This window comes from Croceicoccus naphthovorans (assembly GCF_001028705.1).
GTDB lineage: Bacteria > Pseudomonadota > Alphaproteobacteria > Sphingomonadales > Sphingomonadaceae > Croceicoccus > Croceicoccus naphthovorans.
The window spans coordinates 2,157,444-2,272,487 of sequence record NZ_CP011770.1 but is presented as its reverse complement, the minus strand read 5'-3'; the positions used below and the strand labels follow the sequence as shown (position 1 = coordinate 2,272,487).

The 115,044-nt window shown below is 63.2% G+C and carries 102 protein-coding genes, 1 tRNA gene and 3 pseudogenes (2 of these 106 running past the window's edge); 72 read left to right on the top strand and 34 right to left on the bottom strand.

Going from position 1 to position 115,044, the window contains the following annotated elements; all coding sequences use genetic code 11:
• The 6 genes from AB433_RS11430 to AB433_RS11405 form a co-directional block, all read left to right on the top strand.
• Window positions 1-47: the 3' portion of a hypothetical protein gene (locus AB433_RS11430; protein WP_156170794.1), read on the top strand. It extends 343 nt beyond the left edge of the window; the window shows 47 of its 390 coding nt (coding positions 344-390); the start codon falls outside the window, past its left edge; the stop codon is at window positions 45-47.
• Between the two features lie 21 nt (window positions 48-68).
• Window positions 69-1,250, top strand: a complete 1,182-nt coding sequence (locus AB433_RS11425; RefSeq protein WP_047821090.1) for a carboxynorspermidine decarboxylase — start codon at window positions 69-71, stop codon at window positions 1,248-1,250.
• Window positions 1,251-1,784: 534 nt separating this feature from the next.
• Window positions 1,785-2,612 carry a hypothetical protein gene (locus tag AB433_RS11420; protein ID WP_156170793.1) on the top strand — a complete coding sequence of 276 codons (828 nt, stop codon included), beginning with the start codon at window positions 1,785-1,787 and terminating at the stop codon, window positions 2,610-2,612.
• Between the two features lie 215 nt (window positions 2,613-2,827).
• On the top strand, window positions 2,828-4,030 hold the full coding sequence (locus tag AB433_RS11415) for a type III PLP-dependent enzyme (RefSeq protein WP_047821088.1): 1,203 nt from the start codon (window positions 2,828-2,830) through the stop codon (window positions 4,028-4,030).
• A gap of 89 nt (window positions 4,031-4,119) precedes the next feature.
• Window positions 4,120-4,752 (top strand): CPBP family intramembrane glutamic endopeptidase, encoded by a 633-nt coding sequence (locus AB433_RS19525; RefSeq protein ID WP_053059129.1) that lies wholly within the window; start codon window positions 4,120-4,122, stop codon window positions 4,750-4,752.
• 56 nt (window positions 4,753-4,808) lie between these two features.
• Entirely contained in the window at window positions 4,809-5,738 is a 930-nt protein-coding gene (locus AB433_RS11405; protein ID WP_047821087.1) for an NAD(P)H-dependent flavin oxidoreductase, read from the top strand.
• Window positions 5,739-5,758: 20 nt separating this feature from the next.
• Here the strand turns inward: AB433_RS11405 and hemA are convergent, their stop codons facing one another.
• Complete coding sequence (hemA, locus tag AB433_RS11400) at window positions 5,759-6,979, bottom strand: 5-aminolevulinate synthase (protein WP_047823927.1); 1,221 nt, start codon at window positions 6,977-6,979, stop codon at window positions 5,759-5,761.
• Between the two features lie 274 nt (window positions 6,980-7,253).
• Entirely contained in the window at window positions 7,254-8,066 is an 813-nt protein-coding gene (gene murI / locus AB433_RS11395; RefSeq protein WP_047821086.1) for a glutamate racemase, read from the bottom strand.
• 135 nt (window positions 8,067-8,201) lie between these two features.
• Between murI and plsY the strand changes: the two genes are divergently transcribed.
• The 5 genes from plsY to AB433_RS11370 all read left to right on the top strand — a co-directional run bounded on the left by plsY (window position 8,202) and on the right by AB433_RS11370 (window position 15,181).
• Window positions 8,202-8,792, top strand: a complete 591-nt coding sequence (plsY, locus tag AB433_RS11390; RefSeq protein ID WP_047821085.1) for a glycerol-3-phosphate 1-O-acyltransferase PlsY — start codon at window positions 8,202-8,204, stop codon at window positions 8,790-8,792.
• Window positions 8,793-8,802: 10 nt separating this feature from the next.
• Window positions 8,803-9,897 (top strand): DNA-processing protein DprA, encoded by a 1,095-nt coding sequence (gene dprA / locus AB433_RS11385; protein WP_047821084.1) that lies wholly within the window; start codon window positions 8,803-8,805, stop codon window positions 9,895-9,897.
• Between the two features lie 117 nt (window positions 9,898-10,014).
• On the top strand, window positions 10,015-11,016 hold the full coding sequence (locus AB433_RS11380) for a hypothetical protein (protein ID WP_245626652.1): 1,002 nt from the start codon (window positions 10,015-10,017) through the stop codon (window positions 11,014-11,016).
• Between the two features lie 155 nt (window positions 11,017-11,171).
• Window positions 11,172-13,745, top strand: a complete 2,574-nt coding sequence (gene topA, locus AB433_RS11375) for a type I DNA topoisomerase (protein ID WP_047821083.1) — start codon at window positions 11,172-11,174, stop codon at window positions 13,743-13,745.
• 2 nt (window positions 13,746-13,747) lie between these two features.
• A complete protein-coding gene (locus AB433_RS11370) occupies window positions 13,748-15,181 on the top strand; it encodes an MFS transporter (RefSeq protein ID WP_245626651.1) in 1,434 nt (477 codons plus the stop codon).
• Here the strand turns inward: AB433_RS11370 and AB433_RS11365 are convergent.
• From AB433_RS11365 to lepB, 4 genes are all read right to left on the bottom strand, one after another.
• Entirely contained in the window at window positions 15,175-15,693 is a 519-nt protein-coding gene (locus AB433_RS11365; protein WP_169749347.1) for a YcxB family protein, read from the bottom strand. The genes AB433_RS11370 and AB433_RS11365 overlap by 7 nt on opposite strands.
• A gap of 155 nt (window positions 15,694-15,848) precedes the next feature.
• Window positions 15,849-16,787 carry a GTPase Era gene (gene era, locus AB433_RS11360; RefSeq protein ID WP_179944973.1) on the bottom strand — a complete coding sequence of 313 codons (939 nt, stop codon included), beginning with the start codon at window positions 16,785-16,787 and terminating at the stop codon, window positions 15,849-15,851.
• Window position 16,788: 1 nt separating this feature from the next.
• Window positions 16,789-17,460 (bottom strand): ribonuclease III, encoded by a 672-nt coding sequence (gene rnc, locus AB433_RS11355; RefSeq protein ID WP_047821081.1) that lies wholly within the window; start codon window positions 17,458-17,460, stop codon window positions 16,789-16,791.
• Window positions 17,461-17,468: 8 nt separating this feature from the next.
• Window positions 17,469-18,353: a signal peptidase I gene (lepB, locus tag AB433_RS11350; RefSeq protein WP_082134902.1), complete on the bottom strand. Its 885-nt coding sequence runs from the start codon at window positions 18,351-18,353 to the stop codon at window positions 17,469-17,471.
• A gap of 118 nt (window positions 18,354-18,471) precedes the next feature.
• On the opposite strand from lepB, the gene pgi reads away from it, so the two are divergent.
• The 3 genes from pgi (at window position 18,472) to AB433_RS11330 (ending at window position 21,057) form a co-directional block, all read left to right on the top strand.
• The gene (gene pgi / locus AB433_RS11345) at window positions 18,472-20,022 is read left to right on the top strand and encodes a glucose-6-phosphate isomerase (RefSeq protein WP_047821080.1); all 1,551 of its coding nucleotides are present in this window, start codon (window positions 18,472-18,474) and stop codon (window positions 20,020-20,022) included.
• A 506-nt stretch (window positions 20,023-20,528) separates the two neighbouring features.
• Window positions 20,529-20,741, top strand: coding sequence for a cold-shock protein (locus AB433_RS11335; protein ID WP_047821078.1), 213 nt, complete (start codon window positions 20,529-20,531; stop codon window positions 20,739-20,741).
• A 94-nt stretch (window positions 20,742-20,835) separates the two neighbouring features.
• Window positions 20,836-21,057, top strand: a complete 222-nt coding sequence (locus tag AB433_RS11330) for a hypothetical protein (protein ID WP_047821077.1) — start codon at window positions 20,836-20,838, stop codon at window positions 21,055-21,057.
• Between the two features lie 315 nt (window positions 21,058-21,372).
• Here AB433_RS11330 and AB433_RS11325 read toward each other — a convergent pair whose 3' ends face one another.
• The 4 genes from AB433_RS11325 to AB433_RS11310 all read right to left on the bottom strand — a co-directional run bounded on the left by AB433_RS11325 (window position 21,373) and on the right by AB433_RS11310 (window position 25,205).
• Complete coding sequence (locus AB433_RS11325) at window positions 21,373-23,016, bottom strand: pilus assembly protein TadG-related protein (RefSeq protein WP_053059128.1); 1,644 nt, start codon at window positions 23,014-23,016, stop codon at window positions 21,373-21,375.
• 12 nt (window positions 23,017-23,028) lie between these two features.
• Window positions 23,029-23,478 carry a TadE/TadG family type IV pilus assembly protein gene (locus AB433_RS11320; RefSeq protein WP_047823913.1) on the bottom strand — a complete coding sequence of 150 codons (450 nt, stop codon included), beginning with the start codon at window positions 23,476-23,478 and terminating at the stop codon, window positions 23,029-23,031.
• 218 nt (window positions 23,479-23,696) lie between these two features.
• Window positions 23,697-24,260: a fumarylacetoacetate hydrolase family protein gene (locus tag AB433_RS11315; RefSeq protein ID WP_245626650.1), complete on the bottom strand. Its 564-nt coding sequence runs from the start codon at window positions 24,258-24,260 to the stop codon at window positions 23,697-23,699.
• A 30-nt stretch (window positions 24,261-24,290) separates the two neighbouring features.
• On the bottom strand, window positions 24,291-25,205 hold the full coding sequence (locus tag AB433_RS11310) for a formylglycine-generating enzyme family protein (protein WP_047823911.1): 915 nt from the start codon (window positions 25,203-25,205) through the stop codon (window positions 24,291-24,293).
• 271 nt (window positions 25,206-25,476) lie between these two features.
• Between AB433_RS11310 and AB433_RS11305 the strand changes: the two genes are divergently transcribed.
• From AB433_RS11305 to AB433_RS11290, 4 genes are all read left to right on the top strand, one after another.
• Window positions 25,477-25,668, top strand: a complete 192-nt coding sequence (locus tag AB433_RS11305; RefSeq protein ID WP_047821076.1) for a helix-turn-helix domain-containing protein — start codon at window positions 25,477-25,479, stop codon at window positions 25,666-25,668.
• A 75-nt stretch (window positions 25,669-25,743) separates the two neighbouring features.
• Window positions 25,744-25,971 (top strand): helix-turn-helix transcriptional regulator, encoded by a 228-nt coding sequence (locus tag AB433_RS11300; RefSeq protein WP_053059126.1) that lies wholly within the window; start codon window positions 25,744-25,746, stop codon window positions 25,969-25,971.
• Window positions 25,972-26,181: 210 nt separating this feature from the next.
• The gene (gor, locus tag AB433_RS11295) at window positions 26,182-27,528 is read left to right on the top strand and encodes a glutathione-disulfide reductase (RefSeq protein WP_047821075.1); all 1,347 of its coding nucleotides are present in this window, start codon (window positions 26,182-26,184) and stop codon (window positions 27,526-27,528) included.
• A gap of 264 nt (window positions 27,529-27,792) precedes the next feature.
• A complete protein-coding gene (locus tag AB433_RS11290; RefSeq protein WP_047821074.1) occupies window positions 27,793-29,271 on the top strand; it encodes a DEAD/DEAH box helicase in 1,479 nt (492 codons plus the stop codon).
• An 80-nt stretch (window positions 29,272-29,351) separates the two neighbouring features.
• On the opposite strand, the gene AB433_RS11285 is transcribed toward AB433_RS11290, so the two are convergent.
• Complete coding sequence (locus tag AB433_RS11285; RefSeq protein WP_047821073.1) at window positions 29,352-29,669, bottom strand: hypothetical protein; 318 nt, start codon at window positions 29,667-29,669, stop codon at window positions 29,352-29,354.
• A 136-nt stretch (window positions 29,670-29,805) separates the two neighbouring features.
• Window positions 29,806-31,206: a helix-turn-helix domain-containing protein gene (locus AB433_RS11280; RefSeq protein WP_375782395.1), complete on the bottom strand. Its 1,401-nt coding sequence runs from the start codon at window positions 31,204-31,206 to the stop codon at window positions 29,806-29,808.
• A 149-nt stretch (window positions 31,207-31,355) separates the two neighbouring features.
• Here AB433_RS11280 and AB433_RS11275 point away from each other — a divergent pair, with 149 nt between their 5' ends.
• From AB433_RS11275 to AB433_RS11215, 13 genes are all read left to right on the top strand, one after another.
• Window positions 31,356-32,888, top strand: coding sequence for an acyl-CoA carboxylase subunit beta (locus AB433_RS11275; protein ID WP_047821071.1), 1,533 nt, complete (start codon window positions 31,356-31,358; stop codon window positions 32,886-32,888).
• A 10-nt stretch (window positions 32,889-32,898) separates the two neighbouring features.
• The gene (locus AB433_RS11270) at window positions 32,899-33,378 is read left to right on the top strand and encodes an OsmC family protein (RefSeq protein WP_047821070.1); all 480 of its coding nucleotides are present in this window, start codon (window positions 32,899-32,901) and stop codon (window positions 33,376-33,378) included.
• Window positions 33,375-33,818, top strand: a complete 444-nt coding sequence (locus tag AB433_RS11265) for a VOC family protein (RefSeq protein WP_047821069.1) — start codon at window positions 33,375-33,377, stop codon at window positions 33,816-33,818. Before AB433_RS11270 ends, AB433_RS11265 begins: the two co-directional genes overlap by 4 nt.
• Window positions 33,818-34,594, top strand: a complete 777-nt coding sequence (locus tag AB433_RS11260) for an enoyl-CoA hydratase-related protein (protein ID WP_047821068.1) — start codon at window positions 33,818-33,820, stop codon at window positions 34,592-34,594. The genes AB433_RS11265 and AB433_RS11260 overlap by 1 nt, the downstream gene beginning before the upstream one ends.
• Window positions 34,595-34,604: 10 nt before the next feature.
• Window positions 34,605-36,755 carry a methylmalonyl-CoA mutase gene (gene scpA, locus AB433_RS11255; protein WP_047821067.1) on the top strand — a complete coding sequence of 717 codons (2,151 nt, stop codon included), beginning with the start codon at window positions 34,605-34,607 and terminating at the stop codon, window positions 36,753-36,755.
• The gene (locus AB433_RS11250) at window positions 36,755-37,216 is read left to right on the top strand and encodes a DMT family transporter (RefSeq protein WP_047821066.1); all 462 of its coding nucleotides are present in this window, start codon (window positions 36,755-36,757) and stop codon (window positions 37,214-37,216) included. The genes scpA and AB433_RS11250 overlap by 1 nt, the downstream gene beginning before the upstream one ends.
• Complete coding sequence (locus AB433_RS11245; RefSeq protein WP_047821065.1) at window positions 37,213-38,034, top strand: heme-dependent oxidative N-demethylase subunit alpha family protein; 822 nt, start codon at window positions 37,213-37,215, stop codon at window positions 38,032-38,034. Before AB433_RS11250 ends, AB433_RS11245 begins: the two co-directional genes overlap by 4 nt.
• Complete coding sequence (locus AB433_RS11240) at window positions 38,034-40,073, top strand: acetyl-CoA carboxylase biotin carboxylase subunit (RefSeq protein ID WP_047821064.1); 2,040 nt, start codon at window positions 38,034-38,036, stop codon at window positions 40,071-40,073. Before AB433_RS11245 ends, AB433_RS11240 begins: the two co-directional genes overlap by 1 nt.
• Before the next feature lie 52 nt (window positions 40,074-40,125).
• Window positions 40,126-40,458 carry a DOPA 4,5-dioxygenase family protein gene (locus tag AB433_RS11235; RefSeq protein ID WP_047821063.1) on the top strand — a complete coding sequence of 111 codons (333 nt, stop codon included), beginning with the start codon at window positions 40,126-40,128 and terminating at the stop codon, window positions 40,456-40,458.
• 50 nt (window positions 40,459-40,508) lie between these two features.
• The gene (locus tag AB433_RS11230; protein ID WP_047821062.1) at window positions 40,509-40,880 is read left to right on the top strand and encodes a tRNA-binding protein; all 372 of its coding nucleotides are present in this window, start codon (window positions 40,509-40,511) and stop codon (window positions 40,878-40,880) included.
• A 213-nt stretch (window positions 40,881-41,093) separates the two neighbouring features.
• Window positions 41,094-41,363 (top strand): hypothetical protein, encoded by a 270-nt coding sequence (locus tag AB433_RS11225; RefSeq protein WP_169749346.1) that lies wholly within the window; start codon window positions 41,094-41,096, stop codon window positions 41,361-41,363.
• Window positions 41,326-41,805, top strand: coding sequence for a DUF488 domain-containing protein (locus tag AB433_RS11220; protein ID WP_047821060.1), 480 nt, complete (start codon window positions 41,326-41,328; stop codon window positions 41,803-41,805). The genes AB433_RS11225 and AB433_RS11220 overlap by 38 nt, the downstream gene beginning before the upstream one ends.
• Window positions 41,806-42,124: 319 nt before the next feature.
• Window positions 42,125-42,997 (top strand): OmpA family protein, encoded by an 873-nt coding sequence (locus tag AB433_RS11215; RefSeq protein WP_047821059.1) that lies wholly within the window; start codon window positions 42,125-42,127, stop codon window positions 42,995-42,997.
• A 49-nt stretch (window positions 42,998-43,046) separates the two neighbouring features.
• Here AB433_RS11215 and aroB read toward each other — a convergent pair whose 3' ends face one another.
• Both aroB and AB433_RS11205 read right to left on the bottom strand, forming a co-directional pair.
• Window positions 43,047-44,162: a 3-dehydroquinate synthase gene (aroB, locus tag AB433_RS11210; protein WP_245626649.1), complete on the bottom strand. Its 1,116-nt coding sequence runs from the start codon at window positions 44,160-44,162 to the stop codon at window positions 43,047-43,049.
• On the bottom strand, window positions 44,155-44,778 hold the full coding sequence (locus tag AB433_RS11205; protein WP_047821057.1) for a shikimate kinase: 624 nt from the start codon (window positions 44,776-44,778) through the stop codon (window positions 44,155-44,157). Before AB433_RS11205 ends, aroB begins: the two co-directional genes overlap by 8 nt.
• Window positions 44,779-44,859: 81 nt before the next feature.
• Between AB433_RS11205 and AB433_RS20550 the strand changes: the two genes are divergently transcribed.
• The 5 genes from AB433_RS20550 (at window position 44,860) to AB433_RS11185 (ending at window position 50,419) form a co-directional block, all read left to right on the top strand.
• Window positions 44,860-45,003, top strand: a complete 144-nt coding sequence (locus AB433_RS20550; protein WP_156170792.1) for a hypothetical protein — start codon at window positions 44,860-44,862, stop codon at window positions 45,001-45,003.
• Between the two features lie 26 nt (window positions 45,004-45,029).
• On the top strand, window positions 45,030-46,886 hold the full coding sequence (locus AB433_RS11200; RefSeq protein ID WP_047823907.1) for a hypothetical protein: 1,857 nt from the start codon (window positions 45,030-45,032) through the stop codon (window positions 46,884-46,886).
• Window positions 46,887-46,901: 15 nt separating this feature from the next.
• Window positions 46,902-47,822 carry a tyrosine recombinase gene (locus AB433_RS11195; protein WP_047821056.1) on the top strand — a complete coding sequence of 307 codons (921 nt, stop codon included), beginning with the start codon at window positions 46,902-46,904 and terminating at the stop codon, window positions 47,820-47,822.
• 10 nt (window positions 47,823-47,832) lie between these two features.
• Window positions 47,833-48,801, top strand: coding sequence for an acetyl-CoA carboxylase carboxyltransferase subunit alpha (locus AB433_RS11190; RefSeq protein ID WP_047821055.1), 969 nt, complete (start codon window positions 47,833-47,835; stop codon window positions 48,799-48,801).
• A 130-nt stretch (window positions 48,802-48,931) separates the two neighbouring features.
• Window positions 48,932-50,419 (top strand): M48 family metalloprotease, encoded by a 1,488-nt coding sequence (locus tag AB433_RS11185; RefSeq protein ID WP_047821054.1) that lies wholly within the window; start codon window positions 48,932-48,934, stop codon window positions 50,417-50,419.
• A 343-nt stretch (window positions 50,420-50,762) separates the two neighbouring features.
• Here the strand turns inward: AB433_RS11185 and AB433_RS20040 are convergent, their stop codons facing one another.
• Both AB433_RS20040 and AB433_RS11180 read right to left on the bottom strand, forming a co-directional pair.
• Window positions 50,763-50,939, bottom strand: coding sequence for a Flp family type IVb pilin (locus AB433_RS20040; RefSeq protein WP_082134900.1), 177 nt, complete (start codon window positions 50,937-50,939; stop codon window positions 50,763-50,765).
• A gap of 134 nt (window positions 50,940-51,073) precedes the next feature.
• Window positions 51,074-51,268 carry a Flp family type IVb pilin gene (locus AB433_RS11180; protein ID WP_047821053.1) on the bottom strand — a complete coding sequence of 65 codons (195 nt, stop codon included), beginning with the start codon at window positions 51,266-51,268 and terminating at the stop codon, window positions 51,074-51,076.
• A gap of 123 nt (window positions 51,269-51,391) precedes the next feature.
• Here AB433_RS11180 and AB433_RS11175 point away from each other — a divergent pair, with 123 nt between their 5' ends.
• Window positions 51,392-51,784: a (deoxy)nucleoside triphosphate pyrophosphohydrolase gene (locus AB433_RS11175; protein ID WP_047821052.1), complete on the top strand. Its 393-nt coding sequence runs from the start codon at window positions 51,392-51,394 to the stop codon at window positions 51,782-51,784.
• 153 nt (window positions 51,785-51,937) lie between these two features.
• On the opposite strand, the gene AB433_RS11170 is transcribed toward AB433_RS11175, so the two are convergent.
• A tRNA-Arg gene (locus AB433_RS11170) sits at window positions 51,938-52,014 on the bottom strand.
• Window positions 52,015-52,166: 152 nt separating this feature from the next.
• On the opposite strand from AB433_RS11170, the gene AB433_RS11165 reads away from it, so the two are divergent.
• Both AB433_RS11165 and AB433_RS11160 read left to right on the top strand, forming a co-directional pair.
• Window positions 52,167-52,658: a hemerythrin domain-containing protein gene (locus tag AB433_RS11165; protein ID WP_047821051.1), complete on the top strand. Its 492-nt coding sequence runs from the start codon at window positions 52,167-52,169 to the stop codon at window positions 52,656-52,658.
• 54 nt (window positions 52,659-52,712) lie between these two features.
• Complete coding sequence (locus tag AB433_RS11160) at window positions 52,713-54,254, top strand: phospholipase D-like domain-containing protein (RefSeq protein WP_047821050.1); 1,542 nt, start codon at window positions 52,713-52,715, stop codon at window positions 54,252-54,254.
• 3 nt (window positions 54,255-54,257) lie between these two features.
• On the opposite strand, the gene AB433_RS11155 is transcribed toward AB433_RS11160, so the two are convergent.
• The 4 genes from AB433_RS11155 to AB433_RS11140 all read right to left on the bottom strand — a co-directional run bounded on the left by AB433_RS11155 (window position 54,258) and on the right by AB433_RS11140 (window position 58,727).
• Window positions 54,258-55,157 (bottom strand): hydrogen peroxide-inducible genes activator, encoded by a 900-nt coding sequence (locus tag AB433_RS11155; protein ID WP_047821049.1) that lies wholly within the window; start codon window positions 55,155-55,157, stop codon window positions 54,258-54,260.
• 12 nt (window positions 55,158-55,169) lie between these two features.
• Window positions 55,170-56,411, bottom strand: a complete 1,242-nt coding sequence (gene rnd / locus AB433_RS11150) for a ribonuclease D (protein ID WP_047821048.1) — start codon at window positions 56,409-56,411, stop codon at window positions 55,170-55,172.
• Window positions 56,412-56,778: 367 nt separating this feature from the next.
• On the bottom strand, window positions 56,779-57,738 hold the full coding sequence (locus AB433_RS11145) for a hypothetical protein (protein ID WP_047821047.1): 960 nt from the start codon (window positions 57,736-57,738) through the stop codon (window positions 56,779-56,781).
• Window positions 57,739-57,755: 17 nt separating this feature from the next.
• Window positions 57,756-58,727: a hypothetical protein gene (locus AB433_RS11140; protein WP_047821046.1), complete on the bottom strand. Its 972-nt coding sequence runs from the start codon at window positions 58,725-58,727 to the stop codon at window positions 57,756-57,758.
• 207 nt (window positions 58,728-58,934) lie between these two features.
• Here AB433_RS11140 and aspS point away from each other — a divergent pair, with 207 nt between their 5' ends.
• From aspS to mltG, 4 genes are all read left to right on the top strand, one after another.
• On the top strand, window positions 58,935-60,752 hold the full coding sequence (gene aspS, locus AB433_RS11135; RefSeq protein WP_047821045.1) for an aspartate--tRNA ligase: 1,818 nt from the start codon (window positions 58,935-58,937) through the stop codon (window positions 60,750-60,752).
• Window positions 60,753-60,856: 104 nt separating this feature from the next.
• Entirely contained in the window at window positions 60,857-61,093 is a 237-nt protein-coding gene (locus tag AB433_RS11130; protein WP_047821044.1) for an acyl carrier protein, read from the top strand.
• Between the two features lie 136 nt (window positions 61,094-61,229).
• Window positions 61,230-62,489, top strand: coding sequence for a beta-ketoacyl-ACP synthase II (fabF, locus tag AB433_RS11125; protein WP_047823905.1), 1,260 nt, complete (start codon window positions 61,230-61,232; stop codon window positions 62,487-62,489).
• A 21-nt stretch (window positions 62,490-62,510) separates the two neighbouring features.
• A complete protein-coding gene (gene mltG / locus AB433_RS11120) occupies window positions 62,511-63,479 on the top strand; it encodes an endolytic transglycosylase MltG (protein WP_047821043.1) in 969 nt (322 codons plus the stop codon).
• 5 nt (window positions 63,480-63,484) lie between these two features.
• Here the strand turns inward: mltG and AB433_RS11115 are convergent, their stop codons facing one another.
• Window positions 63,485-64,900, bottom strand: a complete 1,416-nt coding sequence (locus AB433_RS11115; protein WP_082134899.1) for an SLC13 family permease — start codon at window positions 64,898-64,900, stop codon at window positions 63,485-63,487.
• A gap of 61 nt (window positions 64,901-64,961) precedes the next feature.
• On the bottom strand, window positions 64,962-65,834 hold the full coding sequence (locus AB433_RS11110) for a LysR family transcriptional regulator (protein ID WP_047821041.1): 873 nt from the start codon (window positions 65,832-65,834) through the stop codon (window positions 64,962-64,964).
• Window positions 65,835-65,926: 92 nt separating this feature from the next.
• Between AB433_RS11110 and AB433_RS11105 the strand changes: the two genes are divergently transcribed.
• From AB433_RS11105 to AB433_RS11040, 14 genes are all read left to right on the top strand, one after another.
• Entirely contained in the window at window positions 65,927-67,090 is a 1,164-nt protein-coding gene (locus AB433_RS11105) for an isovaleryl-CoA dehydrogenase (protein ID WP_047821040.1), read from the top strand.
• Window positions 67,087-67,356 (top strand): hypothetical protein, encoded by a 270-nt coding sequence (locus tag AB433_RS11100; RefSeq protein ID WP_047821039.1) that lies wholly within the window; start codon window positions 67,087-67,089, stop codon window positions 67,354-67,356. Before AB433_RS11105 ends, AB433_RS11100 begins: the two co-directional genes overlap by 4 nt.
• Window positions 67,353-68,954: a carboxyl transferase domain-containing protein gene (locus AB433_RS11095; protein ID WP_047821038.1), complete on the top strand. Its 1,602-nt coding sequence runs from the start codon at window positions 67,353-67,355 to the stop codon at window positions 68,952-68,954. Before AB433_RS11100 ends, AB433_RS11095 begins: the two co-directional genes overlap by 4 nt.
• A 5-nt stretch (window positions 68,955-68,959) precedes the next feature.
• Window positions 68,960-70,858, top strand: a complete 1,899-nt coding sequence (locus tag AB433_RS11090; RefSeq protein ID WP_047823903.1) for an acetyl/propionyl/methylcrotonyl-CoA carboxylase subunit alpha — start codon at window positions 68,960-68,962, stop codon at window positions 70,856-70,858.
• 249 nt (window positions 70,859-71,107) lie between these two features.
• Window positions 71,108-74,008, top strand: coding sequence for a TonB-dependent receptor (locus AB433_RS11085; protein ID WP_245626648.1), 2,901 nt, complete (start codon window positions 71,108-71,110; stop codon window positions 74,006-74,008).
• Window positions 74,009-74,231: 223 nt separating this feature from the next.
• A complete protein-coding gene (locus AB433_RS11080; RefSeq protein WP_047821036.1) occupies window positions 74,232-75,755 on the top strand; it encodes a tryptophan halogenase family protein in 1,524 nt (507 codons plus the stop codon).
• Window positions 75,752-76,468 (top strand): SapC family protein, encoded by a 717-nt coding sequence (locus AB433_RS11075; protein ID WP_047821035.1) that lies wholly within the window; start codon window positions 75,752-75,754, stop codon window positions 76,466-76,468. The genes AB433_RS11080 and AB433_RS11075 overlap by 4 nt, the downstream gene beginning before the upstream one ends.
• Window positions 76,461-77,480 carry a cupin-like domain-containing protein gene (locus AB433_RS11070; protein WP_053059125.1) on the top strand — a complete coding sequence of 340 codons (1,020 nt, stop codon included), beginning with the start codon at window positions 76,461-76,463 and terminating at the stop codon, window positions 77,478-77,480. Before AB433_RS11075 ends, AB433_RS11070 begins: the two co-directional genes overlap by 8 nt.
• Window positions 77,477-78,973 (top strand): tryptophan halogenase family protein, encoded by a 1,497-nt coding sequence (locus tag AB433_RS11065; RefSeq protein WP_047821034.1) that lies wholly within the window; start codon window positions 77,477-77,479, stop codon window positions 78,971-78,973. The genes AB433_RS11070 and AB433_RS11065 overlap by 4 nt, the downstream gene beginning before the upstream one ends.
• Window positions 78,973-79,905, top strand: coding sequence for a glycoside hydrolase family 16 protein (locus tag AB433_RS11060; protein ID WP_047821033.1), 933 nt, complete (start codon window positions 78,973-78,975; stop codon window positions 79,903-79,905). Before AB433_RS11065 ends, AB433_RS11060 begins: the two co-directional genes overlap by 1 nt.
• A gap of 13 nt (window positions 79,906-79,918) precedes the next feature.
• Window positions 79,919-80,968: a LacI family DNA-binding transcriptional regulator gene (locus tag AB433_RS11055; RefSeq protein WP_047821032.1), complete on the top strand. Its 1,050-nt coding sequence runs from the start codon at window positions 79,919-79,921 to the stop codon at window positions 80,966-80,968.
• Window positions 80,965-82,176 carry an MFS transporter gene (locus tag AB433_RS11050; RefSeq protein ID WP_047821031.1) on the top strand — a complete coding sequence of 404 codons (1,212 nt, stop codon included), beginning with the start codon at window positions 80,965-80,967 and terminating at the stop codon, window positions 82,174-82,176. Before AB433_RS11055 ends, AB433_RS11050 begins: the two co-directional genes overlap by 4 nt.
• Window positions 82,177-82,313: 137 nt before the next feature.
• A complete protein-coding gene (locus AB433_RS11045) occupies window positions 82,314-84,761 on the top strand; it encodes a glycoside hydrolase family 3 protein (protein WP_047821030.1) in 2,448 nt (815 codons plus the stop codon).
• A gap of 66 nt (window positions 84,762-84,827) precedes the next feature.
• On the top strand, window positions 84,828-86,120 hold the full coding sequence (locus AB433_RS11040) for a sugar MFS transporter (RefSeq protein WP_047821029.1): 1,293 nt from the start codon (window positions 84,828-84,830) through the stop codon (window positions 86,118-86,120).
• Between the two features lie 18 nt (window positions 86,121-86,138).
• On the opposite strand, the gene AB433_RS11035 is transcribed toward AB433_RS11040, so the two are convergent.
• Window positions 86,139-86,759, bottom strand: coding sequence for a TetR/AcrR family transcriptional regulator (locus AB433_RS11035; protein WP_047821028.1), 621 nt, complete (start codon window positions 86,757-86,759; stop codon window positions 86,139-86,141).
• A gap of 123 nt (window positions 86,760-86,882) precedes the next feature.
• Here AB433_RS11035 and AB433_RS11030 point away from each other — a divergent pair, with 123 nt between their 5' ends.
• The 3 genes from AB433_RS11030 to AB433_RS11020 are packed head-to-tail and all read left to right on the top strand — an operon-like array spanning window position 86,883 to window position 91,427.
• A complete protein-coding gene (locus AB433_RS11030; protein ID WP_047823899.1) occupies window positions 86,883-89,219 on the top strand; it encodes a TonB-dependent receptor in 2,337 nt (778 codons plus the stop codon).
• 25 nt (window positions 89,220-89,244) lie between these two features.
• On the top strand, window positions 89,245-90,138 hold the full coding sequence (locus tag AB433_RS11025; protein WP_047821027.1) for an alpha/beta fold hydrolase: 894 nt from the start codon (window positions 89,245-89,247) through the stop codon (window positions 90,136-90,138).
• Entirely contained in the window at window positions 90,135-91,427 is a 1,293-nt protein-coding gene (locus tag AB433_RS11020) for a spinster family MFS transporter (protein WP_047821026.1), read from the top strand. The genes AB433_RS11025 and AB433_RS11020 overlap by 4 nt, the downstream gene beginning before the upstream one ends.
• Here AB433_RS11020 and AB433_RS11015 read toward each other — a convergent pair.
• The 3 genes from AB433_RS11015 to gyrB all read right to left on the bottom strand — a co-directional run bounded on the left by AB433_RS11015 (window position 91,424) and on the right by gyrB (window position 94,875).
• Window positions 91,424-91,888 carry a low molecular weight protein-tyrosine-phosphatase gene (locus AB433_RS11015; RefSeq protein WP_047821025.1) on the bottom strand — a complete coding sequence of 155 codons (465 nt, stop codon included), beginning with the start codon at window positions 91,886-91,888 and terminating at the stop codon, window positions 91,424-91,426. The two genes, AB433_RS11020 and AB433_RS11015, sit on opposite strands and share 4 nt — an antisense overlap.
• Window positions 91,885-92,310 carry an OsmC family protein gene (locus AB433_RS11010; RefSeq protein ID WP_047821024.1) on the bottom strand — a complete coding sequence of 142 codons (426 nt, stop codon included), beginning with the start codon at window positions 92,308-92,310 and terminating at the stop codon, window positions 91,885-91,887. Before AB433_RS11010 ends, AB433_RS11015 begins: the two co-directional genes overlap by 4 nt.
• 84 nt (window positions 92,311-92,394) lie before the next feature.
• Complete coding sequence (gene gyrB / locus AB433_RS11005; RefSeq protein ID WP_047821023.1) at window positions 92,395-94,875, bottom strand: DNA topoisomerase (ATP-hydrolyzing) subunit B; 2,481 nt, start codon at window positions 94,873-94,875, stop codon at window positions 92,395-92,397.
• Between the two features lie 104 nt (window positions 94,876-94,979).
• Here gyrB and AB433_RS11000 point away from each other — a divergent pair, with 104 nt between their 5' ends.
• The 4 genes from AB433_RS11000 to AB433_RS10980 all read left to right on the top strand — a co-directional run bounded on the left by AB433_RS11000 (window position 94,980) and on the right by AB433_RS10980 (window position 100,686).
• On the top strand, window positions 94,980-96,389 hold the full coding sequence (locus tag AB433_RS11000; protein WP_047821022.1) for a M20/M25/M40 family metallo-hydrolase: 1,410 nt from the start codon (window positions 94,980-94,982) through the stop codon (window positions 96,387-96,389).
• Window positions 96,390-96,429: 40 nt separating this feature from the next.
• The gene (locus AB433_RS10995) at window positions 96,430-97,137 is read left to right on the top strand and encodes a ZIP family metal transporter (RefSeq protein WP_047821021.1); all 708 of its coding nucleotides are present in this window, start codon (window positions 96,430-96,432) and stop codon (window positions 97,135-97,137) included.
• 399 nt (window positions 97,138-97,536) lie between these two features.
• On the top strand, window positions 97,537-99,111 hold the full coding sequence (guaA, locus tag AB433_RS10990; RefSeq protein ID WP_047823897.1) for a glutamine-hydrolyzing GMP synthase: 1,575 nt from the start codon (window positions 97,537-97,539) through the stop codon (window positions 99,109-99,111).
• Window positions 99,112-99,429: 318 nt separating this feature from the next.
• Window positions 99,430-100,686 carry a tyrosine-type recombinase/integrase gene (locus AB433_RS10980; RefSeq protein ID WP_047821019.1) on the top strand — a complete coding sequence of 419 codons (1,257 nt, stop codon included), beginning with the start codon at window positions 99,430-99,432 and terminating at the stop codon, window positions 100,684-100,686.
• Window positions 100,687-100,771: 85 nt separating this feature from the next.
• Here AB433_RS10980 and AB433_RS21810 read toward each other — a convergent pair whose 3' ends face one another.
• Entirely contained in the window at window positions 100,772-100,948 is a 177-nt protein-coding gene (locus tag AB433_RS21810) for a helix-turn-helix transcriptional regulator (RefSeq protein ID WP_218916944.1), read from the bottom strand.
• A 156-nt stretch (window positions 100,949-101,104) separates the two neighbouring features.
• A complete protein-coding gene (locus AB433_RS20030; RefSeq protein WP_082134896.1) occupies window positions 101,105-101,602 on the bottom strand; it encodes a Fic family protein in 498 nt (165 codons plus the stop codon).
• Window positions 101,603-101,730: 128 nt separating this feature from the next.
• Here AB433_RS20030 and AB433_RS10965 point away from each other — a divergent pair.
• From AB433_RS10965 to AB433_RS10940, 7 genes and pseudogenes are all read left to right on the top strand, one after another.
• Window positions 101,731-102,189, top strand: a pseudogene (locus AB433_RS10965) (IS21 family transposase); the annotation flags it as partial.
• 200 nt (window positions 102,190-102,389) lie between these two features.
• Complete coding sequence (istA, locus tag AB433_RS10960; protein ID WP_082134895.1) at window positions 102,390-103,916, top strand: IS21 family transposase; 1,527 nt, start codon at window positions 102,390-102,392, stop codon at window positions 103,914-103,916.
• Between the two features lie 11 nt (window positions 103,917-103,927).
• The gene (istB, locus tag AB433_RS10955; protein ID WP_047821016.1) at window positions 103,928-104,668 is read left to right on the top strand and encodes an IS21-like element helper ATPase IstB; all 741 of its coding nucleotides are present in this window, start codon (window positions 103,928-103,930) and stop codon (window positions 104,666-104,668) included.
• 96 nt (window positions 104,669-104,764) lie between these two features.
• Window positions 104,765-104,947, top strand: a complete 183-nt coding sequence (locus tag AB433_RS21305; RefSeq protein ID WP_245626647.1) for a hypothetical protein — start codon at window positions 104,765-104,767, stop codon at window positions 104,945-104,947.
• 15 nt (window positions 104,948-104,962) lie between these two features.
• Window positions 104,963-105,784 (top strand): annotated as a pseudogene (locus tag AB433_RS10950) (LLM class oxidoreductase); the annotation flags it as partial.
• Window positions 105,785-105,981: 197 nt separating this feature from the next.
• A pseudogene (locus AB433_RS10945) lies at window positions 105,982-106,236 on the top strand (ATP-binding protein); the annotation flags it as partial.
• A gap of 156 nt (window positions 106,237-106,392) precedes the next feature.
• A complete protein-coding gene (locus AB433_RS10940) occupies window positions 106,393-107,226 on the top strand; it encodes a plasmid partitioning protein RepB C-terminal domain-containing protein (RefSeq protein WP_245626645.1) in 834 nt (277 codons plus the stop codon).
• 205 nt (window positions 107,227-107,431) lie between these two features.
• On the opposite strand, the gene AB433_RS10935 is transcribed toward AB433_RS10940, so the two are convergent.
• From AB433_RS10935 to AB433_RS10925, 3 genes are read right to left on the bottom strand one after another with little or no spacing between them, the layout of a single operon-like run.
• Entirely contained in the window at window positions 107,432-110,440 is a 3,009-nt protein-coding gene (locus tag AB433_RS10935) for a helicase (RefSeq protein WP_047821013.1), read from the bottom strand.
• Window positions 110,437-112,242 carry a phospholipase D family protein gene (locus AB433_RS10930; protein WP_047821012.1) on the bottom strand — a complete coding sequence of 602 codons (1,806 nt, stop codon included), beginning with the start codon at window positions 112,240-112,242 and terminating at the stop codon, window positions 110,437-110,439. Before AB433_RS10930 ends, AB433_RS10935 begins: the two co-directional genes overlap by 4 nt.
• On the bottom strand, window positions 112,239-112,790 hold the full coding sequence (locus AB433_RS10925; RefSeq protein ID WP_218916942.1) for a hypothetical protein: 552 nt from the start codon (window positions 112,788-112,790) through the stop codon (window positions 112,239-112,241). Before AB433_RS10925 ends, AB433_RS10930 begins: the two co-directional genes overlap by 4 nt.
• A 232-nt stretch (window positions 112,791-113,022) precedes the next feature.
• On the opposite strand from AB433_RS10925, the gene AB433_RS10920 reads away from it, so the two are divergent.
• Window positions 113,023-113,916, top strand: coding sequence for a LysR family transcriptional regulator (locus tag AB433_RS10920; protein ID WP_047821011.1), 894 nt, complete (start codon window positions 113,023-113,025; stop codon window positions 113,914-113,916).
• On the opposite strand, the gene AB433_RS10915 is transcribed toward AB433_RS10920, so the two are convergent.
• Together AB433_RS10915 and AB433_RS10910 are read right to left on the bottom strand one after the other, a co-directional pair.
• Window positions 113,911-114,150, bottom strand: a complete 240-nt coding sequence (locus tag AB433_RS10915; RefSeq protein ID WP_047821010.1) for a DUF2274 domain-containing protein — start codon at window positions 114,148-114,150, stop codon at window positions 113,911-113,913. The two genes, AB433_RS10920 and AB433_RS10915, sit on opposite strands and share 6 nt — an antisense overlap.
• A gap of 1 nt (window position 114,151) precedes the next feature.
• Window positions 114,152-115,044 carry the 3' portion of a TraB/TrbI/VirB10 family type IV secretion system protein gene (locus AB433_RS10910; RefSeq protein ID WP_218916966.1) on the bottom strand. The gene runs 220 nt beyond the window's last position, so only the last 893 of its 1,113 coding nucleotides appear in the window; the start codon falls outside the window, past its right edge; its stop codon occupies window positions 114,152-114,154.

Genomic DNA, 115,044 nt, shown 5'->3' with positions numbered 1-115,044 from the left:
CCGAGGTGGTGGACGGTAAACTCGTCCGCGCGATCTGCGTCGACTGAAATTTTTTTGCGGAGGGATTGATGGAAACCCGTGCCGGCGATCCCGGCGCCTTTGCGCGCTTTGACCTGAACCTTGTCGACAGCCCGGCCTTCGTCGTCGATTCGGCCAAGCTGCGCGACAACTTGCGCATTCTGGCCGACATTCGCGACCGCGCCGGTATCAAGGTGCTGTCCGCGCTGAAGGCGTTTTCGATGTGGTCGGTCGCGCCAACCATCGGCGAATATCTCGACGGGGTGTGCACCTCGGGCCTGTGGGAAGCGCTGCTGGCGGGCGAACGCTATGACGGCGAAATCGCGACCTATTGCGCGGCCTACAAAGAAGAGGACATGGAGGAAATCCTGCGCCTCTCCGACCATGTCATCTTCAACACGCCGATGCAGCACGATCGGTTCAAGGAAATGATCGAACTGTCGCGCAACCGCGGCAATACTTTTGATGTCGGCCTGCGCATCAATCCGATGCATGCCGAGGGCGAGGTGCCGCGCTATGACCCTTGCGCCCCGCATTCGCGGCTGGGCTTTCCAATCGACCAACTGACCGAGGAGCATCTGGAAGGGATCGACGGCATCCATTTCCACACGCTGTGCGAGCAGGATTTCGAGCCGCTGAAGCGCACGTGGGAGGCTTTGCTGCCCTACCTCGAAGACGTGATTCCCGACATGAAGTGGCTGAATTTCGGCGGCGGGCATCACATCACGCGCAGCGATTACCAGCGCGACGACCTTGTCCGCTTCCTGATCGACGTGCGCGATACCACGGGCTGCGAGATCTACATGGAGCCGGGCGAGGCGGTCGCGCTCGACGCCGGGATCCTCGTCGGCACCCTGCTCGACACGCACTGGAACGGCATGCCGTTGGGCATTACCGACGTTTCGGCCACCTGCCATATGCCCGATGTGATCGAGGCGCCGTATCGCCCTGCGATGCTGGGCGAACTGCCCGAGGAATCGGGGCTGGAACCGATCCGGCTGGGCGGGCCGTCATGCCTCGCGGGCGATGTCATCGGCGATTATCGACTTCCGTTCAAACCGGAGCCGGGCGCGCGATTCGCGTTCCTTGATCAGGCGCACTATTCGATGGTGAAGACGAACACCTTCAACGGCGTTCCGCTGCCCTCGATCTGGCTGTGGGACAGCGAGACGGGCATGCTCGAGAAGATCAAGGGCTTTGGCTACGATGCGTTTCGCGATCGGCTGAGCTGATCGGGGAAATCTCCGCCGCAAAAGGCGGAGCGACCCACAGTGTGACCGGTCCGGACAAACCGTAAGACTGATTCCCAACCGTCAGGAAGGTGCCACCCGGACAAGGCGGCAGCCGGTCGGGCAGCCTAGTGTCACACCGCGGATCGCTCACACCGATCCCCGGTCGGCAGGCCCGCGTTGCCGCAAGTCCCGCTTTCTAAGGACCCGATCCGCCGAATTGGAACAGAAACGGCAAGACCGGGCGCAATCATTGACTAGACGGAGTTTCGCCAAAGACCGCTGTTACAGTTCATCGATATATGACAATCGATGCCGGCGACCCGGCCAGGCCAATCCCCCAATCGACCCGGAACGCGCGCAAGTTGTGCCTGAAATCGGACAAGATGCGAGTTGCACCGCACTGCGCATCGTAATGCACCGTCTTGCAACTTAGTTGCAAACAACCTGATTGTTGTTAATTGAAAGCCAATGGAAAAGGTCGAGAATCTTTCAGAAAAGCTTGATATGCTCTTGAAGGCGTCTTCGCTTAGTCGCGTGGCATTGGCGCAGCAGGTGGGCGTTGACAAGTCGCTCGTCGGGCGCTGGGTCAAGGGAACGATCCATCCCGGCGAACACAATCTTGCCCGGCTGACGACGGTTTTTCGTGAGTATTTTCCGGATATTACGCTGGCCGACTGGTATGAGGACCGGGCCGAGATGGCACGGCGCATCGGCATCGTGTTCCATGGTGCGGCGCCCTTGGGCCCAGATCTGCTGGCCGAAGGGCCGTTTGCCAAGATGGTCGAAGCGTCGAAGCCCGAGATGGAATTCCGCGCCCCCGCCTATGAGGGGTTTTGGCGAACGACACGCCCTTCGGTGATGATGCCCGATCAATTGTTCCACGATTACGGCATCTTCCGGATCGACGAAAACGGTATGCTCGACATCGAGATGGAAGGATCCGGCCTGCACTTCACCGGCTGGATGCTGCCGATGTCGGGCAATGTCTATGTCTTCCTGTTCGACCCGGTGGGGCGCACACCGCTGATCGTGTTGATGAAGGGCGTGACGCTGCCGCGCGCCATCACGCTGGAAGGACTGCTCCTGCTCTCGGCGCTCGATTCGGGGCGGACCCCAGCGGCTTTGCCGATTCTGGTTGAGCGTCTGGGCGATCTTTCGGGCGATCATGAAGCTGACAAGGCCCGCCTTCGCAAGATTATCGAGGAAAAGCCCGATCCGATCGACCCGGTATCGGACGAGGATCGCGATCGCCTGCTGTTTCGCGACGTCGGCCCGGCCGCCGCCGCCGCCGGGGGCAGCCTGTACATGGCGGTTGGCGGCGCGTTTTCGCGCGGAACGACGACGGATGGGCTGAAGGGCTGATCCCGGGCGAACCGGATCGACCCGTCCCGCCACACGCGCGATCCGTCCGGGGCAGGCTTGCCAATGACAGGCGCAGTTTTCACTTGCAGTTCATCGTGGCTGACTTATATGCGCCCCCTCGCTGCCGAGCCCCAAGGAACTCCGGTTCTCAAGGGGGGACTTCCCAACCGCAAGGCAGCCCTTGTGAGAACGAACCGTTTTGGGGGTCCCTTGAGTTGCACCATCATCCAGACGCCGCTGCTGTAGTCCGCGCCACCGCTCCGGACGAACCGGTTATCCTGAACCGCCCGCATGCCGCTGCGCGCGCAGCCGAATTCTTCGTCACGAAGTTTCCGGGCAAGGTGCTCTATGCGGTAAAGGCGAACCCTTCGGCAGACCTGCTGCGCATTCAGTGGGACGCGGGCGTAACGCATTACGACGTCGCCTCTATCGCCGAGGTGCGCTTGGTGCGCGAAACGCTGTCAGAGGCAACGCTGTGCTTCATGCACCCGGTTAAGACCGAGCGTGCGATCGCAGAGGCCTATTTCGATCACGGCTGCAAGACCTTCAGCCTCGATTCGGTCGAGGAGCTGGAGAAGATCGTTCGCGCCACGAAGGGTGCGAAGGATCTGCGCCTTTGCGTGCGCCTGCGCGTGTCGTCCGAATATTCGGAATTGTCGCTGGCCGCGAAGTTCGGCGTCGACCTGACCGAAGCGCCAGCGCTGCTGCAGGCGACGCGTCAGGTGGCCGACTGGCTGGGCGTGTGCTTCCACGTCGGGTCGCAGGCGATGACGCCCTTCGCCTACGTTCAGGCGCTGGACCGCGTTCGCGCGGCCATTGCCGAAGCGTCGGTGGTTATCGACATGATCGACGTCGGCGGGGGCTTCCCTTCGATCTATCCCGGCATGGAACCGCCGCCGCTGGAAGATTACTTCAAGATCATCCACCAGCATTTCTATGCGCTGCCTATCGCCTACAACGCCGAATTGTGGTGCGAACCGGGCCGTGCGCTTTGTGCCGAGTACAATTCGATGATCGTGCGCGTGGAAAAGCGCCGCGGGAACGAGCTGTTCATCAACGACGGTGCCTATGGCGCATTGTTCGATGCCGCTCATATCGGCTGGCGCTTTCCGGTGCGGCGTATCGCCGCCGACGGGACTGCGGGCAACGATGTCGAGGCGGAGGACTTCGCGTTCTATGGGCCTACGTGCGACGATGCGGACTTCATGGAAGGTCCGTTTCAGTTGCCGTCCGACATCAAGGCGGGCGACTATATCGAGGTCGGGATGCTCGGCGCCTATGGCGCGGCGATGCGAACCGGGTTCAACGGCTTCGGCACCGGTCCGGTGGAAACCGTGGCGGACGAACCGATGAGCAGCCTTTATCGCGGCGACCGCGACGATCCGCGCGTTTCGGATAATGTTGTCTCGCTGCGCTAGGCCTGGGTCGTCTCGCTACGTTGAGACTTTGCGCTGAAACGATCCGGGATGGTAAGGTGCTGTTAGCCTTGCCATCCTAGGTCCGCATCATGGCCAAGAAATCTTCTCCCGTCGCGACCCCGTTCGCGGCCATCGCCTGCCTTCTTCCGCTGCTGCCGGTCGTTCTGTGGCCGGGAACGGGCGTGCTTGCGTCTATCGCGCTTGCTGGCCTCGGTTTGCTGTTCTTCCGCACTTCACGCAAACCCACCCTGGCGATGGTCTGGAAAAGCCGTGTCGCCTCGATCCTGTTCGGTGCTGCCATAGGTGCGGCGATGGCGTGGGGCATCGCCAATTTCGTGCGCCCGCTGGTCGAAGGCTGGCTGGGCAAGGGCGTGTCCATCGGCGGGCTGGACCAGGTGGCGGGCAACCCGCTGTTCTTCGCGATCACGCTGACCATAGCGCTGGGCAGCGCGGTGGTCGAGGAACTGATCTTTCGCGGTTACGTCATCGGCTGGGGCGCGCAGATATTCGGCACCAAATTCGCGCCCGCGCTGATGCTGCTGACCACGGTTGTGTTCGGCTATGCCCACTGGGAATATGGACCGGCCGGGGCGGTCGTCACAGGCTTTGCGGGGCTGGTGCTCGGCACGTTGTATCTGATCTGCGGTCGCCGATTGCTGCCCTGCATTTCCGCGCACATGACGTTCAACCTGATCGGATCGGTCGCGCTTTACATGGCGTAAGGCGCGGTGCCGCGACGTTCTCGCCATACTGGCCTATCGATGCTAGCGCGGGCGGCATGACACTGCCCGCATCGCTCTCCTCGCGCCTTTCGCTGCCGATCATCGCTTCGCCGATGTTCATCATCTCTCAGCTCGATCTCGTCATGGCGCAATGCCGGGCTGGGATCGTCGGCTCTTTCCCGTCGCTCAACGCACGCGGCGAGGGAGAACTCGAAGGCTGGCTGGAACGGCTGAACGCCGAACTGACCGCGGACGATGCGCCCTATGCGGTCAACCTGATCGTCCATCACAGCAATGCGCGGTTGGAGGAAGACCTCGCGCTCTGCGTAAAGCACCGTGTGCCCATCGTGATCAGCTCGCTGGGCGCGCGGGAAGAGGTGAACGCGGCGATCCATTCCTATGGCGGGATCGTGTTTCATGACGTGATCAACGACCATTTCGCGCGCAAGGCCATTGCCAAGGGCGCGGACGGGCTGATCGCAGTGGCGGCGGGCGCAGGCGGCCATGCGGGCACGACCAGCCCCTTCGCGCTGATCGGGGAAATCCGGCAGTGGTTCGATGGGCCGGTGGCGCTGTCAGGTTCTATTGCGACCGGCGATGCCGTGTTGGCGGCGCAGGCGATGGGCGCGGATCTTGCCTATATCGGATCGGCCTTCATCGCGACCGAGGAGGCTGTGGCGGTACAGGAATACAAGCAGATGATCGTCGACAGCCATGCCGCCGACATCGTCTATTCCAACCTGTTTACCGGGGTGCACGGCAACTACCTGCGCGGGTCGATCGCGAAGGCCGGGATGGATCCGGACGACCTGCCAGAATCCGATCCGTCGAAAATGGACTTTGGCGCGAGTAAGGCGTGGAAGGACATCTGGGGCAGTGGACAGGGCATTGGCGCGGTCGATGCCGTGGTGCCCGCCGCGAAACGCATTGCGCAGATCGGCGCGCAATTCCGCGCCGCGAAGAAACGAATTTGTAGCGATAGCTGAGCCAGGAACGGCCCGGCGGATCAGGCCGCCTGGGCCAGTTCGATTTCCAGCCTTTCCCAGATTTCCACCAGCGCCTTTACCAGTTCGGTCATCATCGCCTGCGTGTGGGCGGGGCCGGGGGTAAAGCGCAGGCGTTCGGTGCCGCGTGGCACGGTCGGGAAATTGATCGGCTGAACATAGACGCCATATTCGGCCAGCAGGATGTCGCTGATCTTCTTGGCGCGGACGGGATCGCCCACCATCAACGGCACGATGTGCGTGGTCGAATCCATCACCGGCAGACCCGCATCGCGCATCGCCTGCTTCAGAAAAGCGGCGCTGGCCTGCTGGCCTTCGCGTTCGATGCTGCTGCTCTTCAGGTGTTTCACACTGGCCAGCACGCCCGCGACCAGCACGGGGGAGAGTGACGTGGTGAAGATGAAACCCGGTGCATAGCTGCGTACGCAGTCGATGATCTTCTTGTCGGCCGCGATATAGCCGCCCATCACGCCGAATGCCTTGCCCAGCGTGCCTTCGATAATGTCGATGCGGTCTGCGGCTTCGTCGCGTTCCGAAATACCGCCGCCGCGCGGGCCGTACATGCCGACGGCGTGAACCTCGTCGATATAGGTCAGCGCGTTGTATTTGTCGGCAAGGTCGCAGATCGCGTGGATCGGGGCGACGTCGCCATCCATCGAATAGACCGATTCGAAAGCGATCAGCTTCGGCACATCCGGGTCTTCGGCGGCGAGCAGTTCTTCCAGATGGGCGACATCGTTGTGCCGCCACACCCGCTTTTCGCAGCCCGAATTGCGGATGCCCGCGATCATGCTGGCGTGGTTCAGCTCGTCGGAAAAGATGATGCAACCCGGCAGCAACTTGCCCAGCGTGGTCAGCGTCGTATCGTTCGAGACATAGCCCGACGTGAACAGCAGCGCGCCTTCCTTGCCGTGCAGGTCGGCCAGTTCGTGCTCCAGCTCTACGTGATAGTGCGTGTTGCCACCAATGTTGCGGGTGCCGCCGGAACCGGCGCCGACGTTGTGCAACGCCTCTTCCATCGCCTCGACCACCTTGGGGTGCTGACCCATGGCAAGGTAGTCGTTCGAACACCAAACGGTGATCGGCTTCGGCCCGTTGTGCCCGGCAAAGCAGCGCGCATTGGGATAGGCGCCCTTGTTGCGCAGGATGTCGATGAAGACGCGGTAGCGGCCCTCTGTATGAAGCCGTTCGATCGCCTGGTCGAAAACCTGATCGTAGTTCACTGACGCACTTCCACTGCTTTCACCGTGGGAACTGGCGCTGATGCGTGTCTCGTGACCGATCAGCCGCAGCCCGTCCCGTTTCCCGCGCCCATAGTCCATCATGCCTCTCCCTGCAAAGTTTTTAACCCTGGGCAAAGATTTTGGGCCGGGTGTCCCGCATCGGAAAAAAAGAGTTGGGTCGGCCGCCGTTCATGGCCCCCTCGCACAAGAACGACGACCGGAGCTTCCTTTGCCAGCCAATGGCTAGGCAATCTTTGCGTCAGGTCAAATTGGCCTAAAGCACGACGATCTCGTTGATTCCCCGCGCCGCCAGCGCGGGGCGCAAGGCCTCGATACCGTCCGCGCCGGTGAAAACGGCGCGATCCGGGCGGCTTCGGGCAAAGTCCTGCCCTTGCGTCAGATGCGCAATGTGGCGGGCGATTCCCGCTGCGCCGTCGACTTGCCGCACGTCAGGGCCGAAGACTTGCGCCAGTTCCTCGGAGAGCAGCGGAAAGTGCGTACAGGCGAGCACCAGTGTATCGATTGTGTTGCCGCTGGCCATCATGCGCAGGTTTTCGGCGGCTTCCTCTATCGCCGCCATATCGACCGGTTCGCCACGCAATTTGGCCTCCGCAGCGGCGACAAGGTCGGGGGCGGCGAGGCGGAGGAGGGTCTTGCCTCGCGCGAACTCGGCCTCAAGGTTGTCGACATAGGCCTGCCGGATCGTCGCTTCTGTCCCGATCAATCCGATCACGCCGGTCTGCGTCAGGGCGGCGGCGGGCTTGATCGCGGGCACGGTGCCGACGATGGGGATGTGCAGAACGTCGCGCACCATGCCCAGCGCGATAGTGCTGGCGGTGTTGCAGGCGATGCAGGCAAGGCGCGGCTGGTACCGTTCCGCCATCCGGCCCAGCAGGCCTGCGACCCGCGCGGCGATCTCGGCCTCGCTCTTGCTGCCATAGGGCAAGCCAGCGGTATCGGCGGCGTAGATCACCGGCGCATCGGGCAGCGCCTTGCGCACCGCATCCAGCACCGACAGTCCGCCGACGCCAGAATCGAAGATCAGCAGCGGCGCATCTGGTGCGGGTGGATAGGCGGGCTTGTCCATCGCCACGCGGCATGGCGCATCGCGGGCCGCACTGGCAAGCGGCGTGCTTCGCTTGTGCCCGCAATCCGATGGCGCTAGCGTCCGGTGCCGACCGGCGATGGGCCGGGCGAGAGGACCTTTTTTCCGAGACTTTTCATGTCCCTGACATCGCTGATTGCCGCCATCCTGCTGGGTTACATCCTCGGCTCGATCCCGTTCGGGGTCATCCTGACGCGTGCCGCGGGGGCGGGCGATCTGCATTCCATCGGCAGCGGCGGTACCGGCGCGACGAACGTCCTGCGCACCGGGCGCAAAGGGCTGGCGGCGGCGACATTGCTGCTCGACCTGATGAAGGGCGTGGCCGTCGTCGCACTGGCCCGCGCGTTCTGGCCGGGGCTGGAGGCGATTGCCGGCCTCGCCGCCGTTGTCGGCCATTGCTATCCGATCTGGCTGCGCTTTCGCGGCGGTAAGGGCGTGGCGACGCTGATGGGCGTAGCGCTGGGGCTGTCGTGGCAGGTCGGGCTGGCGTTCGCGCTGGTCTGGATTGGCGTGCTGGCGATTACCCGCATATCCTCCGCTGGAGGGATGAGTGCCGCGATTGCCGCGCCGATCGTGGCCCAATTGCTGGGCTATCAGCTTTATGCCCCCGCGCTGGCGGCTATGGCGCTGGTCGTGCTGTGGCGACACCGCGACAATATCCGGCGGCTGCTGACGGGCAAGGAACCGCGTATCGGGCAGAAGGGCTGATCCGCGCGAGATGACGATTACGCAGGAAGAAGCCTTTGCGCGCATCCGTCTGCTGCGCTCTACCAACGTCGGCCCCGTTACCTTTCGCCAGTTGCTGATGCGATTCGGCAATGCTGTTGCCGCCTTGGAAGCACTGCCGGATATGACCGCACGCGGCGGGCGCAAGCAGGAGGTGGCCGATGCGGGCCGTGTCCGCGCAGAAGTCGCGGCGGTGCGCGCGGCGGGGGCGCGATACCTGTTTCACGACGATCCGGCCTATCCCGCGCTGCTGAACGAAGCGCCCGGATCGCCGCCCATCGTAACCTATCGCGGCGATGTCGCGATGCTGGCCAAGCCCGCCGTGGCCATCGTCGGTGCGCGCAATGCCAGCGCGGCGGCGCTGAAACTGGCGCGGCGGTTCGGGGAGGAACTGGCGCAGCAGGGCCGCCTCGTCGTCTCCGGCCTTGCGCGGGGCATCGATGCGGCGGCGCATGAGGGAGCGCTCAGCACTGGCGCAACCGCAGGCGTCATCGCGGGCGGTATCGACGTGACCTACCCGCCCGAACATGCCGAGCTACAGGAACGGATCGCCAGCGAAGGTGTGTTGATTGCCGAACAGCCCCCTGGCGTCGAACCGCAGGCACGACACTTTCCGGGGCGCAACCGGATTATCGCAGGCCTTTGCGCCGGAACGCTGGTTGTGGAAGCCGCGCCGAAATCGGGTAGCCTGATTACCGCCCGGCTGGCGGGGGAGGCGAACCGCGAAGTCATGGCCGTGCCCGGCAACCCGCTCGACGGTCGGGCGCGGGGGTGCAACCAGTTGATCCGCGACGGCGCGGTGCTGGTGCAGACGGCGGACGATATCGCCGAACTGCTCGATGGCTTCACCGGCGCGCCGCGATCCACCTTCCGCGAGGAACCGGCGCATTTTGACCTGATGCCGCCCGAACTGGTCGAGGCCGAACCTGCCGACGTCGCAGTCCTTCTCTCCACCGCGCCTGTTCCGGTCGACGATATCGTGCGCGCCAGCGGCGAAAGCACGGCGGCGGTGCAACTGGCGCTGCTGGAACTGGAACTGGCCGGTCGGCTGGTTCGCCACGCGGGCGGGCGGGTTTCGCTGGCCTGAGGCGTCAGACATTACCGTCATGGTAATGTCCTGATCCGAGCATGTAACTACGCCCCGACCCGCACCCCGGCCTACGATCCCCGCAGGGATAAATTCGCAGGAATCGGGGGCATTATCATGCAAGTCATCAGGAAATTCGTGCTGCTGGTCATGCTGGCCATCGGCATGGCTGCCGCACCGGCCATGGCCAAGGAGGAGGTCGTGAAGGTCAAGGACCGCAAGGCAATGACCGGGGCGACGCAAGTCGCGGTCGCCGCGTTCAACGTCGGCTTCATTTTCGAATCGACCGACCAGATCGCGAAGACCGGCGGTATGCTGGGCGCGTTCGGCGGTGTGACCAAGGCGAAGAGCGAGCTTGTCGGCGTGACGCCGGAAATGATGCAGGCCATCGCCGATGCCGCCTATGCCGATTTCATGGACAAGCTGGCTGCGCAAGGCGTTGCCACCGTGCCGGTCTCTACCCTGTTCGCCGATGCCAACATCGCCAAGGCCAGCGAAGGCAACGGCCCACGTGAGGCGAAGATCATGCTGGAAAAGAAAAGCTCCGGCGTTGCCACCTTCGTCAAACCCAGTGCGCTGCCGGGTCAGATCGTGCTGACCGGCGACCTGCCTGAAAAGGACGGCGGATTCATGGCGATCGGCAAGAACATCGCCGCCGGGGGGCGGCAAGCCGCGATTGCCAGCTATGTGCGCGAAACCGGCATTCCGGTCGTCAGTGTCGTCTATCTGATCGACTTTTCGGATCAGAAGCGCCCCGGTGCGTTCAGCTTCGGCGGCGGGGTGAAGGTCAACGCCAACCTGTCGGTCGTGCCCGACTATTCGAAAGTCACGGTGCTGGGCAAAAAGGGCCAGAACGACATCGTCCTGCAACAGCAGATGTCGGTCGATGGCGATTTCATCGAACAGGCAGAGGCGACCGGCGGCACCGAAAAGACCGCGCAGGCCGCCGCCAACATCGGCGGGGGCATTGCCGCCGCGATGGGCATCGGCACCCCGCGCATCGGCAAGACGCGCAAGTACGCCTTTAACGCCAAGCCCGGCAATTACGAACAGGGCGCGACGCAGGCCGCGACGATGGCGAACGACGTCATGGTCGGCCAACTCGCCGCGCTGCGCTAACCGTCTCGTCCGTTCCGAGACGCATGGGACCCGGTTGTGGCAACACGGCCGGGTCTTACTTTATTGGCTTGACCATCCTAGGGGGGCGTACCCAAATTCGCGCGTACACGTGTAAGGGGGCGTGTCCTCGCGCTCTCTCCCCTCGGGATATTTGAATGCAACTTGTTATCGTCGAATCGCCGGCCAAGGCGAAGACTATCGAGAAATACCTGGGCTCGGACTACAAGGTCCTTGCCAGTTACGGCCATGTCCGCGACCTGCCGCCCAAGGATGGCTCTGTCCGCCCGGACGAGGGCTTTGCGATGGATTGGGAACTCTATGGCGACAAGCAGAAGCAGGTTCGCGCCATCACCGATCTGGCCAAGCAGGCCGACCGCCTGATCCTTGCCACCGACCCTGACCGAGAGGGGGAGGCGATTTCGTGGCACGTTCAGGAACTGCTGACCAAGCGCAAGGCTCTGCCCAAAGAAGTAGAGCGCGTAACTTTCAACGCCATCACCAAGAAGGCGGTGACCGACGCGATGGCCGCCCCGCGCCAGCTCGACCGCGACCTGATCGATGCCTATCTGGCGCGTCGTGCGCTGGACTATCTGTTCGGATTTACGCTCTCCCCCGTGCTGTGGCGCAAGCTGCCCGGTGCGAAGTCGGCGGGCCGCGTGCAGTCGGTCGCGCTGCGCCTGATCGTCGAGCGCGAGCGCGAGATCGAGGCGTTCAAGCCCGAGGAATACTGGAGCGTGCTCGCCCATCTGGAGCATGACGGCACCAAGTTCGACGCGCGCCTTGTCAAGTTCGAGGGCGAGAAGCTGGAGCGGCTGAGCCTTGGCGACGAAGGCATCGCGATGCGCGCGAAAAAGGCGGTCGAGGATGGCCTATTCACCGTCGAGAACGTCGAAACCAAGCCGCAGCGCCGAAATCCCGCTCCGCCGTTCACGACATCGACCTTGCAACAGGAAGCCGCGCGCAAGCTGGGCTATTCGGCCAGCCACACGATGCGACTGGCGCAGGGTTTGTACGAGCAGGGCGCGATCACCTACATGCGTACCGACGGGGTGCAGATGGATCCCGGCGCGATTTCCGATGCTCGCAAAGCGATCTCGGACCGTTTCAACGGGCACTACCTGCCCGAAAAGCCGCGCATGTATCAGACCAAGGCCAAAAATGCGCAGGAAGCGCACGAGGCCATCCGCCCCACCGATTTCACCAAGGACCGGGCGGGGCAGGGCGATGCGGCCAAGCTGTACGATCTGATCTACAAGCGCGCGATGGCCAGCCAGATGGCCAGCGCCGCGCTGGAACGCACCACCGTCACCATGCGCGACGGCACCGGCAGCCACGAACTGCGCGCCACCGGACAGGTCGTGAAGTTCCCCGGCTTCCTCGCGGTCTATGAAGAAGGTCTCGATCAGAAAAGCGACGACGACGAGGACGGCCTGCTGCCGTTCCTGAAGTCGGGCGACCGTCCGGCCAAGACCGGCGTCGACGCCAGCCAGCACTTCACCCAGCCACCGCCGCGTTTTTCCGAGGCCAGCCTTGTGAAGCGCATGGAGGAACTGGGCATCGGGCGGCCTTCGACATACGCTTCGGTCATTCAGGTCTTGAAGGATCGCAACTACGTTCGCACGGAAAAAAACCGTTTCTTTGCAGAGGATTCGGGCCGACTGCTGACCTCGTTCCTCGAACGCTATTTCGAACGCTATGTCGCGTACGACTTCACGGCGGGCATGGAAGAGGAACTGGACGACGTATCGGGCGGGCGGGCCGATTGGCAGGCCGTGCTCGACGCGTTCTGGCGCGATTTCAAGCCCAAGTCCGACGAGGTGATGGAGCAGAAGCCTTCGGAGATTACCGAAGAGCTGGACAAGTTCCTTGAGGACTATCTCTTCCCGCCCAAGGACGACGGCAGCGACCCGCGCGCCTGTCCGCTCTGCGCCGATGCAGGTCGCGAGGGTGGCCGGTTGTCGCTGCGCGGCAGCCGCAACGGGCCGTTCATCGGCTGTGCGAACTACCCCGAATGCAAGTACACGCGCGGCTTTGGCCAACCCGGCGGCGAGGGTGACGAAGGCGGCGACGGGATCGTCGGCCAGCACCCCGAAACGGGCGAGGACATCGTCCGCAAGACCGGACGCTATGGCCCCTATATCCAGATGGGCGATGGGAAAGAGGCGGCACGCGCCTCGATTCCCAAGGACATTCCGGAACTCGATCTGGAATGGGCGGTGAAGCTGCTGTCGCTGCCGCGCATTGTTGGCGATCATCCCGAAACCGGCAACCAGATCGAGGCCAATATCGGGCGCTATGGCCCGTACCTGCGTCATGATGGAAAGTACGCGAAGCTGACCAGCACCGCCGACGTTTTCGACACGGGCATGAACGCGGCGGTTACGCTGTTGGCAGAGGCCGCGAACCGCAAAGGCGGCACGCGTACCAAGGCCGAGCCGTTGAAGACCTTTGGCGCACACCCGGAAAGCGGGGGCGAGATCAAGCTGCTGGCCGGTCGTTATGGCCCCTACGTCACCGACGGGACCACCAACGCCACGATTCCGCGCGACATGAAGCCGGAAGATGTGACCGAGGAAGACGCGGTTCGCCTGATCACCGAACGCGCCGCCAAGGCCCCGGCGAAAAAGAAGGCCAAAAAGAAAGCACCCGCCAAAAAGGCATCGGCCAAAAAGGCCCCGGCGAAAAAGAAGGCCCCGGCCAAGAAAGCCGCCGCGAAGAAGGATGACTGACTTTGGCGGAACCGGATAGCACCGGCCGCGATCCGACGAAGGCGGAGCTGGAAGAACACTTGGGCCTGCCGATGCCGCGTCGCCTGCTGGCAATTGCGGCGATCAGTTTCGGCAACATGGTGCTGGTGCTGGACGGCGCGATTGCCAATGTCGCGCTGCCCACCCTGTCGCGCGAACTTGGCGTTACGCCGGGCGAGGCGACGAACGTTATCGTCGTCTATCAACTCGTCCTTGTCATGGGCCTGTTGCCGATGGCGAACCTTGGCAGCCGGATCGGATTGCGCAGGCTGTACCAGATGGGGCTGGCGATATTCTGCGTCGCCTCTGCCGCCTGCATGTTCGTCGAAACGATGACGCAGCTTCTGTTGCTCCGCGCCGCGCAGGGGATCGGCGCGACGATGAGTCTGGCGGTGTCGGTCGCGATGTTGCGCGCAATCTATCCGGCAAAGAACCTTGGCGCGGGGCTGGGCTTCAACAGCGTGATCATCACCAGCAGCCTTGCCGTCGGACCGATGGCGGGCGGGTATATTCTCGCCCATTACGACTGGCAGTGGATCTTCGTGATGGCCGCGCCATTGGCGGTGATCTCGCTTTTGCTGGGCCGCTTCTTGCCTTCGGACGAGAAACGATCGGGCATGCGCGATATTCTGGGCTCGGTGTGGGTCGCGGTGACGATGGCGATGCTGATCGGCGGGGTGCAGGTCGCCACGCATGTCAGGCCGCTGGCCGTGGGCCTTGCGGTGGTTGCCGCCGGTCTGGTCTCAATGGTCTTGCTGGTCCGCCGGGAAATGCGGCGCGACCTGCCGATCGTCCCGGTCGACCTGATGGCGACGCCGCGTGTCGGTCTGTCGATCCTTGCCGCCTTCGGGGGTTTCATGGCTACGGGCCTGATGATTGTGGCGCTGCCGTTCCGGCTGGAACAGGCGATGGGCTTTACGCCCGATCAGGTCGGCCTTTTGATGACGCCGCTCCCGCTCACGCTGATGCTGGTGAACCCGCTTTCGGGCTGGCTGTCGGATCGGATTGCCCCGTCGAAACTGGGCGTTTCGGGGCTGGTCGTCGCGTCCGTCGGGCTGGTGCTCTATGCGACGATGCCCGACAGCGCGTCGGCTTTCGACGTGACGTGGCGGATCGTGATTTTCGCGGCGGGGTTCGGGTTCTTTATCGCGCCCAATTCGCGCCTGATCGTGGGCAGTGTGCCGCTGGACCGTACGGCGTCGATCGGCGGCATGATGCAGACCACGCGCCTGTTCGGTCAGGCTTTGGCCGCCAGCGCGGTGGGCGTGCTGCTGTCGCTGGGTCTGGGTGAAGGGCCGACGCCGCCGCTGATCGCAGTCGGCTTCGCCGCGATTGCCGCGGCCTGCTCGCTGGTGCGGTTTCGCACGGTGATGGCCCAGCGCCGCCGCGCCGCCGCGATCAGCGACGCGCCCTACTGATCCGTTTCGGCGACGAAGGCGGCGGCGTCCTTGCTGCCGTCGCGGACGAAATCGCGAACATGGTCGAGCAGCGCGGCGACGAAGGCGCGTTCGTCATCCTTGCTGGCAAAAGCCTTCTTTGGGATCGTGAAGGTCTGCAGATCGACCTGCACCATCCAGCAGGTGGGGCCGGACACGATGGCGGCCACCGCATCCCACCGAACGCGGTATTCCATGCGGCCATTGTCGACGATGAACGCCTCGTCCGAGACCGTGAAACGGGCCTCTACCCGTCCCGGCATCCCGCTTTCGTACAGCGCGCCCAGAAACCGGCGGCGATGTTCGCGCCATGCCCATAGCGTGCCAAAGCCGTAGGCGATGACCGTGACAAAGGCGTAGACCAGACCTTCGAACTGTTGGAAGAAAATCGCGAAGGCCGGTTGCCACATGAACAGCATCATGCGCACCGAAGGCATGACCATGCCAACCAGGGCGACGGCGGCGAAGATGCAGCCGAACAGTATCGCCTTCATGAAACTCTGAGACCCCATCAGGTGGGGCCAAACATGCGGCGCTTCGTCCAGTACCGCGTTCGGAGTCATCATCGCAATTACGGATGGGTCGCCCGCCGCAGGTTCTGCGGGTTCCGGGGGAAGGTCCCTTGGCGAGCCCAGGCCCGCCGTTTCGTCTATTTCACCCAATCGAGTCCCAGCTCTTCATAGAATTCGCGGTTTTCCGCCCAGTTCTCTTCCACCTTTACATGGAGGAACAGGTGCACCTTTTGCCCCAGAAGTTCTGACAATTCCTTACGGGCCGCTTCGCCGATGGCCTTGATGCGTGCGCCGCGATGGCCCAGCACGATGGCCTTTTGCGTATCGCGCCCGATCACGATCTGCTGGCGAATTTCGACGCTGCCGTCCTTGCGCTCGACATAGGCTTCGGGCCGAACCGCGCTGTCATAGGGCAGTTCGTCGCGCAGTTGCAGGTATAGCTGCTCGCGCGTGATTTCCGCCGCCAACAGGCGTTGCGATGCGTCGGAAACCTGATCTTCGGGATAGAGCCAAGGCCCCTCCGGCATCAGGCCCGCCAGATGCGCCTTCAGGTCGGCCACGCCGTCGCCATCGCGGGCGGATACGAAGAATACGGTGTCGAACGCGATGCGGTCGTTCAGGTCCTGCGCCAGCTTCAGCAGCGGTTCCTTGGCCGAGGCATCGACCTTGTTGAGCACGAGGATCTTGCGCTCCGGCCGGTTCTCCAGCGTTTCGAGCAGCGGCTCCAGCTCATGCCGCCGCCGCTTCACGCTGTCGACCACCAACAGCACCGCGTCCGCCGCCTCTGCCCCGTCCCACGCGGCGGAAACCATCGCGCGGTCCAGCCGCCGCTTTGGCGTAAAGATTCCGGGCGTGTCGGCCAGCACGATCTGTACGTCGTCCTGCAAGGCGATGCCCAGCAGGCGCGCGCGCGTCGTTTGCGCCTTGGGGCTGGTGATCGCCACCTTCTGCCCGACAAGCTGGTTCACCAGCGTCGATTTTCCCGCGTTCGGCGCGCCGATCACGGCGACAAGGCCGCATTTCGCCTGTTCGTTGCCACTCATCTCGGTGCCGCTCATCTCTTCAGTCATGGTCATGTCAGCCGTATTGGGCCAGAAACGCACGGGCTGCCGCGGTTTCCGCCTCTTGCTTGGAGTCGCCTTCGCCAGTTGCCTCGCCGACTTTGTGGACGCTGACCCGCACGGTGAAGCGGGCGGCGTGGTCGGGGCCGTCACGGCCGATCAATTCGTATTCGGGCGGTTTGCGCCGGTTGCCCGCGGCCCATTCCTGCAACGCGGACTTGGGATGTTTCGACCGGCCCGCGCGCCCCTCCAGCGCATCGGCAAACCAGCGGCGCACCATGTCGCGGGCGACTTCGAAGCCATGCTCGCGCTGACACGCGCCGATCAGGGACTCGACAATGTCGCCCAGGATGTTGTCGCTTTCCAGGCCACCGTCGGCCCGCGCCTGCTTGCCGAGGCGAATATGCGCAGGCAGGCCGATTTCGCGCGCCACGTGGGCGCAGCTCTGGCGGCTGACAAGTGCGTTCAGGCGCTGCGACAGCTTGCCCTCCGCCTCTTGATTCTGCTCGTAAAGCCATTCCGCGATCGCAAGGCCCAGCACGCGGTCGCCGAAAAACTCCAGCCGCTGGTAATCGATATCCTCGCCCATGCTGCCGTGGGTCAGCGCCTCTTTCCATATCGAATGGTTGCGCGGTGCCACCCCGGCCTGTTCGGTCAACCAGGCCAGCGTTTCTTGGGGCAGCGGCATCGAATGTCTCAGAATGTACGGCCGAGACGGTCCCACCGCGCGGCGGTGAACCATGTCCACGGGAGTAGCCACGAAGACGATCCGTCGGTCGACCACATCATGATCTGCGCGCGGCCGACAAGGTTTTCGATCGGCACCATGCCGACGCCGCCGCCCACTTCGGCGGGGAAGCGGCTGTCCTCCGAATTGTCGCGGTTGTCGCCCATCATGAAGACGTGTCCGGCGGGCACGGTGAAGACCTGCGTCGAATCCTGCGGCGTCATCGCAAGGTCCAGCACTTCATAGCTCTTGCCCTCTGGCAGGGTCTCTACAAAGCGGGGATAGCGGCACACGTCGCTGCCGTCGGCGGCCTTGTCTTCGAACTGCGGGGCCTTGCACGGAGAGATACCGGCATCGGCGTTCGACGCGTCGATCATGTTCTGCGTGACGGGGATGACGAAGTCCTCGATCTTGCGCTTGGGCACGGCCTCTCCGTTGATGAAAAGCTGCCCGCTGTTCATCTGGATCTGGTCGCCCGGCAGGCCGATGACTCGCTTGATGTAATCGACGTCGTTACCCGGCGGTGCCTTGAACACGGCGATGTCGCCGCGATCCGGCGTGTTTTCCAGGATGCGGCCCGGAATGATCGGCAGGCTGAACGGCAGCGAGTACTTGGAATAGCCGTAGGACCACTTCGCCGCGAGCAGGTAATCGCCGATCAACAGGCGCGGCAGCATCGATTCCGACGGGATCGAAAAGGGCGAGAACACGAAGCTGCGAAAGATGAAGACGACGACCGCCAGTTTGACCAGAAAGACGGGAAAACTGTCTTCCTTCTTCTTCTTTTTCGCAGGTGCCGAACCATCGTTCGCGAAGGTGGCTTCGTTGCCAGACCTGCCCAGTTTCCAACGCATCTGTGTTCTTCGACTTTCACTCTTTCGTGCACCGCCCGCCAATGCGGACTGGCAAGCCCGGGCGGCATAGGGCAGTAAGCCGATGTTGCAAAGCAAAACGAAGGACTGACCCGCCGACATGCATGATACCGCCGCTTGCTGGACCGCCCTTGAACAGACCGGGATGGAGACGCTGGAGGACCTGTTTGCTGGCGATGCCGACCGCGTGGGGCGCTATTCCGGCACGCTTTCGATTCCAGAGGGCGGGGACGTGTTGTTCGACTGGTCGAAAACGCACCTGTCGCCCGCGATTGTCGACGGTTTTGAGGCTCTGGCCAAGGCCGCCGGGTTCGACGCGGCGCGCGAGGTGCTGCTGACCGGCGGGATCGCCAACCCCACCGAAGGCCGCGCCGCCGAACACACCGCCCAGCGCGGGATCGGCGCGGATGAGAGCGTGGCGGAGGCGGACGCCTTCCACATGCGGATGCGCGGTCTGGTCGAGGCGATCAGGGAAGGCGTGTTCGGGCCGATCAAGCACCTGATCCACATCGGCATCGGCGGATCGGCGCTGGGTCCGGCGCTGGCCATCGACGCGCTGGCGCGGCCCACGGCGGATTTCCGCGCGCAGATCGACGTGCAGGTCGTCTCCAACATCGACGGCAATGCGCTGGAAGCCGCGTTTGAGGTGTGCGATCCGGCGACGACGATGATCGCGGTGGCATCGAAAACCTTTACCACGACAGAAACGATGACCAACGCCGCGTCCGCCATTCAGTGGCTGGAGGAATCGGGGGTGTCCGACCCTTATGGCCGCGTCGTCGCGCTGACCGCCAGCCCGGACAAGGCGGTGGAATGGGGCGTCGACGAAACCCGCGTCCTGCCGTTTTCCGAGAGCGTCGGCGGGCGTTATTCGCTGTGGTCGTCGATCGGCTTTCCGGTCGCGCTGGCGCTGGGCTGGGATGACTTTGCCGCGTTTCTGGAAGGCGCGCTGACCGTGGATCGGCATTTTGCCGATACCGACGGGGCGGAGAACCTGTGCCTGCGCGCTGCCTTTGCCGACCTGATGTACGTGCAACTACGCGGCTGCCAGACGCGCGCGGTGTTCGCCTATGACGAGCGACTGGGCCTGTTCCCCGATTACCTGCAACAGCTGGAGATGGAATCGAACGGCAAGTCGGTGCTGGCCGACGGATCGCCGCTATCGCGTCAGAGCGCGCCGATCACGTGGGGCGGGGTGGGCACCGATGCGCAGCACGCGGTGTTCCAGCTGCTGCATCAGGGCACGATAGAGGTGCCGGTCGATTTCCTGGCCGTGAAGCAGCCGGGGCACGATCTTGATCCCGAACACCATGCGATCCTGCTTACCAACTGTTTCGCGCAAGGCGCGGCGCTGATGGCGGGCAAGGCGGCGGAGCCAGGCGACCCCCTGGGCGGCGCGCGCGCCTATCCGGGCAACCGCCCCAGCGCGACCATCCTGTGCGAAGTGCTGACCCCCGCGACGCTGGGCGCGCTGATCGCGTTCCACGAACACCGCACGTTCTGCAGCGCGGTCCTGCTGGGCATCAACCCGTTCGACCAGTACGGCGTGGAACTGGGCAAACAGATCGCGAAAGAGATCGTCAGTAACGGCGGCAGCGGCTTCGATGCGAGCACCGAGGCGTTGCTGAAGGCGGCTGGGTTGAAGGGGTGAGAACGGACTGATGAGAGGGCAGGAACAAAGGGAATGAGATATGCGTCGTATTGGCAGGCGGTGAAAGGTGAGATTGGGTTTAAATCGAGCCTCTTTGCGGTCGGAAGCATAATTTTGATGCTGATTATCGATGCTCCGATACAAGCTAAGCTTGTGGTGTTGGCGTTATTTTACCCGGTCTATATTCTATTCAATTCACTGGTTCAGTACATTATCCACCGGTTGAAGTAGGGGGTCGGTTTTTGGGCGATTTGCCCGGTGGTGGCTCTGCTTAACGCCCCTTCAAAGTCAAAACAAAAGAAAAATTAGGGGCTTTCCCTTTATCGTGGTAGAGCGCTTTTGCTGACGTCGAAATTTGCGACGGACTTCGGGCCTTTGACGACCGCCGATTGCCTTTAAAGGCCCCGGCGTAAACCAGACGACGACTTCCTTTCTTCGGACGACCTTTGCACCACCGTTCCGCATGTCGCGGCGCGGCGATTACACGTTCTTGAAAGGAACGCATTATGTCTAAGACTGGCACCGTAAAATTCTTCAACGAAGACAAGGGCTATGGCTTCATCCAGCCGGACGACGGCTCGGAAGACAGCTTTGTTCACATCTCCGCGGTTCAGGCCGCCGGCATGCAGACCCTCGATAAGGACCAGCGCCTTAACTACGAAGTCGAGCAGGGCCGCAACGGCAAGGCCAGCGCGGTGAATCTGTCGACCGCCGACTAAGCGATTTGCCCGGGTTCCTTCCGTGCGGGACTGCGACCCCCCGCGCGGAAGGGGCACTCTGATTTGTTGCAAAGATCGCTTTGAAAGGCCCGACATGAGCCAGACGTTCGAATTTTACGATGCCCGTGCCCGTGAAGCGGCAGCCGAAGCGAAGCAAGCAAGCCTGCAGAACGTGAAGGAACGCTGCATTCGTGCCGAAAAGACCTGGCGCGGATTGGCCGATCAGGCCCGCAGGGTGGTGCTCGAACGGGCCAAGGCCGAGCGTGAGCGTGCCGCACGGCAAGAGGCGGAGCGAGGTCTCAACAGCGCCGGATAAACCGACCCTTCGCGTCAAATATCGTCGCTAAAATTTCGGGGCCGCGCTGTCCTACACCGGGCCCACGCACCAAAATGCGCGCATGGCCTGCTTTGCCCGCCAACGCCGTTCATCGGCCTACTCGATCAATACCGCCATACTGATCGACGTGATTTTCTCTTTGCCTGTGTCAACTTCGTCAACTTCCAGCCCAACGTGGCACGGAACCGCCGAATTGCATGACGCCATCACTGACGCCGATTCGATGCAAAATCAGGGACTTTGCTGGCGGCGCCGGTCTCTGCAATGCCGCCGCCAGTTCCCCTTGCGCACCCCTTATGCGACCAGTGTCGGCAAGCCGCAGTTCATCGCGTTGACCCGCGTATCGGCGATGCCGAGGCGTACGCCCATCGTGCGGGTCGCGGTGTTGATGACCGAGTCCAGCGTGGGCGCCACCGCCAGCAGCGCCGTCGCCGCCTGCGACTGGATCAAGGATGTCGGCGTAAGGTTCAGGCCCCCGGTCGTGACCTGCAGGCTGACATCGTCAATCAGCGAAGAGGCGAGCGCCGTTACCGCATCGTCGGTCGCAACCGACTTGGTGGTCTTCGCCGCGATCTCTGCCTTGGAAAAGTGTACCGACTTCGCCTCTGTCCCGCCCAGTTCCAGCACCGCCTTGCCCTGAACCTTTACCCCCACGATGTTGGCCAGGGTCGCGTATTCCAGCGCGGGTTCGTCGGTCAGGTCGCCGATGTCGTCTGCATCCGCGCTGGCGAGCGCGACGGTGCCGATGGAGGGCGTGACGGCCAGCGTCACCCCGTCGCCGGTCGTCCCGGCACATTGGATATCGCTCAACTTCGCTTCGGCAGAGGCCAGTTCGGCGTAGAGCGGCACCTTCATCGACGCGATGCCGGAGATAGAGGCGGCAACGTTGGTTTCCAGATAGAGCCGGATGCGCCCGGTGCGCAGGACCACGTCGTCGCTGTCCGTCACGGTCATCAACGGCGATGTCGCCACCGGATTGCCGCCGACCAGCCGCAGCTTCGTATTGCTGACGCCCGCAATGGTCAGGTTGGTCTGAACGTCATAGCCATCCTCGGACGCATACTCGATCGCGCCGCGCAGCAGAGTGGCGGCATCTACGGTGATCTTGCCGGTGCCTTCGTTGAAATCGGTCTGCGCATAGGGGCCAAGGTCGATCATGTCGGCCAGCGTCACCGTCTGCGTGCCCATTTTCTCGGCCAGGGAAAGCACCAGCGTCTTGGTGCTGTCCTGCGGCGTGGCGCCGGCCAGCGCCTCTATCACCTCGTTCAGCGGCATCTCCTCGGCGAACACCTCGCCATAGGTCTCACCGCTCAGGTCCGCCTTGTCGCGTACGGCGTCGGCGAAATCGAGGACGTCGATGGTGGTGCCTTCAAGGCTGCTGAAATCGTTGACGGTCAGTTGCAGGTCCTCGCCCGCTAGCGCCGACAGTAGCGCATTGGGCACCCCGCCCGACAGAGCGCCGAGCCGCGAGCCGACCTGAAACGCGGCCCGATCCAGCCGTGCGGCGGTGGCGGTGGCCATGACGGTGGTGGTTTCCTTGCCGGAAAAGACCTGCGCGAAATAGAGCGGGACGGGCCTCGACAACGTGACCCGCGCAGCGGTGGGCGAGACGTTGTCAGCTGTGAAGCGATCGTCCAGATCGACGCTGGCCAGCCGCGCATATTTGCCCGGCTCGATGCTTTCGACCGTGATGTCCTCGTCCCCGCGCTTTTCGATCAGTTCGGCGACACCGGCCGCCGATCCGGTGTCCATCGTACTGACGGCGGTGACGGCGGCGGCATCGGCGGCGTTCTGCAAATCGCGCTTGGCCAGATAGACCATGCCAAGGTCCACCGCGAAGGCGCAGGCGCCGATCATCATCGAACCGCCGGCCAGCGTGATCGCGCTGACCGAGCCGCATTCGTCGTGCAGGAACTGTCGGCTGAACGAACGGATCATGTGTCGTCTCCTTCAGATGGCCGCAAGCCGCACGATAGCGGATCGCTCTATCGTGCTGGAGGGAAAGGGCAGCAGCGAGGTCGGGTCGATCAGCGTATCGCTGCCATCGTAGCGCACCGTCACCGTGTAATAGGCCCCGTCGAGCGTGGTTGTGACGTCGACGCGCGACGGATCGAGCGAAGTGCCGTTCAGCACGCTGCGTTCGATACTGCCGCTGACAAGGCGAATGCGCTCTGCATTGTCGAGCCCCGACAGAGCCGCGCGGGCCGCATCGTTGGCCGCCGACTGCACGTTGTGCGCAGTCAGGAACCAGCTACCATAGCTGACGAGGCCAAGCAGCACGGTGATCATCAAGGGCAGCGCGAACGCGGCCTCGACAATCACCGACCCCGACTGGTCATGCCAGCCGCGGCGCAGGGCTTTGACGCAATGGCCCCCCCAAAGGCATGCGGGCTTCTTCATGCCTCTCATAATGGAGGGCGGGTCTGAAGGCGGAACTTACGGAAATCTTAACAACGGATACGCAATTTGCGTATTGTTCGGACCAACATTTGTTACGGGCATCGTGGCGCGGTTACGGTGCAAATATACTGTTTGGCGGGCACCATCCGTTTACGAGAATTTGGGCGCAACCTGCGGTGTAGAACGCAATTCGAGCGCTGCCGTGGTTAATTTCGCGATTACGAATTTGGGGGCGCAGAACTGGGGGATCGGCGCAAATTACATACTGGGTTGCGGCAAATGTCGAATGCAGGAACTCGAATACGAAAAAGGCCCGGCCTGATCCGCAATTCCGCAGGATCGAACCGGGCCTTGTTGCCGGTTGCTGCGTTGCTCAGGCGACTTTGTTCTCGATGGCGCCGATGCCCTCGACCTCGCACGTCGCCCGACTGCAGAAACTGCGGCGGGTCCATCGTGACGCCGACGCCTTTGGGCGTGCCGGTGGCGATGATGTCGTTCGGCTCCAGCGTGAAGGCCGTCGACAGATAGGTGGTCTGGTCTGCGATCTTGTGGATCGTGTCGGGCGTATTGCCTTCCTGCCGCACCTCGCCATTGACGATGCAGCGAACGGTCAGCGCCTGCGGATCGGCAATCTCGTCCGCGGTCACAAGGTAAGGGACAATCGGACCGTGGGTGTCGAACGGCTTACCCATCGTGAAGGTCGGGGAATGAAACTGCCGGTCGCGGGCAGAGACGTCGTTGATGACCAGATAGCCAAAGACGCAATCGAGCGCGTCGCCCAAGGAATCGAGCGAGGCGCTTTCTCTGGACGACTAGGTCGGTCTCCTGACGATGCAGCGAAAGCCGACATGGCTGGTCGTAGTGTCGATCGGTTCGGGATGACGCGCCGCGGGGCGATAGCGCTGGCAATAGTTCGGCGCGCATAGGTGCGATCCGCCTTTCAACACCTTGCGCGGAATGCGCGCGGGAGAGGCGGGGTCGAAACTGTCATGCTTGCGCGGGCCGCGCGGATTGGCGGGGATGCAGCAACTGCCGCGCTTTTTCTCGACCTGCGGCATCGCGTACCAGTCGGTTGTCCATTCCCAGACGTTGCCGATCATGTCGTAAAGGCCGAACCCGTTGGCATCGTAGCTGCGGACGGGCGCGGTGCGGTGCCAGCCGTCGGTCGCCAGATTCTGCGATGGAAACAGGCCCTGCCAAGTCTTGGCCATGATCCGACCGCCCGGCGACAGCTCTTCGCCCCACGCGTATTCGACGCATTCCAGCCCGCCGCGCGCGGCGCGCTCCCACTCCGCCTCCGTCGGCAAGGTCTTGCCCGCCCACTTGGCATAGGCCTTGGCATCGTCGAACGCGACATGAACGACGGGGTGGTCCTCCAGTCCATCGATCGAACTGTCCGGGCCGTAGGGATGCCGCCAGTCCGCGCCGAACTCGAAACGCCACCACTGCGATGGGTCCGACGTGTCGACGGGATAGGGCGTCGGGCGAAACACCGCCGATCCGGGCTGCGCCATTTCGGGCGGCATATCGGGATAGTCGCGCGGATCGGGGGCAATCTCGGCAAAAGTGACGTGGCCGGTTTCCGCAACGAAGCGGGAGAATTCCGCATTCGTGACCGGCGCTTCATCCATGTAAAAGGAATCGACGCACACCTGACGCGTCGGGCGTTCTTCGGGATAGAACCGGTCCGACCCCATCGTGAACGTGCCGCCGGGCACCACCGTCATGCCGGCAGGTGCTTTACATTTGTCGAGAGTGGGATTGTCGCGTGCCTTCATGCCGTGCCCATAATGGTTCTCGCCCGATATTGGAAACCAATCCAGCATTCGAACGAGGCCTTAGCGGCAATTGGCAAACCCGTTTAGAACACTTTCGTGAAAACCAGTTTCTACGATCAAGGCCGTCACAATGTCATCCGCTGCTCCAAAAAGTAAGACCCCTGAACCGCCTGGCAAGCGGGAGCGAAACAAGCTTTCGAAACAAACCCGGATCATCAGCGTGGCGCGGCGGCTGTTCGTGGAACGCGGGTACGACAATACGACCGTGCGCAGAATTGGGCGCGATGCAAACGTTGGGCTGGGCACGGTGTTCGCCGAAGTCGCGGACAAGCGCGCCTTGCTGTTCCTGTGCTTCAATGCCGAACTTCAGACGGTACTGGACGGAGCGCTGAAGAAGTCGTCCGCAACCTGATCTCCAACGACAGCGCGGAAACCAGCGGGCTGCTGAAGGGGCTGCGTTGTCCGCGCCTGTCGCGCTTTGGGATCGATGTACCGCGCGCCGCACCAAGACTGGACCGTCGCCGACCTTACGTCGGAGGCGCGGATGTCGCGATCGGCCTTTGCTTCTCGTTTTTCGGATATTTTGCACGAAACGCCGGCAGCCTGTCGGCTCGATCTGCGCATGCGCCGTTCGGTAGAGCTGATTGCCAAAGCGGTGTCGCTGCAACAGGTCAGCAAGGCGGTGGGTTTCTCTGCGGGGTTCGGCTTTCGCTAGGCGTTCCGCCGCAAATACGGGATGGCCCCGCGTGACTGGCGGCCACTTCGCATTGTGACCGATCATGACGGGGCGCGGGCGCTCGCCACCGCTTAGTGCCTCTGCCGGATATCCCCTTGGCAATCGGCGGTCGCTTCGCCATATCGCCGCCGATCACGTTCATCATCGTTGGCCTTTTTTGGCCGTTTCAAACTCCCGTAAGGAATTTCGATGTCCGACTACGACTACGACCTTTTCGTCATCGGTGCCGGTTCGGGCGGTGTGCGCGCGGCGCGGGTGGCGGCGTCTTACGGGGCGAAGGTTGCGGTGGCGGAAGAACATCGCGTCGGCGGAACGTGCGTCATTCGCGGGTGCGTGCCGAAAAAGCTGCTGGTTTACGGCAGCCACTTTGCCGAAGACCTTGAAGATGCGGCCAACTATGGCTGGTCGTTCGAGAACCCTCGGTTCGACTGGCCGCGGCTGCGCGATCACGTGCTGAGCGATGTCGATCGGCTGAACGGCCTGTATGAAAAGACGCTGGAAAGCCACGGGGTGGAGCGGGTGATGGAACGCGCCACAATCACCGGGCCGCACGGGATCAAGCTGGCTTCGGGCAAGGAAGTGACGGCGAAGACGATCCTCGTTGCCGTGGGCGGCTGGCCTTTCGTGCCGGAGTTTGAGGGGTCGGACCTGTGCATCACCTCGAACGAAGTGTTCCACCTGAAAGAATTCCCCAAGCGCGTGGTGATCGCGGGCGCGGGCTATATCGCGCTGGAGTTTGCGGGGATTTTCAACGCGCTTGGCGCGCATGTGACGGTGGTGAACCGGTCGAACGTGATTCTGCGCGGCTATGACGAAAGCCTGCGCGATCGCCTGTTGCAGATCACGATGAGCCGGGGGATCGAGTACAAGTTTCACTGCCCGTTCCAGAAGATCGCCCGGCGCGAAGACGGTGCGCTGGATGTGCATCTGGAGGGGCAGGACCCGCTGATCGCGGACCAGGTGCTGGTCGCGACGGGCCGTCGGCCCAAGACCGACGGTCTGGGGCTGGAGACCGCAGGCATCCAGTTGAAAGACAACGGCGCGATCCCCGTAGACGAATACGCGAAGACCAGCTGCGACAGCATCTACGCCGTGGGCGACGTGACCGATCGCATTCAGCTGACCCCGGTTGCCATCCGCGAAGGGCAGGCCTTTGCCGATACGGTGTTCGGCGACAAGCCGACGACGGTCGATTACGATTGCGTGCCCAGCGCGGTGTTCTCTCAGCCGCCACTCGCGGGCGTCGGCCTGACCGAGGGCGAGGCACGCAACACTTATGGCAACATCAAGGTCTATTCCTCGGACTTCCGCCCGATGAAGAACGTGTTTGCCGAACGGGCAGAGCGCGGGCTGTACAAGCTGATCTGCGAGGAACCGACCGGCAGGGTGCTGGGCCTGCACATGATCGGGCCGGACGCACCCGAAATACTGCAAGCCGCCGCCATCGCGGTCAAGGCCGGTCTGACCAAGCAGGACTTCGACAATACCGTCGCGCTGCACCCGTCCATGGCCGAGGAACTCGTCCTGCTGCGGTGAAAGTTGCGGGGACGAGCGCGGGGGTGGGGGCCTTCGCAAATGCACAATTCGATTGACTTTCGAACGGCGCGCGCCCAGATGCGCTCCGTTCGAAGTGCCATGTGGCAAGCGTGAATTGGCGGCAAGCACCGCCACGGCCCCGCGCTTCGGTTATCTTATTTTCCCAGGAGCCTCCCTTTCACGCGGGTCGTTCGAAACCCGCTCGAACGTGCCCGCAATGCGTGCGGTGCGCGCTCGCGCTCTTGTTGTGAGTTATTGAATACCATGAATTTTGATGATCTCGGGCTATCGCAGCCCGTCCTGCAGGCGTTGTCCGTGCAGGGTTACACCACGCCCACCCCGATCCAGCAGCAGGCGATCCCGCTGATCCTGGAAGGCCGCGATATCATGGGCATCGCCCAGACCGGCACGGGCAAGACGGCAGCGTTCACGCTGCCTTCCATTGACAACCTGCGCAAATCGGATCGCGGTGCGCCCAAGAAATCGTGCCGTATGCTGGTGCTGGCCCCGACCCGCGAACTGGCGGGGCAGATTGCCAAGTCCGCACAGGAATATGGCGCATTGTCGGGCCTTTCGGTCGCTTTCATCGTCGGCGGCACATCTGTCGGCAAGGATCGGCAGAAGCTGGCGCGCGGCGTCGACATTCTCGTCGCCACGCCGGGGCGTCTGGTCGATCTCGTCGATCAGCGCGCCTTGACCTTGCACGGCGTCGAGACGCTGGTGCTGGACGAGGCGGACCAGATGCTCGACCTCGGCTTCATCCATGCGCTGCGCAAGATCGTGTCGTGGTTGCCGAAGGAACGTCAGACGCTGTTGTTTTCGGCCACGATGCCGAAGTCGATCCGCGATCTGGCGTCGAACTACCTGAACAACCCGGCGCAGGTGTCGGTCGCGCCGCAGTCGACCACCGCGGAAAAGGTGGATCAGTACGTCTGCTTCGTCAGCCAGCCGGAAAAGCAGGCTCTGCTGACGATGTCGCTGCGTAAAGGTCTGCAATCGGGCGAGATGGACCGCGTTCTGGTCTTCACCCGTACCAAGCACGGCGCCGACCGCGTCGTGAAAAAACTGGCCCAGCAGGGGATCGAGGCGAACGCCATCCACGGCAACAAGAGCCAGCCGCAACGCGAACGCGCGCTGGGTGAGTTCCGCAAGGGCAAGGTTCGCGTGCTGGTCGCCACCGACATCGCGGCGCGCGGGATCGACATTCCGGGCGTCAGCCACGTGTTCAACTTCGAACTGCCGAATGTGGCCGAACAATACGTCCACCGCATCGGCCGCACCGCGCGCGCCGGGGCGACGGGCATGGCCATCGCGTTCTGCGCCAGTGACGAGCGGGATTACCTGCGCGACATTCAGCGCCTCACCAAGGTGACGTTGACGCAGGTTCCGCTGCCGGATTCGTTCCGTCAGGAGGTTGAGCGCGTAGGCGCAGACCCTGTGCGCGGTCCGCGTCCCGAGGGTCTGTCGGGCCGTCCGCGCGGGCGCAATCCCAATGCCAAGATCACGCCGCGCGACGGCAAGCCCCGTCGCGACAGTCGAGGACAGCAGCAGCGTCGCGAAGATGGCGAACAGCGCCGTGAGGGTGGAGAGCAGCGCCGCGAAGGCGGGCGCGGTCGCCCTGAGGGCGGCCAGCCCCGTCGCGACGGCGGCAAGCGGCATAATGCCGGTGGCCAACCACCCAAGCGCAATCGCGGCCCGCGCGGCGGTAGCCAAGGGCGCGGTCCTGCCCGTTCGCAGGGCTGATCCCGCCAGACGCTGAACAAACTTAAAAGCCGCCCGGATCGCGATGATCCGGGCGGCTTTTTCGTGTCTGGCGCTAACCCTTACAGGTCTGCGGTCAGATAAACGCGGTACACGCCCGCATCGTCATCCATCGCGCAGCTGAATCGGGCCAGCATCTTGGCCTGGAATTCCGCCGTTGTCAGATCATCGTTCACCCCTACCCGCGCATCTGCATCCATGCGCTGGCGGTTGATTTCCTTGGACAGGGCCGATTGACACGCGCCCATGTTCTTGAACCCGTCGGGGTTCATCTGGTTGACCATGCCGCCTGGACCGTCGCCAGTGGGGTGGTTTGCCAGTGCGACGGACGGGATCATCATCGCGGCGCTGGCCGCGGCTGCAATAAGTGCCTTTTTCATTGTCGGTGCCTTTCCGGCCGCCTCTCACGACCAATATGGGCTTTGCTTCGCACAGCACCGGCTGCGCGACCCTTCGCGGATGGCAAAGAATTAGAGTCGGTTACGTTCCGCAATGCGCGGCAGGGCGTGGCGCAAGTCAGCCGATGCGGTAGGGCACGACCCCGCGTTCGTCGCGGTCGACAAGGATGGCGCGGTCGCCCGGCGGAAAGGCGCGCTGGTCGCACTGTTCGCGCGGGCAGATGCGGCAACTGGTTCCGATCGGCGTCGCGGCGGCGCGGGCCGCCAGATCCAGCCCGTCGGCATATATAAAGCTCGCGGCATGCTCCGCCTCGCACCCCAGAGCCACGGCATAGCGTCGCGGAGGGCGGGCGAAGCTGCCCGACGGTTTGACGAGGCCCTTCGCCATCGAGACATAGCGCACGCCGTCGGGCATTTCGGCCAGCTGGGTCAGGATGCGATCGGGGATCGCCACCGCCTCGTGCACGATCCACAGCGGGCAGGCCCCGCCGAAACGCGCGAATTGCAGGGGCGTTGCCGAGTGTCGTTTGGTGATGTTGCCCGCCATGTCGACGCGGCAGAAAAAGAACGGCACACCGCGTGCGTCGGGGCGTTGCAGATTGGACAGACGGTGGCAGGCCTGCTCGAAGCTGACGCCGAAGCGGCGGGTCAGACGGTCGATATCGTGCCGTTCCTCCAGCGCCGCCTGCCGAAAGGCTTCGTAGGGCATCAGCAGCGCCCCCGCCGCATAGTTGGCAAGACCCTGCGCCAAAAGCGCCGCGCTGGCTTCGCCCGAAAGGTCGGATCCGGCGATGACCAGCGCGATCTCGTCCGCCAAAGCGAGTGAAGCGAGCTGCGTCGCCAGCTGGAACCGGCGCGTCGCGGCGGGCTGCGCGGCGTCGAGCGTCAGGGTATAACCATCGAAGCTGCGCAGCCGCTCGCTATCCACTTCCTCGACCGCGAAGTCGAAATCATCATGCGCCGCCCCCGCCATTGCCGCGAAAGTCGGCGAAGGGGCATCGCCCGCCAAGCGCGCCGCCAGAGCCTCCGCTGCCCGGTCGACTGTGTCGATGTAGTTGCCCGCATCGTGGAACCAGTCGCGCACTTCCTCCCATGGGAGGCGGCCCGCACTGTCGGCCCCTGCGCCCAATGCTTCGTCCAGCATCTGCAAGCGTTCCCCTGCGTCGCGATAGGCGCGGTGCAGCGACACGAACCGTTCCGCAATATGCGGCAGTTGGCGCACCGCGCGGGTGGCGATGGCTTCGTCCAGCGGTTCGGCAAAGATCGGGTCCGACGCGGCGTGCATCAGAGCCTCTGCCCGCGCGTCGCTGCTTTCGCCCGAAAGGTCGTCACGCTCCATCCCGAACCGCCGGGTGAGGGCGGCAAGGATCGGCGCGGTGACCGGGCGGTCGTCGTTCTCTATCTGCGAGAGATACGATACGCTGATCCCCAGCGCCTGCGCCATCGCCGCCTGTTTCATGCCGTGGCGGTCGCGCAGGGTGCGAACCGACTTTCCAGCGAAGATGCGTTGCTTGCTCATCGCGGCCATGCATACCCCGGTTGCAAAGTTTTGCAAAACACCGCTAAACAATTTTGCAAATTCACATTGGACAGCGCGTGTCGTGGGGATGATACGCGCGAATTCCATTTTCGAAGGGCCGACCGACAGGCCCCAAACGGAGTTGCCGGATGTCTGCGAATATCGCCGAAGTCGAACGCCGCCGCGCCGCCGCCAAGCTGGGTGGTGGACAGAAACGCATCGATGCACAGCATGCCAAAGGGCGGCTGACCGCGCGCGAACGGCTGGAAGTCCTGCTGGACGAAGACAGCTTTGAAGAAATCGACATGTACGTCGAACACAACTGCGTCGATTTCGGCATGGACGAAACGCACATTCCGGGCGACGGCGTCGTCACCGGCAGCGGCACCATTAATGGCCGGCTGGTCTATGTGTTTTCGCAGGACTTCACCGTGTTCGGCGGATCGTTGTCGGAACGTCACGCGGAAAAGATCTGCAAGGTGATGGACGCCGCGATGAAGGTTGGCGCGCCGGTCATCGGCCTGAACGACAGCGGCGGCGCGCGCATTCAGGAAGGTGTCGCCAGTCTGGGCGGCTATGCCGAGGTGTTTCAGCGAAACGTTCTGGCATCGGGCGTCGTGCCGCAGCTTTCGCTGATCATGGGGCCTTGCGCGGGCGGCGCGGTCTATTCCCCGTCGATGACCGATTTCATCTTCATGGTCGAAGACAGCAGCTACATGTTCGTCACCGGCCCCGACGTTGTGAAGACGGTGACCAATGAGGTCGTCACGCAGGAAGAACTGGGCGGTGCGTCCACGCATACCGTAAAGTCCGGCGTGGCCGATTTGGCCTGCGAGAACGACATCGTCGCGCTGCTGCAGGCGCGCGATTTCATGGACTTCCTGCCGTCATCGAACCGCGAAGAGGTGCCGGAACGTCCCTGTGCCGACCCGTGGGATCGCATGGAGAGCAGCCTCGACACGATCATCCCGGCCAACGCCAACATGCCGTATGACATGCACGAGGTGATCCGGAAAACGGTGGACGAGGGCGAGTTCTTCGAAATCCAGCCCAAGCATGCCGCGAACATCATCTGCGGTTTCGGCCGGGTCGAAGGGCGCACAGTCGGTATCGTCGCGAACCAGCCGCTGGTGCTGGCGGGCGTGCTCGACATCAATTCGTCGAAAAAGGCCGCGCGCTTCGTGCGGTTCTGCGATGCCTTCAACATCCCGATCCTGACTTTCGTCGACGTGCCCGGCTTCCTGCCCGGCACCGCGCAGGAGCATAACGGCATCATCAAGCACGGCGCGAAACTGCTGTTCGCCTATGCCGAAGCTACCGTGCCCAAGATCACCGTCATCACCCGCAAGGCCTACGGCGGCGCGTACGACGTCATGGCGTCGAAGCACCTGCGCGGCGACCTCAACTATGCGTGGCCCACGGCCGAGATCGCGGTGATGGGCGCGAAGGGCGCGGTGGAGATCATATTTCGGCAGGATCGCGACAATCCCGAAAAGATCGCGGAAAAGACCAAGGAATACGAAGACCGCTTCGCCAACCCCTTCGTGGCGGCAAGCAAGGGCTTCATCGACGAGGTCATCATGCCGCATTCCACCCGCAAGCGCATCGCGCTGGGCCTGCGCAAGCTCCGCAACAAAGAGCTGAGCAACCCGTGGAAGAAGCACGACAACATCCCGCTCTGAGGGCATCTCGATGGGCGACTACAAGGCAAAGGTGCGCTGGCAGATCGGCGAGGGCGAGGTCTTCACGACCAATCGCTACAACCGTCGGCACGAGTGGCATTTCGACGGCGGTGCGGTTGTGACCGGGTGCGCCGCACCGGGATACCTGCCGCCTGCGCTGATCGACGAGAGTGCGGTTGACCCGGAAGAGGCGCTGCTCGCCTCTGCCGCTAGTTGCCACATGCTCTACTTCCTCGCCTCTGCCGCCAAGGCAGGGTTCTCGATCGAAGCCTATGAGGACAACCCGGTCGGCCATGTCGAGAGCAACGAGGCGGGTGATCCTTGGGTGTCGACCATCGCGATGCGTCCTTGCGCAACCTTCGTCGGCGACAAGCGCCCGACGCGGGCCGAAATCGACGAGTTGCACCATCGCTCGCACAAGTCCTGTATCATCGCCAATAGCCTGAAAAGCACGATGACCATTGAACCCGAATACGGAGAGGCGCTTTGAAACTCGGACGCATGAACCACATCGGCTATGCCGTGCCCGACATGGCGGCCGCCCTCGATCATTGGCGCAATGTCATGGGTGCGACCGCCGTTCATGATGAGATCGTGATGGAGGAGATGGGCCTGAAGATCGTCTTCGTCGACACGCCGACCGCGTCGGGCATCGACGGGACGCAGGTCGAACTGATCCAGCCGATCCGCGAGGGCACCGCCGTCGGCAGCTTCCTCGAAAAGAACCCGCTGGGCGGCCAGCATCACGTGTGTTTCGAGGTGCCCGACATTGCCGTGGCGCGCGAGTATTTCGAAGGGCTGGGCAAACGCATCCTCGGCCCCACGCGCATCGGCGCGCACGGCACGTCGATTTTTTTCGTGCACCCCAAGGACATGCAGGGGATGCTGACCGAAATCATGGAAACGCCGAAGGACGGCGCGGCGCACTGATGTCCGATGTGCTGCGCATCGAACGCGAAGGCGATGTCGTCACGCTGACGATCACGCGGGATGAGCGAATGAATGCGCTCACCTCGGCATTGTTGATCGAGCTGCGCGAGGCGATGGCCGGGGCCGTCGCTGATGGCGCGCGGGCTATCGTGCTGACCGGTGAAGGGCGCGCATTCAGTTCGGGCGCGGACTTGCAAGGCGACGGAATCGAGCCGCCCTGCGATCTGGGCGAACTGCTGGAGGGGGCGTACAACCCCTTGGCGCGAGCGATCGCCGATTTGTCGGTGCCGCTGATCGTGGCGGTCAACGGCGCGGCGGTCGGCGCGGGCATGGGGTTCGCCTTGGCGGGCGACATCGTCATTGCCGAACGGTCAGCCTATTTCCTGCTCGCTTTTGCCAATATCGGTCTTGTACCCGATGCCGGTGCGACCTGGATGGTTGCGCGTTCGGTCGGGCGCGCGCGGGCGCTGGAACTGGCGTTGCTGGGCGAGAAAATCACGGCCGACGCGGCCAAGGACATGGGCCTGATAACCCGCGTGGTCGACGACGGCACTTCGCTGGCCGAGGCACAGGCGCTGGCCGCAAAGCTGGCGGCGGGGCCAAGCCTTGCGCTGGGCCAGATCCGCAAACAGGTCGCTTTCGCACTGGATCACGAATTTACCGAGAGCCTTGCCGAGGAGGCCCGCAACCAGAAGGCGGCGGGTTTTACCGAGGATTTTGCCGAGGCCGTCACCGCATTCCGCGAAAAGCGCAAGCCGATCTTCAAGGGTCGCTGAGGAACGAGATATGACCGACAAGACTGTCAAAGACTGGGAAGCCCTTGCCGACAAGGAAGTGAAGGGTAAGGACCTCACCTGGCACACGCCCGAAGGGATCGACGTAAAGCCGCTCTATACCGAGGCGGATGTCGCGGACTGGGATCCGGGCCTACCGGGTTTTGCGCCCTTCACGCGCGGGGTGAAGGCATCGATGTACGCGGGCCGCCCGTGGACGATCCGGCAATATGCGGGCTTCTCGACGGCTGAAGAGTCCAACGCGTTTTACCGCCGCAACCTCGCAGCCGGGCAAAAGGGCCTGTCGGTCGCCTTCGACCTTGCGACGCACCGCGGGTATGACAGCGATCATCCGCGCGTTGTCGGCGACGTCGGCAAGGCAGGCGTGGCGATCGACTCTGTCGAGGACATGAAGATCCTCTTCGACCAAATCCCGCTCGACCAGATGAGCGTGTCGATGACGATGAACGGCGCGGTAATCCCGTGCCTTGCCTTCTATATCATCGCGGCGGAGGAACAGGGCGTTTCGCCGGACCAGCTGACAGGGACCATCCAGAACGACATTCTGAAAGAGTTCATGGTCCGCAACACCTACATCTATCCGCCCGAACCCAGCATGCGGATCATTTCGGACATCTTTTCATACACGTCCGACCACATGCCCAAGTTCAACTCGATTTCGATTTCCGGCTATCACATGCAGGAGGCCGGCGCGACGCAGGTGCAGGAACTGGCCTTCACCATCGCCGACGGTATGGAATACGTAAAGTACGGCGTGGCCAGCGGGCTGGACATCGACAAGTTTGCGGGGCGCCTGTCGTTCTTCTTTGCCATCGGCATGAACTTCTTCATGGAAATCGCGAAGCTACGCGCGGCCCGCACGCTGTGGCACCGCGCGATGACGCAGCTTGGCGCGCAGTCCGAACGGTCCAAGATGCTGCGCACGCACTGCCAGACCAGCGGTGTCAGCCTGACCGAGCAGGACCCGTACAACAACGTCATGCGCACAACGATCGAGGCGATGGCCGCGATGCTGGGCGGGACGCAATCGCTGCACACCAACGCGCTGGATGAAGCCATCGCGCTGCCAACCGACTTTTCCGCCCGTATCGCGCGCAACACGCAGATCGTGATCCAGGAAGAGACCGGCATGACCAACGTGGTCGATCCGCTGGGCGGGTCCTACTATGTCGAGGCGCTGACCAAGGCGCTGGTCGACGAGGCATGGTCGATCATCGAACGGGTTGAGAACGAAGGCGGCATGGCCAAGGCGGTCGCCGCCGGCTGGCCCAAGGCGATGATCGAGGAAGCCGCGGCAGGCCGTCAGGCGCGGGTCGACAAGGGCGATGACGTCATCGTCGGGGTCAACAAGTTCCGCCTGAAAGACGAAGACCCGATCGAGACGCTGGACATCGACAACACCGCCGTCCGTCAGGCGCAGATCAAGCGTCTGGAAAAGATGCGCGCCAGCCGCGACGAGGCGAAGTGTCAGGCGGCGCTCCAGGCCCTGCGCGAAGGCGCTGCCGGAACCGGCAACCTGCTGGCGCTGGCCGTCGATGCCGCGCGTGAACGCGCCAGCCTCGGCGAAATTTCGGATGCGATGGAAACCGCCTTCGGGCGCTATGACACGATGCCGCGTCCGGTGAAGGGCGTTTACGGTGCGGCCTATGCCGATGACAGCCGCTATCAGGCGGTGGTCGACGGGGTTGCGGCGGTGGAGCGCCGCCTTGGTCGCAAGCCCAAGGTGATGATCGCCAAGATGGGTCAGGACGGCCACGATCGCGGCGCGAACGTGATCGCCAGCGCCTTTGCCGACATGGGCTTCGAGGTCGTCTCCGGCCCGCTGTTCCAGACCCCGTCCGAAACGCGCGACATGGCGTTGGAAAACGGCGTGGACCTGATTGGCGCGTCGTCACTGGCCGCCGGGCACAAGACGCTGATCCCAGAACTGATCCACCTGCTCAAGGAAGCGGGCCGTGCCGACATCAAGGTAACGGCTGGCGGCGTGATCCCGCCCAGCGATTACCAGTACCTGCGCGATGCCGGGGTGCAGGGCATCTACGGTCCGGGTTCGAACGTGGTCGAATGCGCGGCGGACGTGCTGCGCCTGCTGGGCCACAACATGCCGCCTGCGGGTGAAGAACTGGATGAGGCGGCGGAGTAATGAGCGGCCAGCCGCATATGGGCTTCCTGTGGATTGCCGCGATGATGTTCGTCGCGGGCCTTGGGATTCCCGTGTTCGCGGCGCTTAACTCATCCCTGTCGAGCCAGCTGGGCGGTCCGATTGCGGCGACCGCTGCGGCGTTTGCCGTCGGCTTTGCGGTGGCTCTGGTGTTGCTTGCGGTCAACGGATTGCCTTCGCGTGAGGTTTTGCACTTCGAGCGGCCGTGGATCTGGTTCGGCGCACTATTCATCCTGTTGTATGCCACCACGGTTTCGTTCGCCGCGCCGCGCATCGGCGTGGGCAATGCGATCTTCTTCGTGCTGCTGGGCCAGTTGGTCGCGGCGGCGGCGATCGATCATTTCGGCTGGCTTGGTGCTATACCGTCGGCACTGACGGGGCAGCGCTTGCTTGGCATCGCGGTCATGGCGCTTGGCGTCTATCTGGCAAGGAAACCGCTGTGAGCCTTGGCTTCTCGGTAGAGGCACTGTTGCCAAGCGCGCGCGTTTCCGGCCCGCTGCGCATGGGACTGGTGCGTTTGGCCGAGAGTGAATGGCTGGCGCGTGAGCCGAACTTGCCACCGCGTGCCGAGGCCTTCGATGCACACCCTGATAGCGTCAGCGTCCTGTCCGAAGCGCGCGCCGCAGAGACCGAACTGGCCGCTATGCTCGGCATCGAAGGCGGGCTGGAGCAAGTCGCCCGCGCGCATTGGGAAGACTTTTGCCTGCTCAACCGCGACGACCAGGGGCGCTGGGTGCTGACCGGAGCCGCCGTCGCATTTCCGACCGATTGGCATCTGGCCGACAAGATCGGCAAGCCGATGCTCGACGTGCATGCTCCCATCGACGGCTATGCGGATCAATTGGCAACGGCGGTCGACAAGTTCATGGACGGTCTGCGCGCCCCCCATATCTTCGGGCGCACCAATGCATTCGTGATGGCGAACGGCGATTGGCGCTATTTGCCCACCGACGATCCCGCCGCTCGTTTCGCGCATGTCACGACCGAGAACGCGGGCGAAAAGCTGTTCGTGCGGTGCGAGCGAGAGACGCTGCGCAAGCTGCCGAAATCGGGCGCGATCGTCTTTACTATCGGTATTCACGTCGTGCCGCTGGGCACGCTGTCCGACGCGGGCGTCGCGCGCATCGCGCAGTCCATCGAAGGTTTCGCGGGTGGCGAGGGCAATCGCCGCGCCGCTCCGCACTATGCCAATGCGCTGGCCGGTTATGCCGCCAAGCGCCTCCACCATCCAAGACCTGACGACAGGGAAGAAGCCGCCTGATGTTTAAGAAAATCCTTATCGCCAACCGCGGCGAAATCGCTTGCCGCGTCATCAAGACTGCTCATCGCATGGGCATCAAGACCGTGGCCGTATATTCCGACGCCGACGCCGCCGCGCCCTTCGTGCAGATGGCGGACGAGGCGGTGCACATCGGCCCCGCGCCCGCGGCGGAATCGTACCTGATCGCGGACAAGATCATCGCGGCCTGCAAGCAGACCGGCGCAGAGGCCGTTCACCCCGGCTATGGCTTCCTGTCCGAACGCACCTCGTTCGCAGAGGCCCTTGCGGCGGAGAACATCGAGTTCATCGGCCCGCCGGTGAATGCCATCGCCGCGATGGGCGACAAGATCGAGTCCAAGAAGCTGGCCAAGGAAGCGGGCGTCAACGTCGTCCCCGGCTTCGTCGGAGAAATCCGCGATACCGAGCACGCGGTCGAGATTTCTAACGACATCGGCTATCCGGTGATGATGAAGGCCAGCGCGGGCGGTGGCGGCAAGGGCATGCGCCTTGCTTATAGCGAAACCGACGTGCGCGAAGGGTTCGAAGCCACCAAGCGTGAAGGCCTGAACAGCTTCGGCGACGATCGTGTCTTCATCGAGAAGTTCATCGAGAACCCGCGCCACATCGAAATCCAGATCCTTGGCGACAAGCACGGCAACATTCTCTATCTGAACGAGCGTGAATGCTCGATCCAGCGTCGCCACCAGAAGGTTGTTGAAGAGGCGCCGTCGCCCTTCGTCACGCCAGAAATGCGCAAGGCGATGGGGGAGCAATGCGTCGCCCTGTCGCGCGCCGTCGGATACTATAGCGCGGGTACGGTAGAACTGATCGTCAGCGGCGCGGACAAGACCGGGCAGTCGTTCTACTTTCTCGAAATGAACACTCGTCTTCAGGTCGAACACCCGGTGACAGAGTGCATCACCGGCATCGACCTTGTCGAACAGATGATCCGCGTTGCCGCCGGGCAAAAGCTGGAAATGACGCAGGACGACGTGAAGATCGACGGCTGGGCCATCGAGAACCGCGTCTATGCCGAAGACCCCTATCGCGGCTTCCTGCCCTCGACGGGTCGACTTGTCCGTTATGACCCGCCGGTCCCCGGCTGGAAGGGCGGCATTCGCGGCGTAGACGTCGACAACGGTGGCGTCCGCGTTGACGACGGCGTCATGGAAGGCGGCGAGGTGTCGATGTTCTACGACCCGATGATCGCCAAGCTGATCACCTGGGCGCCGACCCGTGACGAGGCGGCGGACCTGCAGATCAAGGCGCTGGACGCGTTCGAGATCGAGGGGCTGGGCCACAACATCGACTTCGTCTCGGCGCTGATGCAGCATCCGCGCTTCCGCTCGGGCGAATTGACCACCGGCTTCATTGCAGAGGAATATCCCGACGGTTTCGAAGGCGCGCCCGCCGGTCGCACGCTGCGCACGCGGCTGGCCGCTATCGGCGCGTTCATCGCTGCGGCCTATGCCGATCGCGCGCGCCGGATCGACGGTCAGCTTGGCAACCGCCTCAGCCCGCCCGCCGAGTGGAGCGTGAAGATCGACGGCGAGTTCCACAACGCCGTCCTGTCGGGCGACGAGATCAGCATCGACGGCGAACCTGTCGACCTAGCAATGGAATACACGCCGGGCCAGCGCAGCGTCTCAGCCGTGTTCGACAGCGACGAAAACGGTGAGGGCGGCGAGGAACTGACCGTGCAGGTAAAGCCCGTCCCGGCGGGGTTCGAGATCACGACGCGCGGCGCAAAGCACGTCCTGCGCGTCTTGCCGACCACGATCGCGCAATTCGACAAGCACATGATCGAAAAGGTCCCGCCGGATCTTTCGAAGTTCCTGATCTGCCCGATGCCGGGCCTGCTGGTTTCGCTGAACGTGGCCGAGGGCGACGAGGTTCAGCCGGGCCAGCCGCTTGCCGTGGTGGAGGCGATGAAGATGGAAAACATCCTGCGCGCCGAAAAGGCGGGCGTGGTGAAGTCCGTGAACGCCAAGGCGGGGGAGAGCCTGGCGGTGGATGCCGTCATCCTCGAACTGGAATAAGCGTTTGCTGCCCCTTCCCGTTGGGGAGGGGCAGCGCTAAACTTTGCGCACTATGGCCCAGATCGACTGTTACCACGCGCATATCTATTTCGATCCGGCGGAGGTCGACGCGGCGCGCGATCTGGCCGCGCGGGCCTCTGCGCTACTTCCGATTGCGGTCGGGCGCTTTCATACCGTCCCGGTCGGACCGCATCCGCGCGGCAGTTGCCAGTTGACGGTGCCGCCCGAACGGTTTGGTGATTTCGCCGCGTGGATGGCGCAGAACCGGGGCGATCTGACGATCTTCGCGCATCTGGAGACGGGCGACGACCTGGCCGATCATACACAGCATGTGATCTGGTTCGGCCCGTCCGAAACGCTCGACATCGCGCAATTCCAGCGCTGACCCGCGCATCACGGGTTGCCAAGGCCGTTGCCCCGCGCGAAGTGGCGGTCATGCACGTCACCCACGATCCCGCAGCGCCGCCCGCCGATCCCATCGATTTCGGTGCCTTCCTGAAGGTCGATATCCGCGTCGGCACGGTCGTATCCGCCGAACCCTTCGCCAAGGCGCGCAAGCCCGCGCATATCCTGCACATCGATTTCGGCCCCACGATCGGCACGAAGAAGTCCAGCGCGCAGGTTGTCGCCAACTATGCTTGCGAAGACCTGATCGGACGGCAGGTCGCCGCCGTCGTCAATTTTCCGCCGCGCCAGATCGGGCCGATCATGTCGGAAGTGCTGACGCTGGGCTTTGCGGATGAGGCGGGCGAAGTCACCTTGTTCGCGCCCGACAAGCCGGTGCCCAATGGCTCGCGACTATTTTGATGCGTTAACGAATATTTCGCCCATTTCCTAAGGTACATCGTTAACGCGGGTGGGCGCAGTTAGAGCTGGACCCGATGCATCTGGCAACCGGGGTCTTCGAAAGTTTTCCCTATGTTCAGGGTGTTGTGGGCTGAAGACCGCGCGGCAACGTCTGCGGAATATGCGCTAATCCTGTGTGTTGTTCTGGGCGGATTGGGCGGAGGCGTCGTCAAGATGGCGAATACGGTAGCCTCTGGCGTGAACAGCGCGTCGAGCAACGTCTACAAAACGGCGATGGCGGCGCACGGCCATCAGGCTGGCTTGCCCATAGCTGACGGACCGGCGGGTGCCCCGCTGTCCGGACAGCCGACTGCGCCCGATGTGGGCGATCTGCCGTCACAGGAAACCACCCCGAATAACGGCAATGCTGGCCAAGGCGGCAATAACGGTTCAAACGGCAATCACTATGGCCAGTGCAAAAACGGAAAGCGCGACTGCGGATAGCCGCACGATCTGGACCATCGGTTACGAACGGGCGACAGTGCCTGCGGTAATCGACGCATTGGCGGACGCGGGCATCGAAGTCCTGGTCGATGTCCGCGCCTTGCCGCTTTCCCGCCGTCCCGGATTTTCGAAGACCGCCCTTGCCGGTGCCGCGATGGAAGCGGGCATAGGCTATCGCCATTTAAAGCCGCTGGGCACGCCGAAAGAGGGGCGAGAGGCGGCGCGCAGCGGCGATTATGCGCGTTTGGCGAAAATTTATGGCGGACAACTTGAACTGCCAGAGGCCCTGGCCGCCGCCGCCGAATTGCGCGATCTGGCGGCGGAACGGCGCGTGGCGCTGCTCTGTTTCTGCGGCGATGCGGGCCAGTGCCATCGTTCGCTTTTGCTCGGCGCGATGTTGGGCGATTTCAAGGCGGTGCATCTACATCCGGCGATGGCCTGATCGCAGGTCGCAACGGGATTCGTTGCCGTTCATGGTTAACGCAATCTGTTAGAAATGTGGCGCTCATGTGGCCGTATTCGCCTCGGTTCACCGCGCTTACCACTCTGATCGACCCCGCAAACGGGCTTGCTGGCACCTGCGTTCATGTGTCAGCAAGGCCACCCTGACACCCATGCATGCGTTCATGTGCGGCGTTCTGCCGTGCATTTCATCAACCGGGGCAAAAGTTCTTACAGCCCGTAACGCGAGGATAGGGGGCGGCCGGGCGACCGGATGCGACCGAGGCGTTTCGAGCTGAAAAAGTGAAGGAGAAACGTTAATGAACCTCATGTCGAAAAGTCCGAAAGCGCTGATCATGGCCGCGATGCTGGTGGCCCCCGTAACCGCCAGCTATGCGCAGTATGAGGATAACGGCGATGTGGCCGCCACCGTTTATGGCGAGCGTATTCCCAACCGTGCCAACATGACCGAAGGCCCCGACGTAGACGGCATCATTTCGGCCCGCATGGGTGACAAGATGCAGGTCACGATGGCCGACGGCACGCAGACCGTGATCACCATCGACGACCAGACCGAGATCATGAGCAAAGGCGGCTTCCTTGGCCTTGCCAGCAAGGACCGTGCGGCCAGCTCGCTGTTCAACGGGCTGCCGGTTTCGGTGAAGACGCTGCAATATGCGAACGGCTTGATGGCGGATGAGATCAAGTTCAAGACTGACGATCTGAAGACCGCATCGATGATCCACAACGGAACCAACCAGCGCTTCACCAAGAACGAAGCCGCGACCGAGGCCCTGCGTGGCCGCATGGGCGATATCGATCAGTATAACATCAAGGGCACGACCGAAGTCTACTTCGACACCGGCAAGTGGAACCTGTCGGCTGCGGATCAGCAGAAGCTGTGCTCCACTGCTTCGCAGGCAAGTGCGATGGACAACGCCCTATTGCTCGTCGTCGGCTACACCGACTCGGTTGGCGATCAGGACTACAATCAGGAACTGAGCGAGAAGCGTGCGGGCCGCGTGGTGAACTATCTGCAGCAGGCCTGCGGGTGGAAGCCCTATCGCATGCTGACCCCGACCGGCATGGCCGAAGCCGATCCGGCTGCGGACAACTCGACCGAAGAGGGTAAGGCGCAGAACCGCCGCGTTGCGGTCAACGTCCTTGTCAGCAAGAGCGTCGACGGACTGTAAGATAAGGTCAGGCGGGGATGGGCATCGGCCTGTCCCCGCCGATTTTCCGTCAGGACTTTAGTTCGCGATCCAGAAAGGCGGCGACGTCGTCGATCGCGACATCCTTGGCCAGAAACGTCTGCCCGATCCCGCGCATCAGCAGGAAGGGCAGAGTTCCGGCATCCATCTTCTTGTCATGCAGCATATGATCGGCCAGCCGCCGACCATCGCATGACAGGCCAAGCTCGGTCACGTCCGCCTTCATGTCGCAGGCCTCGAAGTGCGCCGCGATGCGATCCGCATCCGCCTGCTGCATCAATCCCCGCCGCACCGAATAGCGTGCCGCCAGCACCATGCCGATGGCCACCGCCTCGCCGTGCAGCAGCGTATCGGAATAGCCGGTCTCCGCCTCCAGCGCGTGGCCGAAGGTATGGCCAAGGTTGAGGAGCGCCCGGGTGCCCGTGGTCTCCCGCTCATCCTCTGCCACGACCCGCGCTTTGGCCGCGACAGAGCGGCTCACCGCCTCGATCCGCGCGGCAGCATCGCCCGCCAGCAGGGCAGGGCCCTTCGCCTCGCACCATGCGAAGAAATTTGCATCGTCGATCAGGCCGTATTTCACGACTTCGGCATAACCCGCCCGCAATTCGCGCGGGGGCAGGGTGCCCAGCACATCGGTATCGGCCAGTACGAGGCCGGGCTGGTGGAATGCGCCGACAAGGTTTTTGCCCATCGGCACGTTGATCGCGGTCTTGCCGCCAACGCTGGAATCGACTTGGGCGAGCAACGTCGTCGGCACCTGGACAAAGCCGCAGCCGCGTTTCAGTACGGCGGCGGCAAAGCCGGTCAGGTCGCCGATCACCCCGCCGCCCAGCGCGACGATATGGTCGCCCCGGTCCACGCCCTCTGCCAGCAGGAAGTCGATGACTTGCGCCAGATGCGCCCAGTCCTTGGTCTTTTCGCCAGCGGGCAGCACCAGCCAGCGGGCCTGTTTCCCCACCGCCGCCAGCGAAGCCTCTACCGCATCGGTGTAGAGCGCGGCGACATTGGCGTCGGTCACAACGGGCACGCTGTCCTTGCGCAATAGCAATCCGCATTCCGCACCCAGCCGCGCCAGCAGACCGGGGCCGACCCGCACCTCATAACTGCGGCCCGACAGGGCCACGGGGATGGTTGCGGGTTCAGTCACCGACATGTTCCTCCAATGCTGTCAGGATGCGCGCGACGCTGGCCATCTGCGGTCCGCTGTCGCTGACTACGCGAACCGGCGCCTGCGCATAGAGCGGGTTGCGCACGGCCATCAGGCCCGACAGCACCTCGCGCGGGTCTTTGCCGATCAAAAGCGGGCGCGTGTTCTTGCGGCTCACCCGCTCGACCAGCGTTTCCAGATCGCTGTCCAACCAGACGGCGATGGCGCGGTCCAGGATCAGCGCGCGGGTATCGGGATCGACAAAAGCTCCGCCGCCGGTGGCGATGACCACGGCGCGCCCGTGGCTTTCCTCGATCAGGCGGGCGATCACCCGGCGCTCGCCATCGCGAAAATACGCCTCTCCGAATTTCTCGAAAATCTCGGGGATCGGCATTTGCGCGGCGGCGACGATTTCCTCGTCCGCGTCGACGAACGCGGTGCCAAGGCAGTGCGCCAGCCGCTTGCCCACGGTCGACTTGCCTACGCCCATCAGGCCGACGAGCACGACCGGGCGGTCCAGCTTCTGCGACAGCGCATCCAGCGTCGCGGTGTCGGGCAAGAGCGTATCCTGCGACGAAGCGGTATCGGGGCCGGGTGCGGGATCGTGCTCTTGCATTGCAGGTTCGCCTATAGTTGCGCTAGGCGAGGGCGCAAGCGCGCTGCTTCATGCGGCGCAGGGTCAGCGCAAAGGATTTTCATGAGCGGGAAGCGGTCGGGCGGAAAGGGCCTGTGGGCAATCGTTGCGCTCGCCATCGTCGCCCTGCTGGTTTACGCCTATATCGACGGCGGGCGCGAAGAACCGCGCTGGATCGAGGAAGAATTACCGGTGCAGGCGGGTTGATGCAGCGAAAATCAGGCAAGGCGCGAATGGGTTTTCGCAAGATCGCGCTGGCCGCCATGCTGGCCGGTGCGCCGATCGTCGCGCTCTATGCGCAAGATGGGCCCGAATCGCTGCTGCCGCCCGGCTTTGACGATCCCGCCCCTGCGCCGACGCCAGCGCCCGCGCCGCGCCGGACTGCCGCGCCGACGCCCGCACCGGGCGGATCGGTGTCGCAACCGGTGGTGCAGTCAGTCCCCGATAGCGCGCCCAACACGGGCGGTGCGACGTCTCGCGCAGAGGCAGCGCGTCGCTTGCTGGATCGTCTGCCCAGCCTCGACGATCTAGAGAAGATGGACACTGACGAGATCGACGAACTGCTCGGTCTCAAGCCCAGTTTCGACATTCCGCCCGCCGCGCGCCGGTCAACCGACGTGGTTGGCCTGCTGGCCGCATCGGAAGGCGGCATGGCGCGCAATTCGCTGACCAATTACGACGCGCTGTTCGTGCGCCGGGTTCTGGACGGCACGAAGGGGCCGTTGGTTTCGCGCTGGGGCCACATTCTCCTCCGCCGTGCATTGGCCAGCCGACTGGCCGCGCCGACCGGGATGGACGGCGTGGAATTCGCCGCCTTGCGGGCTGGGCTGCTGAACCGCATGGGCGAACCCGTTATTGCGCGTGCGCTGGTGCAAGAAGTCGATTCGGCGGACTATTCGCCCGCGCTGATCGGCGCGGCTTACGATGCCTATGTCGGCACCGGCGACTTCACCGGGGCCTGCCCGATGGTGCGGCTGCACGCCCGGGCGAGAGAGGATCGCGATTGGGAACTGCTGCGCGGTATCTGCTCCAGCTTTTCGGGCGAATCGGGCGGGATGGACCGCATCGAACGCCAACGCCGCCGCAGTGAAGGCACGCAGATCGATTCGCTGCTGGCCCAGAAATACGCTGGCGCGGTCGGGCGCGCGCGTCGGGCGGTGACGTTGGAATGGGAAGATGTCGATGAACTGACGCCTTGGCGTTACGCGCTGGCGACGGCGACCGGTGCGGAAGTGCCGAACGGCTTGCTGACGACGGGTGGCGCGACGTTCCAACGGATGGCTGCGGTCTCGCCCTCGGTTCCGCTGATCCAGCGTGCGCAGGGCAGCGAAGTGGCGGCGGCAGAGGGCATTCTGTCCAGTGCCGCGCTGGTCGACCTCTATTCGCAGATATATTCGGACCCGGAGATTGAGGGCGACGAGGCTTCGCGCGCGGCGCAGTTGCGAGAGGCTTATGTCGGCGACCCGGAGGCGCGGCTGACCGCCATGCGCAATATCTGGGGCGATACCGACGGGTCGAACCGGTTCCACAGCCGCCAGGTCCTGACCGCCTATGCCGCCGCGCGCCTGACGCCAGATCCGGCTTTCGAGGCCGATGCCGGCTGGCTGATCGGGTCGATGCTGGCTGCCGGGCTGGATGCCAACGCGGTGCGGTGGGCGAATACGGTGCAGACGGGCAGCCACGGCTGGGGTCTGCTGATGCTGGGCAGCCCGGCGCTGAGCGACGTGGTCAGCGAATCGGCGGTGCGCAGTTTTATCGAAGAGGACGAGTCCGCAAGGCAGCAACGCTCTAGGTTCTTCGTGGCGGGTCTTGCCGGTCTGGGGCGTCTTGCTCCGGACAAGGCGCAAGAGCTTTCGGGCGTGCTGAATTACGACATTGGCCGGGAAACCCGCTGGACCCGCGCGATCGACCGGGCGGCGGCGCGCAATAACCGCGTGTTGGTCAGCTATCTCGTCGCGCTGGGAATGCAGGGCAGCAGTTGGCGGCAAATGACGCCTGTGCATCTCTATCACATCGTCAAGGCGCTGAACGACGTGGGCCTGACTGCGGAAGCCCGGATGATCGCCGCCGAGGCAGTGGCCCGCAGCTGAGGCCGTGGGACGCGCATGACCGCCGCGCCCGATATCGACGATTTCCTCGACATGCTGGCCGCAGAGCGCGGCGCGGCGGCGAACACGCTGGTTGCCTATCGCCGTGATCTGGAATCGGCGCAGGATGTCGTGCCGTTGCTGGCCGATGCCGATGCGGACGACTTGTCCGCGCTTGGTCCGGCATGGGCGGATCTTGCCCCTTCGACGGTGGCCCGGCGTTGTTCGGCGCTGCGCCAATATTACGGTTTTCTCGTGGAAGAAGGCCATCGGCGCGATGATCCGTCCGGTGCCTTGCCGCGCCCGCGTATCCGCCGCCCTTTGCCGCGCCTTCTCAGCCGACAGCAAGTCGATGCGATGTTCGCACAGGCGGAGGCCGACGCCGAGGACGACGCGCCGAACGCGGTCCGCACACTGACGCTGCTCGAAATGCTCTACGGATCGGGCCTTCGGGCGACCGAACTGGTCTCGCTGCCGTTGAACGCCGTGCCGCGCGACGCGCCCTTGCTGACGATCACGGGCAAGGGCGGGCAGCAACGTATGGTGCCGGTCAGCACACGCGCCCGCACCGCTCTGTCGCGCTGGCTGAAACTGCGTCCGCAAGGCAGCAAGTTCGTCTTTCCGTCGCGCAAGGGCGCTAAAGCCGGGCATCTCAGCCGTATCCGCCTGTTCCAGCTGTTGCGCGAACTTGCCGAAAAGTCCGGTGTGCCGCCCACCGCGGTCAGCCCGCACGTCCTGCGCCACGCCTTTGCCACGCACTTGCTGGAGGGCGGGGCGGACCTGCGCGTATTGCAGACCCTGCTCGGCCACGCCGACATCGCGACGACGCAGATATATACCCACGTCGATTCGGCGCGGCTGATCGAACTGGTGAATGCGCGTCATCCGTTGGGCGCGGGAAGGCCGCGCCCCCTTGCTCCCGATGCAAACCCGGACTAGCGCTTCCGCGATGACCAGTTATCTCGAATTCGAAAAGCCGCTTGCGGAACTCGAACGCCGCATCTCCGACCTGCGCAGCGCCGCGGATCGTGAAGAGGTGGAGCTCGACATCGACGCCGAAGTCGCCAAGCTTGAGGACAAGGCCAAGGGCCAACTGTCCAGCATCTACAAGTCGCTGACCCCGTGGCAGAAAACGCAAGTTGCACGCCATCCTTCGCGCCCGCATTTCGGCGATTACGTGGCTCATGCTTTCAGCGACTTCATGCCGCTGGGCGGAGATCGCGCCTATGGCGACGATCAGGCGATCCTTGGCGGATTCGCCACGCTGGATACGCCGGGCGGCGGTCGCCGCGTGATGCTGATCGGGCATGAGAAGGGCAACGACACGCAGTCGCGGCTGAAGCACAATTTCGGCATGGGCAAGCCGGAGGGCTATCGCAAGGCGATCCGCCTGATGGAGCTGGCCGGTCGGTTCGGCCTGCCAGTGGTGACGCTGGTCGATACTTCCGGCGCGTTTCCGGGGATCGAGGCCGAGGAACGCGGACAGGCGGAAGCCATCGCTCGCGCCACCGAGGCCTGCCTCGACCTGCCGGTGCCGATGGTCGCCTGCATCGTGGGTGAGGGCGGATCGGGCGGCGCGGTTGCTTTGGCCAGCGCCGAACGCGTGCTGATGATGGAACACGCAGTCTATTCGGTCATCAGCCCTGAAGGCTGCGCATCGATCCTGTGGCGCACCGCCGAAAAGGCATCCGAAGCGGCGGAAGCGATGAAAGTCACGGCGCAGGATCTGGCCAAACTGGGCGTGGTGGATCGAATCGTGACCGAACCCCTGGGCGGGGCGCATCGCGATCCGGTCGCGGCGTCGAAATCGCTTGGCGCGGCGATCGATGAAGAACTGGCCAAGCTGTCCGGCAAGACGCCGCAGGAACTGCGCACAAAGCGTGCGGAGCGGTTCATCGCAATCGGCGGTCTTGCCTGATCCTCCCCCTGTTTCGGGAACAAATCTTCGCCCACACCGGTTTTCCCTTGCGTAGTTAGGGGACTGTCGCCGTTCGTCGCAGGGACGTGCGGCTCCCCGTTATTGTAGAAGATTTCGAGGAGCCTCACAGATGCCGACCCGCTCGCCCCGTTTTGCCGCCCTTGCCGTTACGGTTGGCACCATGTCATTCGCATTGGCGAGCTGCGCCGGAACCACGACTGCGCCCGTAACGCCCGGTCAGGCCGGTGCGATCACGCAGGAAGAGGCAAAGCTGGGCGCAGAGGCGCATCCGCAGCTCATTGCCGAATTCGGCGGGGCCTATACCGGCCCGCAGGCCAGTTATGTCGAGCAAGTCGGCAAGAATATCGCGGTACAGTCGGGCCTTGCCAATGCGCGCGATACCTACACGGTGACGCTGCTGAATTCGTCGGTCAACAACGCTTTCGCCATTCCCGGCGGCTATATCTACACCACGCGTGAGCTTGTCGCGTTGATGGATAACGAGGCGGAACTGGCCGGCGTGCTGGGCCACGAAGTTGGCCACGTCGCGGCCCGTCATGCGCAGCAGCGGCAGTCTGCGGCGCAGCAGAACTCGATCCTGGGCGCGGTCGGCGCGATCCTGTCGGGCGTGCTGTTCGGCAATTCGCAGATCGGTCAGCTGGGCCAGCAGCTTGCCATGCAGGGTTCGCAGCTTCTCACGCTGAAATATTCGCGCAGTCAGGAAACGCAGGCCGACGATCTTGGCATCGCCTACCTGTCAAACGCGGGATACGATCCCGATGCGATGGCAACCGTGTTGCAGAGCCTTGCGCAGCAGAACGCGCTTGACGCGCAGATGATGGGTTCGACCGGCAATCAGGTGCCCGAATGGGCGTCGACCCACCCCGATCCTGCCAGCCGCGTTCAGCGCGCCTTGACCGAAGCGCAGGGCATGCCGGGCACGGTGACGAATAAGGATACGTTTCTGACGCGCATCAACGGCATGATGTACGGCGACGATCCGAAGCAGGGCATCGTCGAAGGCAATACTTTCATTCATCCGGTCTACGGCTTTGAATTCAAGGCGCCGAACGGCTTCTTTATGGTCAACGGCACGCGCGCCGTGTCGATCAGTGGCCAGTCGGGCAAGGGCCAGCTGACCAGCGGGACCTATAACGGCAACATGAACACCTATATCCAGAACGCGTTCAACGCGCTTACGGATGGGCAGCAGCAGATCACACCGTCATCAATCCAGCGGACGACCGTAAACGGCATTCCGGCGGCCTATGGCACGGCGCGCGTGAATGCGAGTGGTGGCGCAGTAGATGTGACCGTTTTCGCCTACGAATTTTCGAATAGCCAAGCGTTTCACTTCGTGACGATCACGCAGGCGGGGAGCGCCAACGTGTTCAATCCGATGTATTCGTCGATGCGCAAGATTTCGTCGACCGAGGCGGCAGCGGTGAAGCCGCGCAAGATTTCGGTGGTGACCGTAAGATCGGGCGACACCCTGGCATCGCTCGCCAGCCGCATGGCCTACACGAACTACAAGATGGAGCGTTTCCTCGTTCTGAACTCGCTGACCAGCAACAGTTCGTTGCAGGCAGGCCAGAAGGTGAAAATCGTTACTTATTGACTTTAGTCCCTCAAGCGCCGTGCGCCGGGCATCCGCCCGGCTTGGCTACGCGCCGATAAGGCGCGGCGGCCGTTCGGCCTTGCGGGAGTCGCTGCGCGCCCCGTAATTTTGCGCGACAGGAGGCTTATCAATCTATTGGGAAAGCGAGCGAGGTTGCGCTGCAACGGGGCACCGTAGGTGATCCCCGCAAGGGCGGCAGCCCGCCCGCAGCAGCGCCCTCAGGCGCGAGCTATAGCCAAGGCCGCGGATGCGGTCGCCGGGCCTGAGGCTTAAGCAGAAACGCAAAACGGGCGGCAGTTTCCTGCCGCCCGTTCGCTCAAGAACGGTAGGTACCGTTAACTTGTTAGCCGCCGTTCGCGGTGACGAGCGAATCTTCGACCGTGCCGAACGTGTTGTTCAGTTCGCTGCCCAGAGCGGTCAGCGTGGTGATGCAAGCAACGGCGATCAGAGCGGCGATCAGGCCGTACTCGATGGCGGTCGCACCGGATTCGTCAGCGATGAGGTTCTTGAAAAACTGCATGTTAGGTCTCCTGGTTCAAACTAGGTACTTTACGTTCACCCGGCCCAATCAAAGTTCTGGCGAAGATTTACTTCGGTGCCCCCAGTTCCCTGTTCGAGCTGTTATTCACCTACGCATAAAAACTGAAAAAGAAGTTAACCGTTTGGGTTTGAATTCTGCATCGCAGTTCTGCTGCTATCGGTGATCTTGGTCCACATCTTGATGGTCTCGCCCGCCACACCATTGAGCGCCGTCATCATTGCAATGACGAGCATTGCGCAGATCAGGCCGTACTCGACGGCTGTCGCTCCGTTTTCATCGTCAAGAAACTTGAGGATGGTGTTCAACATGGTTTTGGGCCTTCCCTTGTGGTCCGTCGTCAGAATCGCCCCAAGGGATTAATTTTTGGTTGAGAGCACCCGCAGCATTGGCAAACTATCCGACAGGGGCTTTTGGTAAATGGCAGGTAAACCATGCTAATCGTTGCAGCTGCTTTGATTGATGGCGCCGGGCAGGTGCTGATGCACCGACGTCCGCTAGCGAAACATCACGGCGGACTTTGGGAATTTCCCGGCGGAAAGGTCGAAAAAAACGAATCGCCACAGGCCGCCTTGGCCCGCGAACTGGCCGAGGAGCTGGGGATTCGCGTCGATTCGGCTGCGCTGGAGCCTGCGTGCTTTGCGACAGGGGCGGCTTTGCCGGGAAGCGAGGCACCGGTTGTAATTCTTCTTTACACCTGCCGCAAATGGGCTGGGGAGCCGCAGGCACTGGAGGGCGAAGCGGTTCGGTGGTGTTCTTTGGCGGAGGCTGAGCTGTTGCAGCTTGCGCCGTTGGATGTGGATTTAATGGGACGGTTGCGGGTTTAGGCACTGGTGGGTCGGCCCGAAAGGCTAGGGCTGGTCTCCTGCCCAGCCCGTCCTGTCTTTGCGGCTTTGTCGCTCCGACTCCGAACTTAGGTTCGCATCTTGGAATGCCCCAAACAACAAAGCCCGCCCCTTTGCAGGGGCGGGCTTTGTTGTTGGCGCGCCCGAAAGGATTCGAACCTCTGACCCCCAGATTCGTAGTCTGGTGCTCTATCCAGCTGAGCTACGGGCGCGCTTGGAGGGCGCCATCTAGGCGGGGAAGGCGGGCTTGGCAAGCCCTGCTGTGGGGATATTTCGCATTCGGTACGATCTGCGGTTCGGAACCTCGTACCCATCCGGCGGTTGATCCTCCAAACGCACATTTGAAAATTTTCAGGAGCGACCCATGGCCGACACAACCGGCATCTTCGACCGATTGAAGGAAGATCACGACAAGCACCGCAAGCTGCTAAAGCAGATGGCCGAAACCGAGGGCGCGAGCGATGAGCGCCAAGGCCTGCTGGAGCAATTCACCGTCGAAGTGAAGAGCCACGCGGCCGCGGAGGAGCAGGCACTCTACTCCACGATGCTGCGCAAGCCCGAGACGACGGGCGAGACCCGCCACTCCGTCGCAGAACATCATGAGATCGAGGAGATGCTCAACGATCTCGCCGCCACGGACATGAGCAGCAGCGCATGGCTGGCTAAGTTCAAGGACCTGCGCCACCGGTACGAGCATCACATCGACGAGGAAGAGGACGAGCACTTCCCGGACTTCGAAAAGTATCTGACCGATGCCGATCTTGCGCACATGCGTTCGGTATTTCAACGCCGCAAGGACGCGGAATGCGAAGAGCAGGAAGTGACGCCCGAAGCGATGGAAGACGCCAAGAAATAGGCGCGCCGCGCTTTCACCGGGTCGCACCACCGGAACGTATCGCAAGGAAGACGCATGACGGACAAGGTGGTTCGCCCGGATCAACCGGACGGCCCGGCGGGGAACAAGGCCAACGACCCCGGGTCGGCATTCGCGCAGAGTGTCGAGCCCGGGGTTTGGCGGTTCGAGCATGCCGACAAGGCGAAGGTCATTGTCGACGCCGCCGATTATTTCACGATCATGCAGGATGTGATGATGCGCGCGAAAAAGCGCATTTTCCTGATCGGCTGGGACTTCGACACGCGCATCGCGCTGGGGCGCGGGCGGCGTTGGTGGCAACGTCGGCCCAAATCGCACCCGCCGCGCCGGTTGGGGCGCTTCATCGTCTGGTTGGCGAACCGAAACCCCGATCTGGAAATCTACGTGCTGAAATGGAATTTCGGCGCGGTGAAGATGTTTTTCCGCGGTTCCATGCTGATCGATATGTGGCGCTGGTTCCGGCATGACCGCATAAATTTCAAGTTCGACGCGGCGCATCCTGTCGGCTGTTCGCACCACCAGAAGATCGTGATCGTCGACGATCGATTCGCCGTTTGCGGTGGTATCGACATGACCGCCGATCGCTGGGACACGCGCGAGCATTTGGACAAGGATCGCCTGCGCCGCGAACCGGGCGGCGGCACCTATATGCCGTGGCACGACATGACCATGCTGGTTGAGGGCGATGTCGCCCGCGCGCTCGACGATCTGGGCCGCAAACGCTGGAACATTGCCAGCGGCAGCGATCTTGCGCCGGTGCCCGCGCAGCCGCACAGCGTATGGCCAGACGACCTTGATCCGAGCTTCGACAACATCAAGCTGGGCATTGCGCGCACGCGTGCCACTTTCGAGGATTGCGAAGAAATTCGCGAGATCGAGACGCTTTTCCTCTCGCTAATCAAGCGCGCGAAGAAGTTCATCTATGCCGAGAGCCAGTACTTCGCCTCTCGCAAGATCGGCGAGGCGATTGCCGAGCGCATGGCAGAGGATGATCCGCCTGAAATCGTGCTGGTCAATCCCGAAGAAGCCGACGGTTGGCTGGAGCAGCAGGCGATGGACACCGCCCGCGCGCGGTTGCTCAAGGCCATCGGCAAGGTCGATACCAAGCAGCGCTTTCGCGTCTATATCCCGCGCACGGCGGGCGATAACCCGATTTACGTTCATGCCAAGCTGATGATCGTGGACGATCAGGTACTGAAGCTGGGGTCGGCCAATATGAACAACCGGTCGCTGGGCCTCGATTCGGAATGCGACCTGCTGCTGGATGCCACGCGTTTCGATAACGGCGACGAGGTGGCGAAGATCAGGGCGCTGCGCCACGACCTGCTGGCAGAGCATATGGGGCTGGACCCGGCGGAGATCGGCCCGCTGATCGAGCAGTATGGATCGATGCACGCGATGATCCAGAACCACCCGCAACCGGGCCGGGCGCTGCGGCTTTACGAAATGCCCAAGCTGAACGGCGTGGAGAAGGCGTTGGCCGATGACGAGTGGCTTGACCCCGAAAGTGCGGACGACATGTTCGAACCGATCAGCGAGCGAAAGGGCCTGTTTCGTCGCATCCGTCGCCCGAAATAGCCCTCAGCCCTCGCGCAGTTCCTGGGCGAGCAGGTGGAATTCCTCCGCACGGGGGCTGCCCTTGCGCCAGACGAGAGCGATTTCGCGGCTGGCGTTGTTCGATTTCAGAGGACGTGCGACGACATCGGTGTCGTGCAGGATGCCAGCATCCAGCGCCATCTTGGGCAGCATCGTAAGACCGAGGCCATTGTCGACCATCTGCACCAGGGTATGCAGCGAAGTGCCGATCATGGTCGCGCTGGCCCGCAACTCCGGGCGATTGCAGGCGGCCAGCGCGTGTTCCTTCAGGCAGTGCCCGTCTTCGAGCAAGAGCAGGCGGCCTTCGTCGATCATGTCCGGCGGAATTTCCGCAGGTGGGTCGCGCGGATCGTCCTTTGGGAAAGCGACGTAAAGGTCGTCTTTCGCAATCGTCTCGCGTTCCACTTCGCCAGTCGGGAAGGGCAGGGCGAGCAGCACGCAATCGGCCCGGCCGTGGTGCAGCGATTCGATGGCATCAGCGCTGGGCTCTTCGCGCAGGAACAGCTTCAGCTTGGGCCGCTCCTTGCGCAAACGCGGCAGGATACGGGGCAGCAGGAAGGGCGCGATGGTCGGGATCACGCTCATCCGCAATTCGCCGCACAGCGGTTGCCCGGCGGACTGGACGAGATCGGACAGTTCCTCCGCCTCTCGCAACAGGCGGTGCGCCTTGGCGACGACCTGTTCGCCCAGCGGCGTAAATCGCACCACGCGCCGGGTCCGTTCGACCAGCGTCACGCCGAGCAGCGATTCGAGTTCGCGAATACCCGCCGACAGCGTGGACTGCGACACGAAGCACGATTCCGCAGCCCGTCCGAAGTGGCCGTGTTCGTGCAGTGCCAGCAGGTACTGCAACTGCTTGAGCGTGGGGAGGTAGGTCGCGCTCATGGGTCTAGGCGCTCAGGCTTCTTCGCTCTGCGATGCTTGTTCGCCGTCGTCGTCGGCTTGCTGATTTTCCGGCGTTGGCGCGACGGGGCCTTCGCCGATACGGGTCATCTTCAGGCGACCGTTCTCGACACCGAAACCCAGCTTGCCCTCGACCAAATCGAGCGCGTCGCGACCGAACTCCTCGAACCGCCAGCCTTCAAGCAGGGGCAGCTTCTTGCGCACCCCGGCGGCAAGCTGTTCGAGGTCGTCGGACCGGGCCAGCAGTCGAGAGGCGACGTCGATCTCGCGTGAGCGGATTTTCAGCAGGAGTTTCAACAAGTCGGCAACCAGTGCGCCTTCCTTGCCCAGCGGCGCGCCGCGCTTACGCTCTGGCATTTCCTCCGCAGGCAGCGGTTCGGCGGCGTCGAGCACTTTCATCAGCCGCTTGCCGATGTCGTTGTCTTTCCACCCGTTCGACAGGCCGCGTACTTTGGCAAGGTCGGCCTGCTTCTTCGGAGGGTGGCTGGCGAGATCGGCCAGCGTTTCGTCGCGAACGATGCGCCCGCGCGGGATGTCCTTATCCTGCGCCTCGTTCTCTCGCCATGCGGCAAGTGCCTTCAACCGGCCCAGCACTTGCGGATTGCGGCCAGGCGCGCGGATGCGGTGCCACAGCGTGTCCGGGTCCTGCGCATAGTTCGCCGGATCGGCCAGCCGCTCCATCTCATGATCCAGCCAGATGCCGCGTCCCGTCTTGATCAGCTTTTTGAGCATCTTCGGGAAAATCTTGGACAGGTAGGTAACGTCGCCGACGGCATATTCCAGCTGACGTTCGGTCAGCGGACGGCGCGACCAGTCGGTAAACCGCGCGCCCTTGTCGATGGCATGGCCCAGCCACGATTCGACGAGGTTGGAATAGCCGATCTGTTCGGACTGGCTGATCGCCATCATCGCGATCTGCGTGTCGAAGATCGGGTGCGGGGTCTTGCCGGTCAGATTGTAGATGATCTCAACGTCCTGCCCCCCGGCATGGAAGACCTTGAGCACGTCTTCGTTCTCGCACAACAGGTCGAGCAGCGGGGTCAGGTCTATGCCCTGCGCCAGCGGATCGATCGCGGCGGCTTCCTTGCCATCGGAAATCTGGACGAGGCAGAGCAGAGGCCAATATGTCGATTCGCGCATGAACTCGGTGTCCACGGCAACGAAATCGGCAGTGGCGAAACGATCGCAGAGGTCGCGCAGCTCATCGGTAGAGCTGATCAGAGGGTGCACTTTCATCGAGACGGCGCATTAGTGCAACGGGCCGCCGCGGGCAAACGTTGTTTGGACCTCAGGCGCTGGCGGGGCCATCCGGCCCCTTGGTTTCGTCGCATAAGCGGCGGCGCGCGTTGGCGCTTGCGGGTGTCGTTTTGCGCCCCGGACTTTTGCCAACCGAAAGAGGGAGTAGAGTTTGTACGAACTTGCCCGCATCGCGCTGGAACCGGGCACCGACGGTGACTCCGACAGGGCCGAATGGCCGCCCGCAGCGCCGTCAGGCGCGAGGAAAGCCTGAGGGGCCGGATGGCCCCGCCGGCGTCTGAGGCAAAGAAATATCCCGCGCCCGGCGCTTGAGTCTGCCCGGCGCACGCCGGACTTAGCAAGAAAATCAGCGCCGCAGGAGCCGATCCAGCAAGCTCGGCTTTGCCTGTTCTTCCGCCGCGATCACGCCGTCCATGCTCTCCGCATCTTCGGCGAATTCGCGCACGAAACGGTGGCGCAGGGATCGGCCCGATACGTGCTCGGTCTCAACCTGAAACTGATAGGTCGCATTGGGCCGCACCGGGGCCAAGGTGGCGAGCGAAGTGAACAGTGCCTCGTCCGTATCGCCCGCCTCGGCCTGCGCGTCGTTCGCTTCCTCGCAATCGGCGCGGGTCGTGACGGGGGCGTCGAAGTAAGGATAATCCTCGTTGCTGCCGCATATAACCGCCATCGGGCGGGGCAGGTTCTGATCTTCGACCGCGCGGGCGATAGCCATGTGGACCAGCACCGCACAGCGCATCGCAGTCAGACGCGGCGCGTCGTAATCGGCGAGCTCGGTCAGCTCGCCGCGATCCATGTGCGGGCGTACCGCGTGGTATGCGCCATAAAGTTCGTCGAGGCCCGAAACCTTCAGACAATTGTCGCGATGCTCATGCGAACCGCGCCATGTCGCGCCGTTGCGGCCATAGCCGGTGCACAGCCCGTCGCGGTCCGACACGCCAAAGGGAAACACATCGTCGCAATAGAACGAGGTTTCCAGCACCGGCGTCAGCCGCATGTCGCCGCCCGGTTCGGTGCCATAGGCATCGGGATTGGCCAGATCGACGCCTATGGCCGAGATCGGCTGGCCGTGGATGTCGAGCGAATCGATGGTGCCGCCGATCGCTTCCCATCCGGTAACGACAACGCTTTCGGGCTGGATCGAGAGGCCGAGCTTGGCGAACGGGCGTTCGCCGATCTCGCCCAGTTTCGCGTCAATTTCCGACAGGGCGTCGACGGCCTTCCCTTCACGCAAAAGGCCCTCCACCTGATGGCGGAAGGCGCGTTCGGCTTCCTTGTCTGCGAACAACTGGCTGGCAAAGACCATGTGTTTTGTCGCCCTCCTCAGGCGCTTCGCTTCAGGATGCGGTTCAGGAAGCCCCCGATCCCGGCGGGAGCGACATCGTTGGCCACCTCGGGCGTTTCAGCCTCTGCCTGCGCGCGCAGCTTTTTGCGCAAGGCTGCGCCGCTGACCTGATCTTCGTCGGGCATGGCGGCGAACGGATCGTAATCGTCGGGCAAGGGAGCAAGGCGCAGCGTGCCGAAGGCGTGGTCGTACTGGCCGCAGTCGTCCTCTTCACCCTCTGCGTCGAGGTATTCCTCGTACTCCGGCCGGGTCATCACCGGCGCGTCGTAATAAGGGAAGCTTTCGTTGTTGCCGACCATCAGGCACGCGGCGCGCGGCATTCCGCGCCCTTCCGCCGTGGCCTTGATCGCCTGATGCAGGCGGACCGCGATAAAGGCGGATGCGATGACGGCAGAATCCTGTTCCATCGCGTTCTTGTGATCGTAGTCCTTGCACTTCTTCTGCGCGATCAGAACTTCGCCGTAGATCCCGCCAAGCCCGCGCACGCCGATGGTCGCATCGACGTTTTCGAAATGGCCGACCCAAGCTGCCTTGGCGTTCTGCGCTTCCTCCATCATCATCTCGCGGCTGGCGCTGGCGAACGGAAAGGCGCTGTCGGTGTAGTAGACGGTGTCCAGATCGGGTTCGTAGAAATTGCCGTGCCGGTCATCCAGTTCGGGCATTTCGAACGGGGCGGAAATATCGATGCCGATGGCGGTGATCGGCCTGCCGGGGCGGTCCAGCTTTTCCAGCTTACCGGCAAGCTGTTCCCAACCGGTGATGCGTACCGCGCTGACCGGAACCTTGATGCACAGGCGGGCCAGTTCGTCGCCATCGTCGGCCAGATCGCCCAGCTGACCTTCCAGCAGACCCGCCGCAACGTCCGGCTGGCCGCGACGCAGCAACGACTCAACATCGTCGAGGAAGCCCTGGCGCTCGTCCTCGCTGCCGAACAGATTGCTTGCGAACATGCACTGGTCCCTTGTGTCAGTTGGGCGCATTTGTAGTTAGGGGGCTTTCTAGCCTGCGGATGGTTAAGAAGAGTTTTAGGGACAGCCTTGAAAAATTCTTGCACCACCCGCTCCGGGCACGGGTGCATCGCGCCACTGGAAATCGGATCGCGCTTGGCCTAGGGGCGGCGGCAATCCTTTGTCTTCACAGATTCAAGCGAAAACCAGATGCATCCCTATCGCACCCATACCTGCGGCCAGTTAAGCGCCGCCAACGTCGGTGAAACCGTCCGGATCTCGGGCTGGGTCCACCGCAAACGCGACCACGGCGGCGTATTGTTCGTCGACCTGCGCGACCATTACGGCATGACGCAGGTCGTGGCCGACGAAGACAGCCCGGCGCTGGAAGTCCTGGATCGGCTGCGCGTGGAATCGGTCGTCACCATCGATGGCGAGGTGAAGGCCCGTGCTGAATCTACCGTAAACCCCAACCTTGCAACCGGCGAGATCGAAGTGTTTGCCCGGTCAATCACGGTGCAAAGCCGCGCAGACGAGCTGCCGATGCCGGTGGCCGGGGAGCAGGAATACCCCGAAGACATCCGCCTCAAGAACCGCTTCCTCGACCTGCGGCGTGACAAGATGCACGCCAACATCGTGCTGCGGTCGAAGGTGATTTCGTCGCTGCGCCGCCGGATGACCGACCAGGGTTTCCTTGAATACCAGACCCCGATCCTGACGGCATCGAGCCCCGAAGGTGCGCGCGACTTCCTCGTGCCCAGCCGTCTTCACGCAGGCAAGTTCTATGCGCTGCCGCAGGCACCGCAGATGTTCAAGCAGATGCTGATGGTCAGCGGGTTCGACCGCTATTTCCAGATCGCCCCCTGCTTCCGTGACGAAGACCTGCGCGCCGACCGCAGCCTCGAATTCTACCAGCTCGACTTCGAGATGAGCTACGTCACGCAGGAAGACGTGTTCCAGATGTTGGAGCCCGTGCTGGCCGGTGTGTTCGAGGAATTCGCCGATGGCGCGACAGTAACCCCCGCAGGCGAATTTCCGCGCATTCCCTATGCCGAGTGCCTGCTGAAATACGGCAGCGACAAGCCCGACCTGCGCAACCCGCTGATCATCTCCGACGTTACCGCGCATTTCGAACAGTCGGGCTTCGGCCTGTTCGAAAAGATCGTGGGCGGCGGCGGCAAGGTCCGCGTGATCCCCGCGCCGAACACTGCGGACAAGAGCCGCAAGTTCTTCGACGACATGAACAACTGGGCGCGGGGCGAGGGCTTTGCCGGGCTCGGCTATGTCACCCGCAAGGGCGGCGAATTCGGCGGGCCGATTGCCAAGAACCACGGCGCTGACCGGATGGAAGCGCTCTACAACGAGCTGGGCCTCGGCCCCGATGACGGGCTGTTCTTCGCCGCGGGCAAGGAAAAGGACGCCGCCAAGCTGGCCGGTGCCGCCCGCACCCGCGTGGGCGAGGAACTGGGCCTGATCGAACAGGGCTGCTTCAAGTTCTGCTGGATCGTCGATTTCCCGATGTTCGAGTACGACGAGGAGCTGAAGAAGATCGACTTCAGTCACAACCCGTTCTCTATGCCGCAGGGCGAGATGGAAGCGCTGGAGGGCAAGGACCCGCTCGACATTCTGGCTTGGCAGTACGATATCGTCTGCAACGGCTATGAACTGTCGTCGGGCGCGATCCGGAACCACCGGCCCGACATCATGTACAAGGCGTTCGAGATCGCTGGCTATTCGCAGGAAGAGGTCGACGCCAACTTCTCCGGCATGATCAACGCGTTTAAATACGGCGCACCGCCGCACGGCGGTTCGGCACCGGGCATCGACCGTATCGTCATGCTGTTGGCGGGCGAGCAGGCCATTCGCGAAGTCATCGCTTTCCCGATGAACCAGCGGGGCGAAGACCTGATGATGCAGGCTCCGACGCAGGTCAGCCCCAAGCAGCTACGCGAACTGCACATCCGCACGATCGACCCGCCGAAAGCCGATCCGGCCAAGCAGGTTCGCACCGACAATATCGGGGATTGAGCGCAAGGGCTTGTGGGCAGCGTCTCATAACCCTTGCAACCCCCGAAAACCGCCTTTAGGGCGACCCCTGAGTTTTTTACCGCTTTTAGCGAGAGGGTTTTTCCATGAGCGATACCGAGGAACGCGTTAAGAAGATCGTCGTCGAGCATCTGGGCGTCGAAGCCGACAAGGTGACGATGGATGCCAGCTTTATCGACGATCTGGGCGCGGACAGCCTCGACATCGTCGAGCTGGTCATGGCTTTCGAGGAAGAATTCGGGGTCGAAATCCCGGACGACGCCGCCGAAAAGATCACGACCGTCGGCGATGCCGTGAAGTACATCGAAGAGCACAAGGGCTAACAGCCCTTGCGTTTTGCCCGCCGCAGCCGCGGATCGGGCCGATCATGACAGGCCTGGCCCGCTGGGCTGGGCCTGTTGCGTTTGAGGCGGACCCGCATGGGGCGTGGCCGCCGGGAAGTTTGCCGGAGAAGCATTGATGCGCCGTGTTGTCATAACCGGACTTGGCCTCGTCACCCCGCTGGGTGCAGACGTAGAGACCGCGTGGTCCAACCTGATCGCCGGGAAAAGCGGTGCGGGCCAGATCACGCGTTTTGACGCCTCGGACCAGAAGTGCACCATCGCGTGCGAGGTAAAGCCCGCCGATCACGAATACGGTTTCGACCCCGACAAGCGCGTCGATTTCAAGATCCGCCGCCAGGTCGATCCGTTCATCGTTTACGGCATCGACGCCGCCGGACAGGCGCTGGAAGATGCCGGTCTCGTCGACATGGATGACGAAACGAAGCTGCGCGCCGGTTGCTCGATCGGGTCGGGCATCGGGGGGCTTCCGGGCATCGAAAGCGAATCGCTGGTGTTGAACGAACGTGGCCCGGGCCGCGTTTCGCCGCACTTCGTTCACGGGCGTCTGATCAACCTGATTTCCGGGCAGGTATCGATAAAGTACGGGCTGATGGGCCCGAACCACGCGGTCGTCACGGCCTGTTCCACCGGCGCCCACTCGATCGGTGATGCGGCGCGGATGATCAAGGATGGCGACGCCGACATCATGTTGGCGGGCGGCGCGGAATCGACGATTTGTCCCATCGGCATCGCCGGGTTCGCTCAGGCCAAGGCGCTGAACATGTCGTCTAACGATGCGCCCGAAAAGGCCAGCCGGCCCTATGACAAGAACCGCGACGGTTTCGTCATGGGCGAAGGCGCGGGCGTCGTCGTGCTGGAAGAGTACGAGCATGCCAAGGCGCGCGGCGCGAAGATCTATGCCGAAGTCGTCGGCTATGGCCTGTCGGGCGATGCCTATCATGTCACTGCACCGCACCCCGAAGGCAAGGGCGCGGAAAACGCGATGCGCATGGCGATGAAGAAGGCCGGGATGGAAGCGGGCGACATCGACTATGTCAATGCACACGGTACCTCGACGATGGCTGACACCATCGAATTGGCCGCGGTAAAGCGCGTGCTGGGCGACGATCTTGGCGGCGCTTCGATGAGCTCGACGAAGTCGGCGATCGGCCACCTCTTGGGCGGTGCCGGCGCGGTTGAGGCGATCTTCTGCATCCTGGCCATCCGCGACCAGGTCGTGCCGCCGACGCTGAACCTGGACGATCCGGACGAGGGGACCGAAGGCGTCGACCTTGTGCCGCATGTCGCGAAAAAGCGTGCGGTGAAGGCGGTGCTGAACAACTCGTTCGGGTTCGGCGGCACCAATGCGTCGCTGATCATGAAGGCGGTCGACTGACGCTATGAAGCGCGGCCCCTTATGAAACGGGGATTTCTCGTCGCGGTCGCGGTGGTGGCTATTGCCATTGCCGGTGCGGCCGGCTGGTTCGCAAGCGGGTGGTACGGCGGGTCCGAAATTGAGGAGGACACGGCGTTTATCGTGCCGACCGGCGCGTCGCTGACTTCCACGGCTGGCAAGCTGGCGGACGAGGGCCTGATCGGCTCCGCCGACGCTTTCCTGCTGCGCGCCAAGGTGTTGGGCAGCGGCGATCCGGTGAAGGCGGGGGAATTCCTGCTGCCCGCCGGGGCAAGTCCGGCGACGATCCTCGATACCTTGCAGCATGGCGAAGTGATCCGCCGGATGGTCACGGTGCCAGAGGGGCTGCCCTCGATCATGGTGCACGAACGGTTGATGGCGGAGGACCTGCTGACCGGTGACGTCGCGGTGCCTGCCGAAGGATCGATCCTGCCCGACAGCTACGACTTCGAACGGGGCGAGGCACGTGCGGTCGTGCTGGCGCGGATGCAACAGGCAATGACCGACTTCATCGCCGCCGAATGGCCGAAGCGTGATGCCGATATTCCCGTGAAAACGGTGGACGAGGCGCTGAGCCTGGCCGCTATCGTCGAGAAAGAGACCGGCGTGCCGGGCGAGCGGCGCATGGTGGCAGGGCTCTATTCCAACCGCCTGCGCATCGGGATGCGGCTTCAGGCCGATCCGACCATCATCTATCCGATTACCAAGGGCAAGCCGCTGGGCCGCCGGATCAAGCGGTCCGAGATCGATGCGGTGAACGGGTACAACACGTATTCGATGGCGGGGCTGCCGGTGGGGCCGATCACCAATCCGGGGCGCGAATCGATCCTGGCTGTGTTGCACCCGGCGGATACCAAGGCGATCTACATGGTGGCTGACGGCAGCGGCGGGCATGCCTTTGCCGACACGCTGGCCGAGCATAATGATAACGTCGCAAGGTGGCGCGCGCACCGCCGGGCTACGGGCAAATAGGTCGCCTAGCGGATAACCGCCGCGACCAGCCAGATCACGCCGGGCAACAGGATTACGCCCACGACATCCAACAACAGGCCGGACTTGATCATTGCGGGCAGGGCGATGCGCCCCGAACTCCACGCAATCGCGTTCGGTCCCGTCCCGGCGGGCAACATAAAACCCCACGATGCCGCGATGGCGGCGGGCATGGCCAGCAGGATCGGATCGACGCCCAGCGCCGCGATCAGGCCCGCGACGACTGGTATGATCGCGCTGCCCGTTGCAACATTGCTGGCAAATTCGGTGATCACGATGACTAGCGCGCAGATTGCCATTGCCACCAGGAACAGCGGCACGGCCTTCAGCGGCAGCAACATCTGGCCCAACCAATCGGCCAGTCCGGATGCGCCCATGCCGCCCGCCAACGCCAATCCGCCGCCGAACAGCAAAAGCACGTCCCACGGCGCGCGGTTCGCCTCTTTCCACGTCAGCATCGGGCGGCCCGTGCCATCCGGCAAAACGAACAGGATCAGCGCGGCAACAACCGCAACGGTCCCGTCGGTCAGCGAATCGGGCGGCAGGTAAATTCCCACGAACGGCGCGATCAGCCAGCCCGCGAAGGCGAGGGCGATGATCACGCCCATGCGTTTTTGCGGTGTCGACCAATTCGGCTCGCATGCCAAAGCGGCGCGGGCGGCGTCGATGTCGAACCGGTCGGTCGACAGGCGCTGGACCCGCGCGATCAGCCATGCCGCGATGGGTAGGGAGATTACGACCAGCGGCAGGCCGAACGCCATCCAGCGGGCGAAGCTGATCTTCACGCCCAGCATCTCGTCCAGCAGCGCGACCGCGATGGCGTTGGTGGGCGTACCGACGATGGTACCGAACCCGCCGATGGTGGCGGCAAATGCGATGCCGATGGGCAATGCACCCGCGATGCCGGACTGCCTGGGTTCGTCGCCTTCCTCACCCGTGCCGCCTGCGATCACCGCCAGCGCCATCGGCACCATGATCAGCGCCGACGACGTATTGCTGATCAGCATGGAAAGCAGCGCCGTTGCCGCCATGAAGGCCAGCAACATCGAGAACGCGCTTCGCCCACCCATCCGCACCAGTCCGCGCGCCAGTCGCCGGTGCAGGCCGGTACGCTCGATCGCCAGCGCCAGCATCGCACCGCCAAGGATCAGGAAAATGATCGGCGAATAGTACGACGACGCCACCGCCTTTGCGCCCGATACGCCAGCCAGTGGCAGGACGATGAACGGCAATAACGCTGTGGCTGAAAGCGGGATCGCCTGCGTCATCCACCACGCCGCCATCCAGCAGACGAGGCCCGCCATGTACCACGCGGGCGGCTCCATCCCGGCGGGCGGGGGCAGCACGATCGTCACCGCCATCAACGCCAGTCCCAGCCAGAAGCCGATCCGCCTGCTTGTCATTGGTTCCCCTTCACCCCCTATCATCGTTCTAGCGAAGGGACGGGTGAGGGCAAGCCGCCCCCTATCGTGTCAGCCAATCCGCAATCGTATCGCACAGGGCACGCAATACGGGCGAAGCACCGATGCGCGCCATCGCGTCCGCATCGCTGATCAGGCCGATGCGGCGTTCGGGATCGAATCCTTCCAGCCGCACCATCGCAATGCCATCGCGCGCGAAGCAACGGGGCGCGACCGTGATCGCCAGACCTGCCGCGACCATCGCCATCGCCCGTTCGTCATCGGTGGTGCGTGCCGCCATGAACGGGCGCACGCCATGCGCGGTAAAGAACCGGCTGGTATCGGACAGTGCCTCGCAATTGCGGCGGACCAGCATCGCTTCCCCGGCTAAATCGGCAGGAGCAACATCGTCGCGCGAGGCAAGCGCATGAGACGCGGGTAGGGCCATCAGGTAATCCTCTACGCCCAGATCGCGTTGCACCTCTTGTGTTTGGGCGACCGGTCCGATGACGGCGTCGAGCCGCCCGCGGTCCAGCTGTTGCATCAGATCGCGCATTCGCCCGTCGAGTAATTCGATCCGAGCACTGGCATCGGCCTTGCGCATGGCGGCAACCCCCGCGCCGATCAGTGCCGACGGAAAGGTCGAGGCGATCCCGATGCGCAGCAATTGTGCCGGGCCGCTTTCTTGCGCGACCTGTTCAGCGGCGGCGAATCCGCGTTCGATGGCGCGCGCGTGTTCGACGAAGCTGGCCCCGGCGCGAGTCAGTTCGACCCGGCGGTTCGACCGTTCGAACAGCGGCGCGCCGACCAGCCGCTCCAGCTTGGCGATCCCGGCGGACAGGGTGGGTTGCGATACGTTGCAGGCTGCGGCGGCGCGCGAAAAGCTGCCCCTATCGACCACGGCGATGAAATAGCGGATCAGGTAGCGTTCGATCATAGATGCTGTCTATATCATGGCCAAACCGTTTTCAATTTGTCGGAACGCAGGGCGGGGCCGTAGGATTTGGTCTGTACGAAGAGAGGATAGACATGCGCGCGACCCCCGATTTCGATTTCCAGCTTGGCGAGAGCGCCGTGATGATCCGCGACACCGTTTCGCGCTTCGCCGACGAACAGATCATGCCGCTGGCCGACCGCATCGACCGTGAGGACTGGTTCCCGCGTGACGAGTTGTGGCAGGCGATGGGCGAACTTGGCCTTCACGGCGTCACTGTGTCCGAAGATTTCGGCGGGCTGGGCCTCGGCTATCTCGATCACCTGATCGCTGTGGAGGAAGTGAGCCGCGCCAGCGCCTCGCTCGGCCTGTCGTACGGTGCGCACTCCAACCTTTGCGTCAACCAGATCCACCGCTGGGGCAGCGATGCGCAGAAGGCGAAGTACCTGCCCAAGTTGGTCAGCGGCGAGCATGTCGGTTCGCTGGCGATGAGCGAGGCCGGGGCCGGTTCCGATGTCGTTTCGATGAAGATGCGCGCCACGAAGGCCGATGGCGGCTGGGTGCTGAACGGTACGAAGTTCTGGATCACCAATGCCGCCTATGCCGACACGCTGGTCGTCTATGGCAAGACCGATCCCGATGCCGGGCCGAAGGGCATTACGACCTTCCTGATCGAGAAGGACTTCGACGGTTTCTCCATCGGCCAGAAGATCGAGAAGATGGGCATGCGCGGATCGCCCACCGCCGAACTGGTCTTCGACGATTGCTTCGTGCCGGACGAGAACGTCATGGCGGGCGTCGGCGAAGGCGTGAAAGTCCTGATGAGCGGGCTGGATTACGAGCGCGTCGTCCTGTCGGGCGTGCAGCTTGGCATCATCCAGGCCTGCCTCGACGTCGTCATTCCCTATGTCCGCGAACGCAAGCAATTCGGCCGCCCCATCGGTGAATTCCAGCTGATGCAGGCCAAGATCGCCGACATGTACGTAGGGCTGCAATCGGCGCGCGCCTATTCCTATGCCGTGGCCAAAGCCTGCGACGCGGGCCAGACCACGCGCTTCGACGCGGCGGGTGCGATACTGCTGGCCAGCGAGAATGCCTTCCGCGCGGCGGGCGAAGCGGTTCAGGCGCTGGGCGGGGCGGGCTATACGCTCGACTGGCCGGTAGAGCGGTTCCTGCGCGATGCCAAGCTGCTGGATATCGGGGCGGGCACGAACGAAATTCGCCGGATGCTGATCGGGCGGGAGCTCATGAGGGGATGAGCGAATCCACGCTCAACATCCTGCAATATTACGGGGCGGGCGCTGCACTTTTGGCGGCGTTCCTCGTCTCGCTCAACCTTGGCGAGCGGATCACGGGCTGGGCCTTCGTTCTGTTCGTTACCAGCTCCATCGCGCTGATCGCATGGGGTTTCTTGAACGACGAAGGTGCGGGGATCGGCTGGCAGAACGTCGGTCTTCTGATCATCAACGTGGTCGGCGTTTACCGCCACCTGATCGCGCCGAAAAATCGAAAGGCCCATAAATGAGTGCGCCCGTCCTGACATCGAAACTCGACCTGTCCTCACCAGAGGCGCAGGCGCGCGCGAAGCACAACCGCGCGCTGGTTGACGAACTGCGCGCAAAGGTTGCGGAAGCCGCGCTGGGCGGAGCGGAGCGGTATCGCGAACGCCATGTCGCGCGCGGCAAGCTGCTGGCGCGCGACCGGGTGGAGCGTCTGCTCGATCCCGGTTCGCCCTTTTTGGAAATCGGCCAGCTAGCTGCCAACGGCATGTATGGCGGCGACGTGCACGGGGCCAGCATCGTTGCGGGCATCGGCATGGTGTCGGGCCGCCAGTGCATGATCGCCGCCAACGATCCCACCGTGAAGGGCGGCAGCTATTACCCGATGACGGTAAAAAAGCACCTTCGTGCGCAAGAGATCGCAGAGGAAAACCGCCTGCCGTGCATCTATCTTGTCGATAGCGGCGGCGCGAACCTGCCCTTTCAGGCAGAGGTCTTCCCCGACCGCGATCACTTTGGCCGCATCTTCTACAACCAGGCGCGGATGAGCGGGATGGGCATTCCGCAAATCGCATGTGTCATGGGCAGCTGCACTGCGGGCGGCGCCTATGTTCCGGCGATGAGTGACGAGACGGTGATCGTGCGTGAACAGGGCACGATTTTCCTTGCCGGGCCGCCACTGGTGAAGGCCGCGACGGGTGAAGAAATCAGCGCCGAGGATCTGGGCGGCGGCGACCTCCACACGCGCAAGTCGGGCGTGGCCGATCACTTGGCCGAGAACGACGAACATGCGCTGACCATCGTGCGCGACATTGTCAGCCACCTTGGTGTGAACGAAGGCGCGGCGGTCGAATTCAAGACCCCGGTCCCGCCGAAATACGACGCCGACGAGCTCTATTCTATCGTCCCCGACGACGTGCGTGCGCCCTATGACGTGCACGAAATCGTCGCGCGCATCGTCGACGGCAGCGAATTTCACGAGTTCAAGCCGCTCTACGGCAGTTCGCTCGTCACCGGGTTCGCGCATATCCACGGAATGCCGGTGGCGATCCTTGCCAACAACGGCGTGCTGTTCAGCGAATCCGCGCAGAAGGGCGCGCACTTCATCGAACTGGCGTGTCAGCGGCGCATCCCCTTGCTGTTCCTGCAGAACATTTCCGGCTTCATGGTCGGCGGCAAGTACGAGGCGGAGGGCATTGCCAAGCACGGCGCAAAGCTGGTGACCGCCGTTGCCACCGCGCAAGTGCCGAAGGTTACCGTCCTGATCGGCGGCAGCTTCGGCGCGGGGAACTACGGCATGGCGGGCCGCGCCTATCAGCCGCGTTTCCTGTTCAGTTGGCCCAACAGCCGGATCAGCGTGATGGGCGGCGAACAGGCGGCCAGCGTGCTCGCCACCGTGCACCGCGATGCCGATACGTGGAGCGCCGAGGAAGCCGAAGCCTTCAAGGCCCCGATCCGCGAAAAGTACGAGGACGAGGGCAACCCCTACTACGCCACCGCCCGGATGTGGGACGACGGTGTGATCGATCCGGCGCAGACGCGCGACGTGCTGGGCCTTGCCTTCCGCGCCGCACTCGAAGCTCCGATCCCAGACCGTGCGCCGTTCGGCGTGTTCAGGATGTAATGGCCATGATCAAATCCCTCCTCATCGCCAATCGCGGCGAAATCGCCTGCCGGATCATCCGCACCGCCCGCGCCATGGGCGTGCGCACCGTGGCGGTTTATGCCGATGCCGATGCCAAGGCGCTGCACGTACGCATGGCGGACGATGCGGTGCATATCGGCCAGTCACCGGCGGCCGAGAGCTATCTGGTTGGCGAGCGCATCATTGCCGCCGCGAAACAGACCGGGGCGGAAGCGATCCACCCCGGCTATGGCTTTCTGTCCGAGAACGCGGCCTTCGCTCAGGCGGTGATCGATGCCGGGCTGGTCTGGGTCGGTCCCAAGCCTGCCAGCATCAATGCGATGGGGCTGAAAGACGCGGCCAAAGCGCTGATGGCAGAGGCGGGCGTGCCGGTCACGCCGGGCTATATGGGAGAAGACCAGTCCGATGAGCGGTTGAAGGCCGAGGCCGATGCCATCGGCTATCCGGTGCTGATCAAGGCCGTTGCGGGCGGAGGCGGCAAGGGTATGCGCAAGGTCGATGCCGAAGGCGACTTCCTGTCCTCGCTCGAATCCTGTCGACGTGAGGCGCGAGCCAGCTTTGGCAACGACGTCGTCCTGATCGAGAAGTTCATACTCTCACCCCGCCATATCGAGGTTCAGGTCTTCGGGGACAGCCAAGGGAATGTCGTGCACCTGTTCGAACGCGACTGTTCGCTGCAACGACGTCATCAGAAGGTGATCGAGGAAGCGCCCGCGCCGGGCATGAACGAAGCGACGCGAGAGGCAATCTGTGCCGCCGCGGTCAAGGCCGCGCAGGCGGTGAACTACGAAGGCGCGGGAACGATCGAATTCATCGCCGACGCCAGCGAAGGACTGCGCGCCGATCGCACATGGTTCATGGAAATGAACACGCGGCTTCAGGTCGAACACCCGGTGACAGAGGAAATCACCGGCGTCGATCTGGTCGAATGGCAGCTGCGCGTTGCCAGTGGTGAGCCCATCCCACTGCGCCAGGAAGAGCTGTCCATCGATGGGCACGCAATGGAAGTGCGCCTTTATGCCGAGGATCCGGCCAGCGGCTTCCTGCCCAGCACCGGGCGGCTGGACCGCTTGGCATTCGGCGACGCGACCCGCATCGAAACCGGTGTCGAAGAAGGCGGGCAGGTCTCCCCGTTCTACGATCCGATGATCGCCAAGGTCGTATGTCACGGCGAGGATCGCGAAGCGGCCATCGATGCGCTGATCGACTCGCTGGCGGATACAGAAGTTTGGCCGGTGCGTACCAATGCGGGCTTTCTGGTCCGTGCGCTGGATGCAGAGGATTTCCGCAAGGCCGATCTCGACACCAGTTTTATCGAGCGCCACGGCGACGATCTGATCCCCAGTGGCGAGGCAGACGATGCGATCTGGAGCGTTGCCGCGCAGATCGCAGCGGGCGACGATCAGGACGAACTGGTCGGTTTCCGTCTGAATGCCCCGGCACGTCATGCCGTGTGGCTGTCGCATCGCGGTGAGGGGCGGTTAATCGATCTGGCCGAGGCCGAAGCCATTGCCTTCGAAGATGACGGAGACCTGTTGAGTGCTGTCGATACGACGGCGACCGCATACGCCGATGGCGATCGCGTCGTCGTCTTTTCCGATGGTGTCGGTTACGCGTTTGACACCGCCGTACGCGGATCTGGCCAAGGCTCTGCGGCAGATGGTGCGATCTTTGCGCCGATGCCGGGGAAAGTCATCGCGGTCGACGTGGCGGAGGGCGATAGCGTTGCCGAAGGGCAGCGCCTGCTCGTGCTGGAAGCAATGAAGATGGAGCACGCGATGACCGCGCCTTTTGCGGGCACGGTCAAGTCGTTGACCGTCGCGGCGGGGCAGCAGGTAGAGGTCGAATCGCTGCTGGTCGAGATCGAGCCCGACGAAGGCTGATACGCGCCCTAACGGGCCTTCAAGTTTCACAGGAAACCATATAGTCTACTGCCGTGCGCGGCGGCCTGACCGCGTGCGCTCATCCATATGCGGCGGAATCGTTTTGCCGCACGGTGAGTTGACATTACGTCTGGGAACGTTCACATGAACGTTCACAACGTAATTCCGGACGCGTCGGAGTGTACCGATTCGCCGGGTCAGGGGAGAGGACTGATGGCGCGACGCAGCCAGCGCACACCTATTCGTTTCATGCTTGGAGCATCGGCCATCGCTATGGCCACGATGCCGCAAATCGCTTTCGCGCAAGACGCCGACGACGCGGCAGAGGATGATAACGTCATCCTCGTCACCGGTATCCGCGCATCGCTGGAAGCCGCGGCCGACATCAAGCGCGAGGCGCAGGGTGTCGTCGATGCGATCAGTGCCGAGGATATCGGCAAGTTCCCCGATACCAACCTTGCCGAATCGCTTCAGCGCATCACCGGCGTGTCGATCGACCGCAGCAACGGCGAAGGCTCCAACGTCACGGTTCGCGGCTTCGGTCCCGAATTCAACCTTGTCCTGCTGAACGGTCGCCAGATGCCCGCATCTGGCCTTGGCAACGGCACGGAAGCGCCGGTTTCGCGCAGCTTCGATTTCGCGAACCTCGCGTCAGAGGGTATTGCGGGGGTCGAGGTCTACAAGTCGGGCCGCGCCTCGCTGCCCACCGGCGGTATCGGCTCGGTCATCAACATCAAGACCCCGCGCCCGCTGGACCGCCCCGGCGCGCGCGGCAGCGTTGGCGCGAAGGCGGTCATGGACCACACCTTCGAAGGCACGAAGATCACGCCCGAAATCTCGGGCATTTACAGCACCACGTTCGCCGACGACACGATGGGCGTGATGGTCTCCGGATCGTACCAGCGCCGCAAGGCCAGCTTGGCCCAGTTCAACGCGGGTTGGCGCGAAGGCTATCTGGGTGACGAGAACAACTGGGGTTCGCTCGGCTATGGCGACAATGTCGAAAATCGCCCTGATGCGACCGATATCTATCAGGTAACGCAGAATGCCGGGTATGACTTTACCGACATCGACCGCGAACGGTTCAACGGGCAGGCGGTGTTCCAGATTCGCCCGACAGACAACCTGACCGGTACGCTCGACTACACGTTCTCTCAAAACACGATCGAAGCGCGCACGAATTCCATCGGCGTGTGGTTCAACCATGAAAACACGAGCAGCAGCTGGACCGACGGCCCGGCGGCGGGCCCGAATTTCTATTCCGAAACGTTCGGCCCGAACAAGGACCTTGCCATTACCGGCGCGGTTGCGGCCAACCGTTCGATCAACCACTCGCTGGGCGGCAATCTCGAATGGGAAGGGCCGGGCGGCCTGTCCCTGGTCCTCGACGCGCACCATTCGACCGCCACGTCGAAGCCCACCTCGCCTTATGGCAGCAACATTGCGGTGGGCGCGGCGATCTATGGTGTAGAGGCGCAGACCGTGGACTTCACCACCGACATGCCGGTGATCTCGGTCGACATGTTTCCGGGATCGGAAATCGATGCATCGAACATCCGTCCTGCGGGCAACGCCTTCCGCAATGCCTATATGCGGGACCGGATCAACGAAGTCGCGTTGAAGGGCCACTACGATTTCGACGCTTCGTTCATCGAAAGCCTCGATTTCGGCGCGACCTATACCGACAACAAGGTGCGGTCGGCCTACGGCTTTATCCAGAACGAAACGTGGAGCGGTACGCTCCCCGCCGACGAAACGCCCGACGACCTGTTCGACATGACCGACCTGTCGGACGACCTGGCCGGTATGGAAGGTTCGGACGATCCCGCGATCATCCCGAACTATTTCAAGGTCGATACCGTCGGCCTTATCAACCTGCTCGACGATGAGCTGGGCATCTGCGCCAACACCGGCGCGGGTGCGGGCACCTGTCTTGCCGACTACACCATCGACCGTCGCATCCGCGAAAAGACGTTTGCACCGTACATTCAGTCGCTGCACACCTTCGACCTTCTGGCAGATAAGGCGCACCTGCGGCTTGGCCTGCGGTACGAAAAGACGAAGATCAACTCTTCGGCGCTGGTGCCGGTGGCGGTCAGCACCGCGTGGACCGGCGCAAACGAAATCGCGATCAACTATTCGGGCGGCACGACCGAAACCCGCAAGGGAAGCTACGACAACTGGCTGCCCGCGATCGACTTCGACATGTCGCCGATCCAGGACGTGAAGCTGCGCGCCAGCTACAGCCACACGATCACGCGCCCGAACTATGGCCAGCTGCAGGGCGGCATCGCGCTTGCGGCCCCGATTCGTCCGGATGGCGGCAGTACCGCATCGGTCGGCAACCCGGGCCTGCTGCCCTACAAGTCGAAGAACATCGACCTGTCGGCAGAGTGGTACTATGCCCCCGCCAGCTATGCGTCGGTCGGCTATTTCCGCAAGAAGGTGTCGGACTTCCCGGTCACGCTGATCAGCGAAGGCCCGCAATACGGCCTGACCAACCCGGCTCAGGGCCTTGGCGGTGAACTGATCGACGAGGCGATTGCCAACCTGCCCGCCGATTCCACCTTCGGCGACCAGCTGGCCTATATCGCGGCCAATTACCCAGAGGTGATCGACCCCGTTACGGGCGGCATCCTGGGGCAGCCCGACGATCCGCTGGTGAACTTCCGCCTGTCGACCCCGTTCAATGGTGACCGCACCGCGACGATCGACGGCTGGGAATTCGCGGTCCAGCACAACCTGTGGGACACCGGCTTTGGCGTGATCCTGAACTACACCATCGTGGACAGCGACACGTATTACGACAATACGCTGCGCTATACCGCCACCCAGTTCGCAATCACCGGCGTCAGCGACAGTGCCAACGCGGTCCTGTTCTATGACAAGGGCCCGCTGCAGGCGCGCGTCGCCTACAACTGGCGCGATGGCTTCCTTGCCAATTATGGTTCCGACCCGTTCTACGTCGAAAGCTATGGCCAGTGGGACGCCAGCGCGAGCTATGAGTTCATGGAGGGCCTGACGGCATTCGTGGAAGGCATCAACATTACCAATGCCGACCGTCGGGGCCACATGCGCAACGATCAGACGACGTACTTCGCCGCACCGGGCTATGCCCGCTATGCGACGGGGGTACGTTACACCTTCTGATCGCAATGATGGGATCGGCGATCGGGTGCTGGCGGGTTGAGCGACCTCTCTGGCACCCACGGTCGCCGCAAAAGGCGAGGGAAGGGCAGCATTGCCCCGTCCAATCCCCGCCGATAGCAGAAGGTCGCCCGCGCACACTCCCTCGCGCGCGGGCGGCTTTCGCGTTAGTAAATGGCGTTAGTCTAGGGCGGACTGTCAAAGCGGCCGAGAGGATGCAAGGACCATGAGCGGCACTGTCGATCATGTCGTGATCGCCGGAGGAGGCACAGCCGGATGGCTTGCGGCCTGCACGATAGCCGCGCGCGGTCCCCGCGACGTTGCCCGCCCGCTTGCCGTGACCTTGGTCGAGGCGCCCGACATTCCGACTATCGGCGTGGGCGAAGGTACATGGCCGACCATGCGCGCGACGCTGGCCGCCATCGGGATCGCCGAGGAAGAATTCCTCACCGCCTGCGATGCTTCGTTCAAGCAGGGGTCGCGGTTTGACGGCTGGCGCGACGGGTCGGCTGGCGACAGCTATCTGCATCCATTCACCTCACCGGTGGGCGATGCACCGCGCGATGCGGTTGCTGCGTGGACGGCGGCGGGCGGCGGTTTCGCCGACGCGGTGACGCCGCAGGCCGAGGTTTGCGAGCAAGGTCTCGCCCCGCGCCAAAAAGCAATGCCGGGTTACGCCGGGGCGCTGAACTATGGCTACCACCTCGACGCGGGAAAGCTGGTCGATCTGCTGAAGCGCCATGCCCTGGGTTTGGGCGTGCGGCATGTTGCCGCGCGGATCGAGGGCGTGGACCGCGCGGCAAACGGCGACATCGCGGCGCTCGTGCTGGATAGCGGCGAAGTGTTGTCGGGCGATCTCTACATCGATTGCACCGGCATGCGCGGACTGCTGATCGCAGGCGAAATGGGGGCGGGGCGGATCGACCGGTCAGACGTGCTGTTCAACGACCGAGCCTTGGCCGCGCAAGTGCCCACCGCGCCGGATAGCGCCATTGCCTCGGTCACCGTCGGCACGGCGCACGATGCGGGCTGGTTATGGGATATTGCCCTGCCGACACGGCGTGGGATCGGGTGCGTCTATGCCTCGCGGTTCTGTTCCGACGATCGGGCGCTTGCTACCTTGCGCGATTACGTCGCGCGGGCCTTGCCGGGGGTACCGGTACCCGAACCGCGCCTGCTGCGGTTCGAAAGCGGGCATCTCGACCGGTTCTGGATCGGCAATTGCCTTGCCATCGGGCTGTCGGCAGGGTTCGTGGAGCCGCTGGAAGCTTCCGCCATTGTCATGATCGAATTGTCGCTGCGCGCGCTGATGGACGGATTTCCCGAAACCCGGGCGGAGATGGACATCCACGCCCGCCGTTTCAACCAGCTTTTCCGCACGCGTTGGGACAGGATCGTTGATTTCCTCAAGCTGCACTACGTCCTCTCGGACCGCGGTGGTGCCTATTGGCAGGCGCACCGCGAGACCGTGCCGGACAACCTTGCGGATCTGCTGACACTGTGGCGCAATCATGTGCCGACCAGCGCCGATTTCCCGATGGCGGATGAGATCTTCCCGGCGGCCAGCTGGCAGTACGTGCTATACGGCATGGGCGCACCCGCACCGCGTCTGCCGACATGGCAAAGCGCTGGCGGTGAAGTCTCCCGCCGCGCGCGTCAGCTTGCTTCCGCGCTGCCCACCAATCGCGCATACCTCGATACCCTGCGCAACACCGCGCCCGTCCGCCAAGCCACAGGATGCCCCGCATGAGCCAGCACGCCGTTCTCGACCCGCAAGCCCACCGCGATCTGCGGGTCGCGATGCAGCCCGATGCCGAACTGGGCGATGCGGTCATGTCGTGTGTCACCGTGCCGGTCGAATTCCGGCAGGTGCAGGCGCATTTCCCGATCCTGTTCCACAAGAACCCCGCCGACGACCGGTTCCACGCGGTCGCGCTGTTCGGGTTCGAAAATGGCGAGAATCTGTTCCTGAAGGATGGACAGTGGGACGCGCTCTATCGCCCGCTGGCGCTCGCCATTCAGCCGTTCTTGATCGGGCGTAGCGCCGATGGCGAAGGCCCGGCGCAAGTCCATATCGACATGGCGCACCCGCGCGCCGGACATGTCGATGGCGTCCGCCTGTTCGACGATGCGGGCGAGGCGACGCCCTATCTGGAGGATACCGCGGGAAAGCTGGGCTTGCTCGATGCAGGCTATCGTGAATGTGCGGACTTCTTCGCTGCGCTGAAGGCATATGACCTGCTCGAACCCTTTACCCTGGAGGTTGAGCTGGACGACGGGGCCAGGCGCAGCCTCGTCGGGTTTCACATCATCAACGAGGATCGCCTGCGCACACTGGATGCGGCTGCGCTCGGCGAATTGCACACGGCGGGGCACCTGATGCCGATCTTCATGGCACTCGCCTCGCTCTCGCACCTGACCGACCTTGTCGCGCGCAAGAACCGCCAGTCGGTCCATGCCTGATACCGTTACCGCTCTTCCGCATGTCGCAGAGCGCGAGGTGGCCCAGCCTGGCGCGCTCGACGCGATGCTGCGCGGGGCGGACCAGCCGTTCGTGGTGCGCGGGCTGGCGGCGGATTGGCCGCTGGTGCGGGCCGCACAGATGTCATCCGCAGAGGCGCGGCGGTACCTGCTCAACCACGCGGTGGAGCGGCCCTTCATGGTCTCGGTTGCCGCGCCGGAGAGCGACGGTCGTCTGTTCTACGACGATACGATGCAGATGAATTTCCGCACCTCACGCGCCAGGCTGCCGACGATTTTTCAGAAAATGGATGAGGGAGAGGCGATGGAACAGTCGCCCGCGATCTACCTCGCCTCTATCGACGTGCATGAGCATTTTCGCGGGCTGCACGATGCGAACCATGTCGATCTCGGCAATCGCGATGCGCTCGCCTCGATCTGGATCGGCACCAAGACGCGTATCGCCGCGCACAACGATTTTCCCGACAACCTTGCGGTCTGCGCCGCTGGACGTCGCCGGTTCACGGTCCTGCCGCCCGACCAGTTCCGCAACCTCTACCTCGGCCCTGTCGACAACACGCCTGCAGGCCGCGCGATTTCGATGGTCGATTTCGAACAACCCGATTTCGCCGCGCACCCGCGTTTCCAAGAGGCGCTCTGCCATGCGCAAGTCGCCGAACTCGAACCCGGTGATGCGATCTTCGTGCCGTCGATGTGGTGGCACCATGTCGAGGGGTTGGCCCCGTTCAACGTGTTGGTGAACTACTGGTGGCGCGATACGCCGCGCTATCTGGGCCAGCCGCAGGATGCACTGAACCACGCGATGATGACGATCCGCGACTTGCCCGAAAAGGACCGCAAGGTCTGGCGCGACCTGTTCGATCACTATGTTTTCGACGCGGATGAGAATGTGACCGCGCATATCCCCGAACACGCTCGCTCCGTTCTCAATCCGCTTACCCCCGAAACCGCCGGGCGCCTTCGCGCCTTCCTGCTCAGGACCCTTAGCCGATGACCCAGCAACCGATCCGCATCGTCATAGCCGGTGGTGGCACCGCCGGGTGGATGACCGCCGCCGCGATGTCGCGCACGCTGGGCCGCACCGCACACGTCACGCTGGTGGAAAGCGACATGATCGGCACGGTCGGGGTGGGAGAGAGCACGATCCCGCCGCTGGTCAACTATCTGCGACTGTTGAACATTCCCGAACCGGATTTCATGCGGGCCACCCATGCGACATTCAAGCTGGGCATCCAGTTCGATAACTGGCGCGTGCCGGGCGAAAGCTATTTCCACTCGTTCGGCGGGACGGGCAAGGACCACTGGACGGCGGGCTTCCAGCACTTCTGGATGGAAGGCAAGGCGCGCGGGCACGACGTTTCGTATGACGAATACTGCACCGAACTGGTCGCCGCGCGGGAAAGCAGGTTCGCGCACTTGCCCGACGGGCGCTTGAACTATGCGTTTCAACTGGACGCCACCGCCTTCGCCCGTTTCCTGCGCGGCATTGCCGAAGGCGAGGGCACGCAGCGCGTCGAGGGCAAGATCGCGCATGTCGAAATGGACGGCGAGAGCGGCGATGTCGCCGCGCTGACGCTGGAAAGCGGCACCCGGATCGAGGGCGACCTGTTCATCGATTGCACCGGCTTCCGCGCGCTGATCATGGGGCAGGCGCTGCACATTGGCTACGACGACTGGACCCATTGGCTGCCTTGCGACAGCGCCATCGCGGTCCAGACCAGCAGCGTGCGTCCGGCGGTGCCCTATACCCGTGCGATGGCGCACGATGCGGGCTGGCAGTGGCGCATCCCGCTGCAGCACCGGGTTGGCAACGGCATCGTTTATTGCAGCCGCTATCTCGATCACGATGCGGCAGAGGAACGCCTGCTGGGCAATATCGAGGGCGAGACGACGACAAAGACCAACCGGTTGCGTTTCGTCACCGGTGCGCGGCGCAAGCAGTGGCATCGCAACTGTGTCGCCATCGGGCTGTCGTCGGGCTTTATGGAGCCGCTCGAATCGACCTCGATCCACCTGATCCAGCGCGCGATCATGCGCGTGATCCGCATGCTGCCCGCAGGCCGCGTGTCGGAACGCGATGAGGCCGAATTCAACGCGCAGCAGATGCAGGACATGGAGCAGATTCGCGATTTCCTGATCCTGCACTACAAGGCGACGGACCGCCGCGATTCCGCGTTCTGGCGGCACTGCGCCAGCATGGAGATCCCCGACAGTCTTGCGCACAAGATCGCGCTGTTCCGCGAAACCGGCCGCGTGTTCCGCACGAACGAGGAACTGTTCGTCGAGAATTCGTGGATACAGGTGATGATGGGGCAGGGGATCATGCCGCAAAGCCACCACCCGGTCGCGGGCAAGCTTTCGGACCGCGAACTCGAACACTTGCTGCGCGGCCTGCGCGAAACAGTCGCGAAAACGGTCGGCAGTCTGCCAGCCCACGCCGATTACGTGGCAAAGTACTGCGGCGCGCAGGAGGCGGAAGCGGCCTGATGCGACAAGCAATTGCTGCGCTTGCCTTTGGTTGGAGCCTGAGCGCCTGTGCCACCGTGCCCCCCGCCGAACCGGAGTGGGAGCTCGTCTGGTCGGACGAATTCGACATGGCAGACATAGACCGCACTAAGTGGGACTTTGACATCGACTGCTGGGGCGGCGCGAATGACGAACGCCAGTGCTATACCGATCATGCCCGCAACGCGCGCATAGAGGACGGCGTGCTGGTGATCGAGGCACATGAGGAGGAAACGACCGGCCCCGCCATCCCGATCCACCGTCGCAAGCCGGGCGTAAAAGTGCCGGTGGACACCAAGCCCTATACCAGCGCCCGCATGGTCACGCGCGGCAAGGCAGCGTGGCAATACGGCAAGATCGAGGTGCGCGCGCAGCTGCCGCAGGGGCAGGGCACATGGCCCGCGATCTGGATGATGCCAGAGCACGACGCCTATGGCCTGTGGGCGCTGTCGGGCGAGATCGACGTCATGGAGGCGGTCAACCTCGGCGTGCCATGCGAGGGCTGCCCAGGTGGTAAGGAAAACACGATCCTCGGCACACTGCACTTCGGCGGCGAGCCGCCTGAAAATGCGCTCAAAGGCGACGAAGTGCCCTATCCGCCGGTCCTGTCGGGCTATCACGTCTTTGGACTGGAATGGAGTGCAGAGCGCATGGTCTGGACCGTGGATGGCAAACCCTTTGCCATCCGCACCGCCAGCGAGTGGTACAGCGATGCCGCGCCCGGCAATCGTCTGGCCCCGTTTGACCAGCCGTTTCACCTGATCCTCAACCTTGCTGTTGGCGGTCGTTTGCCCGAAGGTCGGGGGCTTGGCGGCTTCGATCCCGGCGATTATCCGAAACGTATGAAGGTCGACTGGGTTCGCATCTGGCAATGCGCCGCCGATCCGGCTACCGGGTCCGCCTGCGAGCGATAGGGGGAATCGCGAGATGGCACGTCGGCGCCAGGCCGTTACGATCAAGCATGTCGCTGCCGACGCTGGGGTTTCGCTCCAGACGGTAAGCCGCGTCATCAACAAGGAGCCGAACGTTCGGCCAGAGATGAAGGCGAAGGTTCAGGCCTCGATCGACAAGTTGGGCTATGTCCCATCGATCGCGGCCCAGCGGATGAGCGGGTCGCGATCGTACCTGATCCTTGCGCTTAACGACCGCGATCGTACGATTGCCGACTGGAAGGAACGGCAGGGCGCGGACTGGGTCGACCAGATGTTGCTGGGCGGCATGCTAAAATGTGCCGAGCATGGCTATCGCCTGATCTTCGAACTGGTCGACACGCACTCCGATCATATCGAGCGGGAGCTGACCGCCGCGATTGCCGCGTTGCAGCCCGACGGCGTAATCCTGACCCCGCCGCACAGCGACAATCCGCTGATCACCGGCGTACTGGAAAAGCAGGACATTCCCTTCGCACGGATCAGCCCCGGGGTTCCGGGGCGCGGCATCGCGATCACCATGAACGACGATGGCGCGGCGGAGATGGCGACGGATTATCTGGCCGATCTGGGGCACAGCCGCATCGGCTTTATCGCGGGGCCGGACGAATATTCGGTCAGCGGCTGGCGTACCGATGGCTGGGAAAAGGCGATGGCTACGCGCGGGCTGGATACCGCAGGGCTGTTCCACAAGGGCGATTTCTCTTTCGAATCGGGCCGTGAGGGCGCCGAGGCGCTGCTGAACGGACCCAATCGGGCCACCGCGATCATCGCCAGCAACGACCAGATGGCGCTCGCCACCCTGGAAGTTGCACGCGAAAAGGGGCTGGCGATCCCGGCGGACCTTTCGCTCATCAGCTTCGACAATACGCCGATCGTGAAATTCACCCATCCGCAATTGACCGCCGTGGACCAGCCGATTGCGCAAGTCGCGGCCAAGGCGGTGGACCTGATCATCGCCGCCCATCGCGATGGCGAAGTGCCGGACGCGCCGGTCGTCGTTCCGGCAGACCTTGTCGAGCGCGCCTCGACCGCACCGCCGAGGTGAACGCGCTTGGGCAGGCAGGCGGCGATGCGCGGCAAAGCGCCCGCTTCCTCCTGCTTTACGCGCTGGGCTGGGCCGGGTGTTCGATTGCCTATGTCCCGTTCCTGACCGTGCTGCTGCCGCTGCGCGTGACCGATATGGCGGGCGCGGGCGATGTGCGGGTGCTGGGGTACCTTACCTTTGGCGGGGCGATCGCGGCCAGCCTTGCGAATATCGCGTTCGGTTGGCTGAGCGACAGGACCGGATATCGCCGCGCATGGGTCGCGGCGGGGCTGGCCGGGAATTGCGCGCTGTTGCTGATGGTGCCGCTGGCGCAGGGCGCGGGGCAGCTGCTTGCGCTTTTGCTGGTGTGGCAGGTGATGCTCAACATGATGATGGGGCCGCTTTCGGCATGGGCGGGGGACTGCGTTCCCGATGGGCAGAAGGGATTGCTCGGAGGCCTCATGGCCTTTGCCCCGGCGGCGGGAGCGGTGACGAGCGCGGTGGTGACGATCCCCGGTCTGGCCGGGCCGGAAGGGCGGTTGTGGATCGTCGCGACGGTGGTCGCGGTTTGCGTCCTGCCGGTGCTGCTGTTCGGCAGGCCAAGGCCGTTTCCCGAACTGATGCGCGACGATCTGCGCGGCCCTGCCGAAGCGGCGGACCCGGCCAAGCCGGTAAAGCGCATGTGGGCGGCGCGCCTTTTGGTTCAGGTGGCAGAGGCGGCTCTGTTCGCCTATCTGCTCTACTGGTTCCGTTCGATCGATAGCGCTGTGACCGACGCGGAAGTCGCGCGCATCTTCGGCTTTGTGCTGGCCGCCGCCGTTCCCTTGGCGCTGCTCTCGGGCCGCTGGGCGGACAGGGCGGGGCGGCCCATCGTGCCGCTGGCGATCTGCGCGGCGATTGCGGCGCTGGGCCTGGTGACGATGGCACTGGCGCAGGGCATGGCTTTGGCATTGTCGGGCTATGTCGTGTTCGGCCTGTCCAGCACGGTGTTTCTGGCGCTGCATTCCAGCCAGACCCTGCGCGTCCTGCCCCGTGCGCGGCATCGTGGGCGCGACCTTGGCATCTTCAACCTGACCAACACCGTCCCTTCGCTGTTCATGCCGTGGCTGACCATCGCGGTGGTACCGGCCTTTGGCTATTCGGGGCTGATGGCGATCCTTGCCGTGCTGGCGGTCATCGCCTGCCTCCTGCTGATCTCCACCGCGCGAACGCTTTCCCGCAAAGGTTGATTTGCCAAGCGTCAGCCGGGGTTGACTACCCCGCCGGATGCGTGCAAATGCTTAGTTGATAACGTTCACAATGCAATTTGGGATGGGGAAACGCGGTGAGGATTGCTCCGCATATTTTACTTCTTGGACTGATCGGCATGGCGACGCCCGTCGCGGCACAGACTGTCACCTCTGACACACCCGATGCCGCCACCGCGAACCCGGCCAACTGGCCCAGCGCGCGCACGCCGGCGGCGATTACCGACCTTGCGACCGAAAACCGCATCTCGGCCCTGATCGCGCGCATGACGCTGGAACAGCGGGTCGGCCAACTGGTGCAGGCGGATATCTCCGCGATCTCTCCCGAAGACCTGCGCACTTATCCGCTCGGGTCGATCCTGGCCGGCGGGAACAGCGGCCCCTATGGTAACGAGCGGGCAACCGCTGCGGACTGGGATCGGCTGGTCGGTGAATTCCGCGCCGTATCGTTGGAGCCGCGCGAAAAGGGCGTGGCGATCCCGATCATCTTCGGTGTCGACGCGGTTCACGGGCACAACAACATTCCCGGTGCGACCGTATTCCCGCACAACATCGGGCTGGGCGCGGCGCACGATCCCGCGCTGATCCGGCGCATTGCCGAAGTGACTGCGGTGGAAATCGCGGGCAGCGGCATCGAATGGACGTTCGCGCCGACGCTGGCCGTGCCGCAGGATCCGCGTTGGGGCCGGACATATGAAGGCTATTCCTCCGACCCGCAGATCGTTGCCCGCTATGGCAAGGAAATGGTGCTGGGCCTGCAGGGGAAGCTGGAAGGCGGGGTGCAGATTCCCGCCGACCGCGTAGCCGCAACAGCCAAGCACTTCCTAGCCGACGGCGGCACGCTGGGCGGCGACGATCAGGGTGATGCGCAAATTTCGGAACGCGAACTGATCGACATCCATGCCGCCGGTTACGTCACCGCGATCGACGCAGGTGCGCTGACCGTGATGGCCAGCTTCTCAAGCTGGAATGGCGTAAAAAACCACGGCAACCACTCGCTGCTGACCGACGCGCTGAAGGGTGCTTTGGGATTTCAGGGGTTTACCGTCGGCGACTGGAACGCGCATGGTCAGGTGCCGGGTTGCACCAATACCGATTGCCCCAGCGCGATCATGGCGGGGCTCGACATGTTCATGGCCCCCGATAGCTGGAAGGGTCTTTATGAAACCACGCTGGCGCAGGCGCGCAGCGGGGCGATAACGCAGGCGAGGCTGAACGATGCGGTGCGCCGCATCCTGCGCGTGAAGTTCAAGCTGGGCCTGATGGACACGCCGCCGATGCAGCGCCGCGACCATGCCGCCGTCGGCGCGCCCGCGCACCTTGCGGTCGCTCGCGAAGCGGTGGCGAAGTCGCTGGTCCTGCTGAAGAACGAAGGGTCGGTCTTGCCGATCAAGCCGGGCGCGAAAGTGCTGGTCGCCGGACCTGCCGCCGATTCGATGGCGATCCAGTCGGGCGGCTGGACGGTCAGCTGGCAAGGCACCGACGTCACCCATGACGATTTCCGCAACGGCCAGACGATCTGGGATGGCTTGAACAGCGCCGTGACGCAGGCGGGCGGCAGCGCCACGTTGTCCGCAGACGGCAGTTTCGATCAGACCCCCGATGTCGCCATCGTCGTCTTTGGCGAAACGCCCTATGCCGAGTATCAAGGCGATGTCCCGACGCTGGACTATCAGCCGTCGAACCCCAGCGACCTTGCTCTTCTGAAAAGCCTGAAGGCCAAGGGTATTCCGGTGGTCTCGGTCTTCCTTTCGGGCCGCCCGATGTTCACCAGCCCCGAAATCAACGCCTCCGACGCGTTCGTGGCCGCATGGCTCCCCGGGTCGCAGGGGGCGGGCGTGGCCGACGTGCTGATCGCGGGTGCGGACGGCAAGTCGCCGCGCGATTTCACCGGCACGCTGTCGTTCCCATGGCCGCGCGATGCGAAGGCGCCGATTGGCCGCCCACTGTTCCCGCTGGGCTATGGCCAGAGCTATGCGCGGCCCGCCCAGTTCGGCACTCTGTCCGAAGATCCAGGCATGGACATGGCAGAGGCGCTGAACGTCGCCAGCTTCTTTGGCGCGGGCCGGGCGCTGGCGCCGTGGGTGCTGAAGGTAGAGGACGCAGGCGGCCGCCGCGATGTGGCCTCGGCCCCGATCGAGAGCGCGGGCGGTCTGGTCTCTGTCCGGTCGGTCGATGTCCGTGCGCAGGAAGACGCCAAGGCGCTGACATGGACCGGAAACGGCAACGCCCTGATCGAAGGGCCTGCCGCAGACCTGTCGCACCAGTTGGCAGAGGGCGGATCGCTGGCCATCGAATGGCGGATCGATTCCGTAGGCAGCGGTCCGGTCACGCTTGGTTTTGCAGGGCGTACCGTCGACATGACCGAACGGCTGAAGGCCGCGCCCAAGGGTGAGGTTTCCAGCCTTGCGATCCCGCTGCAATGCTTTGCCGACGCGGGCGCGAACCTGTCGCAGATGGATACGCCGATGTTCCTGTCTGCGGGTGAGGGGCTTTCGCTCGCGCTGCTCTCCGCTCGCATTGCGCCGGTGGTGCGAACGTCGGACTGCCCCGCTTTCGCGGACTGACCGCCTGACATAAAAGAAAACCGCGCCGGGCTGCGACAGACGGACCCGGCAAGAGGAGACGCCCGCATGGCAATCGCCCCCGATATTGCAAGCTCGACCGACCCGAATCCGATCGAGGACGAGGGCACCCACATCGACGCGCCGGGGTTGCAGCCGTTCGTCTTTGCTTTGTTCTTCATCTTCGGCGGCATCACGTCCCTGAACGACGTGGTTATCCCGAAACTGAAAGAGCTGTTCACGCTGAACTACACGCAGGCGATGCTGGTGCAGTTCTGCTTCTTCGCGGCCTATTTCGTGATGGGCCTGCCGATGGCGCGGCTGGTGAAAAAGGTCGGCTATATGCGCGGCGCGGTGATCGGGTTGATCACGATGATGGCGGGGTGCCTTATGTTCATCCCGGCCAGCCAGACCGCGACTTATGCGATCTTCCTCTTCGCCTACTTCGTCCTCGCCAGCGGGGTGGTCATGGTGCAGGTCGTGGCGAACCCGCTGATCAGCCTGTTGGGTCCGCAGCGTACCGCGCATAGCCGGCTGACCTTCGGACAGGCGTTCAATTCGCTGGGCACCACGGTGTTTCCCGCTATCGGGGCGGGGCTGATCCTTGGCAAGCTGGCCGATGTCAGCGCCGATCAGCTGACGGGCGAGGCCTTGCGCGCCTATCGCACTGCCGAATCCAACATGATCGTGAACACCTACCTCGGCCTTGCGGTGGCCATCGGCGTGGTCGCGCTGGCCGTCTGGTTGTTTCGCAATCGGTTGCAGGGTGAAAATCACGAGGAAAGCTCGCTGATTGGCGGGCTGTCTCTGCTGAAGCGGTCGCGCTTCGGCTTCGGTGCGCTGTCGATCTTCCTATATGTCGGGGCAGAAGTGTCCATCGGTTCGATCCTGATCAACTACCTTGCCGAGGCGCGAGTATTCGGTCAGCCGGAATCGGTGATCGGCTGGATGATCACGCTGTACTGGGGCGGGGCGATGGTGGGCCGGTTTATCGGTTCGGCGCTGCTGCGGGTGTTCAGCCCGGGCAAGATCCTTGCCTTCAACGCGGCGGCGGCGATTGCCTTGATCGCGATCTCCGCGCTCAGCAGCGGGGCGGTCGCAGGGTACAGCCTGCTGGCGGTCGGCTTGATGAATTCGATCATGTTCCCGACGATCTTTGCGCTCGCCTGCGAAAAGCTGGGTTCGCGCGCGGCGGACGGGTCGGGGATCATCAACGTCGCCATCGTCGGCGGTGCAGTCGTGCCGGTGGTGTTCGGCGTGCTGGCCGACGTGACGGGCAGCCTTGCGCTGGCGCTGATCCTGCCGGCGATCTGCTATGCCATCATCGCCGGGTTCGGGGTCTTCGCCCGCCGCCCCGCCTGACGCGCAACGCGCGCGGCGTTACTCGGGACGGATACCGTTCTCCAGGATGCCGCGCGCCACCGCGACCATCTCTTCCACCGGGCGATCCTCGCCCATGATGGCATATCGCATGCCAAGAAAGACATACATGCCCATCAGCGCCCAGGCCTGAGCCTCACCCATGCCGGGGCGGAATTCGCCGCTGGCCATGCCGTTTTCAAGGCGGGAGAGAATGCGCTTCGCCGTTGAGACATAGTGTTCGCGATAGCTGTCTGGATCGACGAACTCTGCCTCGTCGACGATGCGGTAGATTTCCTTGTGCTCTACCGCGAATTTCAGGAACCCGGTCAGCGCGGCGGTCTCGACCTCCAGCGCATTCATGCCCGGCTTCACCTCTTCGGCGGAACGCGCGCGGACCATGCCGCTCATATCCGAAACCAGCGCACGGAAAATCTCGTCCTTCGAATCGAAGTAGGTATAGAAACTGCCCAGCGCGGTTCCGGCGCGGCGAGTGATCCCGCTGATCGACGCTTCGTGGAAGCCCTTTTCGCCGAACTCTATCGCGGCGGCATCCAGCAACTTGCGCAGCGTTCGACGGCCCCGTTCGGTGCGTGGTTCCTTGCTTGTCTTGCCGCCTTCGTCCGCAGGAATTGTGCTCATTTCGCAACAGCTACGCTGCAACGCGGGCAAAGGCAAACAATCAGGACTTGAAAGTCGGTTCAACTTTCAATACCGAGCAATCCAAGGCCTGATGAAAGGCCGCTCGATCGGAGGATGACCCTGATGAAGACCGCGCTTTTCGCTTGCGCCGCCAGCACTTTTGCCATTGCCGCCACCGTCGCCACGCCCGCCGCGGCACAGGACGCGGCCAGCAGCCTGTCGGACATTGAGGACGGCAACGAGATCGTGGTCACCGCCCGCCGCCGCGAGGAACGCCTGCTCGACGTTCCGATTTCGGTCACCGCGATCAGCAGCGAGACGCTGGCCAAGAAGGGCACGCAGACGCTGGAGGAAATCGGCGAGGACGTTCCGAACGTCACGCTGGAAGTATCGCGCGGCACCAACACCACGCTCTCCGCCTTCATCCGCGGCATCGGCCAGCAAGACCCGGTCGCAGGGTACGAACCGGGCGTCGGCCTCTACATCGACGATGTCTATCTCGCTCGCCCGCAGGCCGCCGTTCTTGACGTGTACGAAGTAGAGCGGATCGAAGTGCTGCGCGGTCCGCAGGGCACGCTTTACGGTCGCAACACCATCGGCGGCGCGATCAAGTACGTGACCGCCAGCCTGCCCTATGAAACCACGTTCAAGGTGCGGGGCACTTACGGTTCCTACGATCAGGCCGACGTTGTCGTCACCGCGTCCACACCGCTCAGCGATGGTCTGCGGGTCGGCGTCAGCGGCGCTCGGCTCAGCCGGGGCGGGTTTGGCGATTACGTCAACCAGCCGGGCAAGGAGAATTACAACAAGGACGTATGGGCCGCGCGCGGCACCATCGAATATGACGGCGGCCCGCTCTCGATCCGCCTGTCGGGCGACTATGTGAAGGACAACAGCTTCGCGCGCCAGGGCCATCGCTTGCTCGACGGTCTCGTCACCGGCGTTGAACCGCTCGACGACGTATACGATACCCGTGCCGGGCTGGATGTCGTGGATCAGGAGGTTGAAGCCTATGGCGGCGCGCTCAACATCGCTTACGAGCTGAACGATGTCGTCACGCTGAAGTCGATCACCGGCTATCGCAAGGACAAGTCGACCTCTCCGATCGATTTCGACAGCCTCGACATCGTCGACGTCGACGTGCCCGCGATCTACAAAAACGACCAGTTCAGCCAGGAATTTCAGCTTCTTTACGAAGGCGACCGCCTGAACGGTGTGCTGGGCGCTTATTATCTTAATGCCAGCGCCTTTACCGGCTTCGACGTCGCGTTGTTCACTACCGGCGACCTGCTGAACTTCCTGAACGATACGACGATCTACACCGGCCTGAACGGGCAGACGGTGGGCGAGGTTGGTACCGATACCTGGTCGATCTTCGGTGATTTCACATATGATCTGACCGACAAGATCAGCCTGTCGCTGGGCGGGCGTTATACCTACGACAAACGCAGCTCTATCGTTAAGCGGACCAGCTATGTCGGCGGCTATTCCGACCTGTTCGGCGGCGATGCGATCCCGTTTGCGGTTACGTCCGATTTCGACGGTTCCCGCACGTTCAAGGAATTCACCCCGCGCGCCTCGCTCAGCTTCAAGCCCGCGCCGAACCACACGCTTTACGCAACCTATTCGAAGGGCTTCAAGGGCGGTGGTTTCGACCCGCGCGGCCAGACCACCGATGCCATCGATCTGGATAATGACGGCACGGTCAGCGATGCCGAGATTTACGACTTCATGACCTTCGATCCCGAAGTGGTCGACAGCTTTGAAATCGGCTGGAAGGCATCGCTGCTCGACCGTCGCCTGAACCTAAGCGTCGCGGCATTCAAGAACGACTATACCGACATGCAGATCCTCGGCTCCGAAGGGGTCGACTCCGACGGTGACGGCGTGTTCGAAGCGTTCCGCGGCATCACGACCAACGCGGCCAGCGCCGATATCAACGGTTTCGAGATCGAATTCGACGCACTGGCCGGTCGCGACTTCGCCGGGATGGGCAGCCGGTTCAGCGTCAATGGCGCGGTCGGCTACCTCGATGCCAAGTTCAACGAATTCATCCTGAACGGTGCCGACATTTCAGATCAGCGGCGCATCCAGAACACGCCCGAATGGACGGTAAACTGGGGCTTCGACCTTGGCCTGCCGGTCGGCGGCGGCATCGTCGATTTCCTCGGCAGCGTATCGCTGCGCAGCGATTCGCAACAGTTCGAGAACCCGATCCCCGGCCTCGATCAGGATGGCTTCGCGCTGGTCAACGCCAGCGTCGTATACAGCGACGATGCCGACCGTTTCACCATCGGCGTTCATGCCAAGAACCTGTTCGACAAGCGCTATGTGGTGTCTGGCTACAACTACATCACCGGCGATCCGAACTACGTAAGCTCGCTGGGTACGGAGGGCATTCGCACGGCATTCTATGGCGATCCGCGCCGCATCTTCGTGACGGGCGAGATCCGTTTCTAAAGCTGTGACCATCGGGAGAGGGACTGTGGTCCAGTACCGGGAGCATCGGTATCGCTCGGCAGACGGGCGGCTCGATCTCTTCGCACGCGACTATCCGGCCGGGGGGCGAACGGATGGCGCGGGCGAAGGGGCCGAAGCGAAAACCCCGCTGTTGCTGATGCATGGATTGACTCGCAACAGCGCCGATTTCGAACCGCTCGTGCCGCATCTTGCCGATTGGCGGCTGATCGTGCCGGATCAGCGCGGGCGGGGGCTGTCGGATAACGACGACACGCCCGAAAACTATCGCGTCGATGTCTACATGGCCGACATGCTTGCCTTGCTCGACAGCCTTGGCATCGATCGTTGTGCGGTGATCGGCACGTCGATGGGCGGGCTGATCGGCATGGGCCTGGCCGCGACTGCGCCCGACCGGCTTAAGGCAATGGTACTGAACGACATCGGGCCGGTGGTTGACGCCGCCGGGCTGGCGCGGATCACCGAATATGTCGGACCGTCAAAGCCGGTCGCGGCATGGGCGGATGCGGCGGGCAAGGTGGCGGCGATCAATGCCGATGCCTTTCCCGGCTTCGATGATCGCGACTGGCTGGCTTTTGCCCAGCGCACATCACGCGAGGGACCGGAGGGGATCAGCCCCGCGTATGACCCGGCCATCGCACTGGGCATGACAGAGGGCAGCGATGCCGTTGTGCCCGCCGATCTTTGGCCGCTCTGGGACAGTTTTGGCACGTTGCCGGTGCTCAGCTTGCGCGGTGCCTTATCTGACCTGATGGCCGCGGAAACGCAGGCGGAGATGGAGCGGCGTCACGCCGGCCCCTTTGTGGCGGTGGAAGTGCCCCAGCGCGGCCATGCGCCATTGCTGGATGAGCCGGAGGTGCTTGCGGCACTGCTGCCCTTCCTGCACGAATACGCCCGATGACCGCGACCACCACCGAAACGCCGCCCGCCCGGACCGAACCTGCCCGGACACTTCCCGCAAAACCGGGACCGGTGCTGGGGATGCTGCTGGCGGTTTACATCTTCAATTTTCTCGACCGGCAAATCCTCTCGATCCTTGCTGCGCCTATACAGGCCGACCTGCAGCTTAGCGATACGCAGATGGGCCTGCTGGGCGGGATCGCGTTTGCGTTGCTGTATTCGACGCTCGCTGTGCCGCTGGCGTGGCTGGCGGATCGGACGAGCCGGAGCTGGGTGATAACCGTCAGCCTCGTGCTGTGGAGCGGGTTTACCGCGATCTGCGGACTGGCGGGCGGGTTCTGGCACATCTTTCTGGCACGATTGGGCGTCGGCATCGGAGAGGCTGGCGGTGTCGCGCCATCCTACGCGATTATCGGAGACTATTTCCCCAGTTCGAAGCGGGCCTTTGCGCTCTCGATCTATTCGCTCGGCATTCCGCTGGGTTCGGCGCTGGGCGTCATGGCGGGCGGTTATATCGCGGCGACGGTCGACTGGCGGGTGGCGTTTGTCGTCGTCGGCCTGCTGGGCGTGCTGCTCGCGCCGCTGTTCAAGCTGGTGGTAAAAGACGTGCCCCGCGCGCCTGTCGCCACGGGCGAGGCGCCAAAGTTCCGTGCCATCGCCGGACTGCTGGCGCGCAAGCCTGCGTTCTGGCTGCTCTCGTTCGGGGCGGCATCGGGTTCAATGCTGGGTTATGGCGTCGCGTTCTGGTTGCCCAGCTTGCTTCAGCGCAGTTTCGGGCTGGACCTTGTGCAGACCTCGCAATTCTTTGGCGGGGTGCTGCTGATCGGCGGAGTCGCGGGGGTGTTGCTGGGCGGCTGGCTGGGCGACAAGCTTGGGCGCAGGGACCGCGCTTGGTATGCGTGGCTGCCGACGCTGGCCTATCTCTGTGCGATCCCGTTCTATGCGGGCGGTATCGTATCGGGCAGCGTCGCTCTGGCTTTCGTGCTGTTCCTGATCCCGCAGGCCTTCGCCTACATCTGGCTGGGCCCGGTGCTGTCGGCGGTCCAGCACCTTGTCGCCCCGGCAGAGCGGGCGACGGCTTCGTCACTGTTCCTGCTGATCAACAACCTGATCGGGCTTGGCGGCGGCATCTATGCCTTGGGCGCACTGTCCGATGCCTTGAAGCCGGTTTACGGCGATGAGGCGCTTCGCTGGTCGATGCTGTTCGCGCTGGCCCTATACGGGCTGGCCGCGCTGTTCATGGGGCTGGCTGGACGGCAGTTGCGAAAAGGCTGGGTGGAGGACGTTTAGCGCAACCGCGCGACGATCGCGCGGGCGGCGGCGCTGACGTCGGCCCATGTCACCGCAAAGCCGCTGTCGTCGCCATAATAGGGGTCGGCCACCGCCTCTCCCGTGCGGCCCGGCACTTCGTCGAGCAAAAGGGCGAGAGCGGCGGTGCCATCGGATGGCCGCATCCTGCGCAAGTTGGCCAGATTGTCGGCATCCAGCGCGTAGATATGGGTGAAGGCAGTGAAGTCGTTCCGGCCAACCTGCCGTGCGCGATAGTGCGCGATGTCCATGCCATTGCGCGCCGCTTCCGAAATAGCGCGCGGGTCCGGCGGGTTGCCGACGTGCCAAGCGCCCGTGCCCGCGCTGTCGACCGCTATTGTAAGTCCAGCCCGATCTGCCTCGGCCCGCAACGCCGCTTCGGCCAGCGGAGAGCGGCAGATGTTGCCGAGGCAGACGAACAGGATGCGCGGCGTGTCGTTCAAGCTTCGAGCGTCCGATCCAGCGTGATTTCGCAGTTGAGCAGCTTCGAGATCGGGCATCCCGCCTTCGTTTCGTCGGTGATTTTTTCGAACTCTTCCTGCCCGATACCTGCAACCTTTGCGGTAAGTGTTAGCGCCGACTTGCTCACCTTGAACCCGTCACCGTCCTTTTCCAGCGTGACCGTGCATTCGGTGTCGAGCTGTCCGTCCGTATAGCCAGCCTTGGCAAGTCCAAAGCTGGTTGCCATCGTAAAGCAGGATGCGTGGGCGGCGGCGATCATTTCTTCCGGGTTGGTGCCGGGCGCGTCCTCGAAACGGGTGTTGAAACCATAGGGCGCATCAAGCGCGCCCGATACGGTTGCGACATGGCCCTTGCCGTCCTTGCCAAGACCCTCGTAGCGGGCCGTTGCGGTATTCGTCGTCATGCAGATGCTCCTTTACAGGTGTACCATCTGCGAACCGGTGCGGGACGGGGCGGTTCCGAGAAACTCCCCCTGGGACCCATCGGATCAGACGTCGAGGTTGACGACGTTCAGCGCGTTTTCCTGAATGAAGTCGCGGCGCGGTTCGACGATGTCGCCCATCAGGCGGGTGAAGATTTCGTCGGTCACATCCGCGTCTTCGACCTTTACCTGCAACAAGGCGCGGTTGTCCGGGTCCAGCGTGGTTTCCCAAAGCTGCTCCGCGTTCATCTCGCCTAGGCCCTTGTAGCGGGAAATGGACAGGCCCTTGCGCCCGGCGGCCAGCACTTTTTCCAACAGCTGCGTCGGGCGGGTGATGTGTCCCTCGGTCTTCGCGGGGGCGGCGTCCTCGCCGTCGTCCTCGATCGCGGAACCGCGGATCAGGCGCGCACCGCCGATATAGGCATCGGCTTGTTCGGCGGCCACGCGGTGCAACTTGCGCGCCTCTGCACTGTCGAGAAATTTGGCGTCGATGGCGAAGTGATCGGTCACGCCGCGCCACAGCCGCTCGATGGCATAGCCTTCGTCGGTGGCCTTGGCCGTCCATTTGGCTTCCGGGTCTTCGACCTGCATCGTCGCCGCGGTGCGGGCCAGCGCCTCGTCCCGCGCGGCGGGAGTCAGCGCAGGGTCGAGCGCACCGGCCAGCGCCAGCGCTTCGACAATCGAGGAATTGTAGCGCCCCGGCGCAAAGGCCAGTGTCGACTTGAAGCGGCGGGCCTGTTCGACCAGCGCGGCCAGATCGTCGCCGCTGCGCGCGCCTTCGCGGGTTTCCAGCACCTTGTTCGAAAGCCCACCCTCGATCAGGTAACGGTCAAGCGCGTCGTTGTCCTTCAGGTAAACCTCGGACCGGCCCTTGCTGACCTTATAAAGCGGCGGCTGCGCGATATAGAGATGCCCGGCCTTGATGATCTCGGGCATCTGGCGGTGGAAGAACGTCAAGAGCAGGGTGCGGATATGCGCGCCGTCGACATCGGCGTCGGTCATGATGACGATCTTGTGATAGCGCAGCTTTTCAAGGTTGAACTCGTCGCGCAAACCGGTGCCCATCGCCTGGATCAGCGTGCCGACTTCCTTCGATCCGATGATCCGGTCGAACCGGGCGCGTTCCACGTTCAGGATTTTGCCCTTCAGCGGCAGGATCGCCTGCGTCTTGCGGTCGCGGCCCTGCTTGGCGCTGCCGCCTGCGGAATCGCCCTCGACCAGGAAGATTTCGCACTTGGCCGGATCGCGTTCCTGGCAATCGGCCAGCTTGCCGGGGAGCGAAGCGACGCTCATCGCGCCCTTGCGGCTCATCTCGCGGGCGCGGCGGGCGGCTTCGCGTGCGGCGGCGGCGTCGACGACCTTCTGGATGATCGCCTTGGCGTGGTTGGGGTTTTCCTCCAGCCATTCGCTCATTTTATCGCTCATCAGGCTTTCGAGCGGTTGGCGAACCTCGGACGAAACCAGTTTGTCCTTGGTCTGCGACCCGAATTTGGGATCGGGCAGCTTTACCGAAACGATGGCGGTCAGCCCCTCGCGCATATCCTCGCCCGACAGCGAGACCTTTTCCTTTTTCATCAGGCCCGACCGGTCGGCATACCCGTTCAGCGTACGGGTCAAAGCCGCACGGAACGCGGCAAGGTGCGTACCGCCATCACGCTGCGGGATGTTGTTCGTGAAGCACAGGACATTCTCGTAGTAGGAATCGTTCCACTCCAGGGCGACCTCGATCCCGATGCCGTCCTTTTCCGCGCTGATTGCGATAGGGTCGGGGATCATCGGTTGCTTGTTGCGGTCGAGGTATTTCACGAAAGCGCCGATGCCGCCTTCGTAGAACAGGTCATGCTCCAGCGGTTCTTCGTGGCGCAGATCGCGCAGAATGATGCGCACGCCCGAATTCAGGAACGCCAGCTCGCGATAGCGGTGCTCCAGCTTGTCGAAATCGTATTCGGTGACGTTCTTGAAGGTCTGGTCGCTGGCCGAAAAGCGTACGCGGGTGCCCTTGCGCGGCTTGCCATCCTCGTTCAGCGGCGCGTCGCCCTTGATTTCAAGCGGCGAGACGGCATTGCCATGCTCAAACCGCATCCAGTGTTCCTTGCCGTCGCGCCAGATCGTCAGTTCCAGCCATTCGGACAGCGCGTTGACGACCGAGACGCCCACGCCGTGCAACCCGCCCGACACCTTGTAGGCATTGTCGTCGGACGTATTCTCAAACTTGCCGCCCGCGTGCAGCTGAGTCATGATGACCTCTGCCGCCGAAACGCCTTCTTCCTTGTGGATGTCGGTCGGGATGCCGCGGCCGTTATCGTCCACCGATACCGAGTTGTCGGGGTGCAGTTCGATCAGCACGCGGTCGCAATGGCCGGCCAGCGCCTCGTCGATCGCGTTGTCGGAAACTTCGAACACCATGTGATGCAGACCCGAACCGTCGTCGGTATCGCCAATGTACATGCCGGGCCGCTTGCGGACCGCGTCGAGGCCCTTCAGCACCTTGATCGATTCCGCGCCATAGGCGTTGGCGTTGGGCTGCTTTTCCGTGTTTTCGTCCATACCCATCATATAGGCACGAGCGGCAGAAATCGAAAGCCTTTGCGCCCCCTTCCATCCACAGTCTGATGCTGCTTTGATAGGGCGCGCCAAAGGAGAAGTCGTCGATGGTTCGCATGCCCGTTCTAGCCCCCCTTCTGATGGCCGCGACTGCGCTTGGCGCGACCCCGGCCTTGGCTGCCGACGATGACGGGTGGAGCAGCTTTCGTGAGCTGTACCAAGCGCTGGTCGAGACTGACACGACGCTGTCGAACGGCAGTTGCACCAAGGCGGCGAAGCTGGCGGCGAACCATCTGGCAGAAGCGGGCATGGCGCGGGAAAACCTGCACCTGATCACCGTGCCCGAACATCCGGAGGAAGGCAGCCTTGTCGCGGTCTATCCCGGCAGCGACCCGGATGGAGGCGCGATCCTGCTACTGGCGCACCTGGATGTGGTGGAGGCCAAGCCCGAGGATTGGGAGCGCGATCCGTTCACGCTGATCGAAGAGGACGGCTGGTTCTATGCGCGCGGCGCGGCGGATGCGAAATCGCTGGCGGCCGTGTGGACCGATACGCTGGCGCGCTTTGCTCGAGACCGCCACACGCCGGGCCGTACGGTGAAAGTGGCGCTGACTTGCGGTGAGGAAACCAACGGCGCCTACAACGGGGCCGAATGGCTGGCCGCCAATCGGCGCGACCTGATCGATGCCGACTTCGCGCTCAACGAGGGGGGTGGCGGCTTTGCGACCGACGACGGGCTGGTTTTGACCCAGCGGGTGCAGGTGGGTGAGAAGATATTTGCCAACTACGAACTGGAAGTGCGCAATGCGGGTGGACACAGCTCCGCCCCGCGTCCCGACAATGCAATCTACGAACTCGCTTCGGCGCTGAAGGCGATTGAGGCCTATGATTTCCCGGTGGAGTTCAGCGACGTGACCCGCGCCTCGCTGCAGCAGCGTGCCGAGAGTGAGAAGGGCGAGCTGGGCGCAGCGATTTCCGCCCTGCTGGCGGACCCTGGCGACGCCGATGCCGATGCGGTGGTGTCCGCCGATGCCAATCTGCGCAGCAACACGCGCACGACTTGCGTTGCCACCATGCTGGAGGCCGGACACGCGCGCAACGCGCTGCCCCAGCGGGCGACGGCCAACGTGAATTGCCGCATTTTTCCCGGCCATCCTATCGAGGAAATCCGCAAGGCACTGGTCACCGCCATCGGCGATGAACGGGTCTCGGTAAAAACGCTCGACCCGATCCGCCCGGCACCCCCGCCGCCGCCGCTTTCGGACGATGTGATCGAACCGATGAAAGAGATGGTTGGCGAACACTTTCCGTGGGCCAGTTTTGGCGTGACGATGTCGAACGGCTATACCGACAGCACCTTCCTGACCGCCGCAGGCATTCCCGCCTATGGCACGCCAGGTCCGTGGAGCACCGGCGAACCGAGCGGCGTGCATGGACTGAACGAGCGTATCCGCGTCGATGCGCTGAAGCAGGGGAGGGCGTTCCTGTACGATCTGATCCGCGCCTACACCGACTGAGGAGCGGGAACGGGGGCTGCCTCTGGCGGGTTTGGCCGGCATGGGCCTAACTCTTGCCGTTGTCGCCATCGTGTCGGGTGCGCTGATCATCGGCGCGTTGATCGGGGTTTACGGCAAGCTGCGCCCCCGCACCGAAGGGTTCATCGTCGCGCTGGCGGGCGGGGCCTTGTTGCTCTCGCTGGTTACCGAACTGATTGAGCCGACGCTGGAGAAAAGCTCGCTGCTGATCGTCGTGCTGGGCGTATCGACCGGGGCGGTCCTGTTCACCGTGATCGATTACTGGATTGACGAAAAATGGGGCAGCGACAGCGGCGGCGGATTGCTGGCGGCGGTCACCACCGACGGCGTGCCGGAAAACCTTGCACTGGGCGTTGCGCTGATCGCGGCGGGGCCAAAGGAAGTGGCTGCGCTGGCGGCATCGATCCTGCTGTCGAACCTGCCCGAGGCGGCGAGCGGCGCGCGTTCGATGCGTGAAAATCAGGGCTGGTCGAAGGCCAAAGTCGTATGGCTATGGACGGCGACGGCGGCTCTGCTGTCGATGGCGGCCATCGTTGGCAATCTGGCATTCAACGGGGTCAGCGAACATGTGCTGGGCTTCGTCCGCTGCGTTGCGGCGGGCGCGGTTGTTGCCAGCCTGGGTACTGAAGTGTTTCCCAAGGCGTTCAAGGAAGACGCGCATACCGTTGGCATTGCCACCGCGCTGGGCGTCTTGCTGGCGCTAATCCTGTCGGAAGTAGGCGGCGGTTAAGCCCCGAGAATCAGGTCTGGGTCGATCGACCCCGCCCATCATGGGCGGGGCGGATCGTGGTGCCTGTCAGGCGATCAGCGTCGCGGTGAAAGCGATGCCGCTGAAAGCCAGCGCAGCGATTGCGCCGATGACGTGGCTGGTCAGATTGGTCGTCATTCTTTCCTCCTGTTTCGTTCGCACGAACAGGGCATCCGGTCTCGGTTGTTTTGCTTTTCGGATCGCGATTCGGCCCGGCTCCTCTTCCGGCCCGGATCACAGGGGCTCAGCTAGGCGCGGCCAGCATATGCTGCAAGTGCGAAAGCAACATTATTGCTTGCAAATTTTGCAAGTTACTGCTGCGTTTTGCAGGTTCGGCCCCCGGCGCTGGACAGAATCGCGGGTGCTTTCTATCGCGCGGCCATGACAGACGCGCTCAACCACGACTCCATCCTGATCGTCGATTTCGGCAGCCAGGTCACCCAGCTGATCGCCCGCCGCGTGCGCGAAGCGGGGGTCTATTCCGAAATCGCCCCATTCACGATGGCGGAAGAGGCGTTCAAGAGGATGAAACCGCAGGGGATCATCCTGTCCGGTTCGCCCGCCAGCGTGCCCGACGACGGATCCCCGCGCGCCCCGCAGTGCCTGTTCGACAGCGGCCTGCCGATCCTTGGCATCTGCTATGGCCAGCAGGTCATGTCGAAGCAGCTGGGCGGAGAGGTCCGGCCTGGGCACGAGACGGGAGAGGGTGGCGAGTTCGGTCGCGCGTTCCTGACCGTGACCAAAGACTGCGCCCTGTTTGACGGCCTATGGGCCGAGGGCGAGCGACATCAGGTCTGGATGAGCCACGGCGACAAGGTGACCAAGTTCGCCCCCGGCTTTGAAATCGTGGCCACCAGCGACGGTGCGCCCTTCGCAGTGATCGCCGACGAGACGCGCAAGTATTACGGCACGCAGTTCCACCCCGAGGTTGTCCACACGCCCGACGGCGGCAAGCTGATCGCCAACTTCGTGCGCCACGTCTGCGGCTGCGCGGGCGACTGGACGATGGCCCAGTTCCGCGACACCAAGATCGCCGAAATCCGCGAACAGGTCGGTGACGGCAAGGTTATTTGCGGTCTTTCCGGCGGCGTCGACAGCGCGGTTGCCGCCGTCCTGATCCACGAAGCCATCGGCGACCAGCTGACTTGCGTCTTCGTCGATCACGGATTGATGCGCATGAACGAGGCGGAGCAGGTCGTGACCCTGTTCCGCGACCACTACAACATCCCGCTGGTCCACGTGGATGCCGAAGAGATGTTCCTTGGCGGACTGGCCGGACAGACCGATCCGGAGAAAAAGCGCAAGTTCATCGGTGCGGCCTTCATCGACCTGTTCGAGGCAGAGGCGAAGAAGATCGGCGGCGCCGACTTCCTTGCGCAGGGCACGCTCTATCCCGACGTGATCGAGAGCGTTTCCTTCACCGGCGGGCCGAGCGTTACGATCAAGAGCCACCACAATGTCGGCGGCCTGCCGGAACGCATGAACATGAAGCTGGTCGAGCCGCTGCGCGAGCTGTTTAAGGACGAGGTCCGCGAACTGGGCCGCGAACTCGGCCTGCCAGAGATTTTCGTCGGTCGCCACCCGTTCCCCGGACCGGGCCTTGCCATCCGCATCCCTGGCGAAGTCACCAAGGAAAAGTGCGACATCCTGCGCAAGGCCGACATGATCTACCTTGAGGAGATCCGGAACGCGGGCCTTTACGACGCGATTTGGCAGGCCTTTGCCGTGCTGCTTCCCGTCCGCACCGTCGGCGTAATGGGCGATGGGCGCACGTACGACAGCGTCTGCGCCCTGCGCGCGGTGACCAGCACCGACGGCATGACGGCGGATGTCTATCCCTTCGACAGCCAGTTCCTGAGCCAATGCGCCACGCGGATCGTGAACGAGGTGAAGGGGATCAACCGGGTGGTTTACGACTATACGTCGAAACCTCCGGGGACGATCGAGTGGGAATAATTTTTGCCCATCCGGGCGTATCCAAACTCACGCTGCAATACGACATAAGACAATGAAAATGCTGAAAAAATCTCTCTGAGACTTTCGGCATCTATCGCCGGGTTAGCCTCCCGTTTGACGGTATGGCTGGCGGTATGGCGCGTCTTGTCTCAACCGAAAAACGCATATACCGTCAGGGGCAAGAGAGCTTCTGACGGTATATTTTTTGGCATAAACACTTGTAAATGCTGAATAAAAGCTATGTCAGGCGGCCCAGTTTTGGCCTGACGGTATAATTGGGTGCTCTCCTGCATTTTTTGACCGATCTGGAGGGTGCAGATGTTGACCGACACCGCCATCAAGGCACTGAAACCAAAAGATAAATTATACAAGATTGTGGATCGTGACGGTATGTACGTCGTGGTCCAACCTTCGGGTTCAATCGTGTTCCGCTTGGACTACCGGCTCAACGGCCGTCGGGAAACCTTGACGTTGGGTCGTTATGGCCCGGCGGGTCTGTCTCTGGCCCGGGCGCGTGAGAAGCTGATTGATGCCAAGCGCGCGATTTCCGAGGGTCGCTCGCCGGCGCAGGAAAAGCAGCGCGAGAAGCGGAGGATCAAGGAAGCCAAGAGCTTCGGCCAGTTCGGTGAGCGCTGGCTTCAGGAAGCGAGGATGGCGGACAGTACACGCGCGATGCGGCGGTCGATCTTCGAGCGCGACATCCTCCCGGCGTTTCGCAATCGACTGCTAACCGAGATCCTGCCGGAGGATCTGCGCGGGTTGTGCGCGAAGGTAAAGGAACGCGGGGCGCCGGCAACAGCGGTCCATGTCAGAGACATTGTGAAGTTGGTTTTCGCCTTCGCCATCCTGCACGGGGAGAAGGTCGCCAACCCGGCCGACGAGGTTGGCCCATCGTCGATCGCGACCTTCGTGCCGAAGGACAGGTCGCTATCTCCCGCGGAGATCCGCATCATGCTCGGACAGCTTGAGCATGTCCCGACGCTGCCGACGATCCGTCTCGGGATAAAGCTGATTCTGCTCTCGATGGTGCGAAAGAGCGAATTGCAGGATGCAGTCTGGGAAGAGGTCGATTTTGAGAACGCCGTCTGGTCGATCCCCAAGGAGCGAATGAAGCGCTCGAAGGCTCACAACGTCTATCTATCGCAGCAAATGCTCGACATCTTCATCGCTCTCAAGACCTGCGCCGGTAACTCGAAATACGTCCTGCCGTCGCGCTACGACGCTGACGCGCCGATGTCGCGGGCCACGTTCAATCGGGTCACGATGGCGGTGGTGGTGCGGGCCAAGAAGGAAGGAATGCCGCTGGAGTCCTTTACGGTTCACGATCTCCGACGCACCGGCTCGACTCTGCTGAACGAACTGGGCTTCAACAGCGACTGGATCGAGAAGTGCTTGGCGCACGAGGATGGCCGATCCTCACGGGGCATCTACAACAAGGCGGAATATGAGCATCAGCGCCGGCACATGATCCAGGAATGGTCCAACATCGTGGACGCTTGGGTCGTGGGGGAGAAATACACGCCGACCCTTTATCCGCCGACAATGGACCTGCTTACGCCCGAGCCGGATGTTTGATGGGGCGGGTCTTGCGAAGCTGGACATCGGGCATGGGTGCGCGTTTCACGGTTTTCGCGCGCGAGGCGCGGCGGCGCTCCTCGAGCTAGGCTTCGACTTCGGCGAGGTCCCAGACCACGCAGCGAGACGTAAGATAGAAGCGCTGCGGAAATTCACCGCGCTGCTCCATGTCGTAGATGGTCGTGTCGGCCAACGGGACGATTTGCCGAAGCTCATGGCGCCGGATGGTCCGTGTCACGGCGGGAGGTTCGTGTGATTTCATCAGAGGACTCCGTCAGCCATTGGGTTCAACGGATAGAAGTCGATAGACGACGTTGAAAGAAAGCTCGGATTGAGGGGCGTAGAACGGTATCGCGCTCTGGCGTGCATATCGGATAAGGCGCGGCCCTCGCCGCGCCCAGCCAGACCTCCAATCGGTTCATTTGGCTGATCGTCGATACCGGCCCTTCCGGCGTGAGCCGACGTAGCATATGAGACCAGCCACCTTGAGCGCGGCGATGTCCCGACGCGCGGTTTTCAGACTAACCGCCCACATTGCCACAATATCCCGTGCGTCACTTCGACCTGCCGCGACTCGGTCGAGAAACCAGTGCTGCCGCTCGTTGAGTTCGGCCCGATCAGGGACATTTATAGGGTCGCGTTCAGGGACACGTTCAGGGACATTTTTCCGCGCGCCCGTTGCCGATCGTCCCCCTGCGGCTTCCCCGGCAGCATAGGCTTCGCGCGCTCTGACCAGGGAAATGCGATCCACTGGCCCGGTCAGCGGGATGGCTGCCGGCCCATCAATCAGGCCGAGAACGAAGGCCCTGATGACTGGGGACGAGACCACCAGCCGCAGGAAATAGACGCTGTCTGGCCCGTGCTGGCCTGAGAGCCAGTGCTTGACGGTTCGCTCGCTTGCGTCCGTCTGGCGCATGAGCTGCTTAATCTGTCATTAGGCGTGGAATAAGGCCCCCGTTTTCGGGGTAATCGGCTTCCAAAAGGGACCCCTTAGACGCTGGGGTTCACAGTGCTCACCGAAGTTGTCGGGGAGCCGGTTTTGGGATGTTGATAGTGGAGACGATTGCCAGGATACGGCGGGCGCATTTTGTTCAAGGCAAGCCGATCAAGGCGATCTGCCGGGAACTCAAAATCTCGCGCAAGGTGGTGCGGAAGGTGCTGCGGTCTGGCGAGACGGCGTTCGAGTATGAGCGGACCGTCCAGCCGATGCCCAAGATCGGGCCTTACAAGGATGAGCTGGATCGGATCCTTGCCAGCAATCAGACCAAGGCCGCGCGCGAGCGGCTAACGCTGATCCGGGTGTTCGAAGAACTGCGCAGCCTGGGTTATGACGGGGGCTATGATGGGGTTCGTCGCTATGCGCATGGTTGGCGCCGGGACCGGGTCTCATCGTCGGCTGCAGCCTTCGTGCCGCTGAGCTTTGCGCCAGGGGAGGCCTATCAGTTCGACTGGAGCCACGACGTGGTTCTGATCAACGGCACGACGGTGACGGTCAAGGTTGCGGATTCCGAGGTGATCGCGCGCACCATTCCGATTTGATGGCGCGCGGGCTTCCGATTTAATGGCGCGCAGTGTTCCGCGAATTGTGCGCGCAGCATTCCGAGGTGATCGCGCGCAGTTTGAGATGTGGAGAACCTGATCGTTGGGTCATTTCTGCGGTCGAATAGCGACCGGAGGGATGGATGCCGACGAGGAGGGTTTCGATGCGCCAAGTGCGCGAGATATTGCATTTGAGCCTGGATGCCGGGCTTTCCACAAGAGTTGTTGGCGAGCGCACTGGCGTGGGTCCAACGACGGTTAGGGACACGATCAGGCGGTTGAGGCTGGCAGGTCTTGCGTGGCCGGTTCCCGATAGCATGACCGATACGGAGTTGGAGGCCAAGCTGTACGGTATTCCGGGCGTGAAGCCCGGACGTCGCAAGCAGCCGGAACCGGACTGGTCGACGGTCGCGCGCGAGTTAAAGCGCAAACACGTGACGCTGCAGGTCTTGTGGGAAGAGTATATCGCCGCTCAACCTGACGGATATCGCTACAGCCGTTGGTGTGACCTATTCCGGCGCTGGGAGGGGCGGCTGTCACTGGTGATGCGTCAGAGCCATGCCGGCGGCGAGAAGCTGTTCGTCGATTACGCCGGCGACACAGTGCCCGTCGTGATCGACCGCCGAACCGGCGAGATCCGCGACGCCCATCTGTTCGTCGCGGTGCTGGGCGGCTCAAGCCTGTCATTCGCTTGTGCGACCTGGACGGAACAGTTTGCCGACTGGATCGAGGGGCATAATGCCGCCTTCGCCTTCTTTGGCGGTGTCACTCAGTTGCTGGTGCCCGACAACGCGAAGGTGGCGGTGATCAAGGCCTGCCACTTTGATCCGATGCTGAACCGCAGCTACAATGACATGGCCCGTCATTACGGGACGGCCGTGTTGCCGGCGCGGCCCCGGAGGCCGCGCGATAAGGCGAAGGTTGAAGCCTGCGTCGGCATCGTCGAACGCTGGGTGCTAGGCCGACTGCGCAACCGTGTCTTCTACAGCCTGGCTGAGCTCAACGCCGCTATCGCCGAGTGCCTCACTGATCTCAATGAGATGCGGGTTCTTCGCCAGTTTGGTCGCACCCGCCGCCAGTTGTTTGAGGAAGTCGACGCGCCCAATCTCAAGCCGCTGCCCGCCGAGCCTTGGGTCCATGCGGAGTGGAAGCGATGCCGTGTCGGGCTCGATTACCATATCGCCCTCGATCATCACCATTACTCGGTGCCGCATCGCTTCGCCCGCCGTGAGGTCGAGGCCCGCTTCACCGCGCGCACCGTCGAGATCTTCCTCGGCGGCGAGCGCATCGCGGTTCACATGCGTGGCAGCGGCAATGGACGGCATACCACGGTGCCCGAACATATGCCGTCCAGCCATCGGCGCTATCTGGAATGGACCCCAGCCAAAATCCGAGAAGAGGCTGCCCGGATCGGGCCGATGTTGTCGCTGCTGGTCGAGCGCATCATCATGGACCGGCCACATCCCGAGCAGGGCTACCGCTCGTGCCTTGGTATTATCGGCCTTGCGAAACGCTTCGGTGCCGATCGGCTTGAGGCTGCTGCGATGCGCGCGCTGGAGATCCAGGCACGCAATTACCCGTCCGTCAAATCGATCCTCGAAAAGGGGCTCGACAAGGTGCCCGTGTCCAAAGCCCCGGAACGCGAGCCGATCCTGCACGACAATATCCGGGGCTCCCAATATTACCACTGAGAGGAACGACGATGCTCAAACACCCAACCCTTGATCAACTGAACCAGCTGGGGCTGACCGGGATGGCCCATGCCTTTGCCGAACTGGATGGCAATGGTGACGCCGCAGGCCTCGGCCATGCCGAGTGGCTGGCCCTGCTACTCGATCATGAAGCAACCTGGCGCAACGATCGGCGTCTTGCACTTCGGCTGCGTCACGCAAAGCTGCGGCACCATGCCGTACCTGAAGACGTTGATTATCGCAGCGTGCGCGGGCTCGACCGCCGGCTGTTCGAAATGCTGCTCAAGGGCAACTGGATCGCCGCCCACGAGAACCTGGCCATCATCGGGCCAGCAGGGGTCGGCAAGAGCTGGCTTGCCTGTGCGATAGGCCACAAGGCCTGCCGCGACAATCGCTCGGTCCTCTACACACGCCTGCCTCGGTTAATCGATGATCTGTCGCTGGCCAAAGGAGACGGGCGCATCGCCGCGCGCATGAAGAGCCTTGGCAGGGTCGATCTGCTGATCTTGGACGACTGGGGGCTTGAACCGCTTGACGGAAATGCCCGCCACCACCTCCTCGAGATCCTTGAGGATCGCTACGGCCGCCGCTCAACTCTCGTGACCAGCCAACTTCCTGTGGCCCGCTGGTTCGATCTGATCGGAGATCCGACCTACGCCGACGCCATCTTGGACCGCCTCGTTCACAACGCTCATCGCCTCGAACTCGCCGGCGAATCCATGCGCCGGAACCTCGCCGCCCAAGCCGCTTGACCAACTGCAAACAGGAATGACATCTTCACCCAACGATCAGATGATCCACCTGCGCGCGATCAGGTCGGAACGCCGCGCGGCATCAGATCGGAATACATGCGCGCGATCGTCGGAATCCGCAACCGAAAGCAAGGAAACCTCACGATGTATCAGCCCAGCACGATCCCTTATCAGCAGCATCGAAGTTTTCGTCATACCTTCAAGGCGGGCCATCTGACCCTGGGGCTGTTCTTCCCCATCGAGGCCTTCCAGGGCGATATGCCGACCATGCTACACTAGGCGGAACTAGCCCATCGCGCCGAGGAGCTTGGCTTCTCGACGCTCTGGTTCCGCGACGTGCCGCTGCGCGATCCGAGTTTCGGCGACACGGGGCAGGTCTTCGACCCGTGGGTCTATCTGGGCTTCATCGCCGCCCGCACATCGACAATCGCTCTCGGCACCGCGTCGATCGCGATCCCGCTGCGCCATCCGCTCCATACGGCCAAGGCTGCGGCCAGCGTGGACCAGTTGAGCGGTGGCCGCTTGCTCCTGGGTGTCGCCACCGGCGACCGTCCGGTCGAGTTCCCGGCATTCGGCGTGGACCCCGACCAGCGAGGCGATGTTTTCCGCGAAAATCTGGACATCATCCGCCGCGCCCAGCGCACCAGCTTCGAGCCGCTGCAATGGAGCCGCGGGCTGCTGGCGGGCGCCGACCTGATCCCCAAACCCACCACGAATGAGCTCCCGTTCTTCGTGACGGGCAACAGCCGTCAGTCGATGGAATGGATCGCGCGGGAGAGCAGCGGATGGATGACCTATCCCCGGCCGCCCCAGGCGCAGCAGCTGTTCGTGGAAAGCTGGCGGGCGGCGGTCAGGGAACAGGCGGGTGAGACCTACAAGCCGTTCCTCCAGTCGCTCTATATCGATCTCGACGCGCATCCGGCCACGCCGCCGTCGCCGATCCATCTGGGCTTCAGGCTGGGGCGGGATCATCTGCTGACGCTTTTGGAAACCCTGGAAGCGATCGGCGTCGATCACGTCATCCTCAACCTCAAATATGGCCGCCGCCCGGCCCCTGAGGTGGTCGAAGAGTTGGGCTCGCACATCGTGCCGCGTTTCATGGCGCATGCGCCATGAAATGGCCGGAGCAACACAGGGGCACACGAAATGGTCTGCGGCGCTTTCCTGATATAGGATCCGCCACCCGACATGCAGGACCCGGCTGGCATCGACAAACTTGGGATCGAGATGGACAAGCCGTCGCAGCACTGAGGAACCTGCGGTCGTGGATTGTCTATCTCGCTGTCCTTGCGGGATTGGCTGAGTATATGGGCCGCAAGGACGTCGTCGTGCTCGATGAACTGGGCTATCTGCCCTTTGCTCAGTCCGGAGGCCAACTGCTGTTCCACCTGATCAGCCGCCTCTATGAGCAGACCTCGGTCATCGTCACCACCAACCTGACCTTCGGGGAATGGCCGTCCGTCTTCGGCGACGCCAAGATGACCACCGCGCTGCTCGACCGGCTCACCCATCACTGCGATATCGTCGAAACCGGCAACGACAGCTGGCGCTTTAAAAACCGCATCTAGCCAAACACGCCCGCTGGTCCGGCACAGCGCCGCAACCCTGACCAGCTCTGCTGCGCCGGACCAGCTCAAACCCAAATGAGGGGTCCCTATTGGACGCCGACAGGGGGTCCTTATCCGGCGCCGATTGATATTGCGGCGATCGTTCCGCTGAAGACGTTGCCGCCCGGCGCCAGGGAGAGCCGATCCTATTCGCAGGTGCTGAGTTCGATCAAAGCGATCGGCCTGATCGAAGCGCCCGTCGTCATGGCAGACGAAAAGAATGCCGGAACCTGGTTTCTCCTCGATGGTCATCTGCGGCTTGAGGCGCTGAAGGAACTCGGCATCTCCGAGGTCGAGTGCCTGCTTGCGGCTGACGACGACACCTACACCTACAACAAGCGCGTGAATCGCATACCGCCGATCCAGGAGCATCGGATGATCGTGCGGGCAATGGACCGGGGCGTGTCCTCGACCGACATCGCGGCAGCCTTGAACCTTCAGGTCGAGTCCGTGCTGCGGCGTTTCCGGCTCCTGGAAGGGATCAGCCCCGAGGCGGCCGAGATGCTGAAGGACACACCTTGCTCGATGAAGGTGTTCGACATTCTGCGTCAGATGACGGCCGTGCGGCAGATCGAGGCCGCCGATCTGATGATCGGCCAGAACAATTTCACGGTCATGTTTGCCCGTGCGTTGCGCGCGGCGACATCCGAAAACCAGCTTGCCGCCACCAAGAAGGGCAAAGGCGGCGGCAAGCCGACGCCCTCGGGCCAGCAGATCGCCCGCATGGAGCGCGAGCTGGCGGCGCTCCAGACCCAGGTGAAGTCGGTCGAGGAAACCTACGGCATCGACAATCTGCATTTGACCGTCGCGCGTGGATACGTCGCCAAGCTCCTTGCGAACAATCGCGTGGTTCGCTGGCTGGCGACCCATCAACAGGACTATCTCAGCGAGTTTCAGAAGATCGCCGAGATCGACAGGCTCGGCCCGATCGCGGAAACGTCGGGCGCCTGAGTCAGATATGGGGACCCGGACCCGATAAGCGCGGGGACCATGGGAGAAGCCGCACCGTGGGGCGGATCAAGCATGGTGGTGGGAATGGCGGCGAACCCGCATGAAGCCCACTAGGCTGGTCCACATATAGCCAGCCGCATGAGGGGTAGCTTGTTGCCCCGCATGAACAGGACGGGTGTGCCGGACGCGCCGGCCGGCACGCCCGCTATTCATCGCGGTGTTTCTGTCGTGAGAATGCCGAAAGATCGAGGGTCAATGCTTTCAGCGACCGCGTCGTTTCCACGTCGTGATGGGTCAGGAGATCGACAAGATCCTCCTGGTCCGGCTGCCCCAAAGCGAGGCGATAGAGCAGCCTCTGCGTCCTCAACTTTGCGAATCGATCAATATCGCGACTTTGGGGGAGCGCGAACAAATGTCGCTTCAGTTCCGCACCTTCCATCGCCCACCAGGGGCTGAGGCCGGTTTTGTCGTCCGCGAACGCCTTGTCGGCGTCGCGTGCGATGATGTCCCACGGCGACGATGCTTGGCCGCGTGCCTGCGCCAACGCTTGTTCGCCTAGTTTTCGGGCGAGCGGTTGTCGGACAGTCAGTCCGCCGAAGCGCTGGACGCGACCTTCGCGTTGCTCCAGGTCAACCGGGCTGGAACAAAGATCCCAGTGGCCCAGCCGGTCGCACCAGCTATGGAAGTCGAGACCTTCCTGTCCGACAGAGGTCGTTGCCAGGACATGGGGCCAGAACGGCGTATTGAACGCGCTGCGGATTTCCTCAGAGCGCGCCGGTGGCGGTTCATTGACATCATGATCCTGCCGATGAGTCTCTGTCTCGGTGCCTCCAAACGGCACCGCAGCGTGACAGCGGATACGGATCTTGTCCTTTTTCTTCGCGCCCTTGAACCCGAAAGTGCCGACGTTCGCTGCAAGCGCCGCCGACAGATCCTCGATCAGTCCATCAGGATTGACCTTGGATTTGCGCAGCCAGAAATGTTCGTCGAGGACGGCTTCCAGGCAGCCATCAACGCACGCATTCTGATATTTCTGCGTGGCGTCCTCGCCGGGCAAGATCGACCAGAAAACGGGGCGATCCAGATAGGTGCGCAGCCGCGTCCAGCAGAAGCGCACAAGGCGCGCGAAATGCTGCTCCTGGTAATCGAAAAGCTCAGGAAGGTGGCGATAGAGTGCTCGGCCCGTCACGACGCCAGGGGCGCCGAGAGCCATATCCACCAGAGCGTCCAGCTCCCACCGGCTTAGCCAGGTGATCGCCTCGGCCTCTTGGCGCTGCTTGAGCAAGGTTTGAAGTGTTGCATCCTTCGGGGCGACCCGACCCCAGTTCTTCTGGACCGCCGCGAACTCCCGAGCCAGCGGCGCCTTTTGCGCGCGCTCAATGGCCGCGAGGATCGCCCACGCCGGTTTGCGTCGTCGGTTGCTTCGCGCATTCGGAGCCTCCGGCGCGATGGACGGGGGCAGCGCCTGAATAATCTGCTGCCGCGCCCTGGCCCTGATCTGCTTGATCGCAGCCTTGCCCTTCACATCTAGGGGATCGACAGCGCGGATCAGGAAAGGGCTCGGGTGAAACAGGGCGAGCGTCGGGCCTTGGTTCGGCTTCGGGTTCAGGTGGCGTTTCTTCCACGCGGCAGCGTAGGGAAGATTGCTTTTCGCCACGCATTTGCGCTCGACCTCAAGGCTGACAAGGGCTGCCAGGCTTTGCGGTGTGGCCCTGAATCGGCTGAAGATCAGCATCTTGGGCGATTGCGTCACCTTTGCCCATGGGCCGGAAGGCGTCCACCAAGTCAGCGACGGCAACACCCACGGCAGGGCAAGGGCCTCCGTTGGCACAAGGCCGTTGAGGGCACGGAGCTTGGCGCTTCCCCAACCCTCTTTGGGCGGCTTGAAGCAATTGGTGACTCCGAGCCGGGGGACGCTGCGCGTGGCCGGAAAATCTATGTCGCGAGAAATCTGGTATCGGTCCCCCAACGCTTGCGCAGGGAGTGGCACTGACAGCCAGTAGGCGATCGCGCTGCCTGCGAGCTTGGGCGACACATGGTCGGTGAAATGGCGATAGACGTCGAGATCGTGGGGCTCGATCCTTACGGACGGCGGCGCAGGCTCTCCGGCATGGTCGGAAACCGGACGCTCGGTCCGCGACATGAGCGGTGTGAGAAGCGCCTCAAGATGGTGCTTGAGCGCTTGCGCCTCTTCGATCGCCGCCGTGCGGCCATCGGGAGGCAGGTGGCCGATCAAATGCAACAGATCGCCAAAACGACGAAATTGGGATTCGGCCTCGGCGCGTACAGCCGGCCCGCCCAGAAACTCGATAATCTCGAAAAATTCGACATGGGGGGCAGCCCCAGCGCCGCTTTCCCAGCGCTCGGCATAGAAACGGTAGGGCGTGGCGGACAGGAGGAGGATCGGCGGCGGCGTCCCGCCATCTGTTCCCGCCAGCAGTTGCCGCGCCAGGGGATTATCGGCGCCTGCATTGAGCAGTTCGCGATAGCATTGGAACTCGTCGAAAATTACGAGATCGGGCGGGGCGGAATCCAGAGCGGCTTGAGCGAGCGCCTTCCGCATCCGGCCCAAGCTCTGACCATGTTTGCTGGTCACGATCGCGTGCAGAATGTTTTCGCGGGCCGGCTTGCCAAATTCCGCGCGTAACGCTCGGCCATAGGCCGCCTTGAAAAGGGCGGAGACATTGTCGAACTTGCCCTGAGCTTCCTCGCACGCCCATGGCCAGCCGGACGTTGCGCCATATTCGATATAGCCTTCAGGAAAGGCTGCGGTCAGGCCGGGGTATAGTTCGTCCAACAGGAGCTTGACGAACGCGCGCTCGACAGCCTTGCCGCCGTAGAGGCGCTGCGAGCTGGAGAATGATGTGGTGGGTGTAAAGGCGTAGAGCCGCAGCTTTCCCTTGCGCTTTTCCTCGAACGGAATGAGACCGACGCGGTCGATGATGGAGAGTGCGTCCTTGGCATCGTCCTTCTCGAGGAAGCGCAGCAGTTCGACCTTATTCTGGTCCGCGACTTTGAGCCCGCTCGTAATATAATAGACCGTGAACTTGCGCGCTTTGCTCGCCAGTGCCGCAAGCGTATCTCGGGCGACGACGGTCTTCCCGAGGCCGACTTCGTCCGCGACAAGGAATCGGCGCAGTGCGTTGCCTCCCGACAGAGCGGCAGTTGCAGCCTTTACCGTTGCGGCCTGGAAGGGTTTCGATCTTGCGCTCATGAGACAAGCCGGGAGCGCGCGATGGCCCAGATCTGAGCGAGTTCGTTCAAGTCAGCTCGCTCCGCTTCGCTCAGATTTTCGCCGTGGGCGAGCAGCGCATCCACATAGGGCGCAAAATGGCGATCGACCCGGCCGAAGGCTTTGCGATCGCGTGCCCAAGCCGTGAGAATATCCTCCAATGTAAGGCGGTCATAACCCAGGCCTTGGGGACGGTTGCCCCGCGATCCGACATCTTCATCCCATGCACCGCCACCGACCGGAAGCGTGTCGCCGCCAAGCATCGCCCGCATCCAGTCATGGAATGCGCGGAGCCCCATGTGGCTGGCCAGGGCGGCTAGATCCCGCTGCGCTTCGAGAGGCGGATCGACGGTGACGCGCTGCATCCATCGCAAATTGCCGTCTGGGCCGCTTATCCGCACCTGAATGAAGGCAGACTGAAGTGACAAGGGGATCGACCCAAGATTGAGGCGGGCGGCATCGGGCAGCCAAGGCAGCAGGTCGCCATTTGCAGATCCGGCGTGCAGCACATGGTCCGGGTAGGCAAGCGAAGGAACCGCCTGCGCATCGATCGAGAAGCATTCTCCGTCGCGGCGCAGAAGCGGGTTCCAGGAGGCCATGAGCGCCTTGCGTGACTCTTCCAGAGCATCGGCCGTACTTGTGCTGCGCATATCTGTGGCGGCGAGTTCCTCTATGGTGACGGGCGTGGCCTTACCGACGAGGAACGCCAGGCCGGAAGCGAACGCCTCGCCCGCTTCGAGTTCGACCATGATTTCCGAGTTGCGTCCCGACCATGCCCTTTCGGTCGCATTGGCGCTCCCGACCCTCAAGATGGTCTTTTCACCCGAGTGGAAGCAGAAGATTTTCGCATGGAGAGCAAGGGGCGCCGGCTCCACATCATCTTCGGCCACAGGTTCGGTGCCGGGCAGAGCGAGCGTGGACTCGTCAGCGAGCACGTCCGGCGCCGCATAGGCCAGGATCTTCGAGAAACCGGTCAGCGAGGTCCTGGACCGGCCGGCCATATCGGCAAGAGCCGGCATCGACGAAATCAGCGTTCTGGATCCCGCAGCCCCCCAGTTGCCTGCCTTTTTCAGGAAGTCGGGCGACAGGAATGGGCTGATGATCGTTATGCCATCGACCGCCCGGGATGGCGGCTCCGCTGGCAAGGGAACACCTTCATCCAGCCCATTGAGGAGGCCGCGTAGGCGAAAACCGTCCGGCGCATCCCACCAGATCGCCTCCAGTTGCTCCGAGATGTCATCGGCATCCTCGCGCGATGCGCAGCGTGCGAGAGTGCTCCCGAGAGCACCGACGCCAGGGAGCCGAACCCGCCCCTTCGCGCGCTTTTCGCTGCCGTCCAGCAAAACGCCGGCGTCGAGATCCTGTGATCGCGTGAGGTTCCGGCTGCCAATCCAGAGCTTCCAGCGGGTTTCCCCTTTGGGGCAGTTATAGGCAACCAAAGCAATCTTCGGATGCCAGCTACGCTCGTATTCATCGTGGGGTCGCTCAACGATGAACTGATCGAGGATGCCCGCGATCCGGGGGAGAGCGACCGGGCGCGCGATCCGCCCGCGCTGGATGATGATCTTGACGTGATCGCGCAGCCTGTCGATCGCTTCGGCAAAATCGACGGCCGTTCCACTGCCCTTGTCATTGTTACGACCGATCAGGGCGAGCAACGCCGCAGCGACCGCAGACAGGTCGACCGAGTAGGTCGCGAACAACGCGAGCTTGACCGTCTCCAATCGCCCGGGCCGCAGTTCGTCGAGGTAGGGTTGGCCGTGCCAAGCTTGCCGATCGCTCATGCGACAGCTTCCAGATCACGCAGGAGCCGTTTCACGTTCCCCCAGCGATAATGGAGCGGCTCGGCGCGACCATGGCGCTCGCCTTGCCATTCCATGCGCCGATCCACGCCGAACTGGTTGCTGGCGAGACGCGCGCGATCATCCTTCCTGCTGACCTCCGCCCGCGCATACACGTCGAGCAGCGGCATCGGATCCTTGCTATTTGCCCGAACCCAGGCCGAAGTTTCTTGCAACACGCCCTCAACCGCAGGCGGGAGGTGCCCGATTTCGGCGAGAAACAGGTCCATATCCAGCCGGGCGGCAATCCCTCCCCATTGCTCGACTGCGTCTTTCAGCGCGGCGCGGTGCAAATTTGGCTGTGGTCGCTTGTCGCGTGTTTCCTTGAGTGTCTCGACCTGAGCCGCATAAATTGCCCTGCCAATCGCGGACAGCGCCGCCGCCTGGCCGGCCCGCTTCAGCATGGCGGCCTCCTTACCGGCAAGTGCGAGAATTTCGCTGTCCCAGCAGTGATCCGCCTCGCCGAGCGGCTTTCCGACCAGCTTCGACAACAGCGATGGCTCGCCCGGATCCGTCGGCGAGCGAACGGCGCGCAGCTTGGTTGCGAGATAGATCTGCTCCGGCGAAATCCGTAGAGTGATAGCCGGTCGGCGCTCTCTGGTATGGCCGGGGAGCGCCGACGAACTTTGTCGCCACGCTGGGAAATCGCTTTGACAAGCCTCGCAGCGTCTTTGTCAGGCATTCGGGATAAGGGGGCTCCCCGGACGATTTCCAGGTGTGAGTATGAATTTTCGACATCTGCGGTATTTCGTGGCGGCTTCCGAGCATGGGAGTTTCCGCAAGGCGGGCGTAGCGTTGGGCGTCCAGGAGTCCACGATCAGCCGCCGGATACGCGACATGGAAGACGGGCTCGGCTCGGCACTGTTTCACCGTCACAGCGGCGGTGTATGCCTGACCGTTGCCGGACAGCGCCTTTTGTCGAAAGCCCAAAAGGTTCTTCGATACATCAATGAAGGCGCGGAGATCGTGGACGCGGTGGGGCGCGGCACGGAAGGTCAATTGCGTGTGGGCATCTTCTCGTCCCTGGCCTCGGGGTTCCTGCAAGATCTTCTCCGGACGTTCGCCGCAGAGCATCCCGGCGTGCATGTCGAGGTTGCCGATGGCAATCCCGCGGAGCATGTCGCCGCGATCCGGCAGTTCCGGTTGGACATCGCCTTTCTGACGGGGACATTGGAGTGGCCCCGATGCGAGACCACCTACCTCTGGTCGGAACGTGTTTTCGTGGTGCTGCCGGAAGCACACGCCCTTGCCCGGAAGGAGGAGGTGAGGTGGCATGATCTGGCGCACGAGACCTTCATCGTCAGCGATGTACCGCCGGGCCAGGAAGTCCATGACTATCTGGTCCAGCGGGTCGCCGATCTCGGCCATCACCCGAAGATTCAGGCGCAGTTTGTCGGGCGCGACAATCTGTTGACGCTCGTCGCGATCGGCAGCGGGCTTACAGTTATGAGCGAGGCGGCGACAGCAGCCCATGTGCCGGGCATCTGCTATCGGCCGATTATCGGCGAAGTCCTTCCCTTCAACGGCGTGTGGTCGCCAAAGAACGACAATCCGGCGCTCAGGCGCTTTGTCAGCATGGCGAAGACGATGGCGCGTCGTCAGGGCTTGGATTTATGAACTGACATCGCCCGCAGGCTTCGCGCGCCGGGCCTTGGCGAACCCGCGATCGGTGGCGATGAAGCGCTCCAGCATCGGTACAATCAACTGGACGGGATCGCGCACGGGCTGGCCGGTCTGCCTTCCCAGCAACTCGGCATATGCCGCGAGATCCCGGTGAAGCGAAGCGGGCAGTTCCAGCGTCGCCTTCACCGGCTTTTCCTCGGTGATCGGGCCGAGCTTCAATTTCGTCATGTCAGCCTCCGTAAGGTTCGAGGACGAGGTCGCGGGTGACGATCACGCGGACAGGGAAGCCGGGCCGGATCGTCAGTGTCGGCGCGACGTTGAGCTGGCGCCGAACGATCTGCTGGCCAGCATCATTGATCGTGTCCTGACCGCCATTGCGGATGGCGCGCAGGAGCCGGTCCTGATCATCGATGGCAAGCTCGGACCCGACTGACAGAAGCGTCGAGAGCCCCGCCGCTTTGGCGAGATCCCACCAATGGTAATCGACGCCGTCTTCCAGACCGGCATAGCCGTGGGTATCGGCTCCGGGTTGTCGTTCGAGCACAATGGACCGGCCGTTCGGGAGAATGAGCCTGTTCCAGACGAGAAGCACGCGGCTCTGCCCGTATTGGACGCTATTGTCGTATTGGCCGATGATCCGCGTGCCCTGTGGGATGACGAGGATGCGGCCGGTCGGGCTATCGTAGATGTTCTCCGTCACCTGCGCGGTGATTTGTCCAGGCAGATCGGAGCGGATGCCGGTGATGAGGGCGGCAGAGATGACCGCGCCCGCCTGGAGAACATAGGGCGATGCTGGCGCCATGATGCGGTCGGCCGCAATGGTGCGGCGGTCGACGGGAGCATTGAGGAACGCGAGTTGTCGATCTTGAGCCGTCTCGGCACCAGGTTGTGTGCCAGCTCCCACGCCGGCAAATCCTGGGACATTCGGGCCAGCGGTCGCCGACGTTGCGGCCGGACCGGCCTGGAAAAACACGCGGCTGGTGCGTGCGGCCTCCAACTCGGCGAGGCGACGTTGTTCCTCGGGATCAGGCCCCGGCGCCGCCATGGCGGGCGGCACGACAGGATGCCCCTGATTTTGCGCGCTGACGATTGGGCGGCCGAGGTCTCCAGGCAGCGCCGGGC

Bases quoted from the DNA above. Each gene is read 5' to 3' on its own strand.
- AB433_RS11425 (WP_047821090.1), top strand. From the start codon at position 69: ATGGAAACCCGTGCCGGCGATCCCGGCGCCTTTGCGCGCTTTGACCTG.
- AB433_RS19525 (WP_053059129.1), top strand. From the start codon at position 4,120: ATGGCCAAGAAATCTTCTCCCGTCGCGACCCCGTTCGCGGCCATCGCC.
- AB433_RS11405 (WP_047821087.1), top strand. From the start codon at position 4,809: ATGACACTGCCCGCATCGCTCTCCTCGCGCCTTTCGCTGCCGATCATC.
- murI (WP_047821086.1), bottom strand. From the start codon at position 8,066: ATGGACAAGCCCGCCTATCCACCCGCACCAGATGCGCCGCTGCTGATC.
- plsY (WP_047821085.1), top strand. From the start codon at position 8,202: ATGTCCCTGACATCGCTGATTGCCGCCATCCTGCTGGGTTACATCCTC.
- dprA (WP_047821084.1), top strand. From the start codon at position 8,803: ATGACGATTACGCAGGAAGAAGCCTTTGCGCGCATCCGTCTGCTGCGC.
- AB433_RS11380 (WP_245626652.1), top strand. From the start codon at position 10,015: ATGCAAGTCATCAGGAAATTCGTGCTGCTGGTCATGCTGGCCATCGGC.
- topA (WP_047821083.1), top strand. From the start codon at position 11,172: ATGCAACTTGTTATCGTCGAATCGCCGGCCAAGGCGAAGACTATCGAG.
- AB433_RS11365 (WP_169749347.1), bottom strand. From the start codon at position 15,693: ATGAAGGCGATACTGTTCGGCTGCATCTTCGCCGCCGTCGCCCTGGTT.
- era (WP_179944973.1), bottom strand. From the start codon at position 16,787: ATGACCATGACTGAAGAGATGAGCGGCACCGAGATGAGTGGCAACGAA.
- rnc (WP_047821081.1), bottom strand. From the start codon at position 17,460: ATGCCGCTGCCCCAAGAAACGCTGGCCTGGTTGACCGAACAGGCCGGG.
- lepB (WP_082134902.1), bottom strand. From the start codon at position 18,353: ATGCGTTGGAAACTGGGCAGGTCTGGCAACGAAGCCACCTTCGCGAAC.
- pgi (WP_047821080.1), top strand. From the start codon at position 18,472: ATGCATGATACCGCCGCTTGCTGGACCGCCCTTGAACAGACCGGGATG.
- AB433_RS11335 (WP_047821078.1), top strand. From the start codon at position 20,529: ATGTCTAAGACTGGCACCGTAAAATTCTTCAACGAAGACAAGGGCTAT.
- AB433_RS11330 (WP_047821077.1), top strand. From the start codon at position 20,836: ATGAGCCAGACGTTCGAATTTTACGATGCCCGTGCCCGTGAAGCGGCA.
- AB433_RS11325 (WP_053059128.1), bottom strand. From the start codon at position 23,016: ATGATCCGTTCGTTCAGCCGACAGTTCCTGCACGACGAATGCGGCTCG.
- AB433_RS11320 (WP_047823913.1), bottom strand. From the start codon at position 23,478: ATGAAGAAGCCCGCATGCCTTTGGGGGGGCCATTGCGTCAAAGCCCTG.
- AB433_RS11310 (WP_047823911.1), bottom strand. From the start codon at position 25,205: ATGACGGTGGTGCCCGGCGGCACGTTCACGATGGGGTCGGACCGGTTC.
- AB433_RS11300 (WP_053059126.1), top strand. From the start codon at position 25,744: ATGTACCGCGCGCCGCACCAAGACTGGACCGTCGCCGACCTTACGTCG.
- gor (WP_047821075.1), top strand. From the start codon at position 26,182: ATGTCCGACTACGACTACGACCTTTTCGTCATCGGTGCCGGTTCGGGC.
- AB433_RS11290 (WP_047821074.1), top strand. From the start codon at position 27,793: ATGAATTTTGATGATCTCGGGCTATCGCAGCCCGTCCTGCAGGCGTTG.
- AB433_RS11285 (WP_047821073.1), bottom strand. From the start codon at position 29,669: ATGAAAAAGGCACTTATTGCAGCCGCGGCCAGCGCCGCGATGATGATC.
- AB433_RS11280 (WP_375782395.1), bottom strand. From the start codon at position 31,206: ATGAGCAAGCAACGCATCTTCGCTGGAAAGTCGGTTCGCACCCTGCGC.
- AB433_RS11275 (WP_047821071.1), top strand. From the start codon at position 31,356: ATGTCTGCGAATATCGCCGAAGTCGAACGCCGCCGCGCCGCCGCCAAG.
- AB433_RS11270 (WP_047821070.1), top strand. From the start codon at position 32,899: ATGGGCGACTACAAGGCAAAGGTGCGCTGGCAGATCGGCGAGGGCGAG.
- AB433_RS11260 (WP_047821068.1), top strand. From the start codon at position 33,818: ATGTCCGATGTGCTGCGCATCGAACGCGAAGGCGATGTCGTCACGCTG.
- scpA (WP_047821067.1), top strand. From the start codon at position 34,605: ATGACCGACAAGACTGTCAAAGACTGGGAAGCCCTTGCCGACAAGGAA.
- AB433_RS11250 (WP_047821066.1), top strand. From the start codon at position 36,755: ATGAGCGGCCAGCCGCATATGGGCTTCCTGTGGATTGCCGCGATGATG.
- AB433_RS11240 (WP_047821064.1), top strand. From the start codon at position 38,034: ATGTTTAAGAAAATCCTTATCGCCAACCGCGGCGAAATCGCTTGCCGC.
- AB433_RS11235 (WP_047821063.1), top strand. From the start codon at position 40,126: ATGGCCCAGATCGACTGTTACCACGCGCATATCTATTTCGATCCGGCG.
- AB433_RS11230 (WP_047821062.1), top strand. From the start codon at position 40,509: ATGCACGTCACCCACGATCCCGCAGCGCCGCCCGCCGATCCCATCGAT.
- AB433_RS11225 (WP_169749346.1), top strand. From the start codon at position 41,094: ATGGCGAATACGGTAGCCTCTGGCGTGAACAGCGCGTCGAGCAACGTC.
- AB433_RS11220 (WP_047821060.1), top strand. From the start codon at position 41,326: ATGGCCAGTGCAAAAACGGAAAGCGCGACTGCGGATAGCCGCACGATC.
- AB433_RS11215 (WP_047821059.1), top strand. From the start codon at position 42,125: ATGAACCTCATGTCGAAAAGTCCGAAAGCGCTGATCATGGCCGCGATG.
- AB433_RS11205 (WP_047821057.1), bottom strand. From the start codon at position 44,778: ATGCAAGAGCACGATCCCGCACCCGGCCCCGATACCGCTTCGTCGCAG.
- AB433_RS20550 (WP_156170792.1), top strand. From the start codon at position 44,860: ATGAGCGGGAAGCGGTCGGGCGGAAAGGGCCTGTGGGCAATCGTTGCG.
- AB433_RS11200 (WP_047823907.1), top strand. From the start codon at position 45,030: ATGGGTTTTCGCAAGATCGCGCTGGCCGCCATGCTGGCCGGTGCGCCG.
- AB433_RS11195 (WP_047821056.1), top strand. From the start codon at position 46,902: ATGACCGCCGCGCCCGATATCGACGATTTCCTCGACATGCTGGCCGCA.
- AB433_RS11190 (WP_047821055.1), top strand. From the start codon at position 47,833: ATGACCAGTTATCTCGAATTCGAAAAGCCGCTTGCGGAACTCGAACGC.
- AB433_RS11185 (WP_047821054.1), top strand. From the start codon at position 48,932: ATGCCGACCCGCTCGCCCCGTTTTGCCGCCCTTGCCGTTACGGTTGGC.
- AB433_RS20040 (WP_082134900.1), bottom strand. From the start codon at position 50,939: ATGCAGTTTTTCAAGAACCTCATCGCTGACGAATCCGGTGCGACCGCC.
- AB433_RS11180 (WP_047821053.1), bottom strand. From the start codon at position 51,268: ATGTTGAACACCATCCTCAAGTTTCTTGACGATGAAAACGGAGCGACA.
- AB433_RS11175 (WP_047821052.1), top strand. From the start codon at position 51,392: ATGCTAATCGTTGCAGCTGCTTTGATTGATGGCGCCGGGCAGGTGCTG.
- AB433_RS11165 (WP_047821051.1), top strand. From the start codon at position 52,167: ATGGCCGACACAACCGGCATCTTCGACCGATTGAAGGAAGATCACGAC.
- AB433_RS11160 (WP_047821050.1), top strand. From the start codon at position 52,713: ATGACGGACAAGGTGGTTCGCCCGGATCAACCGGACGGCCCGGCGGGG.
- AB433_RS11155 (WP_047821049.1), bottom strand. From the start codon at position 55,157: ATGAGCGCGACCTACCTCCCCACGCTCAAGCAGTTGCAGTACCTGCTG.
- rnd (WP_047821048.1), bottom strand. From the start codon at position 56,411: ATGAAAGTGCACCCTCTGATCAGCTCTACCGATGAGCTGCGCGACCTC.
- AB433_RS11145 (WP_047821047.1), bottom strand. From the start codon at position 57,738: ATGGTCTTTGCCAGCCAGTTGTTCGCAGACAAGGAAGCCGAACGCGCC.
- AB433_RS11140 (WP_047821046.1), bottom strand. From the start codon at position 58,727: ATGTTCGCAAGCAATCTGTTCGGCAGCGAGGACGAGCGCCAGGGCTTC.
- aspS (WP_047821045.1), top strand. From the start codon at position 58,935: ATGCATCCCTATCGCACCCATACCTGCGGCCAGTTAAGCGCCGCCAAC.
- AB433_RS11130 (WP_047821044.1), top strand. From the start codon at position 60,857: ATGAGCGATACCGAGGAACGCGTTAAGAAGATCGTCGTCGAGCATCTG.
- fabF (WP_047823905.1), top strand. From the start codon at position 61,230: ATGCGCCGTGTTGTCATAACCGGACTTGGCCTCGTCACCCCGCTGGGT.
- mltG (WP_047821043.1), top strand. From the start codon at position 62,511: ATGAAACGGGGATTTCTCGTCGCGGTCGCGGTGGTGGCTATTGCCATT.
- AB433_RS11115 (WP_082134899.1), bottom strand. From the start codon at position 64,900: ATGACAAGCAGGCGGATCGGCTTCTGGCTGGGACTGGCGTTGATGGCG.
- AB433_RS11110 (WP_047821041.1), bottom strand. From the start codon at position 65,834: ATGATCGAACGCTACCTGATCCGCTATTTCATCGCCGTGGTCGATAGG.
- AB433_RS11105 (WP_047821040.1), top strand. From the start codon at position 65,927: ATGCGCGCGACCCCCGATTTCGATTTCCAGCTTGGCGAGAGCGCCGTG.
- AB433_RS11100 (WP_047821039.1), top strand. From the start codon at position 67,087: ATGAGCGAATCCACGCTCAACATCCTGCAATATTACGGGGCGGGCGCT.
- AB433_RS11095 (WP_047821038.1), top strand. From the start codon at position 67,353: ATGAGTGCGCCCGTCCTGACATCGAAACTCGACCTGTCCTCACCAGAG.
- AB433_RS11090 (WP_047823903.1), top strand. From the start codon at position 68,960: ATGATCAAATCCCTCCTCATCGCCAATCGCGGCGAAATCGCCTGCCGG.
- AB433_RS11085 (WP_245626648.1), top strand. From the start codon at position 71,108: ATGCTTGGAGCATCGGCCATCGCTATGGCCACGATGCCGCAAATCGCT.
- AB433_RS11080 (WP_047821036.1), top strand. From the start codon at position 74,232: ATGAGCGGCACTGTCGATCATGTCGTGATCGCCGGAGGAGGCACAGCC.
- AB433_RS11075 (WP_047821035.1), top strand. From the start codon at position 75,752: ATGAGCCAGCACGCCGTTCTCGACCCGCAAGCCCACCGCGATCTGCGG.
- AB433_RS11070 (WP_053059125.1), top strand. From the start codon at position 76,461: ATGCCTGATACCGTTACCGCTCTTCCGCATGTCGCAGAGCGCGAGGTG.
- AB433_RS11065 (WP_047821034.1), top strand. From the start codon at position 77,477: ATGACCCAGCAACCGATCCGCATCGTCATAGCCGGTGGTGGCACCGCC.
- AB433_RS11060 (WP_047821033.1), top strand. From the start codon at position 78,973: ATGCGACAAGCAATTGCTGCGCTTGCCTTTGGTTGGAGCCTGAGCGCC.
- AB433_RS11055 (WP_047821032.1), top strand. From the start codon at position 79,919: ATGGCACGTCGGCGCCAGGCCGTTACGATCAAGCATGTCGCTGCCGAC.
- AB433_RS11045 (WP_047821030.1), top strand. From the start codon at position 82,314: ATGGCGACGCCCGTCGCGGCACAGACTGTCACCTCTGACACACCCGAT.
- AB433_RS11040 (WP_047821029.1), top strand. From the start codon at position 84,828: ATGGCAATCGCCCCCGATATTGCAAGCTCGACCGACCCGAATCCGATC.
- AB433_RS11035 (WP_047821028.1), bottom strand. From the start codon at position 86,759: ATGAGCACAATTCCTGCGGACGAAGGCGGCAAGACAAGCAAGGAACCA.
- AB433_RS11030 (WP_047823899.1), top strand. From the start codon at position 86,883: ATGAAGACCGCGCTTTTCGCTTGCGCCGCCAGCACTTTTGCCATTGCC.
- AB433_RS11020 (WP_047821026.1), top strand. From the start codon at position 90,135: ATGACCGCGACCACCACCGAAACGCCGCCCGCCCGGACCGAACCTGCC.
- AB433_RS11010 (WP_047821024.1), bottom strand. From the start codon at position 92,310: ATGACGACGAATACCGCAACGGCCCGCTACGAGGGTCTTGGCAAGGAC.
- gyrB (WP_047821023.1), bottom strand. From the start codon at position 94,875: ATGGACGAAAACACGGAAAAGCAGCCCAACGCCAACGCCTATGGCGCG.
- AB433_RS11000 (WP_047821022.1), top strand. From the start codon at position 94,980: ATGGTTCGCATGCCCGTTCTAGCCCCCCTTCTGATGGCCGCGACTGCG.
- AB433_RS10995 (WP_047821021.1), top strand. From the start codon at position 96,430: ATGGGCCTAACTCTTGCCGTTGTCGCCATCGTGTCGGGTGCGCTGATC.
- guaA (WP_047823897.1), top strand. From the start codon at position 97,537: ATGACAGACGCGCTCAACCACGACTCCATCCTGATCGTCGATTTCGGC.
- AB433_RS10980 (WP_047821019.1), top strand. From the start codon at position 99,430: ATGTTGACCGACACCGCCATCAAGGCACTGAAACCAAAAGATAAATTA.
- AB433_RS21810 (WP_218916944.1), bottom strand. From the start codon at position 100,948: ATGAAATCACACGAACCTCCCGCCGTGACACGGACCATCCGGCGCCAT.
- AB433_RS20030 (WP_082134896.1), bottom strand. From the start codon at position 101,602: ATGCGCCAGACGGACGCAAGCGAGCGAACCGTCAAGCACTGGCTCTCA.
- istA (WP_082134895.1), top strand. From the start codon at position 102,390: ATGCGCCAAGTGCGCGAGATATTGCATTTGAGCCTGGATGCCGGGCTT.
- istB (WP_047821016.1), top strand. From the start codon at position 103,928: ATGCTCAAACACCCAACCCTTGATCAACTGAACCAGCTGGGGCTGACC.
- AB433_RS21305 (WP_245626647.1), top strand. From the start codon at position 104,765: ATGCGCGCGATCGTCGGAATCCGCAACCGAAAGCAAGGAAACCTCACG.
- AB433_RS10935 (WP_047821013.1), bottom strand. From the start codon at position 110,440: ATGAGCGCAAGATCGAAACCCTTCCAGGCCGCAACGGTAAAGGCTGCA.
- AB433_RS10930 (WP_047821012.1), bottom strand. From the start codon at position 112,242: ATGAGCGATCGGCAAGCTTGGCACGGCCAACCCTACCTCGACGAACTG.
- AB433_RS10920 (WP_047821011.1), top strand. From the start codon at position 113,023: ATGAATTTTCGACATCTGCGGTATTTCGTGGCGGCTTCCGAGCATGGG.
- AB433_RS10915 (WP_047821010.1), bottom strand. From the start codon at position 114,150: ATGACGAAATTGAAGCTCGGCCCGATCACCGAGGAAAAGCCGGTGAAG.